120 protein-coding genes, 1 other RNA gene, 1 riboswitch and 3 other annotated features (1 of these 125 running past the window's edge) are annotated in these 115,343 nt (G+C 37.3%); of the genes, 106 read left to right on the forward strand and 15 right to left on the reverse strand.

Features of this window, described 5'->3' with window-relative positions; all coding sequences use genetic code 11:
* Nucleotides 1–154 precede the first annotated feature (154 nt).
* The 20 genes from ACMW72_RS06155 (at nucleotide 155) to obgE (ending at nucleotide 18,215) form a co-directional block, all read left to right on the forward strand.
* Complete coding sequence (locus tag ACMW72_RS06155) at nucleotides 155–1,327, forward strand: SPOR domain-containing protein (RefSeq protein WP_418367970.1); 1,173 nt, start codon at nucleotides 155–157, stop codon at nucleotides 1,325–1,327.
* Between the two features lie 93 nt (nucleotides 1,328–1,420).
* Nucleotides 1,421–2,842, forward strand: coding sequence for an aspartate ammonia-lyase (gene aspA / locus ACMW72_RS06160; protein ID WP_418367971.1), 1,422 nt, complete (start codon nucleotides 1,421–1,423; stop codon nucleotides 2,840–2,842).
* 142 nt (nucleotides 2,843–2,984) lie between these two features.
* Nucleotides 2,985–3,224: a DUF4321 domain-containing protein gene (locus ACMW72_RS06165; RefSeq protein WP_418367972.1), complete on the forward strand. Its 240-nt coding sequence runs from the start codon at nucleotides 2,985–2,987 to the stop codon at nucleotides 3,222–3,224.
* A gap of 10 nt (nucleotides 3,225–3,234) precedes the next feature.
* Nucleotides 3,235–3,849 carry a Maf family protein gene (locus tag ACMW72_RS06170; RefSeq protein WP_418367973.1) on the forward strand — a complete coding sequence of 205 codons (615 nt, stop codon included), beginning with the start codon at nucleotides 3,235–3,237 and terminating at the stop codon, nucleotides 3,847–3,849.
* A 50-nt stretch (nucleotides 3,850–3,899) separates the two neighbouring features.
* Complete coding sequence (gene radC, locus ACMW72_RS06175; RefSeq protein WP_418367974.1) at nucleotides 3,900–4,589, forward strand: RadC family protein; 690 nt, start codon at nucleotides 3,900–3,902, stop codon at nucleotides 4,587–4,589.
* A gap of 105 nt (nucleotides 4,590–4,694) precedes the next feature.
* Nucleotides 4,695–5,717, forward strand: a complete 1,023-nt coding sequence (locus tag ACMW72_RS06180; RefSeq protein WP_418367975.1) for a rod shape-determining protein — start codon at nucleotides 4,695–4,697, stop codon at nucleotides 5,715–5,717.
* 27 nt (nucleotides 5,718–5,744) lie between these two features.
* Complete coding sequence (mreC, locus tag ACMW72_RS06185; RefSeq protein ID WP_418367976.1) at nucleotides 5,745–6,605, forward strand: rod shape-determining protein MreC; 861 nt, start codon at nucleotides 5,745–5,747, stop codon at nucleotides 6,603–6,605.
* Nucleotides 6,606–7,121: a rod shape-determining protein MreD gene (gene mreD, locus ACMW72_RS06190; RefSeq protein ID WP_418367977.1), complete on the forward strand. Its 516-nt coding sequence runs from the start codon at nucleotides 6,606–6,608 to the stop codon at nucleotides 7,119–7,121.
* A gap of 15 nt (nucleotides 7,122–7,136) precedes the next feature.
* A complete protein-coding gene (locus ACMW72_RS06195; protein WP_418367978.1) occupies nucleotides 7,137–9,041 on the forward strand; it encodes a peptidoglycan D,D-transpeptidase FtsI family protein in 1,905 nt (634 codons plus the stop codon).
* A gap of 83 nt (nucleotides 9,042–9,124) precedes the next feature.
* Nucleotides 9,125–9,775, forward strand: coding sequence for a septum site-determining protein MinC (locus tag ACMW72_RS06200; protein WP_418367979.1), 651 nt, complete (start codon nucleotides 9,125–9,127; stop codon nucleotides 9,773–9,775).
* Between the two features lie 13 nt (nucleotides 9,776–9,788).
* Nucleotides 9,789–10,586, forward strand: coding sequence for a septum site-determining protein MinD (gene minD / locus ACMW72_RS06205; RefSeq protein WP_418367980.1), 798 nt, complete (start codon nucleotides 9,789–9,791; stop codon nucleotides 10,584–10,586).
* Nucleotides 10,587–10,668: 82 nt separating this feature from the next.
* Nucleotides 10,669–11,802 carry a rod shape-determining protein RodA gene (rodA, locus tag ACMW72_RS06210; RefSeq protein WP_418367981.1) on the forward strand — a complete coding sequence of 378 codons (1,134 nt, stop codon included), beginning with the start codon at nucleotides 10,669–10,671 and terminating at the stop codon, nucleotides 11,800–11,802.
* A gap of 80 nt (nucleotides 11,803–11,882) precedes the next feature.
* Nucleotides 11,883–12,545, forward strand: coding sequence for a peptidoglycan DD-metalloendopeptidase family protein (locus tag ACMW72_RS06215; RefSeq protein ID WP_418367982.1), 663 nt, complete (start codon nucleotides 11,883–11,885; stop codon nucleotides 12,543–12,545).
* Nucleotides 12,529–13,374 (forward strand): M50 family metallopeptidase, encoded by an 846-nt coding sequence (locus ACMW72_RS06220; protein WP_418367983.1) that lies wholly within the window; start codon nucleotides 12,529–12,531, stop codon nucleotides 13,372–13,374. The genes ACMW72_RS06215 and ACMW72_RS06220 overlap by 17 nt, the downstream gene beginning before the upstream one ends.
* A gap of 67 nt (nucleotides 13,375–13,441) precedes the next feature.
* Nucleotides 13,442–14,902, forward strand: coding sequence for an Rne/Rng family ribonuclease (locus ACMW72_RS06225; protein ID WP_418367984.1), 1,461 nt, complete (start codon nucleotides 13,442–13,444; stop codon nucleotides 14,900–14,902).
* A gap of 178 nt (nucleotides 14,903–15,080) precedes the next feature.
* The gene (rplU, locus tag ACMW72_RS06230; RefSeq protein WP_418367985.1) at nucleotides 15,081–15,392 is read left to right on the forward strand and encodes a 50S ribosomal protein L21; all 312 of its coding nucleotides are present in this window, start codon (nucleotides 15,081–15,083) and stop codon (nucleotides 15,390–15,392) included.
* 10 nt (nucleotides 15,393–15,402) lie between these two features.
* Nucleotides 15,403–15,738, forward strand: a complete 336-nt coding sequence (locus ACMW72_RS06235) for a ribosomal-processing cysteine protease Prp (RefSeq protein ID WP_418367986.1) — start codon at nucleotides 15,403–15,405, stop codon at nucleotides 15,736–15,738.
* A 28-nt stretch (nucleotides 15,739–15,766) separates the two neighbouring features.
* Entirely contained in the window at nucleotides 15,767–16,057 is a 291-nt protein-coding gene (gene rpmA / locus ACMW72_RS06240) for a 50S ribosomal protein L27 (RefSeq protein WP_418367987.1), read from the forward strand.
* Nucleotides 16,058–16,228: 171 nt separating this feature from the next.
* Entirely contained in the window at nucleotides 16,229–16,945 is a 717-nt protein-coding gene (locus tag ACMW72_RS06245; protein ID WP_418367988.1) for a Spo0B domain-containing protein, read from the forward strand.
* Entirely contained in the window at nucleotides 16,935–18,215 is a 1,281-nt protein-coding gene (gene obgE / locus ACMW72_RS06250) for a GTPase ObgE (protein WP_418367989.1), read from the forward strand. The genes ACMW72_RS06245 and obgE overlap by 11 nt, the downstream gene beginning before the upstream one ends.
* An 18-nt stretch (nucleotides 18,216–18,233) precedes the next feature.
* Here obgE and ACMW72_RS06255 read toward each other — a convergent pair whose 3' ends face one another.
* Nucleotides 18,234–19,472, reverse strand: coding sequence for a dicarboxylate/amino acid:cation symporter (locus ACMW72_RS06255; protein ID WP_418367990.1), 1,239 nt, complete (start codon nucleotides 19,470–19,472; stop codon nucleotides 18,234–18,236).
* Nucleotides 19,473–19,685: 213 nt separating this feature from the next.
* Here ACMW72_RS06255 and ACMW72_RS06260 point away from each other — a divergent pair, with 213 nt between their 5' ends.
* The 16 genes from ACMW72_RS06260 (at nucleotide 19,686) to ACMW72_RS06335 (ending at nucleotide 32,057) form a co-directional block, all read left to right on the forward strand.
* Nucleotides 19,686–20,135, forward strand: a complete 450-nt coding sequence (locus ACMW72_RS06260) for an ACT domain-containing protein (protein WP_132770440.1) — start codon at nucleotides 19,686–19,688, stop codon at nucleotides 20,133–20,135.
* Between the two features lie 18 nt (nucleotides 20,136–20,153).
* On the forward strand, nucleotides 20,154–21,461 hold the full coding sequence (locus tag ACMW72_RS06265; protein WP_418367991.1) for a homoserine dehydrogenase: 1,308 nt from the start codon (nucleotides 20,154–20,156) through the stop codon (nucleotides 21,459–21,461).
* A complete protein-coding gene (gene thrC, locus ACMW72_RS06270) occupies nucleotides 21,458–22,525 on the forward strand; it encodes a threonine synthase (protein ID WP_418367992.1) in 1,068 nt (355 codons plus the stop codon). The genes ACMW72_RS06265 and thrC overlap by 4 nt, the downstream gene beginning before the upstream one ends.
* Nucleotides 22,522–23,457, forward strand: coding sequence for a homoserine kinase (thrB, locus tag ACMW72_RS06275; RefSeq protein ID WP_418367993.1), 936 nt, complete (start codon nucleotides 22,522–22,524; stop codon nucleotides 23,455–23,457). The genes thrC and thrB overlap by 4 nt, the downstream gene beginning before the upstream one ends.
* 90 nt (nucleotides 23,458–23,547) lie before the next feature.
* Complete coding sequence (locus tag ACMW72_RS06280; RefSeq protein ID WP_418367994.1) at nucleotides 23,548–24,384, forward strand: LysM peptidoglycan-binding domain-containing protein; 837 nt, start codon at nucleotides 23,548–23,550, stop codon at nucleotides 24,382–24,384.
* Nucleotides 24,385–24,506: 122 nt separating this feature from the next.
* Nucleotides 24,507–25,487 (forward strand): phosphotransferase, encoded by a 981-nt coding sequence (locus tag ACMW72_RS06285; RefSeq protein ID WP_418367995.1) that lies wholly within the window; start codon nucleotides 24,507–24,509, stop codon nucleotides 25,485–25,487.
* A 58-nt stretch (nucleotides 25,488–25,545) separates the two neighbouring features.
* The gene (gene nadE / locus ACMW72_RS06290; protein WP_418367996.1) at nucleotides 25,546–26,298 is read left to right on the forward strand and encodes an NAD(+) synthase; all 753 of its coding nucleotides are present in this window, start codon (nucleotides 25,546–25,548) and stop codon (nucleotides 26,296–26,298) included.
* 112 nt (nucleotides 26,299–26,410) lie between these two features.
* On the forward strand, nucleotides 26,411–27,154 hold the full coding sequence (locus tag ACMW72_RS06295; RefSeq protein WP_418367997.1) for a YebC/PmpR family DNA-binding transcriptional regulator: 744 nt from the start codon (nucleotides 26,411–26,413) through the stop codon (nucleotides 27,152–27,154).
* 64 nt (nucleotides 27,155–27,218) lie between these two features.
* Nucleotides 27,219–27,758: a BofC C-terminal domain-containing protein gene (locus ACMW72_RS06300; protein ID WP_418367998.1), complete on the forward strand. Its 540-nt coding sequence runs from the start codon at nucleotides 27,219–27,221 to the stop codon at nucleotides 27,756–27,758.
* A 112-nt stretch (nucleotides 27,759–27,870) separates the two neighbouring features.
* Nucleotides 27,871–28,374, forward strand: a complete 504-nt coding sequence (ruvC, locus tag ACMW72_RS06305) for a crossover junction endodeoxyribonuclease RuvC (RefSeq protein ID WP_418367999.1) — start codon at nucleotides 27,871–27,873, stop codon at nucleotides 28,372–28,374.
* Complete coding sequence (ruvA, locus tag ACMW72_RS06310; protein WP_418368000.1) at nucleotides 28,371–28,988, forward strand: Holliday junction branch migration protein RuvA; 618 nt, start codon at nucleotides 28,371–28,373, stop codon at nucleotides 28,986–28,988. Before ruvC ends, ruvA begins: the two co-directional genes overlap by 4 nt.
* Before the next feature lie 12 nt (nucleotides 28,989–29,000).
* Nucleotides 29,001–30,011 (forward strand): Holliday junction branch migration DNA helicase RuvB, encoded by a 1,011-nt coding sequence (gene ruvB / locus ACMW72_RS06315; protein ID WP_418368001.1) that lies wholly within the window; start codon nucleotides 29,001–29,003, stop codon nucleotides 30,009–30,011.
* A complete protein-coding gene (locus ACMW72_RS06320; RefSeq protein WP_418368002.1) occupies nucleotides 29,995–30,213 on the forward strand; it encodes a DUF2905 domain-containing protein in 219 nt (72 codons plus the stop codon). Before ruvB ends, ACMW72_RS06320 begins: the two co-directional genes overlap by 17 nt.
* An 84-nt stretch (nucleotides 30,214–30,297) precedes the next feature.
* Nucleotides 30,298–30,906: a CYTH domain-containing protein gene (locus tag ACMW72_RS06325; RefSeq protein ID WP_418368003.1), complete on the forward strand. Its 609-nt coding sequence runs from the start codon at nucleotides 30,298–30,300 to the stop codon at nucleotides 30,904–30,906.
* 222 nt (nucleotides 30,907–31,128) lie between these two features.
* Nucleotides 31,129–31,314 (forward strand): hypothetical protein, encoded by a 186-nt coding sequence (locus tag ACMW72_RS06330; protein ID WP_418368004.1) that lies wholly within the window; start codon nucleotides 31,129–31,131, stop codon nucleotides 31,312–31,314.
* 491 nt (nucleotides 31,315–31,805) lie between these two features.
* Entirely contained in the window at nucleotides 31,806–32,057 is a 252-nt protein-coding gene (locus tag ACMW72_RS06335) for a hypothetical protein (RefSeq protein ID WP_418368147.1), read from the forward strand.
* Nucleotides 32,058–32,342: 285 nt separating this feature from the next.
* Here the strand turns inward: ACMW72_RS06335 and ACMW72_RS06340 are convergent, their stop codons facing one another.
* Together ACMW72_RS06340 and ACMW72_RS06345 are read right to left on the reverse strand one after the other, a co-directional pair.
* Nucleotides 32,343–33,008 (reverse strand): HD-GYP domain-containing protein, encoded by a 666-nt coding sequence (locus ACMW72_RS06340; protein WP_418368005.1) that lies wholly within the window; start codon nucleotides 33,006–33,008, stop codon nucleotides 32,343–32,345.
* Nucleotides 33,009–33,072: 64 nt separating this feature from the next.
* Nucleotides 33,073–33,387 carry a hypothetical protein gene (locus ACMW72_RS06345; protein WP_418368006.1) on the reverse strand — a complete coding sequence of 105 codons (315 nt, stop codon included), beginning with the start codon at nucleotides 33,385–33,387 and terminating at the stop codon, nucleotides 33,073–33,075.
* A gap of 230 nt (nucleotides 33,388–33,617) precedes the next feature.
* On the opposite strand from ACMW72_RS06345, the gene ACMW72_RS06350 reads away from it, so the two are divergent.
* On the forward strand, nucleotides 33,618–34,061 hold the full coding sequence (locus ACMW72_RS06350; protein ID WP_418368148.1) for an Lrp/AsnC family transcriptional regulator: 444 nt from the start codon (nucleotides 33,618–33,620) through the stop codon (nucleotides 34,059–34,061).
* Nucleotides 34,061–35,236: an aminotransferase gene (locus ACMW72_RS06355; protein WP_418368007.1), complete on the forward strand. Its 1,176-nt coding sequence runs from the start codon at nucleotides 34,061–34,063 to the stop codon at nucleotides 35,234–35,236. The genes ACMW72_RS06350 and ACMW72_RS06355 overlap by 1 nt, the downstream gene beginning before the upstream one ends.
* 44 nt (nucleotides 35,237–35,280) lie before the next feature.
* On the opposite strand, the gene ACMW72_RS06360 is transcribed toward ACMW72_RS06355, so the two are convergent.
* Genes ACMW72_RS06360 through ACMW72_RS06375 form a run of 4 tightly spaced genes read right to left on the reverse strand, consistent with a single transcriptional unit; the run spans nucleotide 35,281 to nucleotide 38,901 of the window.
* Entirely contained in the window at nucleotides 35,281–35,736 is a 456-nt protein-coding gene (locus ACMW72_RS06360; protein WP_418368008.1) for a PTS sugar transporter subunit IIA, read from the reverse strand.
* 28 nt (nucleotides 35,737–35,764) lie between these two features.
* A complete protein-coding gene (locus ACMW72_RS06365) occupies nucleotides 35,765–37,150 on the reverse strand; it encodes a PTS fructose transporter subunit IIC (RefSeq protein WP_418368009.1) in 1,386 nt (461 codons plus the stop codon).
* Nucleotides 37,151–37,177: 27 nt separating this feature from the next.
* Nucleotides 37,178–38,119, reverse strand: coding sequence for a 1-phosphofructokinase (gene pfkB / locus ACMW72_RS06370; protein ID WP_418368010.1), 942 nt, complete (start codon nucleotides 38,117–38,119; stop codon nucleotides 37,178–37,180).
* Between the two features lie 11 nt (nucleotides 38,120–38,130).
* Nucleotides 38,131–38,901, reverse strand: a complete 771-nt coding sequence (locus ACMW72_RS06375; RefSeq protein ID WP_418368011.1) for a DeoR/GlpR family DNA-binding transcription regulator — start codon at nucleotides 38,899–38,901, stop codon at nucleotides 38,131–38,133.
* A gap of 275 nt (nucleotides 38,902–39,176) precedes the next feature.
* Between ACMW72_RS06375 and queA the strand changes: the two genes are divergently transcribed.
* The 3 genes from queA to yajC are packed head-to-tail and all read left to right on the forward strand — an operon-like array spanning nucleotide 39,177 to nucleotide 41,716.
* Nucleotides 39,177–40,205 (forward strand): tRNA preQ1(34) S-adenosylmethionine ribosyltransferase-isomerase QueA, encoded by a 1,029-nt coding sequence (queA, locus tag ACMW72_RS06380; protein WP_418368012.1) that lies wholly within the window; start codon nucleotides 39,177–39,179, stop codon nucleotides 40,203–40,205.
* A 32-nt stretch (nucleotides 40,206–40,237) separates the two neighbouring features.
* Nucleotides 40,238–41,371 (forward strand): tRNA guanosine(34) transglycosylase Tgt, encoded by a 1,134-nt coding sequence (gene tgt / locus ACMW72_RS06385; protein WP_418368013.1) that lies wholly within the window; start codon nucleotides 40,238–40,240, stop codon nucleotides 41,369–41,371.
* 39 nt (nucleotides 41,372–41,410) lie between these two features.
* Entirely contained in the window at nucleotides 41,411–41,716 is a 306-nt protein-coding gene (gene yajC / locus ACMW72_RS06390) for a preprotein translocase subunit YajC (protein WP_418368014.1), read from the forward strand.
* A 46-nt stretch (nucleotides 41,717–41,762) separates the two neighbouring features.
* Here yajC and ACMW72_RS06395 read toward each other — a convergent pair whose 3' ends face one another.
* Both ACMW72_RS06395 and ACMW72_RS06400 read right to left on the reverse strand, forming a co-directional pair.
* Complete coding sequence (locus ACMW72_RS06395; protein ID WP_418368015.1) at nucleotides 41,763–42,584, reverse strand: phosphatase PAP2 family protein; 822 nt, start codon at nucleotides 42,582–42,584, stop codon at nucleotides 41,763–41,765.
* Between the two features lie 106 nt (nucleotides 42,585–42,690).
* A complete protein-coding gene (locus ACMW72_RS06400; RefSeq protein ID WP_418368016.1) occupies nucleotides 42,691–43,080 on the reverse strand; it encodes a TIGR04086 family membrane protein in 390 nt (129 codons plus the stop codon).
* Nucleotides 43,081–43,237: 157 nt separating this feature from the next.
* Here ACMW72_RS06400 and corA point away from each other — a divergent pair, with 157 nt between their 5' ends.
* Nucleotides 43,238–44,209, forward strand: coding sequence for a magnesium/cobalt transporter CorA (gene corA / locus ACMW72_RS06405; RefSeq protein WP_418368017.1), 972 nt, complete (start codon nucleotides 43,238–43,240; stop codon nucleotides 44,207–44,209).
* Nucleotides 44,210–44,266: 57 nt separating this feature from the next.
* Complete coding sequence (locus ACMW72_RS06410) at nucleotides 44,267–44,947, forward strand: DUF421 domain-containing protein (protein WP_418368018.1); 681 nt, start codon at nucleotides 44,267–44,269, stop codon at nucleotides 44,945–44,947.
* Between the two features lie 4 nt (nucleotides 44,948–44,951).
* Here the strand turns inward: ACMW72_RS06410 and spoVB are convergent, their stop codons facing one another.
* Complete coding sequence (spoVB, locus tag ACMW72_RS06415; protein ID WP_418368019.1) at nucleotides 44,952–46,523, reverse strand: stage V sporulation protein B; 1,572 nt, start codon at nucleotides 46,521–46,523, stop codon at nucleotides 44,952–44,954.
* A gap of 163 nt (nucleotides 46,524–46,686) precedes the next feature.
* Between spoVB and ACMW72_RS06420 the strand changes: the two genes are divergently transcribed.
* The 8 genes from ACMW72_RS06420 (at nucleotide 46,687) to dtd (ending at nucleotide 56,017) form a co-directional block, all read left to right on the forward strand.
* Complete coding sequence (locus tag ACMW72_RS06420) at nucleotides 46,687–46,929, forward strand: post-transcriptional regulator (RefSeq protein WP_418368020.1); 243 nt, start codon at nucleotides 46,687–46,689, stop codon at nucleotides 46,927–46,929.
* 69 nt (nucleotides 46,930–46,998) lie between these two features.
* Nucleotides 46,999–48,237 (forward strand): protein translocase subunit SecD, encoded by a 1,239-nt coding sequence (gene secD / locus ACMW72_RS06425; RefSeq protein ID WP_418368021.1) that lies wholly within the window; start codon nucleotides 46,999–47,001, stop codon nucleotides 48,235–48,237.
* On the forward strand, nucleotides 48,227–49,168 hold the full coding sequence (gene secF / locus ACMW72_RS06430; protein WP_418368022.1) for a protein translocase subunit SecF: 942 nt from the start codon (nucleotides 48,227–48,229) through the stop codon (nucleotides 49,166–49,168). The genes secD and secF overlap by 11 nt, the downstream gene beginning before the upstream one ends.
* A gap of 244 nt (nucleotides 49,169–49,412) precedes the next feature.
* Nucleotides 49,413–50,348 (forward strand): cation diffusion facilitator family transporter, encoded by a 936-nt coding sequence (locus tag ACMW72_RS06435; RefSeq protein ID WP_418368023.1) that lies wholly within the window; start codon nucleotides 49,413–49,415, stop codon nucleotides 50,346–50,348.
* Nucleotides 50,349–50,380: 32 nt separating this feature from the next.
* Complete coding sequence (recJ, locus tag ACMW72_RS06440) at nucleotides 50,381–52,711, forward strand: single-stranded-DNA-specific exonuclease RecJ (RefSeq protein WP_418368024.1); 2,331 nt, start codon at nucleotides 50,381–50,383, stop codon at nucleotides 52,709–52,711.
* 14 nt (nucleotides 52,712–52,725) lie between these two features.
* On the forward strand, nucleotides 52,726–53,238 hold the full coding sequence (locus tag ACMW72_RS06445; protein WP_418368025.1) for an adenine phosphoribosyltransferase: 513 nt from the start codon (nucleotides 52,726–52,728) through the stop codon (nucleotides 53,236–53,238).
* Between the two features lie 168 nt (nucleotides 53,239–53,406).
* Entirely contained in the window at nucleotides 53,407–55,566 is a 2,160-nt protein-coding gene (locus ACMW72_RS06450; protein WP_418368149.1) for a RelA/SpoT family protein, read from the forward strand.
* 13 nt (nucleotides 55,567–55,579) lie between these two features.
* Complete coding sequence (gene dtd, locus ACMW72_RS06455; RefSeq protein ID WP_418368026.1) at nucleotides 55,580–56,017, forward strand: D-aminoacyl-tRNA deacylase; 438 nt, start codon at nucleotides 55,580–55,582, stop codon at nucleotides 56,015–56,017.
* 106 nt (nucleotides 56,018–56,123) lie between these two features.
* Here the strand turns inward: dtd and ACMW72_RS06460 are convergent, their stop codons facing one another.
* Complete coding sequence (locus tag ACMW72_RS06460; RefSeq protein ID WP_418368027.1) at nucleotides 56,124–57,617, reverse strand: SH3 domain-containing protein; 1,494 nt, start codon at nucleotides 57,615–57,617, stop codon at nucleotides 56,124–56,126.
* A gap of 161 nt (nucleotides 57,618–57,778) precedes the next feature.
* Between ACMW72_RS06460 and ACMW72_RS06465 the strand changes: the two genes are divergently transcribed.
* The 29 genes from ACMW72_RS06465 to sigK all read left to right on the forward strand — a co-directional run bounded on the left by ACMW72_RS06465 (nucleotide 57,779) and on the right by sigK (nucleotide 85,202).
* Entirely contained in the window at nucleotides 57,779–57,943 is a 165-nt protein-coding gene (locus ACMW72_RS06465; RefSeq protein WP_418368028.1) for a hypothetical protein, read from the forward strand.
* Nucleotides 57,944–58,056: 113 nt separating this feature from the next.
* Nucleotides 58,057–59,550, forward strand: coding sequence for a coproporphyrinogen III oxidase (locus ACMW72_RS06470; protein WP_418368029.1), 1,494 nt, complete (start codon nucleotides 58,057–58,059; stop codon nucleotides 59,548–59,550).
* A gap of 47 nt (nucleotides 59,551–59,597) precedes the next feature.
* Nucleotides 59,598–59,837 (forward strand) — a binding site (T-box leader).
* Between the two features lie 67 nt (nucleotides 59,838–59,904).
* Complete coding sequence (gene hisS / locus ACMW72_RS06475) at nucleotides 59,905–61,167, forward strand: histidine--tRNA ligase (RefSeq protein WP_418368030.1); 1,263 nt, start codon at nucleotides 59,905–59,907, stop codon at nucleotides 61,165–61,167.
* Nucleotides 61,168–61,187: 20 nt separating this feature from the next.
* A complete protein-coding gene (aspS, locus tag ACMW72_RS06480; protein WP_418368150.1) occupies nucleotides 61,188–62,945 on the forward strand; it encodes an aspartate--tRNA ligase in 1,758 nt (585 codons plus the stop codon).
* 96 nt (nucleotides 62,946–63,041) lie between these two features.
* Nucleotides 63,042–63,224, forward strand: a non-coding RNA gene (gene ssrS, locus ACMW72_RS06485) — 6S RNA.
* 47 nt (nucleotides 63,225–63,271) lie between these two features.
* Nucleotides 63,272–64,012 carry a ThiF family adenylyltransferase gene (locus ACMW72_RS06490; protein WP_418368031.1) on the forward strand — a complete coding sequence of 247 codons (741 nt, stop codon included), beginning with the start codon at nucleotides 63,272–63,274 and terminating at the stop codon, nucleotides 64,010–64,012.
* A gap of 17 nt (nucleotides 64,013–64,029) precedes the next feature.
* Nucleotides 64,030–64,941 carry a DUF1848 domain-containing protein gene (locus ACMW72_RS06495; protein ID WP_418368032.1) on the forward strand — a complete coding sequence of 304 codons (912 nt, stop codon included), beginning with the start codon at nucleotides 64,030–64,032 and terminating at the stop codon, nucleotides 64,939–64,941.
* A gap of 135 nt (nucleotides 64,942–65,076) precedes the next feature.
* Complete coding sequence (locus ACMW72_RS06500; RefSeq protein WP_418368033.1) at nucleotides 65,077–66,312, forward strand: extracellular solute-binding protein; 1,236 nt, start codon at nucleotides 65,077–65,079, stop codon at nucleotides 66,310–66,312.
* A 41-nt stretch (nucleotides 66,313–66,353) separates the two neighbouring features.
* Entirely contained in the window at nucleotides 66,354–66,947 is a 594-nt protein-coding gene (locus ACMW72_RS06505) for a 5' nucleotidase, NT5C type (protein WP_418368034.1), read from the forward strand.
* Nucleotides 66,944–67,987: a low-specificity L-threonine aldolase gene (gene ltaE / locus ACMW72_RS06510; RefSeq protein WP_418368035.1), complete on the forward strand. Its 1,044-nt coding sequence runs from the start codon at nucleotides 66,944–66,946 to the stop codon at nucleotides 67,985–67,987. The genes ACMW72_RS06505 and ltaE overlap by 4 nt, the downstream gene beginning before the upstream one ends.
* A 16-nt stretch (nucleotides 67,988–68,003) precedes the next feature.
* Nucleotides 68,004–69,299, forward strand: coding sequence for a replication-associated recombination protein A (locus ACMW72_RS06515; RefSeq protein WP_418368036.1), 1,296 nt, complete (start codon nucleotides 68,004–68,006; stop codon nucleotides 69,297–69,299).
* A gap of 38 nt (nucleotides 69,300–69,337) precedes the next feature.
* Complete coding sequence (locus ACMW72_RS06520) at nucleotides 69,338–69,985, forward strand: YczE/YyaS/YitT family protein (protein WP_418368037.1); 648 nt, start codon at nucleotides 69,338–69,340, stop codon at nucleotides 69,983–69,985.
* Nucleotides 69,982–71,124 carry a cysteine desulfurase family protein gene (locus ACMW72_RS06525; RefSeq protein WP_418368038.1) on the forward strand — a complete coding sequence of 381 codons (1,143 nt, stop codon included), beginning with the start codon at nucleotides 69,982–69,984 and terminating at the stop codon, nucleotides 71,122–71,124. The genes ACMW72_RS06520 and ACMW72_RS06525 overlap by 4 nt, the downstream gene beginning before the upstream one ends.
* A 61-nt stretch (nucleotides 71,125–71,185) precedes the next feature.
* Nucleotides 71,186–71,686, forward strand: a complete 501-nt coding sequence (locus ACMW72_RS06530; protein ID WP_418368039.1) for a PRC-barrel domain-containing protein — start codon at nucleotides 71,186–71,188, stop codon at nucleotides 71,684–71,686.
* Nucleotides 71,687–71,709: 23 nt separating this feature from the next.
* On the forward strand, nucleotides 71,710–71,907 hold the full coding sequence (locus ACMW72_RS06535; RefSeq protein ID WP_418368040.1) for a hypothetical protein: 198 nt from the start codon (nucleotides 71,710–71,712) through the stop codon (nucleotides 71,905–71,907).
* 17 nt (nucleotides 71,908–71,924) lie between these two features.
* Complete coding sequence (locus ACMW72_RS06540) at nucleotides 71,925–72,119, forward strand: hypothetical protein (RefSeq protein ID WP_418368041.1); 195 nt, start codon at nucleotides 71,925–71,927, stop codon at nucleotides 72,117–72,119.
* A 148-nt stretch (nucleotides 72,120–72,267) separates the two neighbouring features.
* On the forward strand, nucleotides 72,268–73,347 hold the full coding sequence (locus ACMW72_RS06545) for an AI-2E family transporter (protein ID WP_418368042.1): 1,080 nt from the start codon (nucleotides 72,268–72,270) through the stop codon (nucleotides 73,345–73,347).
* A gap of 55 nt (nucleotides 73,348–73,402) precedes the next feature.
* Nucleotides 73,403–73,620 (forward strand) — a binding site (T-box leader).
* Between the two features lie 54 nt (nucleotides 73,621–73,674).
* Nucleotides 73,675–76,323: an alanine--tRNA ligase gene (alaS, locus tag ACMW72_RS06550; protein ID WP_418368043.1), complete on the forward strand. Its 2,649-nt coding sequence runs from the start codon at nucleotides 73,675–73,677 to the stop codon at nucleotides 76,321–76,323.
* Nucleotides 76,324–76,373: 50 nt separating this feature from the next.
* Nucleotides 76,374–76,637, forward strand: a complete 264-nt coding sequence (locus ACMW72_RS06555; RefSeq protein ID WP_418368044.1) for an IreB family regulatory phosphoprotein — start codon at nucleotides 76,374–76,376, stop codon at nucleotides 76,635–76,637.
* A gap of 97 nt (nucleotides 76,638–76,734) precedes the next feature.
* Nucleotides 76,735–77,145 (forward strand): Holliday junction resolvase RuvX, encoded by a 411-nt coding sequence (gene ruvX, locus ACMW72_RS06560; protein WP_418368045.1) that lies wholly within the window; start codon nucleotides 76,735–76,737, stop codon nucleotides 77,143–77,145.
* Nucleotides 77,146–77,150: 5 nt separating this feature from the next.
* Nucleotides 77,151–77,423 carry a DUF1292 domain-containing protein gene (locus ACMW72_RS06565; RefSeq protein ID WP_418368046.1) on the forward strand — a complete coding sequence of 91 codons (273 nt, stop codon included), beginning with the start codon at nucleotides 77,151–77,153 and terminating at the stop codon, nucleotides 77,421–77,423.
* A gap of 23 nt (nucleotides 77,424–77,446) precedes the next feature.
* The gene (locus ACMW72_RS06570) at nucleotides 77,447–77,743 is read left to right on the forward strand and encodes a DUF1292 domain-containing protein (RefSeq protein WP_418368047.1); all 297 of its coding nucleotides are present in this window, start codon (nucleotides 77,447–77,449) and stop codon (nucleotides 77,741–77,743) included.
* 90 nt (nucleotides 77,744–77,833) lie between these two features.
* Nucleotides 77,834–78,889 carry an endolytic transglycosylase MltG gene (gene mltG / locus ACMW72_RS06575; protein WP_418368048.1) on the forward strand — a complete coding sequence of 352 codons (1,056 nt, stop codon included), beginning with the start codon at nucleotides 77,834–77,836 and terminating at the stop codon, nucleotides 78,887–78,889.
* Nucleotides 78,890–78,958: 69 nt separating this feature from the next.
* Nucleotides 78,959–79,594, forward strand: coding sequence for an O-methyltransferase (locus ACMW72_RS06580; RefSeq protein WP_418368049.1), 636 nt, complete (start codon nucleotides 78,959–78,961; stop codon nucleotides 79,592–79,594).
* Nucleotides 79,595–79,596: 2 nt separating this feature from the next.
* The gene (locus ACMW72_RS06585) at nucleotides 79,597–80,517 is read left to right on the forward strand and encodes a peptidase U32 family protein (protein ID WP_418368050.1); all 921 of its coding nucleotides are present in this window, start codon (nucleotides 79,597–79,599) and stop codon (nucleotides 80,515–80,517) included.
* Between the two features lie 19 nt (nucleotides 80,518–80,536).
* Nucleotides 80,537–81,772, forward strand: coding sequence for a peptidase U32 family protein (locus tag ACMW72_RS06590; RefSeq protein ID WP_418368051.1), 1,236 nt, complete (start codon nucleotides 80,537–80,539; stop codon nucleotides 81,770–81,772).
* A gap of 3 nt (nucleotides 81,773–81,775) precedes the next feature.
* Nucleotides 81,776–82,417 carry a uridine kinase gene (gene udk / locus ACMW72_RS06595; RefSeq protein WP_418368052.1) on the forward strand — a complete coding sequence of 214 codons (642 nt, stop codon included), beginning with the start codon at nucleotides 81,776–81,778 and terminating at the stop codon, nucleotides 82,415–82,417.
* Nucleotides 82,418–82,508: 91 nt separating this feature from the next.
* A complete protein-coding gene (locus tag ACMW72_RS06600) occupies nucleotides 82,509–84,323 on the forward strand; it encodes a peptidoglycan D,D-transpeptidase FtsI family protein (protein WP_418368053.1) in 1,815 nt (604 codons plus the stop codon).
* Nucleotides 84,324–84,479: 156 nt separating this feature from the next.
* Nucleotides 84,480–85,202 (forward strand): RNA polymerase sporulation sigma factor SigK, encoded by a 723-nt coding sequence (gene sigK / locus ACMW72_RS06605; protein ID WP_418368054.1) that lies wholly within the window; start codon nucleotides 84,480–84,482, stop codon nucleotides 85,200–85,202.
* Nucleotides 85,203–85,271: 69 nt separating this feature from the next.
* Here the strand turns inward: sigK and ACMW72_RS06610 are convergent, their stop codons facing one another.
* Genes ACMW72_RS06610 through ACMW72_RS06620 form a run of 3 tightly spaced genes read right to left on the reverse strand, consistent with a single transcriptional unit; the run spans nucleotide 85,272 to nucleotide 87,355 of the window.
* Nucleotides 85,272–85,394, reverse strand: coding sequence for a cyclic lactone autoinducer peptide (locus ACMW72_RS06610; RefSeq protein ID WP_418368055.1), 123 nt, complete (start codon nucleotides 85,392–85,394; stop codon nucleotides 85,272–85,274).
* A 2-nt stretch (nucleotides 85,395–85,396) separates the two neighbouring features.
* Nucleotides 85,397–86,011 (reverse strand): accessory gene regulator ArgB-like protein, encoded by a 615-nt coding sequence (locus ACMW72_RS06615; protein WP_418368056.1) that lies wholly within the window; start codon nucleotides 86,009–86,011, stop codon nucleotides 85,397–85,399.
* A 12-nt stretch (nucleotides 86,012–86,023) separates the two neighbouring features.
* Entirely contained in the window at nucleotides 86,024–87,355 is a 1,332-nt protein-coding gene (locus ACMW72_RS06620; RefSeq protein WP_418368057.1) for a sensor histidine kinase, read from the reverse strand.
* Between the two features lie 430 nt (nucleotides 87,356–87,785).
* On the opposite strand from ACMW72_RS06620, the gene licT reads away from it, so the two are divergent.
* From licT to leuS, 17 genes are all read left to right on the forward strand, one after another.
* Nucleotides 87,786–88,616 carry a BglG family transcription antiterminator LicT gene (gene licT, locus ACMW72_RS06625; RefSeq protein ID WP_418368058.1) on the forward strand — a complete coding sequence of 277 codons (831 nt, stop codon included), beginning with the start codon at nucleotides 87,786–87,788 and terminating at the stop codon, nucleotides 88,614–88,616.
* 188 nt (nucleotides 88,617–88,804) lie between these two features.
* Nucleotides 88,805–90,217: a glycoside hydrolase family 1 protein gene (locus tag ACMW72_RS06630; protein WP_418368059.1), complete on the forward strand. Its 1,413-nt coding sequence runs from the start codon at nucleotides 88,805–88,807 to the stop codon at nucleotides 90,215–90,217.
* A 171-nt stretch (nucleotides 90,218–90,388) separates the two neighbouring features.
* Nucleotides 90,389–92,332: a beta-glucoside-specific PTS transporter subunit IIABC gene (locus ACMW72_RS06635; RefSeq protein ID WP_418368060.1), complete on the forward strand. Its 1,944-nt coding sequence runs from the start codon at nucleotides 90,389–90,391 to the stop codon at nucleotides 92,330–92,332.
* A 588-nt stretch (nucleotides 92,333–92,920) separates the two neighbouring features.
* The gene (locus ACMW72_RS06640) at nucleotides 92,921–93,556 is read left to right on the forward strand and encodes a hypothetical protein (RefSeq protein WP_418368061.1); all 636 of its coding nucleotides are present in this window, start codon (nucleotides 92,921–92,923) and stop codon (nucleotides 93,554–93,556) included.
* 291 nt (nucleotides 93,557–93,847) lie between these two features.
* On the forward strand, nucleotides 93,848–94,240 hold the full coding sequence (locus ACMW72_RS06645; protein ID WP_418368062.1) for a DUF302 domain-containing protein: 393 nt from the start codon (nucleotides 93,848–93,850) through the stop codon (nucleotides 94,238–94,240).
* A 150-nt stretch (nucleotides 94,241–94,390) separates the two neighbouring features.
* On the forward strand, nucleotides 94,391–95,065 hold the full coding sequence (locus ACMW72_RS06650) for a response regulator transcription factor (protein WP_418368063.1): 675 nt from the start codon (nucleotides 94,391–94,393) through the stop codon (nucleotides 95,063–95,065).
* A 536-nt stretch (nucleotides 95,066–95,601) separates the two neighbouring features.
* Nucleotides 95,602–95,788: riboswitch (cobalamin riboswitch) on the forward strand.
* A 146-nt stretch (nucleotides 95,789–95,934) separates the two neighbouring features.
* Nucleotides 95,935–96,969, forward strand: coding sequence for a FecCD family ABC transporter permease (locus ACMW72_RS06655; RefSeq protein ID WP_418368064.1), 1,035 nt, complete (start codon nucleotides 95,935–95,937; stop codon nucleotides 96,967–96,969).
* A 3-nt stretch (nucleotides 96,970–96,972) separates the two neighbouring features.
* Nucleotides 96,973–97,752: an ABC transporter ATP-binding protein gene (locus ACMW72_RS06660; protein WP_418368065.1), complete on the forward strand. Its 780-nt coding sequence runs from the start codon at nucleotides 96,973–96,975 to the stop codon at nucleotides 97,750–97,752.
* 122 nt (nucleotides 97,753–97,874) lie between these two features.
* On the forward strand, nucleotides 97,875–98,189 hold the full coding sequence (locus ACMW72_RS06665) for an MTH1187 family thiamine-binding protein (protein ID WP_418368066.1): 315 nt from the start codon (nucleotides 97,875–97,877) through the stop codon (nucleotides 98,187–98,189).
* A 147-nt stretch (nucleotides 98,190–98,336) separates the two neighbouring features.
* A complete protein-coding gene (locus ACMW72_RS06670; RefSeq protein ID WP_418368067.1) occupies nucleotides 98,337–98,858 on the forward strand; it encodes a YqeG family HAD IIIA-type phosphatase in 522 nt (173 codons plus the stop codon).
* Entirely contained in the window at nucleotides 98,859–99,971 is a 1,113-nt protein-coding gene (gene yqeH, locus ACMW72_RS06675) for a ribosome biogenesis GTPase YqeH (RefSeq protein ID WP_418368068.1), read from the forward strand.
* A gap of 24 nt (nucleotides 99,972–99,995) precedes the next feature.
* Nucleotides 99,996–100,856, forward strand: coding sequence for a shikimate dehydrogenase (locus tag ACMW72_RS06680; RefSeq protein ID WP_418368069.1), 861 nt, complete (start codon nucleotides 99,996–99,998; stop codon nucleotides 100,854–100,856).
* Nucleotides 100,850–101,146 carry a ribosome assembly RNA-binding protein YhbY gene (gene yhbY / locus ACMW72_RS06685; RefSeq protein WP_418368070.1) on the forward strand — a complete coding sequence of 99 codons (297 nt, stop codon included), beginning with the start codon at nucleotides 100,850–100,852 and terminating at the stop codon, nucleotides 101,144–101,146. Before ACMW72_RS06680 ends, yhbY begins: the two co-directional genes overlap by 7 nt.
* The gene (locus tag ACMW72_RS06690; RefSeq protein WP_418368151.1) at nucleotides 101,146–101,739 is read left to right on the forward strand and encodes a nicotinate-nucleotide adenylyltransferase; all 594 of its coding nucleotides are present in this window, start codon (nucleotides 101,146–101,148) and stop codon (nucleotides 101,737–101,739) included. The genes yhbY and ACMW72_RS06690 overlap by 1 nt, the downstream gene beginning before the upstream one ends.
* Nucleotides 101,729–102,301: a bis(5'-nucleosyl)-tetraphosphatase (symmetrical) YqeK gene (gene yqeK, locus ACMW72_RS06695; RefSeq protein ID WP_418368071.1), complete on the forward strand. Its 573-nt coding sequence runs from the start codon at nucleotides 101,729–101,731 to the stop codon at nucleotides 102,299–102,301. The genes ACMW72_RS06690 and yqeK overlap by 11 nt, the downstream gene beginning before the upstream one ends.
* Before the next feature lie 6 nt (nucleotides 102,302–102,307).
* On the forward strand, nucleotides 102,308–102,676 hold the full coding sequence (rsfS, locus tag ACMW72_RS06700; protein WP_418368072.1) for a ribosome silencing factor: 369 nt from the start codon (nucleotides 102,308–102,310) through the stop codon (nucleotides 102,674–102,676).
* A 69-nt stretch (nucleotides 102,677–102,745) separates the two neighbouring features.
* Nucleotides 102,746–102,979 (forward strand) — a binding site (T-box leader).
* Between the two features lie 50 nt (nucleotides 102,980–103,029).
* Entirely contained in the window at nucleotides 103,030–105,501 is a 2,472-nt protein-coding gene (leuS, locus tag ACMW72_RS06705; RefSeq protein ID WP_418368073.1) for a leucine--tRNA ligase, read from the forward strand.
* 250 nt (nucleotides 105,502–105,751) lie between these two features.
* On the opposite strand, the gene ACMW72_RS06710 is transcribed toward leuS, so the two are convergent.
* A complete protein-coding gene (locus tag ACMW72_RS06710; RefSeq protein WP_418368074.1) occupies nucleotides 105,752–106,012 on the reverse strand; it encodes a DUF2533 family protein in 261 nt (86 codons plus the stop codon).
* A 55-nt stretch (nucleotides 106,013–106,067) separates the two neighbouring features.
* Between ACMW72_RS06710 and ACMW72_RS06715 the strand changes: the two genes are divergently transcribed.
* The 9 genes from ACMW72_RS06715 to ACMW72_RS06755 all read left to right on the forward strand — a co-directional run.
* Nucleotides 106,068–106,715, forward strand: coding sequence for a helix-hairpin-helix domain-containing protein (locus ACMW72_RS06715; protein WP_418368075.1), 648 nt, complete (start codon nucleotides 106,068–106,070; stop codon nucleotides 106,713–106,715).
* A 122-nt stretch (nucleotides 106,716–106,837) separates the two neighbouring features.
* Entirely contained in the window at nucleotides 106,838–107,257 is a 420-nt protein-coding gene (locus tag ACMW72_RS06720) for a CoA-binding protein (protein ID WP_418368076.1), read from the forward strand.
* A 98-nt stretch (nucleotides 107,258–107,355) separates the two neighbouring features.
* Complete coding sequence (locus ACMW72_RS06725; RefSeq protein ID WP_418368077.1) at nucleotides 107,356–107,820, forward strand: deoxycytidylate deaminase; 465 nt, start codon at nucleotides 107,356–107,358, stop codon at nucleotides 107,818–107,820.
* Entirely contained in the window at nucleotides 107,817–110,282 is a 2,466-nt protein-coding gene (locus ACMW72_RS06730; protein WP_418368078.1) for a DNA internalization-related competence protein ComEC/Rec2, read from the forward strand. The genes ACMW72_RS06725 and ACMW72_RS06730 overlap by 4 nt, the downstream gene beginning before the upstream one ends.
* 324 nt (nucleotides 110,283–110,606) lie before the next feature.
* Nucleotides 110,607–111,602, forward strand: coding sequence for a DNA polymerase III subunit delta (gene holA, locus ACMW72_RS06735; protein WP_418368079.1), 996 nt, complete (start codon nucleotides 110,607–110,609; stop codon nucleotides 111,600–111,602).
* 158 nt (nucleotides 111,603–111,760) lie between these two features.
* Nucleotides 111,761–113,461 carry an AMP-binding protein gene (locus ACMW72_RS06740; RefSeq protein WP_418368080.1) on the forward strand — a complete coding sequence of 567 codons (1,701 nt, stop codon included), beginning with the start codon at nucleotides 111,761–111,763 and terminating at the stop codon, nucleotides 113,459–113,461.
* 127 nt (nucleotides 113,462–113,588) lie between these two features.
* Nucleotides 113,589–114,176, forward strand: a complete 588-nt coding sequence (locus ACMW72_RS06745; RefSeq protein WP_418368081.1) for a TetR/AcrR family transcriptional regulator — start codon at nucleotides 113,589–113,591, stop codon at nucleotides 114,174–114,176.
* A 14-nt stretch (nucleotides 114,177–114,190) separates the two neighbouring features.
* The gene (locus ACMW72_RS06750) at nucleotides 114,191–114,970 is read left to right on the forward strand and encodes an enoyl-CoA hydratase-related protein (RefSeq protein ID WP_418368082.1); all 780 of its coding nucleotides are present in this window, start codon (nucleotides 114,191–114,193) and stop codon (nucleotides 114,968–114,970) included.
* An 18-nt stretch (nucleotides 114,971–114,988) separates the two neighbouring features.
* Nucleotides 114,989–115,343, forward strand: partial view of an electron transfer flavoprotein subunit beta/FixA family protein gene (locus ACMW72_RS06755; RefSeq protein WP_418368083.1) — the start only. 404 nt of this gene lie beyond the right edge of the window; the window shows 355 of its 759 coding nt (coding positions 1–355); the start codon lies at nucleotides 114,989–114,991; its stop codon lies beyond the right edge, outside the window.

The following is a 115,343-nucleotide window of genomic DNA, read 5'->3' on the forward strand; positions in this document are numbered from 1 at the left end:
CTAAGATAAACAGAATTTTTATTTTTTATCTGTCTACCTTAAGGGGAGCATATCATTTTTTTTTGAGTCTGCTTTTTTTATTATTTTTTGTTCTATCAATCTCGTGAATTCATATATATGAATTAAGAGATTAGGACAAAGGGGTTGATTTGCGATGGACAAGCCAAGAATAACGATCAGGCTGAACCAGCCGAATGATAGGCTGAATCAGAATCAGCCAAATGGGCAGAAGGTACAGGAACGAATAGAAGGTACCAATCAACGGGAAGATCCCATCACTGCTTTAGAGATGGAGATAAAAAGAGCCGATGAGATTCAAAGGGAACGGGAAAGACAACATGAAGAGGTAATCATGCCTGAAATTGAAATGGATGAAGACCTTTATCGAGAAAGGTTTCGAAACAAACGTCCCAAAATCATTTCATGGTTTGCTTCATCAAAAGATGGGAAAAATACGACAAAAAAAAGGGCGGATCATTTATCATTTCGCCACAAAACCATATATCGACCAAAGAAACATTCAAGTAAAAAGATAAGAGAAGAATTCCAACTCAATCAGAATATTGCAAAAACAATCGGCGTAGGTTTAGGAGCGGTAGCTACTGGAATCTTGTTTGGCTTTATTCTCTTACATTTCTTTATCACCCCAATGATGGTAGGGACAGATTCAATTTTCACCAGTACGAATGGATCACGGCAGAGTTCAAAGCAGGTTGTCGTTATCCCGCAAAAAGTGGTTTATCTTCTTCAATCAGGTGTTTTTACCGATAAAAGTAGTGCAGAAACCGCGGCGACGGAATTCAAAAATGGAGGAAAAGCAGGTATTGTAAAAGAAGGATCTCCAAACCGTGTTTTTGTGGGAATTGCTCCAGATAAAGCACAGGGACAAGTATTAGTCGAATTATTAAAAGGAGAAGGCTATGATACCTATCTCAAACCCTACACCATTAAGGAATACCAAGCCAATATGAGTAACGAGACCTTTCAATCTTTTTATTCATGGATCAATGCAGGCGATCAAATGGTAAAATGGTTAGCTAGCCAATCCATCTCATTATTAAAAAACCCAAAGGCGACGGTAAATGAAAAAGAAATTCAAAAATATCATCAACAATATTTGACGCAAGCACAAGTCGTTTTAGAAAAACTGGAAAATGAAGAAAAAAGAAATGAACTGCAAATCGCAAAATCGATGATGAATCAGATAAATTATGCGATGACTGCTTTTACCGAGTTCCGTAAGACAAAAAGCCCCCTATATTTGTGGAATGTGCAAGATTCTCTGCTGAAATATGTCATGACATATGAAACTCTTGACCAAAAATAATGCACCGTATGTATAGGGAATTCTTGTATTAATTAAAAATGGGTGGGATAATAAGAGAGGAAAAAATAACAACTAGGGGGATAAATCTTACCCATGACAAAATATCGTATCGAAAGAGATCTATTAGGAACCAAAGAAGTCCCTAAAGATGCATATTATGGAATTCAAACGATGCGTGCAGTTGAGAACTTTCCAATTACGGGTTATCCACCTCATAAAGAATTGATTCGAGCATTTGGCTATGTGAAAAAAGCTGCTGCAATGGCAAATAAAGAAGTAGGGAGCTTAAATCCAAGAATTGCAGACGCAATTATCCAAGCTGCACAAGAAGTGATCGAAGGGAAATTACATGAATATTTTATCGTCGATTCGATTCAAGGTGGCGCAGGAACATCATTTAACATGAATGCCAACGAAGTGATTGCCAATCGCGCCATTGAAATCTTAGGTGGCAAAAAAGGGGATTATACGATCGTAAGTCCCAATACTCATGTAAACATGGCACAATCGACAAATGATGCTTTTCCTACCGCGATTCATATCGCCATATTGAATTTATCAAGAGGCTTACTTTATGAATTAGAACAATTAAAAAAAGCTTTTCATATTAAGGAACAGGAATTTGATAATGTGATTAAGATGGGAAGAACCCACTTACAAGATGCTGTTCCTATTCGTTTAGGACAGGAATTTGGTGCTTATGCGAGAGTGATTGGGCGGGATATAACTAGAATCAGTCAATCGGTACAACACTTAGACGAAGTTAATATGGGAGCAACAGCCGTAGGAACAGGATTAAATGCAATGCCTGAGTATATTCAACGAGTTGTTGAAATTTTAGCAGAATTAACTGGTCTACCCTTAAAAAATGCCGCGAATCTCGTTGATGCGACTCAGAATACGGATGCGTATACAGAAGTATCATCGGCATTAAAGATCTTAGCGATTAACTTATCTAAAATTGCCAATGATTTGCGTTTAATGGCTTCAGGACCACGAACAGGGTTTAATGAGATTAATTTACCACCAAGGCAACCAGGATCATCAATCATGCCAGGAAAAGTAAATCCTGTTATGGCAGAAGTCATTAATCAAATTGCTTTTCAAGTCATCGGAAATGATCATACAATATCACTAGCTTCAGAAGCGGGACAACTTGAACTAAACGTCATGGAGCCTGTTTTGGTATTTAACTTGCTTCAATCATTAACGATTTTACAAAACGGAATCCATGTTTTTACCAAGTATCTGGTAGAAGGAATTACCGCCAATGTGGAACGTTGTAAACAAATGGTAGAAAATAGTGTTGGAATCATTACTGCGATTAACCCTCATGTTGGATATGAAACAGCTTCCAGAATTGCCAAAGAAGCAATCACAACTGGCCGGCCTGTTCGGGAGATTTGTTTGGAACGAGGATTACTAACAGAGGAAGAATTAGATTTAATCTTAAACCCAAAGGAAATGACAAAACCAGGAATTGCCGGAGCATCATTACTTTTAAAGGGCAAATAAACACTTAAGAAGTTACGTCAAAAGGGCGTAACTTTTTTATTTTGGACAACTTTACCTTGTCACCTTATGATCTCTTTTGTTAAACTGAAAATAAAACATAAAAAATCGATATTTTGAGGAAATTTAGGAGAAAACGGAAAATATGAAGAAAAAATCAACGTTAACCCTCATTCTGCTACTTGTCATTGGTCTAATTTTTGGCAGTCTTCTCGGTAATCTTTTGGCTCATACATTTCCTATCTTAGCAAAATCTCAACAGATTACATGGCATCCTCAAGGAGATTTTCATATTTTGAAGTATGATTTTCATATTCAGGTTAAACTAAATTTAGCAAGCATTTTTGGATTAGCTGTTGCTTTGTGGATTTATCGAAGATTATAGGTGGGATCAGATGAGAAATCAAGTAAAAGCCATTATTCTCGCGTCCTCTTCCCCACGGAGAAAGGAATTATTAGAATTAGTAGGTATTCCTTTTCGCATTCATGCCAGCCATGTTAGCGAAAAAGTAAGTATCGATCTTACTCCTTCACAAGTCGTTGAGGAATTGGCGTTAAGAAAAGCCAAAGACGTCTCGAAGTTTTATCATGAAGGTCTTGTCATCGGAGCAGACACGATTGTTGTGTTGGATGGGCAAATTCTTGGCAAACCAAAAGATCGATCTGAAGCTTTTGCGATGTTAAAAAAAATTCAGGGTAAAACCCATACCGTTTATAGCGGGGTAGCTATCGTTGATTGTCAGTCAAAACGACAAATCGTTGCTCATCAAAAAACAAAAGTAAAAATGAAACCACTTTCTGATGATGAGATTGATGCTTACATCGCAACAAATGAACCATTAGATAAAGCGGGTTCTTATGGTATTCAAGGAATCGGCGCCATCTTAATCGAAAAGATCGAAGGGGATTATTTTAATGTGGTCGGTCTACCATTAGTTTTGCTTCACGATCTGTTAAAACAATTTCACATATCCATTTTAGAAGATTTTCATACCCAAAAACAAATGTAATACAGCTTAGCGTCCACTTATGCTATTTTTAGAAAAATGGGAGGCAAAAGATGGACAAGAATATTATGGTTCGGGATGTTCCTTTAGAAGAACGTCCTCGCGAACGGTTAATGAAGTATGGGGCAGAACAATTAAGTACGAGCGAATTATTAGCAATCATCCTTCGGACAGGAAGTGCAAACGAATCGGTTATCCAATTGGCAACAAAAATTTTGTCCAAATTTGAAACATTGCAAAACCTTTATGACGTTACTATAGAAGAGCTAATGGCGATCAAAGGAATCGGCGAAGCAAAAGCAATCGAAATCAAAGCTGCTATTGAATTTGGTAAACGAATTGTTAAAGCGACACCTGTAGAAAAAGAAACGATTCGCTCACCAAGAGATGTTTTTTCTTATTTATATGAAGATATGCGATTCTTACGTCAGGAACACTTTATTGCCATCTTGTTAGATACAAAAAATCACATCCTAGCAAAAGAGACGATTAGTATTGGTTCATTAAACGCATCGATTGTCCATCCTAGAGAAGTATTTAAACCTGCAATTAAAAAAAGTGCTTCTGCGATTATTGTTGCACACAATCATCCCAGCGGTGACCCATCGCCAAGTCGAGAAGATATCGAGATTACAAAACGTTTGTATCAAGCAGGAGAATTGTTAGGAATTGACGTATTCGATCATGTCATTATTGGCGAAGATCAATATTTCTCGATGAAAGAAAAGGGATTAATTGGATAAAAAAAACTTAATGAATTTATAGGAATAAAGGATTATAATTATTTGATGTGGCAGATTACATTTTCAAGACGCACCATTGTTAGACAGGAAGGGAGAACTAGAAACATGTTTGGTTCAAGATATATTGGAATAGATCTGGGAACTGCGAATACACTGGTATACGTAAAAGGAAAAGGAATTGTTGTGAGAGAACCTTCTGTAGTTGCAATCATGACCGAAACAGGAGAAATTAAAGCCGTTGGAAATGCAGCAAAACAGATGATTGGTCGTACGCCTGGAAGCATTGTTGCAAGGAGACCAATGAAAGATGGAGTTATTGCTGATTTCGATACAACCGCGACGATGATTCGTTATTTTATTAATCAAGCAGTGAAAAAGAAAAGTTTTTTTCATAGCAAACCTCATGTCATGGTTTGTGTTCCTTCTGGTATTACCGAAGTTGAAAAACGTGCAGTGATCGATGCAACCAAATTAGCAGGTGCAAAAGAAGCGGAAACCATTGAAGAACCGCTAGCTGCAGCAATTGGTGCTGATCTCCCAGTTTGGGAACCAACGGGTAGCATGGTTGTAGATATTGGCGGTGGTACCACTGAAGTTGCAGTCATCTCCCTTGGTGGTATCGTAAGTACACGTTCGATCCGTGTAGCTGGAGATGAAATGGATGAGGCCATTATTCAGTATGTGAAAAGAAATTATAATTTAATGATCGGAGATCGTACTGCTGAAGAAATTAAAATCCAAATCGGATCAGCGATTGCCCCAGAAGTAAAAGAATCAATGGAGATTCGCGGCCGAGATCTTGTAACAGGGTTACCAAAAACCTTAACGATAACCTCAACAGAAGTAGCGGAAGCATTAACTGATACGGTAAATAGTATCATTGATGCAGTAAAGATTACTTTAGAAAAAACCCCACCAGAATTAGCTGCCGATATTATGGATCGAGGTATCGTTTTAACAGGTGGCGGAGCATTATTACGTAATCTTGATCGTCGTCTAAGTAAAGAAACAGGAATGCCAGTTATTGTTGCAGAAAACGCCCTTGATTGTGTTGCAATTGGTACAGGAAAAGCATTAGAGCATATGCATCTGATCAAAAAGGCATCAGTTAAACGTTGGAAAAAATAGATAAACAGAAATAAAACAATTGAGTAGGTGTGCGAATTGTTCTCAAAACTATTTCGGAACAAACATTTAATTATCCTCTTGTTTAGCTTAATTTTTCTTTTGATTTTGGTGTGGACAACGCTAGGAAGTCGAGACCTTACATGGCCGGAAAAATTTATAAAAGATTCCACATCTATGATTCAAGGTATCATTTATAAACCCGCTAATGCTATAGCGGGTTTCTTTCAAGATATGTACCAATTTTCCCTGATTTTTAAAGAAAACAAAGCCTTAAAAAGCAGTTTGTCCCAATACTCACAAGTCATTGCTGAATTAAATCAATTGCGAGCAGAAAACAAAAAGTTAAAGGAAATGTTAGGTTATAAAGAAAAAGCAATGAATCAATATCAATTAAAAATGGCAAAAGTTATTTCTAGATCTCCAGATCGCTGGAATAATATGTTAGTCATTGATCAGGGACAAAAAGATGGAATTCAAAAAGGGATGGCTGTGATTACGACAAAAGGGCTCATTGGCAAAGTCTATCATGTCTCTAATTTTTCCTCGACCGTCCAATTGATTTCTGATAGTGAGCATGGTGGTTTTATCTTTGCTGCGATTCAGAGCAACCCCCAAGCTTATGGTGTGATTGATGGTTACGATGTAACGAAAAATGAGTTGAGATTAACGAAGATCGAATTAGATGTGAAATTAGAACCTGGTCAATTGGTAACAACATCCAATTTAGGGGGTACATTCCCAAATGGACTTGTCATTGGCAAAATCGTTCGTGTAGAGGAAGGGGAAAATGGCTTTACGAAGACAGCTTATGTGAAACCCGAAGCCAATTTATATCATATTGATTATGTTTTTGTCGTTCAAAAAACGATAGAAAAGGAGGGGGAGTAGATGCATAAGTTTTGGACCTACAGCATCCTCTTTCTTCTTTTCGTTTTTGAAGGAACTATTTTTCAATTTTTGTCTGTCGATTTTTTTTATTCTCTTGTTACCATCGTTCCCCATTTCGTTTTAGTGATGATTGTCTATATTTCCATCTTTCAAGATAAAAAGAAAGGTTTAATCATGGGACTTATTTTTGGTTTATTATATGATATCGTTTATGGAAAGATGATCGGGATTAACCTAATGGGAATGGCTTTGATTGGGTATTTTAGCGGTTGGTTAACCCAGTATTTTCAGCGGAGTTTCCCTTTATATGTTCTTATCGAAACATTAGCAGTATTTCTATTTGAATTATATTCTTATGGTATTTTACGATTATTTCATGTGATTGATATTTCGCTAGAATGGGCATTGATGCAAGTGATGATTCCAACAGTCATTGTTAATGGTATGATTGCAATCTTATTCTTTCGGCCATTTCAATTACTGATAATCGAAAGAAAAGCAGATGATGATCGGTAGATCGGGGTGAGCATTTTGCAAAAGGACAGAGTGAAAAAAACAATCGCCATACGGAGAATGAACCTATTGTTTTTTCTTGTATTTTTACTGTTTACTGTGATTATCTTCCGTTTATCTTTTGTTCAGTTGGTTGAAGGGAAAAATTATCGTGCTTTGGCAAACACCTATCGAGAAAAAAGTATTCCCATTACAGCACCCCGTGGACTGATTAAGGATCGTAACCATCAAGTATTGGTAAATAATAAAACGATTTGGACGGTTACCTTTCAAATCAACGAACAACAAAAACAAGATTATGATCAAATTGCAGAAACACTAGCCAATCTCGTTACCAAACCAGGGGAAAATAAACAAGAAATCAAAAAAGAAATTTTAGCAAGTATGGATGTAGGGCCTTTCTATAAGGACTCCAAATATATTCCTCGAACCATTTTGGAAGATGTTGACGTAAAAACAAGAGCTTATATCGAAGAACATAAAGAAGAATTGCCTGGAGTTGAGGTTATTCCTGATCAGATGAGAAATTATTTGTATAAAGATTTTATGGCGCAAACGATTGGTTATACGCGAAAAATCCCTGCTGGAGAATTGGAATATTACCAAGCGCTAGGATATAAATCTTCTGACCGAATTGGGATAAGAGGATTAGAAAAACAATATGAAAATGTCCTTCATGGAAAAGATGGCTATACCCTTGTTGAGGTTAACAGTTCTTATGAGACCGTAAGACAAAAAGAATATGTACCACCGATTCCTGGGAATAACATCATTCTAACGATTGATAAAAATTTTCAAGATGCAGTGGAAAAAGCTTTAGAAAATCAAATTAAAGCCCTTAAACCGAAACATAAGGATGCAGAGATTGGGATGGCTGTTGTCATGAACCCCAAAACAGGAGCCGTTCTAGCCCTTGCCAATTATCCACGATATGATTTAAATATTTGGAATGATCGAGTGACCCCTGATATGTGGAAAGCGATTATGAAATATGAACCTAACCATGCCATTCAAAGTGCCAATTCGGTTGGTTCAACGTATAAACCATTAACCGTTTTAATGGGACTTCAGGAAAATGTCATCACAACAAGTACGGTGATTCAGGATACAGGCCGCCTTCAGTATGACCGAAGAGCAGATGGTAGTGCCATTGTTATGAAGAACTTTGAAGGCCACGTCTATGGGCCATTAAATCTACAAAAGGCATTGCAGAAATCGAGTAATATTTTCATGGCGGAAATCGCTTTACGTATGAAACAAAAATATGGAATTGGTAAGACTTTAGATACCCAACGTTATTATGATCATATGTTTGGTTTAGGCGTAAAAACAGGTATTGATCTTCCTGAAGAAACAACAGGAATTACCTCAACTGCTCCAAACTATGTTCAACATTCGATTGGTCAACATGATACCTTTACCGTCATGCAACTGGCTCAATATGTAAGTACAATTGCCAATGACGGTTATCGAATGAAGCCGTATTTAGTTCAGGCAATTGAAGAAGGAACCCAATCGGGAACAGGAGGAAGAATCATTTATCACCGTGAGCCAGAAGTATTAAATAAAGTACCTATACCAGAAAAATATATTCAGGCTGTAAAACAAGGGATGTATTTAGTCACTCAACCAGGAGGTACAGCTTATTCTGCTTTAAAAGGGTTACCTATTAAAGTTGGGGCGAAAACAGGTACTGCTCAGGCCGCCGATCGATCAAAAGAAGATAATGCGGTATTTATTGGTTTTGCTCCTTTTGATGATCCAGAGATTGCTTTTGCGATCATGATTCCCCATGGTGGAACAGGGGGTGGATCTGCTGGACCTGTAGCAAGAGCAATCATTGAAGCCTACTTGCAATTGGGTATAAATAACGATGTACAGGATGTTACAGCAGATGAAACACCTAGCCCTTCTACCCGCTAGGATTAAATTTGAAGTTTTGTGACGAAAAAGAAGGATAAATCAGGAATGATGGCGAATGAATACTTACGAGGTGATCTTTGGCGATGACAAACAAACAAAACGTACTCATCAAAGGGACCAAAGATGGCCTGATGTTCCTTCTTAGCGATGATTGTCCATTTCATGAACTCATTAGTGAGTTACAAGAAAAACTAGAACATAGCCATCAGCATTTTTTATCAGGTCCAATTACGAAAGTTACGATTAAAACAGGGAACCGAAAGTTGACATTATACCAGGAAGAACAGATACGTGAACTCTTTAAAAAGAGAGGAAATCTATTGATTCAAGCAATTGAAGATGAAATCAAAGATCAACATTGCAGTGCAAACTATGTAAGGGTGGTAAGGGGAACGATCCGTTCAGGACAAGTCTACCAATTTGAAGAAAGTGTTCTTTTTATCGGTGATGTGAACCCTGGAGGCAACTTATTATCGACAGGAGATATTTATGTTTTAGGGGCTTTAAGAGGTGTTGCCCATGCAGGAATAAATGGAAATTTAGATTCAATTATTGCTGCATCTGTCATGGAACCTACTCAATTAAGAATTGGACATCTTGTTAGTCATCCCCCAGAGAAATGGAAAGGGAATCGAAATAAACAGGAATTTGCCTATGTAAAAGGCGATCAGATAGAACTGGATCAGATTCAACATCTCTTAAAGAGGGAGAACTTGTTGGCATCTTTCAAATAGGAGGCTCAGAAAGATGGGAGAAGCGATTGTCATTACTTCTGGAAAAGGTGGAGTAGGAAAAACAACCACAACAGCAAATATTGGAACCGTTTTAGCTTTGTTAGGAAAAAAGGTTTGTCTAGTCGATACAGACATCGGACTTCGAAATCTTGATGTTGTTATGGGACTTGAAAATCGAATCCTTTATGATCTTATCGATGTGATTGAAGGGCGTTGTCGTCTACAACAGGCATTAATCAAAGATAAGCGGTTTGATGAGTTATATCTCCTACCTGCGGCTCAAACCAAAGATAAAACTGCGGTTCAACCCCAGCAAATGCAAGATTTAATTACAGAATTGAAAAAGGAATTTGAGTATGTTTTGATCGATTGTCCTGCCGGGATTGAACAAGGGTTTAAAAACGCAATCGTTGGTGCAGATCATGCGATCGTGGTCACTACTCCTGAGATTGCTGCTGTTCGGGATGCCGATCGTGTAATTGGTCTACTTGAGAAAGAAAAACATATCAGCTCACCTAAGCTGATTATTAATCGCATTAAACCGCAATTAGTAAAAAAAGGGGATATGTTAGATATTGATGAAATCGTATCCATTCTTTCTATCGACTTGCTCGGTGTAGTGCCCGATGATGAATCTGTCATTCAAGGAGCAAACAAGGGTGAACCTACTTCATTAAATACAGAAACATTGGCAGCAATCGCCTATCGCAATATTGGGCGTCGAATATTAGGTGATACGGTTCCATTAATGAATCTAGAAGAAAAGAAAGGTTTTATGCATAAGTTTAAAAAGCTGCTTGGGATAAAATAGCAGGCCTTTTTATAAGGTACCTGCTTTTTTTTTCTGAAAAAGGTAGGATATAATGATAGTATGTGCATAGTGGAGGGAATAAATGATGGATTTTTCAAAGCGTTACTTTAAATATCTCGATTATTGGATCCTATTGATTCTTTTATTTTTAGGGATTTTTAGTTATTTAGGAATATCAAGTGCAAAGCCCGATTCTTCTTTAGCAACGAAACAGATGATCTGGTATGGAATCGGCTTTTTTGTTTTGCTGATCATGTTATTCATTGATTATGAGGTTTTTAGTCATTATACATATGTTTTATATGGAATTGGTCTATTTCTTTTACTGCTTCTTTTAATTGTTGCAGATAAAACAAAAGGGATTACAGGTTGGTTTGAATTTGGCAGTATTAAGTTTCAGCCTTCTGAAATCATGAAGATCATTACCATCATTACATTAGCGAATTATCTAAACAAAAGGGATGAGCAACCATTTGAACGTTTTATCGATCTTTATCCTATATTTTTGATTGTTGGTGCACCCCTTCTTCTGATTCTATTACAACCTGATTTAGGTACGGCCCTTGTCTTTATATCCATTACCCTAAGCATGATGTTAGTCTATGGTGTGAAATTTCGCCATTTTGCCATTCTTGGTGGAATTGGTGGTTTGGGAATTTTAATTTTAGCTTTTTTATATCATTTTAAACAAGCTCTTTTTTTTAAGGTTATTGAGGAATATCAATGGAAGAGACTAACATCTTTTATTGATCCAAGTTCTGATCCTCTAGGGAGTGGTTATCAGATCACTCAATCTTTAATTGCTGTGGGTTCTGGCATGTTAAAAGGTGTAGGGTTGCATCAAGGCAGACAAGGAAGATTAAACTGGGTCCCAGAGGCTCATACTGACTTTATTTTTTCCGTGTTATCAGAAGAACTTGGATTTATCGGATCGAGTCTACTCGTACTACTCTTTTTCTTATTGATCTATCGTGTTGTTCGAATTGGCATCGAAGCGAAAGATCGCTTTGGGACATATGTTGCTGCTGGTATGGTTGGAATGTGGGTATTTACGATTTTTGAAAACATTGGTATGACGATTAGTATTATGCCAATCACAGGGATTCCCTTACCTTTTGTCAGTTATGGGGGAAGTTCAGTTTTGGCCAATTTTATTTCGGTTGGTTTAATTTTAAGCATCGGGATGAGACGTAAAACTTTAATGTTTGATCGTTAATCCCTTTTATGCTAAGGCGTTCTAAATCCTTTTGACTTGTCATATTTTGTACTAATAGACAAGCCGAAAGGGTGAGAATCGTGGGAGTACGTTTTTCTCCTTCTCGTTATAGAAAAGAGAAGATACCATATCCTTATCGTCAATTTGATCGTTATGAAGAAAATAAAAAAGAAAGCAAAATCAATTGGTTCAAATGGATCGGCTCATTCTTCCTTGTCGTCTTGATTTTTTCCATCTTTCAAACCGACCATCCTTATACAAAAGTTGTAAGAAAATGGGTAGAAGAATCGGTAACAAGAGAGTTTAATTTTAAAGGAGTGTATGAGTGGTATGAGCGGACATTCAGCGGAAATCCAGCCATTCTACCAACTTTTTCAATCAAGCAAAAAGAACAGGGCCCGAAATTTCTCAAACCTTTTACAAAACCAGCGAAAAATATAAAATCCTTAAGTCAAGGGATTCTTGTTGAATTAACTCAACCTGATTCCATTGTTTCCGTTGAACAAGGGTTGGTTGTTTCCATCAGACAGGAACAAAATCTCGGACAAACCATCATTATTCGCCATAAAAATGGTATAGAAAGCATTTATGGGATGTTGGATCAATTACAAGTGGAAGAAAACGATTGGACTCAACCAGGGCAAGTTATAGGCTACACCAATCAAAGTTTATATTTTGCAATCCGAGATCGGTCTAAATTTCTAAATCCCATGGATGTGATTGCTTTTGAAAGTCAAAATTAATCCTTTTTTTTGGTTGATTATGATTGGAGCAATCGCGACCGGGCAATTTATTGAGATTATTACTTTATTTGCGGTTGTCATTATTCATGAATTAGGACATGTTTTGACGGCAAAAAGTTATGGCTGGAGAATTCACGAAATTCAACTATTGCCTTTTGGAGGAATGGCTAAGGTGGAACAACCAAACGACTCGCGATTGGAAGAATTTGTAGTTACAATTGCTGGGCCATTGCAGAATTTTATGATGATTCTCGTAACCGTGGGCTTTTGGCACCTACAATTGTGGTCAAATGAATGGGCCGCTTTTTTTATGAAAGCAAATCTTTGGATTGGCTTATTTAACTTGTTACCTATATCTCCTCTTGATGGCGAAAAGATAATGAAAACTATTTTTTACATAATTTTTCCTTTCAAAAAAGCAATCACGAATTCTCTTTTTATTAGTTTTGTATTAACCATACTTCTTTTCTTTTACTCTACAGGGTATTGGAATCATTGGAAATGGAATGTCAATGGCATCATTCTCTCTATTTTTTTTCTTTATCAAAATTGGATGGAAATAAAACAAGTCCCTTTTTATTTTTGGCAATTTCTTCTGCAAAAGGCACAAGCTACACCGAAACGAAATACATCTGCCGTGCCATTAATTGTGAAAGAAGAAACCTCAGTCTTGCATTCTCTTTATCTTCTAAAAAAGGAACGATATCATCTGTTTTACGTTTTATCTGATCAAGGTGAAATCGTCCGAACCATTCCTGAAGAAAAACTCCTTTCTTTTGTTTTTCAAAAGAAGGATCTTTACCAACCAATCGGGAATATTTCAGATTAGATTTAGGAATCAACAAAAATTATGATACAATATGAAAAATAGATTGAACGAGAAAGATGGGTTAATTATGAAGAAAATTGTGGTACATGTTGCCAAAAATGAGACGAGAGCCGCTTTAATTGAAAATGAGAAACTAGTCGAATTTTATGTAGAACGAAGCACCGAAGATCAACTAGTTGGGAATATTTACGTTGGAAAAGTGGTCAATGTTTTACCTGGGATGCAAGCAGCTTTTGTTGATATTGGCATTGAAAAGAATGCCTTTTTATATATTGATGACGCGATTTTACCAGGTGAATATGAAGCCTGTGAGAAAGAATGGGAAACAAATATTCGGGAAATTTTACATGAAGGACAAAAGATTTTAGTTCAGGTCAAAAAAGAAGCTTTTGGCAATAAGGGGCCGAGGGTAACGACACATGTTTCTTTACCAGGGCGTTATTTAGTCTATTTGCCAATGGCCAATTATGTTGGTATTTCACGAAAGATCACATCTGAAACAGAACGGTTACGTCTAAAGGAGATCGGGGAATCGATTCGTGAAGAAAAGGAAGGGCTGATTATCCGAACGGTAGCTGAAGGAATAGATACAGAGTATCTAAAGGATGATTTAAAGTTTTTGCGAACACAATGGTTAAAGATTCAAGACAAAAGTAAATCGGTGACTGCCCCTTCCTTAATTTATCAAGATCTGGGATTAGTTCAAAGACTGGTTCGCGATTTTCTATCTGATGAGGTTAAGCAGTTTGTAATTGATGATGGTCCTACTTTTCGCCGCCTTAAGGAGGCGATTCAATCATTTGCTCCCGAATTAACCGAACGTCTTTACCTCTATACAGAAAAAGAATATATTTTTGATGCTTTTCATATCCAAGGGGAAATAGAAAAAGCCTTAAAACGTAAAGTATGGTTAAAAAGCGGTGGTTATATTGTCATTGACCAAACCGAAGCATTAACGGTGATTGATGTCAATACAGGGAAATTCACTGGGCATTCCCATTTGGAGGATACGGTTTTAAAGACAAATATTGAAGCGGCGATTGAGATTGCAAGACAGTTGAGACTACGGGATATTGGTGGAATTATCATTATTGATTTTATCGATATGAAAGAAGAAAGCCATCGAGAAAAAATTTTGCAGGTATTACAAGAAGAAACGAAAAAAGACAAGACGAAAACTAACATTCTTGGACTTACCCAGTTAGGCTTAGTGGAAATGACAAGAAAAAAGATAAGACAAAATTTAGGAAGCATCTTGCTTAAAACTTGCCCTTTTTGCGATGGAACGGGAAGAGTTGTTTCCGAAGAAGTGATTAAAGAGAAAATTGAACGGGAATTGAAAAGATATAAAGAGGATTCCGCTTTTCATACTTTTCTCCTTGAAGCTCATCCTAATGTCATTTCTGTTTTTGTAGGGAGTCATCAGGAGAATCTTGATCGTTTGGAACAGGAACTAGGGAAAAAAATAACGGTGAAAGGAAACCCTAATTTCCATTATCATCAATATCAGATTCATTTTTTAACATAAACTTTTTTGAAGTAATGGTTTGTATATTATGCCATTTGTATTTGTTGACTCGTATCTCACTTTATGATAATATAGATCAGGTAGTGTGCAATAGCACAATATTTCACCGCTCGAAATGGGTTGAAGCGATTTAGCACCTAATTTCGGCGAGTCTCTAAATCAGAGGGAGGTACGACTGATGTACGCAATTATTAAAACTGGTGGAAAACAGTACAAAGTTCAAGAAGGAGATACCATTTATATTGAAAAATTGCCCGTAAATGAAGGTGAAACGGTTCAATTTGATGAAGTATTAATGCTAGTGAAAGATGACGGTATTGTTGTTGGCACGCCAACTGTTGCCAATGCGACTGTAACTGGTAAGGTAGAAAAGCATGGCAAAGGGAAGAAAATCATTGTTTTCAAATATAAAGCAAAGAAAAATTACCGTCGTAAGAAAGGTCATCGTCAACCTTATACCAAAGTTGTTATTGAAAAAATCAATGCGTAATGTTTGAGACATGATTCAAGTCAATGTAACGCAATCAAAAGAAGAGAAGCGAATTCTTCATATCACAGTAATGGGCCATGCTGGATTCGGCCAAATGGGAGAAGATGTTGTTTGTGCAGCAGTATCCGCATTAACGATTGGTGCTGTTAACTCTACAAAACGCTTATTAGGAATCGATCTAAAACCGATTTCTGATGAGAAAGATGGTGGAATTTTAGCATGGAATGTTCCAAAAGTAGATGACCCCATTCTTGATGGTCAGTTACAGGTATTGATGAAAGCATTGGTTGAATCATTGAAGATGATTGAAGAAGAGTATCGTGAATATATTCAAGTAAACGTATAAAACATTTCAAATCAGGAGGTGCATAGCAATGCTGAAAATGAATTTACAATACTTTGCTACTAAAAAAGGTGTAGGTAGCACAAAAAACGGTCGTGACAGTATTGCAAAACGTCTTGGTGTAAAACGCGGAGATGGGCAAATGGTTACTGCTGGCAGCATTCTTGTTCGTCAACGCGGTACTAAGATTTATCCAGGTGTAAATGTAGGTATCGGTGGAGACGATACATTATTTGCAAAAGTAGATGGCGTTGTAAAATTTGAACGCTTTGGTCGTGACCGCAAAAAAGTGAGTGTGTATCCTGTAGCTGCTGAAGCGTAAGAATCAATCATTTGCGTAAAATCCCAGTCAAACGACTGGGTTTTTTATGTTTTAAAATAAGTATATAAAATGAGTATATAAAATAAGTATAGGCGGTGGCAGAAAAATAGGGTATACTAGATGAGAATTAAAGGAATGGAACCCTAAGAAAGAGAACAAGGGGCTGATGTAATGATACAATTGATTTTATTAATCCTTTTTCTCGTCACCGCTTTACTTCTTCTGATTGTTTGGACAAAATATAAACAATTACAACGCTACATAAAAGCAAAAGAAATTCTTCATAATGAAAATCATCAACAAGAATGTCAACAAGAATGTGATGATAAAGAGATTTCACTTCTACGCTATTATCGGCATGATTGCCTCAACCATTTACAAGTCATCTTGGGATATGCCTACCTAAAGAAAATAGACAAAATTATCAGCTATATTTCTCAAGTTCGTGAAGAAGCGAGGCAACATACACTCATTTCTAAATTGAACCATCATGATCTTGCCGTTTTTCTTTATATGCTACCCATAGATTATCCCAAAATTCATGTGCAGTTAGAGTTATCTGAGGATTTACCAACCATCGATTTTCAGAAAGATGGAAGTATAATTTTACAAACCCTACAATCGATCTTCTGTCATTTACAACGACATACGTTAGATGAATATTATATTCATTCTCTGATTTTAGCGATGAATCGTTTAGAGAATCAAATTGTGGTGAATATAGAATATGAAGGGAATTTTGCCCCTTACTACGAAGAAGTAACAAAGATTGGTGAACAAGTGAAACAACAAGGTGGAGAATATTTTATCGATTTATTTAATGAACAAGAATGTATAATGGAGTTTCACTTTCCAATACAAGTAAGAGGTGTAGCTAATGTTTGTTGATAAAGTGAAAATTTATGTTAAAGGTGGAGATGGTGGAAACGGACAAAAGGCGTTCCGACGAGAGAAGTATGTTCCTTTAGGTGGCCCTGCAGGTGGCGATGGGGGGAAAGGAGGAGATGTGATCTTAGAAGTAGATGAAGGTCTTCGAACCCTTCTTGATTTTCGCTATCAAAAGCATTTTAAAGCACCACGAGGAGAAAACGGTCGAAATAAGGGTCAGCATGGAGCAAATGCAGAAGACTTGATCGTTAAGGTTCCGCCTGGGACAGTTGTTATCGATGATGATACAGAGGAAGTTTTAGCAGATTTAACCCATCATGGACAACAGGTTGTAGTTGCAAGGGGGGGACGAGGTGGACGTGGGAATATGCGTTTTGCAACCGCAGCAAACCCTGCTCCTGATATTGCAGAAAAAGGTGAACCTGGGGAAGAGAGGTATATCGTGTTAGAGCTAAAACTGATCGCAGATGTAGGGCTTGCTGGTTTTCCTAGTGTTGGCAAATCTACCCTGTTGTCTGTGGTTTCTAAAGCGAAGCCGAAAATTGCTGCTTACCATTTCACTACATTATCCCCTAATTTAGGGGTTGTTGAGGTAGGAGATGGGCGAAGTTTTGTTCTTGCTGATTTGCCTGGATTGATTGAAGGAGCACATTTAGGGGCTGGATTAGGTCATCAATTCTTGCGTCATGTTGAACGAACAAGAGTGATTTTACATGTAGTAGATATGGCAGCTACAGAAGGGCGTGATCCTTATGAAGATTGGGTGAAGATCAATCATGAATTAGAACAATATAACTTACACCTCCTTAAAAAACCCCAATTGATCGTGGCAAATAAAATGGATCTTCCACAAGCACAAGAGAATCTAAAGGTCTTTCGAGAAAAAGTAGGTGATAAGTATCCCATCTATCCCATTTCAGCCATTACTGGTGAAGGGATCAAAGAATTGCTTTTTGCAACGGCCGATTTATTAGATACGATACCTGCTGAGCCTCTCATCGAAGATGTACAGATCGAAAAAAGAAAGATCTATAAGAGTCAACCAAAAGAAGAAGAATTCACCGTACATAAGGAAAACGAGATCTATGTCGTTAAAGGAGAAAAGATCGAGAAACTTTTTAAAATGACCGATTTTAATCAATATGATTCTGTTCAACGTTTTGCAAGAATCTTGCGTAAGATGGGTGTGGATGATGCCTTGCGAAAAATAGGGGCAAAAGACGGAGACACCGTCCGCATTGCTGGTTATGAATTTGAATTTATTGAGTAAAAAGATAAAAAGGGTTGCTCAAATATTTGGGCAACCCTTTTCTTCCCCACCAGCGATATTTTCTTGTGCTGTGGCCACTTTTTTAGTGGAACGTTTGGCTAATTTGTCCACAATTAAAGCAATTGCTCCATCACCGGTAACATTTACTGCAGTCCCAAAGCTATCTTGAGTGAGATATAGAGCAATCATGAGGGAGAGTTGAGCTTCATTAAATCCTAACATGGATTGTAAAAGTCCAAGTGCCGCCATAACCGCTCCTCCAGGAACTCCTGGTGCTGCGACCATTGTTACCCCTAACATTAAGATAAAGGGGAACATCAGTCCAAAATTAGGAACATGACCTGCCATAAACATGACGGCCATCGAAGCCATGGTCAAAGTGATCGTGCTTCCAGATAAATGAATGGTTGCACACAAAGGAATGACAAAGTCAGCCACTTCATCAGAGATACCATTCTTTTTCGCACTGCGCAAGGTAACAGGTATCGTTGCCGCAGAAGATTGAGTTCCAATAGCTGTCAAATAAGCAGGTATCATGTTTTTAAGCGCCTGGAATGGATTCTTTCCTGATACAGCTCCTGCAACAGTATATTGGAAAAGAAGAATGACAATATGACTTAAAATGATAATCACGAATATGGAACCAAACACCTGCATGATGCGAACAACTTCGCCAGCATAGGTCATATTCGCAAAAATTCCTGCGATATGAAAAGGCAATAACGGAATAATCACTTTTTGGATCACTAATTCTACAATTTCTTGAAAATCTTTAACTGCAGCATAGAGAGTTTTATTCTTAATCGCTGCCATACCCAATCCCAAGAGAAATGCGGTAATTAAAGCTGTCATTACCCCCATGATCGGTGGGATATCTACTTGGAAAAAACCTTTTACTAATGCTTCTTCTGGATTCTTCGCATTTCCTGATGCCGCATTAATGAGTCTTGGCAGGATTCCGTTTCCAACAGTATAGGCAAATGTACCTGCGATAATGGTAGAAAGATACGCTAATAAAGTGGTAATTCCTAAAAGTCTACCTGCACCTTTCCCCAATTCAGCAATTCCAGGAGCAACAAAACCAATAATGATAAATGGGATGACATAGGATAAAATGTTACCAAAAATGCCGTTAAATGTGGCTAAAAGTCGGACAAAAAAGTCCAAATGGAAAAGCTCTTTTGAAAGATACCCGATTAAAATACCAGATAAAAGTCCAATTAACAGACGAGGCAACAAACCAATTTTTTTCTTCATTCTTTTCCTCCTTTATTAGCGGATTAAAGCAGTAATGCATTGAACAAAGATTAAAAATTACTTATATTTTATATAATTTTCCTGGAAAGAATCAATATTAAATTTTCTTATCAATTGTCAACCAATAAAATAACACAAAACTATTGTAAAATTTTCAGTCACCCATTATAATGTCCGTTATAAAGAAACATTTGTATTTTACAGGAGGACGAAATGAATCGCAAGAAGGAAGAACTCTTTTATTTAGTACGAGCAGATATATTACCTGACGCCATTTTAAAAACGATTGAGGTAAAAAAAATGCTGCAAAACCAAGAAGTTGAGACGGTAAATGAAGCGGTTAAACGTGTTGGGATAAGCCGAAGTGCTTATTACAAATATAAAGATGGCATTTTTCCTTTTAATGCGATGATGAAAGAAAAAATTGTCACGATTTCACTGGATTTGGAACATCGGTCAGGGATTTTATCCAATATGCTCTCGTACATTGCAAAAGTTGGCGGCAACGTTTTAACGATCAACCAGACGATTCCACTGCAAGATATTGCCAATATTGTCGTCTCTATTGATACCGTATCGATGAAGATTGGGATTAGTGACTTAATTGATGGATTAAAGGAAATTGAAGGAGTGAAAAAAGTTCAATTAATTGGGCGTGGATAGAAAAAGGGAGGAGAGAAAATGCAAGAGAAAAAAGTTGTAAATATTGGTTTGTTTGGCTTAGGAACAGTGGGTACTGGGGTTGTAAAGTTAATCGAAGGACATCAAGAAGATCTGGTCAAACAAACAGGAAATGAAATCAAAATTGGAAAAATTTTGATTCAAGATCCAGATAAAGATCGTAATTATAAAGTTGATTCAAATCTATTAACTACCGATCCATGGGAAATCATTTATAACAAAGATATTGACGTCATTATCGAAGTGATGGGAAATATTTATCCTACCTATGAGTATTTAATGGCAGCGTTGGAACAAAGAAAACATGTGGTAACAGCAAATAAAGATTTAATGGCTTTGCACGGTGCGGAATTACTACAGCAGGCAAGTAAGTACCAATGCGACTTATATTATGAAGCAAGCGTTGCAGGGGGGATCCCGATTATCCGTGCTTTAGTTGAAGGGTTTGCTTCAGATCGCATCACCAAACTTGTAGGGATCGTAAATGGAACCACTAATTATATTCTTTCCAAAATGAGCGAGGAAGGTTTATCTTTTGAAGAAGCATTAAGACAGGCGCAGGAGTTAGGCTATGCTGAATCTGATCCCACTTCAGATGTAGAGGGATTTGATGCAGCTAGAAAGATGGCGATATTAAGCAACCTTTCCTTTCATATGGATGTGAATATTCAGGATGTAAAAGTAAAGGGAATTACTCAAGTTACCAAAGAAGATATTGAACTTGGCAAGCAGTTAGGATATGTCATTAAACTTCTTGGTATTGCCCAATTGAAGGACGAACAACTCGCAATTTCTGTTCAACCAACCATGATTAATAAAAACCATCCGTTGGCAAAGGTAAATGGGGTATTTAATGCCATCTATGTTTATGGAGAAGCTGTGGGAGAAACTATGTTTTATGGTCCTGGAGCAGGCCAATTACCAACAGCGACAGCCGTTGTATCGGACCTAGTAACGGTTGTAAAACAAATGAATTTAGGAGTAAACGGTAGAGGTGTGGTTGCTCCTTATCGGCCCAAATTGATGATGTCAGATGAATTGATGACTTCACGCTATTTTATACGGCTAAAAGTGTCTGATCGTGTAGGAGTTCTTGCTAGAATCACTCAGTATTTTGCTGAAGAAATGGTGAGTATCGAAGAAGTGCTTCAATTGCGTCTTCATGAAGAGAAAAAAGCCCAATTAATTATCATTACCCATGAAACGTCGAAAGCTCAACTTTCAAGACTTTTGCCCAAATTAGAGAGCCTAGAGGTTGTTGATGCGATTAATAGTGTCTATCCAGTAGAGGGGGATGAAGTAGAATGAGAGAACCATTATTAAAAAAATATCAAGACTTTTTACCAATCAATGATAAAACCCCAATAATTACTTTGCATGAAGGAAATACCCCTTTAATCGAAGCAAAGCGTTTATCCAAAGAACTGGGAATACATTTGTTTTTAAAATTTGAGGGGATGAACCCAACAGGGTCATTTAAGGATCGGGGAATGGTTTTGGCAGTGGCAAAGGCATTAGAGAATGGTAGCAAGAAAGTGATCTGTGCTTCAACGGGCAATACTTCTGCTGCGGCAAGTGCCTATGCAGCTAGTGCAGGAATCGAGAGTATTGTCGTTATTCCTGAAGGAAATATTGCTCTTGGAAAATTAGCACAGGCGATGATCTATGGTGCAAAAGTGATTGCAATTAAAGGGAATTTTGATGAGGCCTTAGCGATTGTTCGCGAAATTGCAGCAAAAGAAGATTATACACTTGTGAATTCAGTGAATCCTTATCGAATTGAAGGGCAAAAAACAGCAGCTTTTGAAGTTGTCGACGATTTAGGAGATGCTCCTGATTATTTGGCGATTCCTGTTGGCAATGCTGGTAATATCACCGCCTATTGGAAAGGATTTAAAGAATATTATCAGGCAGGAAAAAGTAAACAGCTTCCCAAAATGATCGGCTTTGAAGCAGAAGGAGCAGCGGCATTGGTGAAAGGTGAACCGATTCCCCATCCTGAAACTGTCGCTACTGCGATCCGTATTGGCAATCCAGCAAGTTGGAAAGGGGCAATGAATGCAGTAAAAGAATCGAATGGATTAATCGACTCGGTTACAGATGAAGAGATTTTAGCTGCTTATTTACGTGTGGCTAAAACAGAAGGAATCTTTATCGAACCTGGTTCTGCGGCTTCTTTAGCAGGTGTAATCAAAAAACAACAACAGGGATATTTTGAGCCTGGAGCAACGGTAGTCAGTGTGTTAACTGGTCATGGACTGAAAGACCCTAACATTGCGGTAAAAACAGTAGAAACAACTCCCCTTGTAGTAGAAAATGATTATCAAGCAGTCTTGGAGGCGATTCAATTAGGTCAGGTGGCTCCATTATGATTGGCCGGGAGAAGATCATCCATGTCAAAGTTCCCGGAAGTAGTGCCAATTTGGGACCAGGATTTGATTCATTAGGGTTAGCCCTGCCTTTTTATTTATCTGTCCGCGTTCAACTAGCAGAACGGAACTCGATTAAGGTTTATGGAGATCACCTTGCATCTTTGCCTTTAGATTCGAGCAATCTGATTTATCAAACCATGAACTATTTTTATCAAAAGGAGAATCAAGAACTGCCACCTGTAGCGATTGAGATTGAAAGTGAAATTCCCCTCTCGAGGGGATTAGGGAGTAGTGGGGCTGCGATCGTGGCCGGGTTATTAGCTGCAAATGAATTAATGGATGGGAAGAAGAGCAAAGAAGAGATTCTCCAATATGCGACTGAATTAGAAGGGCATGCAGACAATGTGGCCGCCTCGTTATATGGTGGGTTTGTCGTAACGACTTGGGATGGGAAAACAGCAAAAGCAGAACATTTTCCTGTGACAGAGGAACTTCAGGTTTTACTTGCTATTCCAAACTATACTTTATCGACCAATATTGCTAGAAAAGCAATTCCAAAGGACATCCCTTTAAAAGACGCTGCTTTTAATATTGGTCATTCAGCATTACTGGTCACCTATTTATTAACAGGCCAGTATGATAAAATCCCTTTAGTGATGAAAGATCGACTTCATCAACCCTATCGGCAAACGGCTGTCAAAGGATTAGAACGGGTGATTCGAGAGATTGGCCAACATGAATTATGGGGGGTAGCGTTAAGTGGGGCAGGGCCGACGATTATTCTTTTTATCCCTCCCAATCAAAAAAAAGTAGCAGAAACATACATGAAACAAATTGCGAGAGAAGAAGGAATTGAGTTTGAAATCAAATCTTGCTTTATTGAAAATGAAGGGGCAAAGATAGAAATATTATGGGGGTCTCACCTTTTTTAAAAAAGGGTGAGATTTTTTTTCGCCCAAAAAATGAGCAAAAAAACTATAGACGCATATGATGTATTGTATTTCAAAGGAGGGTTAGTCAGGATGAAGATTCATATTGTCCAAAAAGATGACACTCTTTGGAAAATTGCTCAGAAATATAATGTGGATTTGCAAACATTAATTGAGGCAAATCCGCAAATTAAAAATCCCGATCTGATTGATGTTGGGATGAAGATCATCATACCTATAGGAGGTACACCAATGGAACCAAAAATACCTAAAGAAATGCCAAAACCCCCTGTAGAACAGCCCATTCCTAAAAGGCCAATTGAAAAGCCAGCACCACCGCCGCAAATGCCAGCTCCAAAAATGCCAAAGTTACCCAAATTACCAAAGTTAAAGATGCCAAAGCTTCCACAAATTCCTATGATGCCAATACCAGAAATCCCTTATCATGTACCGTACCATCAGAAACCAAAAAAACATAAGAAGCATCATCACCATAAACACTATTACCACCTACCATATCATGTACCGATGATGCCCCAAATGCCATATCCAATTCCTTGGATGCCAATGAGACGTCCTCGCCGAATACCTATGATGCCCCAATTGCCTCAACGAATGCCATATATGATGGATCCATGTTTACAAGTTCCTATGGGAATGTATCCTGAGTTTGAAAGTTCAAGTTTTTTTAGTTCAAGTAGCTCCCTTGGTTCAAGTAGTTCACTAGGGTCTAGTCATCCAATGGAATCAAGCAGTTTAGAAGGATCGAGTAGTTCCATGGGATCCAGTAGTCCGATGGCATCTAGCAGTTCACTAGGCTCTAGTAGCTCGATGGGTTCTAGTTATTCCATGGGATCAAGTAGTTCAATGGAATCGAGCAGTTTTAATTTCTCTAGTTCGTCATCAATGGGAAACTCTAGTAATTATTAGGTAACCTATATCAAGACATCCAAATAAGTGAATAAAAAATGAAAAGTATAGAGCTATCTTTACATATATATGTAGGGATAGCTCTTTTGTTTAGGCATGGTTATGGAAGGAAGTGTGGTATGATGGAAGAGTGGATTTCGAGATCTTTGGCGAAGGAATACGGAATCGAGGCTAAACGGATTGAACGGTTTCGTCATTTATGGAAGGTTCACTCCAAAAATGGAGTTTATGTAGTAAAGTCGTTTCCAAATGCTGTTTCTTTAGTCTATTGGCAGACTTATCTCTTTGATGAGTTGAGAAAAAAAGGGTTTTTTCAGTTTTCGCCAATACTAAGAAGTAAGTATGGATCCCCTTGGTTTGGAGCAAAAAGTTATCCTTTTGTTGTAATGCCTTATCTAGACGGAAAAACGGCTCATTTCTCTAAGTTTGATCATCTTAAAAAAGTTATTGGTGTTTTGGCAAGTTTTCATCACCATGCAGCATGGATTGGAGAAGAAGTGAAACCAAAATATCGTGAGATTCGAACCTTTCGCTTATTTCGAAGGCTGCAAGAATTTGGGGACCTGTACCAAAAGTTGATGGCCAAAAAAGAACGGGATGCTTTAGATGAAGAGATTTTAATGATTGGACAAGAAATGCTTAGCTTCGGAAAGGAAGCCTTTCAGAAGATCGATCAGTATAAAATCAATCGAATCAATCAAGAAGCCATCGATTATCGTTTCGTTGCCCATCGTGATGTGGCCAATCATAATTTTTTACTAGGTGAGAAAGTCTGGATGATCGATTTTGATTTGTCAGGTTACGAAACACATGTCATGGATGTATGGCAATTAATTAACCGAGTAATGGTAGAATGGAATTGGGATCTAGATATTTTTCTAAAAGTAGAAAGGACTTATAACGATTATCGAAAACTATCTGATGACGAGCGAATGATCTTACGCCAATTTTCATTATATCCCAATGAATTTTTCCGAGAGTGCTTGGGTGCTTATTATCGACCCGATAAATATAAAAGAGAACACGTGCTTCCTTATATCCAACGATTTCGTCAAAAGTTTGATGCATATGATTCCTTTCGAAAAAGGATTTTAAAAGCATAAGTTGATTCATGATGTAAAATTTTATAACATAAAAGGTGATAAGAAAGGAGTATCGCCAATGGATCGTTTTCAAGAGAAACTAAAACAATATAAGGAAAGAATTCAAGAAGATATCCAGGATCGGGTCAATTTTATTCGAAATTATGTGGAAAAAGCCAAAGCGAAAGGAGTCGTTGTCGGTATTTCTGGAGGGATTGATAGTGCGGTAACTGCTGCATTATGTTTGAAGGCATTAGGGAACGACCGGGTATTAGGAATCTGGATGCCTGCTTATTCCAATCCCATTCATGAAAAAGATGCCAAGAAATTGGCAGAAACCCTTGATTTAAACCTGGTGACGATTGATGTTGGACCTGCTTTTGATGCAATTTTATCCGAGATTGAGAAGGTTGAACCATTAAGTGACTTACAAAAAGGAAACACCAAAGCAAGATTACGAATGACAAGCCTTTATGCAATAGCAGGACAAAAAGGATATCTTGTTGCCGATACTTGTAACTACTCGGAAATTTATGTTGGCTATATGACAAAAGGTGGGGATGGACTCGCAGATTTCAATCCAGTCGCAAGTCTAACCAAACATCAAATTCGAATGGTAGCAGAGGAATTGGGCATTCCTGAGTCCATTATCACTAAACCCCCATCAGCTGATTTATGGGTTGGACAAACTGATGAAAGTGAAATGGGTTTTAGCTATGAAGATTTAGATCGTTATCTCCTTACAGGAGAAGGAAAACCAGAAGTCATCGAAAAGATTGAATATTTACATCAAATCAGTGAACACAAACGATCGTTAATGCCGGGAGTTTAGGGCTGATATCTGGAAACAAAACCTGTTTACCCGTTTACATGTGCTGTGCTAAACTTATGTCTGGAATTTAATCAAACATATGGTTGTGAATTTAATTGAGAGGAGAATTAGGATGGCAGGTCATTCAAAATGGAAAAACATCATGCATCGCAAAGGACGTCAAGATGCAATTAAAGCGAAAATTTTCACAAAGATCTCGAAGGAAATTTTCGTCGCAGTCCGTAATGGTGGGCCTGACCCTAATGTAAACTTTAAATTAAAATTAGCGATTCAAAAGGCAAAGAAAAACAATATGCCTAGCGATAATATTGAACGTACGATCAAAAAAGCGTTGGGTGAAACCGATAGTAATTACGAGGAAATCACCTATGAAGGATATGGACCTGGCGGAGTAGCGGTTATGGTTCAATGTTTGACGGATAATCGGAATCGTACTGCTGCAGAAGTCCGCCATGCCTTTAACAAGAACGGCGGGAGCCTTGGTGAGACAGGAAGCGTTACCTGGATGTTTGAGCGAAAAGGGGTTCTTATCATCGATAAAAAGAAGACAGATTTAGACGAAGATAGTATCATGATGATGGCGTTAGAAGCAGGTGCTGAAGATTTAAAGGTTGAAGAAGATGATTACGAAATTTATACAACACCAGAACAATTTGAAAATGTAAAAACTTCTTTAGAACAACAAGGACTTGAATTTGAAGAAGCGGAAATTACCATGATCCCACAAAATACAATCGCCCTAACAGGGGAAAACGCCAAAGCAATGATTAAACTCATCGATGCACTGGAAGACTTAGACGATGTTCAATCGGTACAAACGAATGCAGATATTGATGATAGTGAATTCGAAGAATAAAATGTATAAATTGACGAAAAATTGGGTATGACTAGGAAAAAACTCAAGAAAAAGGGGTTTTTTCATGTTTTTTCATTTAATTTTTAGGAAGTGGATTCGTTTTATTCTTTTATCTTTATTTGTTATCCTAGCCATATCCATTTACTTTCTAAGTGATTCAAACTTATCATCGGTACGAAAAGTGAATACACCTATCCCGATGAAGTTAACACTAATTTCCCATTATGCATGTGGGAAAGACATCGTTGAAAAAAAAGATGAGGTTCTATTATTAAAGGACATTTCACAAAAATATCCAGACTGGACCGTTGAGAAAGTCGACCCGGATAAAAGGGAGATTATCTTAAAAAGAAATCTAAAGGAACTATCCCCTGATTGCAAGGGCGCTTATTTTGGATTAAGTCCAGATGGGCATCTCATTTTATATAAAGGGGATGCGAAGAATAAACAAGTCATTGAAACGTTTTTTCAGATTGATATCGAGAGTTTAGAAACAGGACTGCCTAAAGAACCGGTCCGTCAATTGCAAGAAGGAATTCCTGTTCACAATTTAGCAGAGTATAATAGTGTGTTATCTACCTTTAGTGAATTTACAAAGGAATAGTTTTTAGGTTGCTCAAGGAAAAAGTCACGGTTTCGTGGCTTTTTTTTGATGCATTTTTTTGGTATAATCAGCATGATGAAAATATATGTTCGTATCTTGATGGGGGAGTTTCGTGATTATTTTAGGTTTTGATCCGGGAATTGCGATCGTTGGTTTTGGTGTTATTAAAAAAGAAGGAAATCAAGTTCGTCCTCTTCAATATGGGAGCATCCAGACCAAAGCTGGATTAGATACAGGAATTCGTCTAAAACAAGTTTATGATGCAGCGAAAGAAATCATTGCGACCTATCAACCCGAAGCCGTTTCCATCGAAAAACTTTATTTTAATAAAAACGTAACCACAGCGTTTACCGTTGGACAGGCAAGAGGAGTTCTCATGTTAGCAGCAGTTGAGGCAGGACTTCCCGTTTTCGAATATACACCATTACAAGTGAAACAAGCGATAGTAGGTTATGGAAGAGCAGAAAAAAGACAAATTCAAGAAATGGTTAAGATGTATTTGAATTTAAAGGAGATTCCGAAGCCAGATGATGTGGCGGATGCTTTAGCGATTGCCATTTGTCATGCTCATTCGGCGAAAATGACTTTTTTACTGAACAAGGGGAAAACCATATGATCGATTTTGTCCAAGGAATTGTTGTCGATATCGATGAAGAGTCAGTGATTGTCAATGTAAATGGGGTAGGTTATCAGGTTTTTGTCCCGAGACCCGAATTCTATCATCCAAAGCTTAATCAACCTTGTCTGATTTATACTCACCACTATATGCGTGAGGATTGGATGGGTCTTTATGGATTTCAAAATAAAGAAGAACGCTATCTCTTTCGCTTATTATTAGGGGTATCGGGGATTGGACCAAAAGGAGCACTAGCGATGATTGGTCAAGGGAACCTCAATCAAGTGATCCAGGCCATTGCCTCTGAGGATGAGAAGTTTTTAACCCAATTGCCAGGAGTTGGCAAAAAAACAGCACAACGGATCATTTTAGATTTAAAAGATAAAGTGAAAGGATTAAGTTTTAGAGGGAATCTTTTTGATATAATGAAAAGGAAAGAAGAAGGGATCATCTCTACTAAACATGGTTCCGATCTAAAAGAAGCGCTCAAATCCTTAGGTTATCATGATCAAGAGATTCATCAAGTTTTAAAAAGCTTGCAACCTTTGATTGAAAAGGGAGAACCCCTTGATCGATTAATTAAACAGGCATTACAAAATCTGATGAGAGAATAGGAGGAAGAGGCATTGGAAGATCGCATTATCTCCGCTCAGATGTTAACGGAGGATCAAAGTGTCGAATTTAGCCTGCGTCCTCGTTTTTTATCGGAATATATCGGGCAAGCTAGAGTAAAAGAAAATTTAAAAGTGTTTATTGAAGCGGCAAAGATGCGGAATGAACCCTTAGACCATGTCCTTCTTTATGGTCCGCCAGGGTTAGGGAAAACTACCCTTTCCAATATTATTGCTAACGAAATGGGAGTAGGGATTCGCACCACATCAGGTCCTGCGATTGAACGACCTGGGGATCTAGCTGCCATTTTGACGAATCTCCAAGAAGGAGATGTGCTCTTTATCGATGAAATTCACCGCCTTCATCGTACTGTCGAGGAAGTTCTTTATTCTGCGATGGAAGACTATGCCCTAGATATTATTATTGGTAAAGGGCCCAGCGCAAGATCGGTTCGACTAGACCTTCCCAAGTTCACCTTAATTGGAGCAACCACAAGAGCAGGATTATTATCCTCTCCTCTTCGCGACCGTTTTGGTGTTGTAAGTCGCTTAGAATATTATACCGTTGATGAATTAACACAAATTGTAATGCGGGCTGCAGACTTATTAGGTGTGCAAATTATGGGAGAAGCAGCGAGAGAAATCGCTTTACGTTCAAGAGGAACGCCCAGGGTGGCAAACCGTTTATTAAAACGGGTGCGAGATTTCGCCCAAGTCGTAGGGGATGGGATGATCACCGAGGAAGTTGCTAGATCTTCTTTGGAGCAGATTCAAGTAGATCGTTTGGGACTTGATCATATTGACCATAAATTATTGGCAACCATTATCGATACTTATCGTGGTGGTCCGGTTGGTTTGGATACTTTGGCCGCTTCCATTGGGGAAGAGTCGAATACGATTGAGGATGTTTATGAACCTTATCTCATGCAAATTGGCTTTTTACAACGAACCCCTCGGGGAAGAATGGTTACTCATGCGGCATATCAACATCTAGGAAGGAGCATTCCCAATGAATCCAATGCCTAAACTGTTGATTAGTATTGGAATCGTGTTCATTATTGTAGGGATTCTCTGGCAAGTTGGCGGAAGATTCCTTTCATTAGGCCGACTTCCAGGGGATATTGTGATTAAAAAGGATAATTTTACCTTTTATTTCCCATTGATGACAAGTATTGTTCTTAGTCTTATATTGTCGGGGATTATGTATTTATTAAGATTTTTCAGGTAGAATGGAATGGATTTGATCTTTCCCTTCGCTTTATCCTCCCCTTAGAGGGGGGGATTTTTTATAGTTGATGAAAGGATGTTGTGCATGATTGAACGAGAGTTAGAGAAGGAGTATAAAGCTTTGTTGACAAAAGAACAATTTGAGGATTTGAAAGATTACTTTGCTCAATTTACAGAAGTTTTGAAACCATATATACAAACGAACTATTATTTTGATATTGAAAATTTTGGGCTGATTGAAAAAGGAACAACTATCCGAATTCGTCATAAAGAGAATACCTGGGAATTACAAATCAAGATTCCAAAAGTACATGTAACAGGATATTTCGAACAACAAGAACTACGTCAATCTCTATCTGTAAGTGAGGCAAAACAGTATATTCAAGAGGGCTTGCCAATTGATCACCCGCTCTTGAAAGAAGTATGGAATGAAAAAAAGATTGGATTTGGGATTAATCCAGTTAACCGGCTAAAAGTTGTAGGAAGCCTACAAACGAAACGTCATGATTTTAAGTTTTATACAGATATCATTAGTTTAGATGAAAGTACATATTTCGATATCACTGATTATGAACTCGAATGGGAAACCACTAATCACAAATTTGTCCAATATGAGTTAAATAAACTCAACATCACGCCGGAAGCCGTGGGTAAAATTACAAGATTTTTACAGGCATTAAGGGAGAAAAAATAAAGTGTAGAAGAAGGGTTTTTGGTTATATTATTGAAAATATAATAAAACGATTTTCGAAGATTGTAAGGGTTTTTTTACAAAAAAGGAATTTTCGACGTTTTCCGGAAGATGCAGTAACTGACCCGACTTTAAGGGGATTGAAACATTTATTTCTGGCTTTCGCTTTTGTATGGAATAAATTAAAGATATTCTTGGAATTTAAGTTAATTTGGGGTGGTATTGATGTCTTTGCCCGAGTTTAATAGAAAGTTTACCTATTCTGATTATCTAACATGGGATGTGAGTAAACGGTTCGACTTAATTGATGGGATTGTCTACGATATGACTTTAGCTCCTCCTGATCATCAACGTATATTAGGAAGATTGTTTAATCAGTTTAGTCCATTTTTTGACGAAAAAAGGTTGTGAAGTCTTCATCGCTCCTTTTGTTGTTCGTTTATTTGCTGAAGATAAAGAAGATCAAGAGATTGATAATGTAGTCCAACCAGATTAACCATCCCCATCTTCTATACGCCTATACGCCATGATCGTTGAGTAAGGTTTAAACTATATGAAAAAGCTGAAATTAAAAATTTTGGATTGTGAATTTAATGAATGAGTTAATTGAAATTTTCTTTTTGAAAAATGGTATTTATTCATTAAGTGGTTACTTCTCCAAGGATGAAAGTATACATAGTAACTTAATCGACTCCAAAGTCTCCAGATGTAACAAATGTATCGCCTCAATAAAATTTTTCATTACATCTGCAACAAAATCTTCAATTCTAATGGCGTTTGCTTCTCTCCCTCCTTTTCCCCTTCATCTTTGTTTAATCGTTGATAGAGTCCGATAGCTAGTGTTCTATTTATCTCCTCATTTGTTTTTAAAAAATTAAAGTTAAAGGTCGTTAAATGTCTCTATTTTTTGGAAATCCCTTTTTTTCTTCCAATATAAGTGGCCTGAAAGACTAAAAGATTATGGCCTTAAACGCATACAATATAGCGCTTTTTTTGGTAAATTAAATCAAAATCGACGGGAAGAATTAATGTTCAGACTAAATGATTACATCATCTTAACGAACGGTAGTATCATCATGACAAATCTAGAGGATGGCGATTTTAGCGGTATACCCAAGTTGGTGAGAGACATAATATACGTAATGCAACAGTAAATGAACAAGTAGCCAAAAAATAAGTGATGTAGAACGATTGTCTTTGGTAATTAAGACTCCCTGTGTATCATCCATTCCATGGCACAGTATTGAAGCAATGCCTTTGTCTTCGAATAATCCTGATGCAGTAACTAGACTCGACTAAAGAGGATTGAAACCGTTAATAAAAAAAAAGCCCCGCTCAAAACGAGTGAAGCCTGATGCAGTAACTAGATTTGACGAAAGAGATAGAAAAGAAGTAACAAAGATTGGTAAAGATGATGAAGGACGGTATTTTTCGTGAAACTATTCCAATACTTCCTCGATGAATACCGTTTTCTCTTTAGCCAAATCGATTTCCATTGCTTCAATTTGATTTGAATTCTGTTCTTTTAAGAGTCGTATTATAGGGCGGGTTGGTAATCCTTTGTGTTGTCCCACAACAATACCGATTTCGTTTGTAGATAATCTTACCGTACTCCCATTTGGATAGGTGGCTATGGACTGTAAAAACTGCCAAACGATATCATGTTCGAAAAAATGATTGGTAAGGCCCATGATTTTTTCCAAAGCTTCGTGTGGTTTGATTCGTATATTTCCCATATGTGGGTTTACAAGATTGTCATAATAATTCGCTAAGCCTACAATCTTAGCATATAAATGAATCTCATCCTTTTTTAACCCTCGCGGTGTGCCTTTGCCATTCATGTATTCATGATGTTCTAACGCAACAATCGATGAGACAGCATTGATCTCCGGCTTTTTTCTTAAATAATAAAATCCTCTCCATGTATGTTCGTTAACATTATCATGTTTTAATGTTAATTTATCTAAAGCCTCATCAGGGATGACTTTGCCAATGTCATGAAAAAGGGCTCCTAATGCCAATTCTTGTAATTGATTTCGGCTCATTTTTAAATTGTTACCAATAATTATAGATATGATACATACGTTGACAGAGTGGATAAACAATTGATTATCTTTAGTTAATATGTCATCAAGAAATACAAGATTATCTTTATTTTTAAGAATTTCATTATATTAATTCACTCGTATTATTTTGCAGTTCCTTCATATTTAACTCTTTACCTGTTTGAATACATTTTACAGATTCAGAAAGTACACCAATTGTAGCTCTTTTTGTTTCTTCCGAAACAATATCTTCAACCTTTATATCATTAAAGCGATCGTCCTTAATATATATTGCAGTGATTCCTAATTGTTTTAATTTCAGAATGATTTGTTTTGTCAATGAAACTCCATTACGTAATAAAATTTTTCCATCCATAGAATAGATGTTTTTGCCAAGAATCTGTCCTTCTCTTACACTTCCAATTGTTGTATATCTCATGTCTTCCTCCAAAGTGCTGTTTTAAAAATATCATAACATACTCGACAAAATTTATAGACTCAAATCCTAGATTTTCTTTGGATTATAAAATTGATTTAAAATTTTTAAATAAATTGAAAAATTTGCTGCTTTTTTTGTTATTATTAATCTTAAACATGAAAAGAAAGTGAGTGGGCGTTTTGGAAAAGAAAGAGATTGAATTTTTGGAACTTTTGGAAAAGAATGGGAGAATGGAAATTGAGACTCTAGCCAAATTACTAGATATGGATGTAAAAGAAATCGAGAAAATGATGGATAAGTTAGAGAAGGAGAAGATTATTCTTGGTTATTCAGCGATTGTGGATTGGGCAAAAGTTTTAGATTATGAAGGAGTTACCGCAATGATCGATGTAAAGGTAACACCCAAGCGAGGTGTAGGATTTGATAAAGTCGCAGAGAGAATCTATCGCTTTCCTGAGGTGAAAGCAGTATATTTAATGTCGGGGGCGTATGATTTATCGGTCTCTGTTCAAGGGAAAACGATGTCTGAAATTGGCCGATTTGTTTCAGAAAAGTTATCTACTCTTGATTCTGTTATATCTACAACTACCCACTTTATTTTGAAGAAGTATAAGCATGATGGAGTCATATTTGACCAAAAAGAAGATGATAGAAGAATTGTGGTGACACCATAATGTCAACTAAACAAAAAACGTATCTATCAAAAAGAGTTGAGCAACTGAAACCTTCAGGTATTCGAAGGTTTTTCGAGTTGGCATCAACGATGGATAATGTGATCTCGCTTGGGGTAGGAGAGCCAGACTTTGTAACGCCATGGAATATAATAGAAGCTAGCTATCATGCACTTGAACAAGGGTATACTGCTTATACCGCGAATGCAGGGATGATTGAATTACGAGAGGAAATAAGCCGGTATTTAAAATCGAATTACGAGGTTGAATATAATCCTGAAGACGAACTGATTGTAACGGTTGGGGCAAGCGAGGCGATTGATCTAGCTTTAAGAGCGATCATAAATTCAGGTGACGAGGTTATTGTTGTTGAACCGAGTTTTGTTGCATATTCACCTATTGTATCCTTAGCAGGTGGATTCCCAGTACCTGTACAAACGGATTTTAAAGATGGTTTTAAACCCCAACAAGAACAAATAGAAAAAGCCATTACCTCGAAAACAAAGGCCATTATTTTGTGTAATCCAAACAATCCAACTGGAACAGTTCTAGGAAAAGAGGAACTTATAAAGATTGCTTCCGTCGTTGAAAAATATGATTTAATCGTTTTATCTGATGAAATCTATGCTGAACTTACTTACGATGAAGAATTTACAAGTTTCCCATCGATTAAAGGAATGAAAGAAAGAACAATTTTAATTTCTGGATTTTCTAAAGCTTTTGCTATGACAGGCTGGCGTTTAGGTTATGCAGCAGGACCTAAAGAAATTATTCAAGCGATGATAAAAATCCATCAATATACAATCATGTCTGCACCTACAATGGCTCAACATGCAGCTATCGAAGCTCTGACAAATGGAGAAAGAAGCGTAAGAGAGATGAAAAAAAGCTATAGGCAACGAAGAAACTTTGTTGTTCATTCGTTTCATGAAATGGGACTTTCTTGTCATATACCTGGTGGTGCATTCTACGTTTTCCCTTCCATTTCTGAAACAGGATTAACATCTGAAGAATTTGCAGAACAACTTTTACGAAAAGAAAAAGTTGCAGTTGTACCGGGAAATGCCTTTGGAAAAAGTGGAGAAGGTTACATCCGATGCTCTTATGCGACATCGATGAAACAATTAGAAGAAGCAATGAAACGGATTGCAAGATTTGTTTCAGAAGTTAAAAAATAGTTTAAAATGCCATGAAGCATAATACTTCATGGCCGTCTATCTATTTAAGATGCTGTTTTGATGAGACTAAGAACCTCTTGAGCTGTTTTGGCAGACATTAATTGATTTCTAAATTCCTCATGGATGAGTTTTCTTGATAAAGCCGCTAAAATCTGCAAATGTTCGTTGCCTGCTTGTTCTTCGGGAACAGCAATTAAGAAAACCATGGAAACAGGTTGGCCATCTAGAGATTCCCAATCAATGGGTTGAGCTAATCTTGCAAAAGCTAATCCAGGCTTGCTCACTCCTTTAGACTTTCCGTGAGGGATGGCTACTTGAAAGCCAATACCTGTAGATCCTTTTTCTTCTCTCGTGAATACGGCTTCAGTATATAGATTCACATCGGAAATATATCCAGCTTTGGCCATTTTACTTGCCATTTTGGTAATGACATCTTGTTTATCCGTTGCCTCTAAGGATAATGAGATGGTCTCTTCTTTAATGAGTGTCGATAGATCCATAGATAAGACCTCCTATAAGTTAAATGGTTTATTGTTCATTTTTTCTTGTTTTTAATACACTAACAAGAAGAGCTGTCACGATCGTTCCTACGATGATTGAAACGGTATACATGAGTAAGTTTCCTACTGCATTCGGAATAAATAGGACAAAAATTCCTCCATGTGGTGCTCGTAATGTAGCCCCAAAATACATGGATAAAGCACCTGTGACTGCTGAACCAGCGACAATCGCAGGAATAACACGAAAGGGGTCAGCTGCAGCAAATGGGATAGCTCCCTCTGTAATAAATGAAATTCCTAAAATTGAGGCTGCTTTTCCAGCTTCTCTTTCTTCATTTGTAAATTTTTTAGGTGCGATTAAAGTAGCCAACCACAGACCTAATGGTGGAGTCATACCAGCTGCCATAACGGCTGCCATTGGAGCAAAAACATTGCTACCTAATAAACCAACTGCGAAAGTATAAGCGGTTTTATTGACAGGACCTCCCATATCAAATGCCATCATTGCACCTAATATCAAACCTAGAATTACCGCATTAGCAGAAGATAGGTTGGTTAGCCATCCTGTAAGGGCATCCATGATCGATTTTACAGGTGTACCAATGACAAAAATCATTAATAAACCAACAATCAATGTAGAGAAGAATGGAATAATGAGGATAGGAACAAGACCAGCAAAGTTTCTTGGTAATTTAATATAGTCGCGCAACCATTTTGCCACATAACCTGCAAGAAAACCGGCGATGATCCCACCTAGAAATCCTGCACCTATTTTACTAGCTAACATTCCACCAACTAATCCAGGTGCCAATCCAGGTTTTCCAGCGATAGAAAAGGCAATATACCCTGCAAGAACGGGAACCATTAAGGCAAAGGCAGAACCTCCACCTATATCCATTAACGCTTTTGCAATCGGATTATAAGAAGGGTCATTAGGATCGAAAGCTTTGATCCCAAAGATAAAAGAGATGGCAATGATTAATCCACCAGCTACCACTAATGGCAACATATTGGAAACACCATTCATTAAATGTTTATATACACCTGTTCGTTCAGCACTTCTCTCAGCTTTGATAGCCTCAACTTGTTCATGATAGTCAACAGCTTTTGCTTTCATCGAGATTGCTTGCTCAATTAATGCATTTGCATCCTTAATAGCTTCAGCAACACCAACTTTGATGACGTTTTTTCCCTTAAATCTTTCTTCATTTACATCAACATCCACAGCTAAGATGATGGCATGTGCTTCGCGAATTTCTTCTGGTGTTAACTCGTTTTCAACACCGACTGCTCCCCTAGTTTCTACTTTTATTTCTACATTTTTTTGTTTTGCTGCTTCTTGGAGAGCTTCTGCAGCCATATAGGTATGTGCGATACCAGTGGGACAAGCAGTAACAGCTAAAATTTTCTTCATTGTAATCCACCTTTCTACATGTTGTAGCTACAAAAGTTTTTTAACATTGATCTTATGAATCGCTTGTTTTACTTCTTCTAGTGAACAAACTTCTGTGCCGGGTTTGGTTGCTGTAATCGTTCCGGCAGTTGTCACCCATTTTGCTATTTCTTCTAAGTTTTTATTTTCTAATAAAGAGTAGACTAGTGTTGCAACCATAGAATCTCCTGCACCAACTGTACTTTTTGGTGTAATTGGAAATGGTGTGATTCGATAAGCTTCTTTTTGATTTAACACAATAGCTCCTTTACTACCCATTGAAACGATAATAAGGGAAATACCTTGTTCAATTAGTTCTTTTCCAGCTTCTACAATTTTTTGATCAGTATCAAGTTTTCTTGTCAATAATTGTTCTAGCTCGAAAATGTTGGGTTTTATCGCATAGGGTTTTGCTTTAATTCCTTCTCTTAGTGCCGCTTTATCTGCATCAAGAATCGTCTTTGCTCCTGCTTGATTGGCAAATTGGATCAATTCATAATAGGTTTGATCTGAAGCACCTTGAGGAAGACTTCCAGCAAACACAATCACTGAATTTGATGAAAGGTAAGATCTCAACCGTTCTTTTAAATTTGTAATATCTTGATCTGATATTGGGAACCCAACTTCATTAATTTCGGTAGTGATTCCATCTTCTTCATCGACAATTTTGAAATTGGTTCTGGTCTCACCAGTAACATGAATAAAATCAGTTTGAATGGCTCTCTCAATTAATTGATTGCGCAGCAAATTTCCTTGGTCTCCGGCTATGAAGCCAGTTGCCAAAACATCAACCCCAAACTTTTTTAGTACTTTTGCAACATTAATTCCTTTACCTCCAGGATCAATTCGAACTTGGCTGGCTCGATTAAGACCCCCAACTTCAAATCGTGGAAGGGTGATGGTTTTATCGATGGCAGGATTTAATGTTACCGTGATTACTGCTGGTTCCATTTTGTTTCCTCCTATGATACTGTGACAGTAACGACTTCAATACCTAATTTGATCAATTCTTTGACAGTGTATTCAGGAACAGCATCATCGATTATCAATTTGTCCACTTTATTGATATTTGCGAACTTAGCAAAAGCAACTTTTCCTATTTTGCTATGATCGGCTAATAAATAGACTTGTTTTGATGATTCAATCATTTTCCGTTTTGTAGATGCCTCAATTAGATTCGGTGTCGTGAGACCTTCTATGATATCCAACCCATTTGTTGCAATAAATGCTTTATCAACTTTGATTGAAGATAATGCCTCCTCCGCTAAGGGACCCACCAATGCTAAAGTCTCTCTTCTTAGAAATCCACCAATAATAATCACATCAATTCCTTGACAATCTTGTAACTCTTGAGCAAAAATCAATGAATTGGTAACAATGGTTAACTTATGAAACCGTTTTAATTCTTTTACAAGATGGAAAATTGTTGTCCCTGAATCTAATAGGATCGTATCTCCTTCTTCAATAAACTCTGCAGCCCTTTTTGCAATCGCTTTTTTTTCTAAAAAATATTGATCTTCTTTTTCCCGAAATGTTGGTTCAAAATTCACACTTTCAATCGGGATTGCTCCGCCATGAGTCCTTTTTAGAAGTTTTAAATCTTCTAATTCTTTCAGATCTCTACGTATGGTCGATTCAGATACATTGAGATACTGTCCAAGTTCTTGGACAGAAGCCCTGGATTTTTTTTGAATATAGTCAAGAATGAGTGCTTTCCGTTCTTCGCTATACAACTTCTATAAACACCCCCTTTATTTTTCTATCCGATCAAACATGATCGTTTACGCGAAAGTTGTTGATTATTTTTGATCATATTTGATTGATTTTGATTATAATATGAAAATGCTTTCATTTCAATAGAAAAAAAGAATGAGTAGTAATGATTTTCTTGCAAAAAGACAAGGAGATTGATATAGTAAATAATTGCTAGTTATTCGTTTTCAAGTATAATCAACAATAAAATATGGGAAAAATAATATAGATATTGCTCAAACCGAGGGAAGAATAGATGAATATTGAATTATTTGATTTTGATTTACCAGAAGAATTAATTGCCCAAACTCCACTTAAAAACCGTTCTGATTCAAAACTACTCACTTTAAATCGACGCACTGGGGAAATCGGACATTACCGTTTTAAGGATATTATTGACTTTTTACATAAAGGAGATACCCTTGTCTTAAATGATACAAAAGTATTACCAGCCCGTTTAATCGGCCACAAAAAAGAGACAGGGGCAAAGGTAGAAGTTCTATTATTGAAGCAATTAGATGACAATCGTTGGGAAACCTTAGTAAAACCAGGAAAAAGACTACGACAAGGCCATGAAGTCGTTTTTGGTGACGGGTTACTGACTGGAGTGATCGAAGATACGACAGAAGTAGGAGGAAGAATCATTCGCTTTCATTATCAAGGGATTTTCAATGAAATTTTAGATCATTTAGGGCAAATGCCCCTTCCTCCCTATATAAAAGAACAACTGGAAGATAAAGACCGCTACCAGACTGTCTATGCCAAACATTTGGGTTCAGCAGCTGCTCCAACAGCAGGATTACATTTTACCAAGGAATTGTTACAACAAATTGAAGAAAAAGGCGTTCAAATCGTTTATATCACCTTACACGTGGGACTCGGAACATTTCGTCCTGTGCAAACGGAAAATATCGAAGAGCATCATATGCATTCCGAATATTATCAGTTAAATGAGGAAGCGGCGAAGAAATTAAATGAGGCAAAAGAAGAGGGAAGAAGAATCATTGCTGTAGGGACTACTTCTGTTCGCACCCTTGAAACGGTCGTTAACAAACAAACAGAACGATTTGAAGCAAAGGATGGATGGACGGATATCTTTATCTATCCAGGATATGAGTTTAAAGCCATTGACGCGATGATCACCAACTTTCATCTACCCAAATCCTCTTTAGTGATGTTGGTCAGTGCTTTTGCTGGTCGTGATACGATTATGAAGGCCTATCAAGAAGCGATTGATCAGCATTATCGTTTTTTTAGTTTTGGTGATGCGATGTTTATTTATTAAGCATCATGTGGCGGTATGAAAGGTAGGATAGAATGTCAGCTATACGTTTTGAATTAATTAAAAAAGATAAAAAAACAGGAGCACGATTAGGACGTCTATATACACCACATGGGGTGATTGAAACTCCAATTTTCATGCCTGTTGGAACGCAAGCAACAGTAAAAACGATGAGTCCAGAAGAATTGAAACAGATGAATGCACAGATCATTTTGAGTAATACCTATCATCTTTTTCTAAGACCTGGTCATGAGATTGTGAAAGAAGCAGGTGGTCTTCATCATTTTATGAACTGGGATCGCCCCATTTTAACAGATAGTGGAGGATTTCAAGTTTTTAGTTTGAGTGATTTGCGCAAAATAACAGAAGAAGGAGTCCACTTTCGCAACCATTTGAGCGGGGAAAAATTATTCATCAGCCCAGAGAAATCGATCGAGATTCAAAATGCTCTTGGAGCAGATATCATTATGGCGTTTGATGAATGTCCACCTTACTCTGCTGATCGCGACTATGTGAAAAAATCTCTTGAAAGGACAACCAGATGGGCAGAACGCTCTTTAAAAGCTCACTCAAGACCTAATGACCAGGCTTTATTTGGGATTGTACAAGGAGGAGTGTATAAGGACTTAAGGGAACAAAGTGCAAAAGAAATCACTTCTCTTAACTTCCCCGGGTATGCAATTGGCGGGCTTAGCGTAGGAGAACCAAAGGAGATGATGTTTGATATTTTGGAACATACGACTCCTTTACTTCCTGAGGACAAGCCTCGTTATCTGATGGGGGTTGGCGATCCAGAGTCTTTATTTGAAGGCGTTATTCGTGGAATTGATATGTTTGATTGTGTTTTGCCTACGCGAATTGCAAGAAATGGTACAGCAATGACCAGTCAAGGACGATTGGTGGTTCGCAATGCGAAGTATGCGAGAGATTTTGGCCCGATTGATCCAAAATGCAGTTGTTATACCTGTCAAAATTATTCAAGGGCATATGTTCGTCATCTATTAAAAGCAGATGAAATTTTTGGACTAAGATTAACCACTTATCATAATCTCTTTTTCTTGCTTAATCTGATGAAAAATATCCGTCAAGCGATTCTAGAAGATCGCCTTCTTGAATACAAAGAGGAATTTTTTGCGGAATATGGGAGAAATGAGTTACGAACTTTCTAGTTTTTTGTTATGATATTCAAAAGAAAGGAGGGAATATCGATGTTTTTGGCTCAAGGAACTGCAGCAACACAGGGGAGTTGGTTAGCGACCTTACTTCCTTTTGTATTGATGTTTGTGATTTTTTACTTTTTGCTCATTCGTCCACAGCAAAAAAGAGCGAAACAGCGTAATGCCATGCTTGCAAGTCTTAAAAAGAATGACAGGGTGGTTACCATTGGCGGGATCTACGGAACCATTGTGGATCTGACCGATGACAAAGTAACGCTTCGTGTAAATGAAAGTACAAGAATTACTTTTGATCGCAATGCGATCAACGGAGTGATTGAAAGCAGTCAAAACGAATAATTTTACATAAAAAGAAAGAGCGTAGCCTGTAAAAAAGCTACGCTCTTTATCTTTTTGTCGTTAACTGATTCCCAATCTCAAATGAATGGGTATTGGTAACCATATCACTAAGACGCAGTCCTGTTTGACTAGCAATGAAAGCGAGGATCACGCCAGCAACCATATCTAATAGCCAATGAATTCCAAGGTAAAGAGTTGAGAAGACAATGATGATTGCACTAAATAAGGTGATTTTACTAAATAAAAGATTTTTGTAACGTAATGCGATGATAGCAAGGCTAACGGATATAGATGTGTGCAAACTGGGGAAATTGTTATTAATTCCTGAAAATGGACGATATTCTAATTCAAAGTTTGGATAGACTTGAGGAATTAAGAATTGCACATGGTGATCAAAATACCAGACCTCATAGATAGGGAAAAAAAGGTAAAATGGAATTGCAATAATATAATTTAACATCAGAGCATAAATAACGGCGTAAAATAAACGGTGGTCTTCATTAATGTATACCACTAATGAAGAAACCATCATGGCTGGAAAAACGATGATATAAAAGAATGTAAAGATATAAGTTAAAGTATCATTTAAAAAGAACTGTTGAATAAAATAGATCCCATTCCCTTCTAATTGTTGAATGACTGGTGTGAAATCGCCAACATCAATATTTTTTTCAAAGATTTGTTCCATTTTATTAAAATAAAGGATTAAAAAAAGAGCTAAAAATTGAATGAACATCTTTTTATTTGAAAATAATGTAGTAAAAGAATTTTTGATGATTGTGTAAGGGTTCTGGCGCAAAACAATCATAGAAATCAGAATCGTAAGGATTGTTGAGGCAAGAATGATGGTGTTCATGGAATGAAACATAAAAGACCTCCATTTAACACTTATATTTAAAAATTATATCATATCTGATTGGCGATATAGTAGTATTATATGTTTTCATTCCAGAAACATCTACTTGTCTTTAGAATTATTTTTTTGTATTTACGCCAATCATCCCGCCAAAAGAACCAAAAAGAAAACTTAAAAGAAGGATAATCAATAAACGGAGTTGAAAACCAAGATTAAATCCTAGAAACCAGATCAGCGCTAAGAGAATCCCATAGATTAACCCTGTTATTCCACCATAATACCAACCTCTAGTACCAGCAGTCTTCCCACTTTTAAATCCCCCTGTAAGAAGACTAATCGCTGTAGTGATATAAATCAGTAGAGGAAGACGTTGTTCTGATAAGGATGTAAAGTAGAGAATAAGTGTGAAGACAAGTGTACTAAGGATTACGATCGCAAATGTGTAGATAAGACCGATTAAGATCGGATTTGAATATTTTTTTGTTGCATTGCTAATATTTGCTTTCATTACCCTATCACCCCTATTCATAAATGAAGGAAAAAGAAATAGTTTGTACATTTTATGCAAAGATTTTTTACTTTATGTTGAGAAGTTTAAAGAGATATTTTAGACTAGAATAGGGTATTTTGCGGATCAGTGATCGAGGACTAAAGGAGGGAGAAAAATGATCAAGACCTATTTTTATAAACATAGCGAACAGAAAATGTACCATGATATTGATCTGAATCGACTACAGGATTATTTAGCATCGCCAAAAGATTTGTTATGGATCGATCTTTATGAAGTAACAAATCAGGAATTGAATTATATTGGTGAATTATTCCAATTCCATCCTTTAGCGATCGAGGATTGTTTACACGATAGTCCAAGAGCCAAGGTGGATAAATATGATGACTATTATTTTTTTGTTTTCCATGCACTCAAATATAATGAAGAAGACGACAATGAGATTTCCACATTAGAGTTAAATGTGTTCTTGGGGGATAACTATATCGTAACAATCCATAAATATCCGCTAAACCCTGTTGGGAAAGTAGCGGCAAGAAGCCTGCGTTACACTGATTATATGAATAAGGGACCAGACTATTTGCTTTATAATATCATCGATGGTGTGACAGATGAATATTTCCCAATTCTTGATCGAATTGGTGTACGGATTGATGAATTAGAAGATGAGATGTATGACCAAGATGTTGAAGAGATTATCGATGAATTCATGGCTTTAAAACGGTCAATCATCTTAATACGAAGGGTCATCCAACCTCAAAGAAGAATCTTTTCCAACATCAATGGAAAGTGGTCCTTTAAGATTCAGGAAGAGAATATCCCGTACTATATTGACTTAGTCGACCATCTAGAACGAATCGTTGACAATACTGAGACTTATCGGGATCTTGTAAACAGTGCGATGGAAACCTATTATTCCATTGTCGGAGCCAAAACCAATGAAATTATGCGAGTTTTAACGATTATTTCTACCATTATGATGCCATTAACGTTTATCACAGGTGTATTTGGGATGAACGTGGTCATACCCTTTGAAGATAGTCCCTTAGCCATTGTTGTGATTGTACTAGGAATGGCGATTTTAGCAATAATGATGCTTTATGAATTTAAAAAGAGGAAATGGTTATAAATTCTTTTATGAATGCCAAAACTATCATTTGAAACTCTTTTGGTAAAGGAGATTCAAATGGGAGTGTTAACAGCTTTATATCGTACGATATTTATGTACTTTTTTGTATTGGTTGTTTTGCGGTTAATGGGAAAACGAGAAATTGGCAAATTATCGATTTTTGACTTTGTTGTTTCGATTATGATGGCAGAAATTGCCGTATTGGTGATTGAGGATACGGAACAATCTTTGTTAAAAGGGGTTGTTCCGATTCTTGTTCTTATGGTTACTCAGATTGTTTTATCCTACCTTACATTAAAAAGCAAAAGAATCCGTGATCTTGTTGATGGCAAACCAGCCATTCTCATTGCTAATGGAAAAATTCTTGATAAAGAAATGGCAAGGCAACGCTACTCTATCGATGATTTATTAATACAACTAAGGGAGAAAAATATTCAAGATATTGCCGAAGTGGAATTTGCCATTTTAGAACCTTCAGGGAAACTAAGTGTCTTTCAAAAACCCTCTCACCAACCGGTTACAAAAGGAGATCTTCAACTAAAAGATAACCGATATAATGGTTTGCCTGTTCCTTTAGTTGCGGATGGTGAGATTTTATTGGAGAATTTACAGAAAATCAATAAAGATGAAGCTTGGTTAAAAGAACAATTAAACAAAAAAGGATACACAGATATGAAAGAATTATATTTTGTTAGTATCGATCATGCCGGCCATTTTTTTATTGATCGTAAAGATTAATAAGTTAAGGAAGAATATAGCGGAAAATCGCCCCTAACCATGGAATGCTTACAAGATCTTTTTTGCGAATCACTTTAAAAAGGAGTAACAAATAAAGATAAATGATACTGCCGAAAAAGAGAGAAATAAATAACCGTACAATGATTTCAACGTTTTCAAGAAAATGGACAAAAATAGCATAGGAAGCAACTCCCAAGCTTATAGCAGAGAGGCTAATGGCGATAAGGGGTCTTATTTGAATCGTATAACCAATAATATGGATAACACTGCGAAAATGTAAGACGGTGACCAGTGTCATTCCAAGGTTGATTGCAATTGCAACTCCATCGATGCCAAGACTTGCTCTTGAGGCTAAAACCAAGATGGCGATGGTTTTCGCGAAAGCGCCAATAATGGTATTTTTCATCGATTCTTTCGCATAATCTAACCCTTGCAATGTAGAAGCTAGAGGACGTTGAAGGTATAAAAAGATGGAAAACGGGGCCAAAATGCGAATAAAGTGGCCAACTTGTTCACTGTTAAATAAAATTTGGCTTATTGGATCAGCCATGATAAACATAAAAATTGAGGCAGGTAAGCCGATCATATATGCTGTTTTGAGTGATTGGTGTAAGCGTTTATAGATAAGGAAATGATTCTTTTTGGCGGCAGCTTCGCTAACAGCAGGGATCAGCGAGACAGAAAGGGAGTACGTAATCACGGTAGGAAAATTAATGATAAGTAATGCCATTCCTGTTAATTGTCCATATTGAGCTGTAGCTATTGATGTAGGAACTCCTGCTAGAGCAAGGCTATGGGAGACAACACTAGGTTCAATAAAATAGGCGAGTGATCCAATGATTTGACTGGCTGTGACAGGGATGGCAATTCTGAACATTTTTGTATATAGTTGTTCGTTTTGTTTCGGGAAGAGTCGTTTAGCTATTTGATGTTGTTTTTCGCGTTTTTGCATAAAGTAGTGAACCAATAAAGTTATATTTCCAGCGATTTCGCCAATGACCATACCGATCATCGCACCAGCAGATGCGTATTCTACCCCTTTTGACAAAAGAGAGACAGAAAGAAGGATGCCAAAAATCATCCGAAAAATGGTCTCGATAATCGTGGAGGTAGCAGAAGGAATCATGTTATGTTTTCCTTGGAAATATCCTCGTAAAACGGATGAAATCGAAATAATCGGGATGATCGGGACGATCATGACAAGTGTTAGATATACCCTCTCATCAGTTAATATATATTGACTGATGAGAGGAATGGTTATGTAAAAGATAGCAGAAATGGCAATTGAAATGATGATCACAAGCGTAAGGGAGATTCGCAAAATCTTTTGTGTTTGTCTTACATCATTCTTTGCTTCTGCTTCTGCAACCATTTTCGAAACAGCAATGGGTAACCCTGCTGTTACAATAGTGATTAATAGAATTAAGGACGGAAATGCCATTTGATATAAACCAATAGCTTCAGCACCCACCACTCTTGAAAGTGCAATGCGATAAATGGTTCCCAATCCCCGAGTGACTAATCCAGCGACGACTAGAATCATTGCACCATGCATAAAGTTTTGCTTCTTCGTCATATGTTTCACTCATTTCTTAAATAAGATAAGCTAGTCTAGATATATGAATACTAGGCGAAACTCATGACAAAATTAAATTCCTTTATAAGAGAAGGAAAAATCGAATTTTTAGCGAAAAAGGTAGTATACAAGGTAAAGAAACTTTTTGAAAGTGGTGGTTCGTGTGGAAGGACTCGATCTAGCAGAATATGATTGCCAATTAGAAGCATTATGTCAAAGCAAAGCCGAAGAGTTTCACTTAATGGGATATAAAGGGATAACAGCAAAGGAGATATGGCAGTGCGTTTCTGAAAAATATCAAAACGAGATGCCCCCATTACACCGTGTCGTTAATGATATTTTGTCACTTAAAGTGACAACGTTTATGAATTGGTTGACGTTAAATGCTTATAAGGGTAAGAATTAACCGTTTCATTGCACGATGATTTACAAACATTTATAATTGGCTTATTGGGTGAAAAAGGAGGATATTCGAATGGTTCGCTGGAGTAAACTCATCGCACTCATAGTCATTATCGTGTCACTTTCGTTATTAATGGTGTTTACATCAGGCTATATCGTCCGTCATATTACCTTAGGTCTCGATTTACGAGGCGGTTTTGAGGTATTATATCAGGCTTTACCACTTGACGGAGAAAAAGTAACAAAGCAAGCGTTAAAAGATACGGTTCGTGCAATTGACAGAAGGGTCAATGTTCTTGGGGTTACAGAACCAGATATCACGATTGAAGGTCAAGACCGTATTCGTGTCAAACTTGCAGGGGTTACCAATCAAGATGCAGCAAGGGAATTACTAGGAAAACCTGCTAGACTTACATTCCGCAATGCAAATAACGAGATTCTCTTAGATGGGAAAGATTTGGTTGAAGGTGGAGCAAAAGTTGATGTTGACCCGCAAACGAATCTTCCTGTCGTTCAGTTAAAATTAAAGGATGCTGCTAAATTTAGAGATATTACGAGCAAATATCTTGGACAACCTATTGGTATTTATCTTGATGAGGATTTAATTACCGATCCAGTGGTGAATGCTGTCATTACGAATGGAACAGCGATTATCACAGGTCAAGAAAGCGTAGAAAAAGCCCAAGAACTCGCTGATTTATTAAATGCAGGCGCATTGCCACTACAGCTGAAAGAGATTCAATCTCAAAGTGTTGGTGCAAGTCTAGGGATGCAAGCTTTGCAACTTGGGGTTAAAGCAGGAATCATTGGAACGGCATTAATTCTATTATTCATGATTTTGTATTATCGCCTGCCAGGATTCATCGCAAGTTTTAGCCTTGTTTTTTATATTTATTTAATTCTTGTTGTCTTCTGGCAAATGAAGGTAACCCTCACTTTACCAGGTATAGCTGCTTTGGTTTTAGGGATTGGTATGGCCGTTGATGCCAATATCATTTCTTATGAAAGAATAAAAGAAGAGCTAAGAAATGGACGAAGCGTTATGTCTGCTATCCGTGTAGGGTATCAACGTTCTCTTGCTACGATTTTAGATGCCAATTTAACCACGATTATTGCTGCTCTTGTCTTATTTATTATTGGAGAATTTGGTCAAATTAAAGGATTTGCGACAACATTGATCGTAAGTATTCTCGTCAGTATGGTTACAGCCGTTTTTGGTTCAAGATGGTTAATCAATTTGTTTGTCAAATCTAATCTTACATCAAAACCATGGCTCTTCGGTGTGAAGGAGGCTGAGATCCGTGAACTATAAATTTGATTTTGTTCGCCGCCGAAACATTTTCTTTACCATTTCTGGGATTATTACTTTACTTGGAATTTTATCTTTACTAATCTTTGGTCTAAATTTAGGAATTGATTTTAAAAGTGGGTCTCGCCTCGACATCCATATTGGCAAGGCGTTTACCGAAACAGAAATTAAAACATTGCTTAAACAAGCAGAAGAACAAGCAAAAGCCAAGGGAATTCAAAATGTGGATTTAAAACCTTCAGTCATTCGGACGGCAGGGAATAATCAGGAGATTGCTGTTGTAAGCTTTGACCAAACTATCTCAAAAGATGTGTTACCCATTATACGTGAAGTCTTTCAAACGAAATATGGTTCAAAAGTAGATATCCAAGAGAGTACGGTTGATCCAACGGTAGGTAGAGAATTAGCAAAAAAAGCGATCTACGCTGTCTTATGGGCATCACTAGGAATCATCCTTTATGTGACCATTCGTTTTGAATACCGTTTTGCAATTTCAGCGATTGTTGCTCTGTTACATGATGCCTTTTTCGTCATTACGATGTTTTCGCTTCTTCGTTTAGAAGTGGATATTACCTTTATTGCTGCCATTTTAACGATTGTTGGTTATTCGGTAAATGATACGATCGTCATTTATGACCGTATTCGTGATAATTTGAAAAAGGCAAAAATTAAACGATTGGAAGATATTGAAGAGGTCGTCAACCTTAGTTTGAACCAAACGTTATCTCGTTCCATCAATACAGTTCTTACTGTCTTCTTTGCTGCTTTAGCCTTGTATTTCTTCGGCGGACCAGGGATTCATAACTTTTCATTAGCCTTATTGTTTGGTCTATTTACAGGAGCCTATTCTTCCATCTTTATTGCTTCTCAAATCTGGGTAGTATGGAAAGGGCTAGATTTAAAAAAGAAACGAGTTCAAGTTCAAGAAGCGTAAAAATCGAATATTGGTTAAAATAAGGATGTAAGAAAGTTTCTTACCGCGGGATAACCGCGGTTTTCTTCTGACTGCTTCGGAAAGTTTAACTTCATTAACGTAATAAATCGAAGTTAAACTTGAACGATCAGCATAAAAAACTACCTCTAAAGAAGAACTCGACTACGTCTTCGAAAAGACTTCATATAGAAGTTTTTTTTAAAATCAATCACGCGGATTCTTCTAACTGCTTAAGGAGGATATTATGAAAGAACAGCGTTTTCAAAAAGCGGAATTTGCTGCATGGGTTGGAATTATTGGAAATCTTTTTCTAGCGGTCGTAAAAGGGGGATTAGGATGGATTGCAAGCAGTAAAGCGTTGATCGCAGATGCTGCACACTCTTTTTCCGATGTTGCCGGTTCCATCGCCGTTTTAATCGGCTTACGAGCAGCCCAATTGCCACCAGATAAAGATCATCCCTATGGGCATGGGAAAGCGGAAAATATTGCTGCGATCATTGTCGCTGTCATCCTTTTTTTTGTAGGGGTTGAGGTCGGTTATTCTTCCCTTCGTGGAATGTTTCAAGCGAAAATTGAAGCACCAGGAATCTTGGCGATTTATGGAGCACTTTTATCGATTATCGTAAAGGAAGCAATGTTCCAATATAAATATCGAGTAGGAAAAAAAATCAACTCACCAGCTGTCATCGCCAATGCTTGGGAACACCGATCAGATGTCTATTCCTCAATAGGGGCTTTAATCGGAATTGGCGGTGCGATTCTTGGGGGAAAATGGAATATTCATTGGCTTCTTTATCTTGACCCTCTTGCTGGTTTTGTTGTAGCAATTGCGATTATGAAAATGGCCTATGATCTAGGAAAAGAAACCATCCATAATACACTGGATCGCGTGCTCCAAGAAGACGAAACCAAAGAATACATCGCTGCGGTAGAAAAAGTAGTCGGTGTAATGCATGTCGATGAATTCTATGCGAGGGAACATGGTCATTATGTGATTGTTGATCTAAAAATTGCGGTAAACCCTAGAATTACCGTGGAAGAGGGGCATCAGATTGGGAAAGAAGTCAAAAAGACTTTACTCTCTCAATTTCACAATATAAAAGATGTATTTGTGCACATTAATCCTTACCAAGCTACTTATTATCAAGAGCAGTCAGATGAACCATTTCTCATACAATAGTTGATAAAGAAAAACATCTGGGAGTGGAGATTATGTTAGAACCAAAGAAACGTTGGCTCATTCAGGAAGTAGATGAGCAAACGGTGGAGAAGATGGTTCGTGAGTCAGGTTTAAATCCGTTAATAGCTAGGTTGTTAGCTATACGCGGTATCAAGGAAAAAGAAGATATCGAACGATTTTTAAATTACGATATCATGATGTTGTATGACCCTTTTTTATTTACTGATATGAAAAAAGCAGTTGATCGCATATTTACTGCAATCAAAAAAGGGGAAAAAATTCTTATCTATGGAGATTATGATGCTGATGGTGTCACCAGTACAACGATTATGTATAAAACATTAAAACAAATCGGAGCCAATTTTGATTACTATATCCCAAATCGTTTTTCCGAAGGGTATGGACTTAATAAAGAAGCTCTAGTAGAAGCCGCAAAAAAGAAATTTCAAGTAGTGATTACTGTAGATACGGGGATAAGTGCCATTGAAGAGGCAAAGCTGGCGAAACAACTAGGTCTCGATTTGATTATTACGGATCATCATGAACCAAAAGAGATTCTTCCTGATGCGTTTGCCATCATCAATCCCAAAATACCTGAAGAAACCTATCCTTTTAAACTTTTGGCTGGTGTTGGCGTGGCGTTTAAATTTGCTCATGCATTACTAAAAAGAATTCCAATCGAATACATAGACATCGCTGCGATTGGTACGATTGGCGATCTTGTTCCGTTAGTGGATGAGAATCGGATTATTGCGAGTATCGGCTTAGAACGACTTACAAAAACAAAACATATTGGACTTAGGGCTTTGCTTGATGAAGCAGGATTGAAGGATAAAAAAATCACTACAGGGCATGTAGGATTTGGGATCGTTCCAAGAATTAATGCAAGTGGTCGCTTAGAGACAGCTGACTATGCCGTGAAATTGTTCATTACCGAAGATCAAGAATTGGCCAAAGAATTAGCGCATGTTTTAGGTTCAATGAATCAAGAAAGGCAAGGAATTGTTGAAGATATTACGCAAGAAGCCTTTGAAATCATCGAAAAAGAAGAAATGGAGAACGATAAAGTTCTCGTTGTGGCGAAAGAAAATTGGAATGTGGGTGTAGTTGGTATTGTTGCATCTCGTATTCTCGAAAAATACTACCGACCAACCATTGTTCTTAGTGTTGATCCGGCAACAAAAATGGCCAAAGGATCGGCAAGAAGTATTGAAGGGTATGATATCTACCAAGCACTAACTAGGATAAAAGATATACTGTCCCATTTTGGTGGTCATAAACAAGCAGCGGGATTAAGTATTGAGGAGAAAAATATCCCCCTACTTAGAGATAAATTAAACCAACTAGCGGAAGAATGGTTAAGTGAAGAGGATTATATCCCCATAGAAAAAATAGATATGGTTTGTAACTTGGATCAAATTACCATTCCATTTATTGAACAAATTGAAAAAATGGAACCTTTCGGTATTGGAAATCCTAGTCCGAAATGGTTGATCGAGCAAATTGAAGTTGCTAGGACATCTACGATAGGAAAAGAAAACCAACATTTAAAAATGATCTTAACCAATCAAAACAAAACGATTGAGGCTTTAGCTTTTAAAATGGGTGATCTCAATAAAGAAATTGCCGCTTCTTCAGAGATTCGTGTTCTAGGGGAACTAAATATTAACGAATGGAATGGAGAAAAAAAACCACAAATCATGGTTCAAGATATACATATCCCCCATCTGCAAATCTTTGATTGGCGGAATAGTAGGAATCAAGTAGAGCGATTAAAAGAATTAGATCACGAAAATGTTGTAATTCTCTATGATGAAAAAGTGAATGAAGATATTTCGATCTTTCAATTGGCAAAAAAAATTTCTTATCAAAATGTTAGAAAATCAGACCTATCGGCTATTCAACAGATCGTACTTTATGATTTGCCGCCAAATATTTCGATAATGGAAGAAATAATAATGAAATTGCAAGAAGCAAAAAAACTTTATTGTATATATGAAAATTTCGTCCATACTAAATATAGATTGGACAAAATGCCTACTCGCGAAGTATTTAAACAAGTCTATACGGTCTTAAAAAAATATCCGAATATCAACCAAAAGGGAAAAGCCGAACATTTTTTTAAAAAATTGGGGATAAATATCGAAACTTTTCAATTTATACTTGATGTTTTTCAGGAATTAGGTTTTATAATAGTAGATGGAGATTTTCTTACCTTACACCCTAATCCAGAGAAGAAAGAATTAATGCAATCATTTTTATATCGTGAATTTTTGGAAAAGGAAAAGGTAAAGGAAATATTCGTATATTCTAATTCAAAAACCCTAAGGAATTGGTTTTTAAACAAGTTCCATAGGAATTAGGAGGAGTTATTTTGATGGATTATAAAAGCTTAATAAGGGTAATCCCAGACTTCCCTCAAGAAGGGATTCGTTTTAAAGATATTACTACCTTATTAAAAAATGGGGAAGCGTATCGTTCTGCCATTAATGATCTAGCTGAATTTGCCCGAAAATTTGCTGTGGATTTAGTTGCTGGCCCAGAAGCAAGGGGGTTTGTGGTTGGAGCACCTCTAGCTTATTCATTGGGGGTTGGCTTTGTTCCCGTTCGTAAAGCAGGGAAATTGCCTGCTGAAACGATTCAGGCGAGCTACAATTTAGAATATGGAAAAGATGCATTAGCGATACATGTTGATGCAATAAAACCTGGGCAAAAAGTACTGATTGCCGATGACCTTCTTGCTACTGGCGGAACGATTAAAACAACCATTGAACTCGTTGAAAAATTAGGTGGTATTGTGGTTGGCGCCGCTTTTTTAATAGAGTTAGGTTATCTGAAAGGAAGAGAAACATTAAAGGATTACGAAATCTTTTCTTTGGTTACTTATTAATGGAGTAAATATGCGATGCTATTTTAAGAAACCTAGCAAATGTGTTAGGTTTCTTTTATTTGGTAAGGAATTTCTTTCCTCTGTCCCTTTACTTTCGAATGAAAATTAGTAATAATAGAATGATATACAATATTTATAGATATCAGGTGAAGACATATGGACCATGGTATGGATCGTTTATTAGAAAAAGCAGCAGATTATATGTCTGATGAAGATATAGCATTAATCGAAAAAGCCTATGAATTTGCAGCGAAAGCTCATGAAGGCCAATTTCGTAAATCGGGAGAAGCTTATATTGTTCATCCAGTTAAAGTCGCCGAGATTCTTGTAGACTTGCAATTGGATGTGGTTACCGTGATCTCTGGTCTCCTTCATGATGTGGTGGAGGATACATCTGTCACATTAGAGGAGATTACAGAGGTCTTTGGTGAAGAGGTTGCTCGTTTGGTCGATGGTGTAACTAAGTTAGGGAGGATTAAATATAAATCAAAGGAAGAACAACAAGCAGAAAATCATCGGAAGATGTTTGTCGCTATGGCAAAGGATATCCGCGTGATTTTGATTAAGTTAGCGGACCGTCTTCATAATATGAGGACTTTGAAACATTTGCCAGAGGACAAGCAAAGGAGAATTGCTAATGAAACGTTAGAGATCTTTGCTCCACTTGCCCATCGTTTAGGAATTTCTACGGTAAAATGGGAGTTAGAAGATATTGCTCTTCGTTATTTAAATCCTCAACAATATTATCGAATTGTCCATCTGATGAAGCGAAAAAGAGCAGAAAGAGAAGAATACCTTGCAAAGGTCATCCAAACGATCGAAAATCGCTTAGAAGAGCTAGATATTCATGCCGAAATTTCTGGACGACCAAAACACATTTACAGTATTTATCGGAAAATGGTCAAACAGAATAAACGTTTTGACGAAATTTATGATCTATTGGCTGTCCGTGTGATTGTAGATACCGTTAAAGATTGTTATGCCGTGTTAGGAACGATTCATACCCTTTGGAAACCGATGCCTGGTCGTTTTAAAGATTATATTGCAATGCCAAAGGCAAATATGTATCAATCTCTTCACACTACTGTTATTGGGCCAAATGGGGAACCATTAGAAGTGCAAATTCGAACCTTTGAGATGCATCATACGGCAGAATATGGGATTGCCGCACATTGGGCATATAAAGAGGGAAAAACTCAAGCGACTGGATCCTTTGAAGAAAAACTAACTTGGTTTAGAGAAATACTCGAGTGGCAAAATGACTATAAAGATGCAAGGGAATTTATGGAATCGTTAAAAATGGACCTTTTTTCCGATGCGGTTTTTGTATTTACTCCCAAAGGTGATGTGATTGAGTTACCACAAGGATCTGTTCCTTTAGATTTTGCTTATCGTATTCATACAGAAGTAGGGAATCGTTGTATCGGAGCCAAGGTAAACGGGAAAATCGTTCCCCTTGATCATCCGCTGAAAACAGGAGATATAGTTGAAATCTTAACATCCAAACATAGTTATGGTCCCAGCCAAGACTGGTTAAAAATTGCAAAATCTTCTCATGCGAAAAATAAAATTAAACAATGGTTTAAAAAGGAAAAACGTGAAGAAAATATTTCAAAAGGGAAAGAAAGTATTGAAAGAGAATTGCGGCGTCAAGGCTATGATGTGAGTCAATTGATGACTCAAGAAAACCTGCGAGAAGTGGCTCAAAGGTTCAATTTTAATGATGAAGAAGATATGCTTGCGGCAATTGGTTATGGCGGAATTACTGCCATGCAAATCGTTACCCGCCTGATTGAAAAAGTGAAGAAAACAAATGATGGAGATTTTTCAAAAGGAATCGAATTTCGTCCCCAAACAACAACGCTTTCAAAGAAAAAAGTTGCAAATGGGGTAAAAGTAAAAGGGGTAGATAATTTATTGGTTCGTTTCTCTCGTTGTTGTAACCCCGTTCCTGGTGATGAAATTATTGGCTTTATTACAAGAGGAAGAGGAGTTTCCATTCACCGAACCGATTGTCCTAACATTCAACAGTTAAAAGAAGATAGTGAACGGTTTATCTATGTTGAATGGGATAACCATCAAGATCAAGCCTATAATGTGGATATTGAGGTTACAGGAATGGATCGCAGAGGATTGCTCAATGAAGTTCTTCAAGCAGTATCTGAGACAAAGACGAACATGACTGCTGTCTCTGGAAAGTCAGATAAGAATAAAATGGCGACAATCTTAATGACGATTCTGATTCATAATACGGAACACCTCCATTCCGTCGTTGAACGCATCAAACGAGTCAAGGATGTCTATACGGTTCGCAGAATCATGCAGTAAAGGAGATGGTGGGATGCGAGTTGTTGTACAAAGAGCGAAACGAGGGAAAGTCCTTGTGAATCAAGAAGTGGTTGGGGCCATTGAAAAAGGCCTTGTTTTGCTTGTTGGTGTGACACATGATGATGAAGAGAAAGATATTGAATATTTGGCAGATAAAATTGTGAATTTAAGAATTTTTGATGACGAAGAAGGGAAAATGAATCTCTCGATTTTAGATGTAAAAGGAAGTATTTTGTCCATCTCTCAATTTACCCTTTATGGAGATGCGAGAAAAGGAAGACGGCCTAATTTTATGAATGCTGCAAAACCTGATAAAGCAAAACAATGTTATGAACGGCTGAACCAGTTGTTAAGAGAAAAAGGGGTTCATGTAGAAACGGGGCGGTTTGGCGAAATGATGGAAGTGGATTTTATTAACGATGGCCCAGTAACCATTCTTTTAGAATCATAGATTCAATTAAGCCATATTGGGCTTGTATATTCCAACACGCTCCGTTGTCCGTGTATAAATACATTCCCGAAAGTCACTGCTTATGGAATATACAAGCCTATTTTTACTATTCTTGAAAATATTTAATAATTCCTTGAAAAATACCTTCTGCTGATCGTTCTTGAAATAGGGGAGAACGAGCTTGAAGTTCATCTTCGTAATTCGTAAGGAAAGCAAGTTCTACGAGAATAGATGGACTTTTGTTTTCTCTTAAAACAAAAAAGTTTCCAAAACGGGTATTTAAGTCTTTTCTGCCATTTTGTTTTACGAGTTTCTGATGAACGGTTTTTGCAAGTTTTTGATCTATGTTCTTGTAATAATACGTAATCGTTCCCTGAACATCAGGGTTAGAAATGGTATTATGGTGAATGCTGATAAACACATCCGCTTTATTTGTGCTAGCATCATTTGTTCTTTGCTCGAGAGAGACTTTGTAATCCCCATCTCTTGTCATGATCACTTTCGCTCCTGCAGCTTCTAATTTCTTTTGCAGTCGTTTAGCTACTGATAAATTCACGTCCTTTTCTTTTGTATTAAAATAAGTTCCGATTGAACCGGAATCATAGCCGCCATGTCCAGCATCGACAACTATGGTATACCCAGCTAAAGCATTCTCAATTCCGTGTTTTATCTTTTTTTCTATTCCTGTTACCGATACAATCCAGCCTGCCACATATGCTTTTTTTCCATCAGGCAGCTGAATCAAGTACCAATCTCCTTCTGTTCCAATAATGGGAAATTGCTCTCCTTTTTGAACAATGGCAACGATTGGGGAATTGATCGTTGGTTCTTTACGAATGTTCGTTTTTGGAAGAGTAATGACGACTTTAGGTTGATTGGTCAATTCCATTTCATCACTACGGTCTACATTTTCCGCATATTGACTAGCAATCCAACCATCTTGATTTTGATAACCAATTTGGTACCATCCATTTTTTGCTTCAAAGACTTCGACTTCTTCGCCATTTAATAGTTGTCCGATTATAGAATAAGTGATACCAGGACCTGATCTTACATTTAATCGACTAGCTTTGATTTTTACCAAATCTTTTTTTACTGTATCTTCAGATGGTGAATGATTCGATTGTTTGGTTAACCATTTGGCTACCCATCCTTCTTTGCCTGGTTTTAGTTGGATTTTTATCCAATCCCCTACTTGATCGACAATTAGATAATACTTCTCGTTGTGGATTTGATTGATAATAGGGAAACTGGTACTTGGTCCTGAACGGACATTTAAATTAGGAATGATCGATTTTGCTGTTTGTCGGTTGTTATTGGTTTGTTCCTCATTTATATCGACTAACCAACCAGCCACCCAGCCATAAGTTTTATCAATGTTTATTTTGTACCAACCATTCTTTTCTGCAAGTATGCTATATTTTTCTCCCCGTTTCACTTGTGTCAAAATTTCATAGTTTAATCCTGGTCCTCTTCTAACATTAAGTAGGTCTACTTTTGCAGCCAACATGGTTGAAGAATAAACGTTTTGCTGGGAGATCACTGTTTGAAACACGACGAATTGAATAAAAAAAAGAATCATAATGAACCTTCGTTTCAATCTCTCATCCTTCCTTTCTAAGTTGTCAGAGAATCCACTGTTATTAAAAATTTCTTTTTTTCGCCTTTGATTCCTGCCACATTAAGAAAATTAGTCCAAAAGCATTTAATTTCAACAATATTTGGCAATAATAATGGAGAAGAAAGTAATGGAGGACTCGTATGCACCAGGCGAAGAAAGAATTACATTTAAAACAGTGGAATCAAATGTTTTCTCTTGACTTTTATGATCAATTGGCTGAGGAAGAGATGATTTTAGAACATCAATTTTCCCAGGAAATAGATCCTGTAGTCTTAGTGAAGATGAAACATGGAAGGACAAATTAGCAACAGTATTAAGTTTCTTTTTAACGTATAAGTACAACGGACAAATTTCCCTTCACTTGTTATTTAGAAATAGAACCAGTATACTGTTTCTAGTCATTAGTGGAGGGGCAAACATGATATTTAATATTATTAATGTTGATGAAAAACTAAAACGAGAGATTGAGTTAATCTATGATCTTTTTCAATCAGATGAAGATCAATTGGTGTATAATCAGCCGATAGAAACCAAGAATATGGTCACCATTGATTTTCGTTATGAGATAAAAGATAAACAAATTTTGTTTTTAGCAAAAGTCTTTACCCAATTGGAAACACTTACTTTTAAACATGAACGAAACATTATTGACAAAACAAAAGACCAGATAAGAAAAGAGATTAAAAAAGGGATCAGCCATGTATGGGTACAAACTCTAGAACATTTTACTGGGAAAAGCCATGATTGGGGAATTCTCACAGGAATTCGTCCAATGAAGTTATACCATCATTTAAGTAGAGAAATGTCTTATGATGAAGCTGATCACATTTTAGCGAAAGATTACTTGCTAAAGCCAAATAAAATTGCCTTGTTACGTGAGATTGCCCAAAAACAATTAAAGGTGATTCCTGATCTATATGAGATCGACGAAGAGGTTAGTTTATATATCGGAATCCCTTTTTGTCCAACGAAATGTGCGTATTGTACTTTTCCCGCCTATACAATTACAGGACAAAATGGAACAGTGGAAGATTTTTTACAAGGATTAGGATATGAAATCGAACAGTTCGGCAACTGGTTAAGAGAGTCAGGGAGGAAAGTAACTACAATTTATTTTGGCGGGGGAACGCCAACGAGTATCGAAGCTGATCAATTAGGTCATCTTTTTCAACTACTCGATCGTTTCATTGATCTTCAATCTGTAAGGGAAATTACCGTTGAAGCAGGCCGTCCTGATACGATAACCGAGGATAAGATTCGTATACTTAAACGATGGAATGTGGATCGCATTAGTATTAATCCCCAGACGTTCACACAAGAAACATTGGAAGTGATTGGGCGCCACCATACAGTAGAAGAAACCATCGAAAAATTTCACTTAGCTCGTAAAATGAACATGAACAATATTAATATGGATCTGATTATTGGTTTGCCAGGGGAGACGTTAAAAGAGCTGCAACACTCTCTTGCACAAATTGAAAAACTGCTCCCTGAATCTTTAACCATTCATTCGATGGCCTTTAAAAGGGCCTCTTATTTAACGAAGAATAAAGAGAAATTTGCTATAACCGATCCAAAAGAGATTCAACGCATGATGGAGTATGCCACCATTTGGACAAAAAAACATGGTTATCATCCTTATTACTTATACCGTCAAAAAGATATGTTAGGAAACTTAGAAAATGTGGGTTATGCCCGTGAAGGAAAGGAAAGTCTTTATAATATCCTCATTATGGAAGAAAAACAAACCATCATTGGGTTAGGAAGCGGAGCAGTGAGTAAATTCATTGCTCCAAAGTCAAATACGGTCATACGCTTTCCTAATCCAAAAGAACCACGAGCATATATCAATTCGGTTAAAAAGTATACAAAGGAAAAAATTGAACAATTAAATGAAATTTTTGATTGTTAAACCTTGACATTCTATTTTTGGCTAAGTAAGATAATTAACAATTAAATAGTGATTCGGTGAAGGGAAAAAGTATTTAGGAAACGGATAGCCAGAGAGGAGATGAGTTGGCTGAGATCATCTCTCTATTACGACCTAAAGAAAGACATCCCGGAGAACTCTTGGCGAAAGGACGAAAACGAGTAGCTATAGAGCGCTAGGAATTGGCGTTATCCAAAATGAGTGGGATTTATATCCAATTTAGGGTGGCACCACGGGTGAAGAAGGAAATTCTATCTCTCGTCCCTGATGTTTGACATCAGACGAGGGATTTTTTATTTTTAGATATCTTTGTTATTCTGTTGAAGGAGGTTCGCTATGAAATTTCAAGTACCTAGAGGAACAGCCGATGTTTTCTTTGAAGAAGCTGAATTATGGAATTATATTGAACAAACGTCAAAAGAGATCTTTAAACGATACAATTATAAAGAAATTCGGACACCGATCTTTGAATATACCGAATTATTTCAACGAGGGGTAGGAGAGACGACAGATATTGTTGAAAAAGAGATGTACACCTTCACCGATCGAGGAGGAAGAAGCCTTACTTTAAGGCCAGAAGGTACTGCTTCTGTGGTACGCGCTTTTGTTGAACACAAACTATATGCCAATCCTGACCCAACGAAGTTATACTATATTGGCCCAATGTTCCGCTACGAACGGCCACAATCGGGCCGCATGCGCCAATTTACCCAGGTAGGAGTTGAGGTTCTAGGAAGTAGCGACCCTGCGATTGATGCTGAAGTGATTTCTTTGGCGATTCGAATCTTTGAAGAAATGGGTTTAACCAATTTGCGTTTGGAACTCAATAGTGTAGGTTGTCCTGTATGCCGACCTCTTCACCGTGAAAAGTTGGTCACCCATTTACATGGGGTAAAGGAAAAGTTATGTAAGGATTGTCAATCACGTTTAGAGCGAAATCCAATGCGTGTTCTTGATTGTAAAAATGAAACTTGCCAAGAAGTAACCAAAGATGCGCCAACGATTGATCAACATTTATGTGAGGATTGTAAAAGTCATCATGAGAAAGTAAAAGCTTATCTCGATCAAATGGGAATTGAATATGTAGAAAATCCAAGATTAGTTCGTGGTCTAGATTATTATACACAGACTGCTTTTGAGATTATTTCTAAAGATATTGGGGCAGTAGGTACTATTTGTGGCGGTGGCCGCTATAATGGATTAGTTGCCGAAATTGGTGGAAATGATGTACCAGGAATTGGTTTTGCTTTTTCTCTTGAAAGAGTTGCTTTAGCTTTAAAAGAGAAAGGAATCGACCTTAAATTAGCGAAAGGTATCGATGTCTACTTTGTCACAACAGGGGAGAAAGCAGATTCAGTCAGTATGAAGATTCTTGATGACCTTAGAAAAGCGGGAATCAAAGCTGAAAAAGATTACCTAGGACGGAAAATGAAGGCGCAAATGAAAGCTGCCGATCGTCTTCAAGCAAAATATGTCTTGATTTTAGGCGATGATGAATTTGAGAGCAAAAAAGTGATTCTAAGGGATATGGCTAGTGGAGAACAACAAGAGGTTTCCTTTGATGATATCATTCCAGTTTTAACGAGTAAATTAAGGTAAAGGGGGATTTGGAAATGGTCATGTATCGTTCTCATCAATGTGGAAAACTAAGTTTAGAGAATGTGAATGAGGAAGTTGTCCTTACAGGTTGGGTGCAAAAGAGAAGAGACTTAGGTGGTTTAATCTTTATTGAATTAAGAGATCGAAGCGGCATTGTTCAGCTTGTCGTTAATCCAGAAATATCTATTGAAGCACATAAAACGGCTGACAAAGTAAGAAATGAGTATGTGATCGGAGTAAAAGGAAAAGTAGTGAAACGTCCTGAGGAAACAATCAATCATAACTTGGAAACTGGTCAAATTGAAGTCGAAGTAAAAGAAATGGAGATTATCAACGAAGCCAAAAACCCACCCTTTTTTATTCAGGATAACATCGATATCGATGAAACACTCCGCTTAAAATATCGTTATCTAGACTTACGTCGCAATGAGATGAAAAATACCTTGATCTTACGCCATAAAGCAACAACGTATATTCGTAACTTTTTGGACAAGCATGGATTTTTGGATATTGAAACACCTATGCTGACAAAAAGTACACCCGAAGGAGCACGTGACTACTTAGTCGCAAGCCGCAAATATCCAGGTCATTTCTATGCTTTGCCCCAATCACCCCAGTTATTTAAACAACTATTAATGGTCGCTGGTTTTGAACGCTATTATCAAATTACGAGATGTTTCCGCGATGAAGACTTACGTGCGGATCGTCAACCTGAATTTACACAGGTGGATATAGAAATGTCTTTCATGCCCTTACAAGAGTTCCAAGATCTAATGGAAGAAATGATGGTGGGTTTATTTAAGGAAACGATCGGATATGAGATTCCTCGTCCATTTCCACGGATGACTTATCAAGAAGCGATGGATCGTTATGGATCAGATAAACCGGATATTCGTTTTGGCATGGAACTGAAGGATTTGACCGAGGTATTTAAGAATACCGAATTTAAAGTATTTAAATCAACGATTGAAAATGGTGGCCAAATCAAAGCGATCAATGCCAAAGGAGCAGCCCATTACAGTCGAAAAGATATCGATGGGTTAACAGAATTCGTTACCCATTATGGTGCGAAAGGTTTAGCATGGCTTGCTTTTAAAGAAGATGAGGTGAAAGGTTCCATTGCTAAATTTGTCACAGATGAAGAAATGAACCACTTACGCACAATTCTTGAAGTTGAAGTTGGGGATCTGATTCTCTTTGTTGCTGATTCGAAAAAGGTGGTCGCTGATGCACTAGGGAATCTTCGACTCAAATTAGGTAAAGATTTGAATCTCATTCCCAAAGATGAATATCGTTTTTTGTGGGTTACTGATTTTCCACTCCTGTCATATGATGAAGAAGAAGGACGCTATGTTGCTGAACACCATCCTTTTACAATGCCTAGAGAAGAAGATATCCCATTACTCGATACGGATCCTCTTAAAGTCCGTGCTCAAGCATATGATATGGTGTTAAACGGATATGAATTAGGTGGAGGCAGTTTAAGGATCTATAAACAAGAGATTCAGGAAAAAATGTTTAAAACCCTTGGATTTAGCAAAGAAGAAGCATGGGATAAATTCGGTTTCCTTTTAGAAGCTTTTGAATATGGCACTCCTCCCCATGGTGGAATCGCTTTTGGCTTAGATCGAATCATCATGCTTCTTGCAAAACGAAACAATTTAAGAGATACCATTGCCTTTCCTAAAACATCTGGAGCCAATTGCTTGTTAACAGGAGCTCCTTCACCAGTTGATCATAAGCAGTTAGAAGAACTTCACTTAGAAATTACAGAATAAATGCTTTCCCTAGTTAGTATGACACAGTTTTGTAAAAATCTTCACTTGATTTAAAAGAACTGAGTATGGTAACATAAAATTACAAATAACAACTAGAGAGCCCTAAGTTGTACGTGATTTCGCGACAGTTTTGAGCCAACACCTATAAATAGGGAGTCCGGAGTTCATTTGTGGAATTGAGAGCATGATTTTATCATGAAACAAGGAAGCAAATGACAGGACACCCACCTGCGAGAGAGCAGGTTCAAAACTTAGGAGACACGGCATCCCGGGGCTCCTTTTTTATTGCGTACATTATTAATACATATTGAGAAAGGATAAAAATTATGCTTCATGCTTTTTCACGCCTTGAATTGGCAATTGGTACAGAAAACCTTCAACGTCTCAAACAAAAGACTGTTATGATTCTAGGAATAGGTGGAGTTGGCTCTTTTGCTGCCGAAGCCTTAGCTCGTTCTGCGATTGGTAAGTTAATTCTGGTTGATAAAGACAAGATCGATATTACGAACATCAATCGCCAAATTCATGCCCTTACTTCAACTATAGGAAAACCTAAAGTAGAGGTAATGAAAGAGAGAATAAAAACGATTAATCCAGAATGTGAAGTAATCCCATTACACGTGTTTTATAATGAAGATACCGCTGAACAAATTTTTTCTTACAAACCAGACTATATCATTGACGCGATCGATATCATTACAAGTAAAGTACATCTGATTGTAGAAAGCAAAAAAAGAAAGATACCGATTATCTCTTCAATGGGCGCGGCAAATAAATTAGACCCAACTCAATTTGTTGTGACAGACATTTCGAAAACTTATATGGACCCTGTGGCGAAAGTAGTACGCCAACAATTAAAAAAACATGGTATTAATAAAGGGGTACAGGTTGTCTTTTCCCCTGAGAAACCTCTAATCCCCAAGCAAGAGCTTTTTTCCGAAGTAGGAAAAGAAGAAAGTAAGATTCGTAAAGAAAAAATGCCTCCTTCTAGTAATGGTTTTGTACCACCTGTAGCTGGATTAATTGCTGCTAGCGTCGTCATTCGTCATTTTATTGAGGGAGAATGATTTGGGAGGTCCCTTCATTGATTATTAGTGTAAGTAGAAGAACAGATATACCAGCTTTTTTTGGTGAATGGTTCATGAATCGAATCAAAGCAGGATATTTCTATAGCGTTAATCCCTTTAATCCCAAACAAGTGAAAAAAATTAGTCTTAAGCCAGAAGATGTAGATGTTTTTGTTTTCTGGACAAAAAATCCAAAGCCTTTTATAAAATATCTTGAGCCACTTAATAAAAAAGGGTATCAATACTACTTTCAGATTACTTTAAATGATTATCCTAAGGTATTTGAGCCTAACGTACCTCCTGTTCATGAAAGAATTGAGACTTTTCAAGAATTAAGTCGGAAGATTGGCAAGAATAAAGTGATTTGGCGATATGATCCCATTATTGTAAGTAATATCACGCCGATAGAATATCATTTGGAAAAAGTAGAAAAAATTGCAGGGCAACTCAAAGGATATACTTGTCGCCTAACCATTAGTTTTCTTGATTTTTATGGGAAGGTAGATAAAAGATTAAGGAAACTAGAAGAACGCTATGGAATTGTATTGAAAGACATTACCACTGAAGAATATCAGAAGGACATCATTCATCTTTCCACACATTTATCTGAGATCGCAAAGAAAAATGGAATGGAAATTCAGACATGTGCTGAAAAGTTGAATCTAGATTCATGGGGAATTCAGCATGGGAGCTGCATAGATGACCAATTCATTCAAAGTGTTTTTCAAATGGATAAGAAGTTTAAAAAAGACAAGAACCAAAGAAAGGAATGCCAATGTGTGGCATCTATTGATATGGGCATTTATAATACTTGCCGTTTTCAATGCAGTTATTGTTACGCGAATTACAGTGAAACATCAATTTCAAATCGTTTAAAGAAACATCATCCTAGCTATCCAACATTAATTTCGATTACCTATATGGCGTAACTTCACTGGAATGAACGTTTTTAATGGTATGGAAATCCAATCAGATTTTTTCATTGTTTTTCACTCCTTCTCCTTCTTCTTCTTTTTGCTTGGTGAAAATGAAATAGATCTAAAACTAAATAAGGAGTATTTTCGATGAAAAAGTTTTTTTCTATTTTCCTATCAATAATGATTATCGTTGTCTTTTCTTTAGGGTGCAGTTTAGATGGAGATCAAAAGCAAATCGTTACGGAAACAAAACCTAAAAAATTAGTGGTTTGGGATGAGATTGGTAAAACAGCCGGAATCGAACCCGCGTTAAATAGTTTTGAGCAGCAATATGGAATCAAAGTTGAGGTTAAAGAAGTAGACAGCACAAAGATGCTAGAACTACTCTATCAAGAGGGGCTTGCAGGTAATGCAGCCGATGTGATTACCATGCCACATACCCAATTGGGGCAAGCCGTGACACGAGGTTTAGTTATGCCCATCAAAGTAGACAAAGAGCTCGTAAGCCAATTTAATGAATCAGCGATCAATGCTTTAACTTATAAAGGAGTACTTTTTGGTTTGCCGCGATCGATTGAAACACCAATCTTTATTTATAACAAGAAACTAATGGCTCAAGCTCCCACAACTTTTGATGAGCTATATACTTTTTCGAAAGAATTCACAAAATATGGTTATTATGGTTTTTTAGCCCTTTGGGATAACTATTATTTTGCACATGGAATCATCAGTGGATTTGGTGGTTATGTCTTTGGCGAAAAAGAAGGAATTCCTTCACCAAAAGATCTTGGGTTAAATAACCAAGGAGCTGTTCAAGGTTTGGAGTTTATTCAAAAGTGGTATGCGGAAGGGTTATTTCCCAAAGAGATCATTGGTGCATTGGGAGCGCAGACGATGGATGGTTTGTTTACTGCAGGGAAGGTTGCAGCTGTTATGAACGATCCTTCTGGATTGCAAACATATCGAAATGCTGGAATTGAATATGGTGTTGCACCGCTCCCAACTCTCCCCAATGGGAAACCTGTAAAAACATTTATGCGTGTAAAAGGCTGGTTTGTGACCCCTTACTCCAAAAATCTCGATTGGGCAACCAAATTAATAGAGTGGTTAACGAATCCAGAAAATGCGAAAATTCATTTTAAAAAAACAGGAGAAATTCCACCTTTAAAACAACTCGTCAGTGATCCAATGATCGTAAATAATGAAGAAGTGAAAGCGATTCTTCTTCAATCCCAACACGCAGAACCAATTCCAAATCTGAAAGAAATGGCTGAAGTATGGGATCCAATGAACCAAGCCTTACAATTAACAGTTACAAATCGATTAAACCCAAAAAAAGCTTTAGATGATGCAGTAAATGCTATTTTTCAACGTAGGAAATGATATATTACATGTAAGAAGTATTTAAGGATGGAGTGATAAATATGCGGATTGGCGTTGATATCGATGGCACGATTAAACAGACGCAAAAAGCTGCCATTCAGTTATATAATGAGGAATTAAATATGGATGTGAAAGAGGAAGAAGTCACCACTTTTTACCTTGATGAACCGTTTGGCTTAAGCTATGAAGAAGGAAGAAAATTATGGCGGAAGTTAGAAGCGAAGATCTATACGATTGGAATCCCGTTGGAGGGAGCTCCAGAAGCATTGCAACAATTAAAAAAAGAGGGTCATGAAATTTTTTTCATCACAGCAAGGCCTAATGTCAAAAGGATAAGGGCTATTACTGAAGCATGGCTTCAAAAACATGGATTTCCTTTTGATGGAACCAATTTGTATATGAATATCCATGATAAAGGGAAGATTGCTAAAGATTTAAGGATAGATCTGTTTTTTGAAGATGATCCTGAACACTTAGATCGGCTTTTAGCAGCGAACATTCATACTGTCATCGTTGATGCGCGGTATAATCAACATTATAACCAAGCAATCCCTCGAATTAAGGATTGGACTGAGGGATTAGAATATATTGAAACATTCGTTAAAAAAATATTCAATAGGGAGAGAGAAAAATGATTGACTTACGAAGCGATACGGTGACAAAACCTACCGAAGAAATGAGAAAAGCGATGTATGAAGCAGAAGTTGGGGATGATGTTTATCGTGAAGATCCTACGGTAAGGCAATTGGAAGAATTAGCGGCTGAGAAATTAGGAAAAGAAGCGGCACTTTTTGTCACTAGTGGTACACAAGGGAACCAAGTTGCTGTTTTAACTTATGGGAAACCTGGAGATGAGATTATTTTAGAAGCTGACTCTCACATTTTTTATTATGAAGGAGGAGCAGCTGCTGCTTTAGCGGGAGTGCAAACGAGGATTATTCCTGGGAAAAAAGGGCAAATGCCTGTTGAGAAAATCCGTGAAGCAATTCGCGATGATCGAGATATTCATTTGCCTCATACGGCGATGATTGGTTTAGAGAACACCCATAACCGTGCTGGTGGAGTAATTCTTCCACCACAATATATGAAAGAAGTATATCAAGTTGCAAAAGAAAAAGGTGTTCCTGTACATCTTGATGGAGCGAGAATCTTTAATGCTGCTGTGGCGTTGGGAGTTGATGTAAAAGAGTTCACTCAGTATGTGGATACGGTTCAGGTGTGCTTTTCTAAAGGGTTAAGTGCGCCAATGGGTTCTGTTCTTGCTGGATCAAAGGTTTTTATTGAAGCAGCAAGGAAATGGCGAAAACGTTTAGGCGGTGGTATGCGGCAAGCTGGAGTAATGGCTGCACCGGCAATTATCGCTCTAACCAAAATGGTCGATCGCTTAAAAGAAGATCATCGCCGAGCAAAAAAACTAGCCATGGCCTTACAAGAAATAAAGGGAATGAAGATTGATCTTGAGTCGGTTCAAACCAATATCGTTTTAATTGATGTGAAGGAAACGGGAATGACAGCACAACAATTTTTAGAGGAATTAAAGAGTTATCAGATTCTAGGAAGCGCCTTTGGTGAATATTTGATTCGCTTAACCACTCACAGGCACATTACAGATCAAGATATTTCTGATACGATTGATGCTTTTTATCAGATTAGCAAACAAAAAAGTGAAGCATAAGGTAGTGAGATCGTAAATGTTTGATTTGTTTTCTGAATCAGCAAAACAATTTGCACCATTAGCCGATCGGTTTCGACCAAGAAATCTCGATGAGTATATTGGGCAACAACATATCATTGGCAAAGGAAAACTATTAAGAAGAGCGATTGAAGCAGATCGCTTAACTTCCATAATCCTTTATGGTCCGCCGGGTACGGGAAAAACCAGTTTAGCATATGTCATTAGTCAGGTGACAAAAAGCGAATTCGTTCGTTTAAATGCGGTAAGTACTGGGGTAAAAGAAGTTCGCGAAGTGATAGAAAAAGCCGCTGAACGATTAAAGTTGTATGGACAAAGAACGATACTTTTCTTAGATGAGATTCATCGTTTTAATAAGTCACAACAAGATGCATTGTTACCTTCGGTGGAAAAAGGGGAAATTATTTTAATTGGTGCAACAACGGAGAATCCTTTTTTTGAAGTAAACTCTGCATTATTATCACGAAGCCTTCTCTTTCGCTTAGAACCTCTAACTTACGAAGAAATGAAAACGGCTTTACGAACAGCTTTAGAAGATAAAGAAAGAGGACTAGGGGAATATCATGTTGTTATGGATGAAGATGCACTTGAACATTTAATCACAACCGCTAATGGAGATTTACGCAAAGCATTGAACGCTTTAGAGTTAGCAGTAACCACAACGGAGCCTGATCCATCGGGAATTATTCATGTTACGAAACAAGTAGCAGAAGAGTCGATTCAACAACCGGCCATGAGATATGATACTGCTGATCAACGGTACGATATGATGAGCGCGTTAATCAAATCGATCCGGGGAAGTGCCACTGATGCGGCTCTATATTGGTTAGCCCGGATGTTAGAAGCAGGAGAAGATCCGAAACTGATTGTTCGAAGATTAATTGTTCATGCATCTGAGGATATTGGTATGGCCAACCCTGCCGCTTTAGAACAAGCAATTGCTACTTTTCATGCTTTGGAAGCTGTTGGTCTTCCTGAAGCTCGCATTAATATCGCACAATGTGTTATTTTTTTAGCTGAAAGTCCGAAGTCAAATTCGGTGATTCGTGCCATTGATTCTGCTTTAAGTGATGTTCGCGCTGGAAAATTAGGCCAAGTTCCAAAACATTTGCGAGATACTCATTATAAAGGAGCCAAGCAGCTTGGTCATGGAATAGGATATAAATATCCCCACGATTATCCGAATCATTATGTTGAGCAACAGTATTTACCAGACGAATTAACGGGAAGAAGATATTATTACCCAAGTGATCAAGGAATGGAAATGAAATTACAGCAGCGAAAAAGGGATTAGCTTTTGTATGAGATGAATGGTTGAAAAGAGGAGAAAAGATGAAAAAAGAAGAAATCTTCTATCGCATCGTTTTCTTTTTTATTGGACTTATTGTGATGAGCTTAGGAATCGCTCTAACTATTGAGGCGAATCTAGGAGTATCTGCATGGGATGTCCTTCATATCGGTTTGTATAAAACGTTTGGGTTAACGATCGGAACATGGTCGCAAATAGCCGGACTTATTATTGTTTTGTTTACTTATCTTTTGGATAAAAAAGTTGTTTTCATTGGAACCCTATTAAATATGATCTTTGTCGGTTGGTTTATCGATTTATTTCTTTTTATCTTACCAACGATGCACAAAGGACAATGGTTTTATCAAAGTCTCTTTTTCATCCTTGGAATGATCATTATGGCAATCGGTACAGGTATGTATATTACTTCTAATTTAGGTGCTGGTCCAAGAGATGGTTTGATGTTGGTTTTATCGAACCGTTTAAATTGGAGTATTCGCAAAGTGAAAACATGGATGGAACTCATCGTTTTAGTCATTGGTTTTTTCTTAGGTGGCCCTGTTTTTATTGGCACACTGATTTTATCCGTCTTTATTGGACCGTTGATGCAGTTTTTTATTACATTCTGGGGTGTACGTTTTGAAAATATCCTTCGTTTACATCTTTCAAAAGAAAAGGAGAAATGGGTATGAATAGAATTTATCTTGATCATGCAGCAACTACCCCTATTCATCCACAAGTTTTTGAAAAGATGAAACCTTTTTTGCAGGAGAAATTCGGCAACCCTTCTAGTATTCATCGGTTTGGAAAATCGGTAAAACTTCCGTTAGAAGATGCACGAGTGTATATAGCTAGAACCCTAAATGTTCATCCGACAAGGATTGTTTTTACCAGTGGTGGAACGGAGAGCGATATGCTGGCTATGATTGGAGTAGCTTTAGCGAATCAAGAAAAAGGGAAGCATATCATCATTTCCGAAATTGAACATTCGGCAGTGATGGAAGCAGCCAAATGGTTACAAGATTTTGGCTTTGAAATTGCAGCGATTCCCGTCAATCAAGAGGGAATCATTAATATGGAACAATTACAGGCATCGATTCGTGAAGACACCATTTTAATCAGTGTGATGTATGTCAATAATGAGCTTGGAACGATTCAACCTATTGAGCAGATTGGACAAATAGCAAGGGAAAAGGGGATTATTTTTCACACGGACGCTGTGCAAGCGTATCCGATTATGGATATTGATATTGCAAGGCTTCCTATCGACTTACTAACTATTTCTTCACATAAAATTAATGGTCCTAAAGGTGTAGGAGCATTATATATTGGTGAACATGTACCATTTAAGCCCCTATTTGGCGGGACCCAAGAACGATCAAGAAGAGGAGGAACAGAAAACGTCCCTGGAATTATTGGTTTTGGTGAGGCAGCGAAAATATTAAAAGCCACGTTGAAAGAAAAACAGGATCATGCGAAACATTTTCGTGATAAAATGATTGGGATTTGGAAGGAAGAATTAGGGCAAGAAGGATTTGTGGTAAATGGACATCCCCATGATGTTGTACCTTCGATATTAAATGTGAGTTTCCCAGGAGTTGACAATCAAACGTTGATCATGAATCTAGACTTAAAGGGAATCGCCGTTTCTGGAGGAGCTGCTTGTGCATCTGGTGCATTAACAGTATCCAGAGTGATGAAGGCATTACATGTAGATGAAAAAATCTCCCGTTCTGCAATAAGGATCAGTTTTGGTTATGGAAATACCGAGAAAGAAATTACGCAAGCTGCTTTAATTATTGCCAATATTGTGAAAGAGAAACGCAAATGATTGGTTTTAAAAGATTTATCACATACTAAGCTTATCCCTACTCTTTGAGGAGGGATTTGATGTGAGAAAGGTTTTGGATGTCATTGGTTTGCCGGTTCTCGATACGAGTAGCGGTAAAATGATCGGTTCCGTAAAGGACGTCTATTTTAATGACAGAGGGGAATTAATGGGGATTGCCGTCGAAGCAAAAGGGCTTTTTTCTAAAACGGCTTTTCTTGCTTTTGAGCATATCGGAGCGATTGGTGATGATGCAGTAACGGTAGGAACAAAACGATTCCTCTCTACATTAGACCCGATTGATCAATACCACGGTTTTTACTCTGGCAAAAGTCTGTTTAAGGGACAACCGATTATCACGACGAATGGACACGAATTAGGTCATATAGAGGATGTTTATTTTATGGAAGAAATGGGGAAAATTATAGGGTACGAACTGTCGGACGGACTTTTATCTGATATAACCGAAGGAAGAAGGGTCATTCAATTCCCAAAAAAAGTGATTTTTGGGGAAGATGCAATGATTGTACCAAAAGAGGAAATTAGAGACATTCAGATTGAGTAGGATGAAAGAAAGGGGAACAAAAGGTGTTAACGTGTCCAAATTGTCAAAGTCGTGATATTGGCAAAATCGCAAACAATCAATTTTATTGCTGGAATTGTTTTATTGAGTTAACCGTGGAAGGAGATCGTTTAGCGCTTTATCAGGTTGAGGAAGACGGAAGTTTAAGTTCTATAGACGATCTTTTTACGGAAGATGAGTTGAGAATCCAAGGATCTTTCTAAAGGAGGTTTTCATTTGAATGGGACGTTTGGTTCGGGGGATTATTACTGGAGGAATAATTGCGGCTGTTGTAGGCATGGTATATAGACGACAACGCAATCAGAATTTGTATAATCGTTTGATAAATATGATGATCAACTTAATGGCCCAAATCGGGGTATTTCGTCTTATTGGAAATTCCCGTTTCTTCCGTAACTTGGTTAGAGCAAGATAGACCGTCAATGATGTTGGGTATCAAGTATTTCACTTGATACCCTTTTTATTTAGGCCCAATTTTACTCATAATAACGCAAAATCATGCTTAAAATTTTATCAAAAATCATATACTTTTTAAAAGAGACAAGTTCCAAGGGGAAGATAAAATGCGAAGTAAAATCGATGAAATCCCTTATGCCAAAGCCTTTATTTATTTACTCATTTCCATTTTGGTTTTAACCATTTTATTCTTATTCATGAAGTTAAGTCCGATTTTTGGACAAATTTTCTTTTTTATTAAAAACCTTTTTCTTCCGTTTTTTATCGCACTTATTATTTCCTATCTTCTTCATCCGATCGTAACGCTTCTTCACGATCGCGGAGTACCAAGATCGTTAGCTGTCTTATTAATTTATATCGTGTTTTTTGGCTCTGTTACTATTATTAGTTTAAAAGCATTTCCTCTTCTTGTTACTCAAATCAAAGAATTAGGTGAAAATTTGCCCCAAATTGTAAATCACTTAAAATCTTGGTTAGATGGCTTACGTAATGGTTATCCGATCCCAGATTCGATTCAAAAGGGAATCAATCATTCCATTCAAGGTTGGGAAACGAAACTAACCAATATTTTTTCTCATATGATGGACTTTTTGGGGAATACGATTAGTATCTTATTTACGATTTTTTTAGTTCCTTTTGTTTCCTTTTATATTTTGAAGGATTACAAATTAATTGAAAAAACGGTCATCACGTTTGTGCCAAGAAAAAAAAGAAAGGGAATGATTCGTTTATTAAAAGAAATTGATGAAGCATTGGGGAATTATATTCGGGGACAATTAATCGTTATTACCATCGTTGGCGTTTTCGCTTATATTGGTTATCTGATTATTGACCTTCCCTATCCTTTACTCCTGGCGTTTATCGTTTCAGTTACGGATATCATCCCTTATATTGGGCCATTTATTGGGATGGCTCCCGCTTTGATTGTGGCAATGAGTATTTCCTGGAAAATGGCTATTAGTGTATTGATTGTAAATACCACCATTCAAGCCTTAGAGGGGAATATCATCGCACCACAGGTCGTCGGTCGTAAATTAAATATCCACCCATTGCTGATTATTTTTGCTTTATTGATCGGCGGTGAAGTCGGTGGAATCTTTGGTATGATCTTAGCCGTTCCTATTTTTGCAATTATCAAAGTTATTCTTCAGCATATCTTTGTCTATTTGCGAAAAACAAGGGCATAGAAAATTTGACATTCACATATCCTGCCAAGTATAATGTTGTCAAAATGAATAATAGCGAAATTCGATGAAGGATCGAGTAGATCATAGTCCATCTAAAGAGAGGAAGTTCCTTGGCTGAAAGAACTTCTAGATGAAGGATGATCGAAGGCTAATCCAGAGAAGAATTTTCTCGGCAACAACCGTTATCCTTGATGAGTGACCTACTCTACTCTAAAACAGTAGGTAAACAGGGTGGTACCGCGTAAGTGGAGAAGTAACACTTTCGTCCCTGACTGGGATGAAAGTGTTTTTTCATTTTAACTAAATAGAAAAGGAGGATGATACGCAATGAGAAAAATGAGTTCAGCAGAAATTCGCAAAGCATTTTTAGACTTTTTCGTATCAAAAGGTCATCATGTTGAACCAAGCGCTTCTTTGATTCCTTATGATGATCCTTCTTTACTATGGATAAATAGCGGTGTAGCAACTTTAAAACCTTATTTTGATGGACGGAAGGTACCGGAGAATCCGCGCATTACGAATGCGCAAAAATCAATTCGAACCAACGATATTGAAAATGTTGGGAAAACAGCAAGACACCATACTTTCTTTGAAATGTTGGGCAACTTCTCAATTGGTGATTATTTTAAAAGAGAAGCGATTCATTGGGCATGGGAGTTTTTAACCGATGAGAAGTGGATTGGATTTGATCCTAATCGTTTATCCGTTACAATCCATCCAGATGATGATGAAGCCTATCGGATTTGGCATGATGAGATCGGACTTCCTGATGAAAGGATTATTCGCTTAGAAGATAATTTCTGGGATATAGGGGAGGGCCCAAGTGGACCCAATACAGAAATCTTTTATGACCGTGGGGAAAAATACTGCGATCCTAGCGACCCAGAATGCTATCCAGGTGGAGAAAATGAACGATATCTTGAGATCTGGAATCTGGTATTTTCTCAATATAATCATAATCCAGACGGAAGTTATACACCCTTACCCCAGAAAAATATTGATACAGGAATGGGCTTAGAGAGAATGGCTTCAATCCTTCAAGACGTAGAAACGAATTTTGATACTGATCTATTTCTCCCGATCATCGAGACCGTCGCAAAACAAGCAGGGGTAACATATCACGAAAAAAGAGAAGTGGATGTTGCATTAAAAGTGATTGCTGACCATATTCGTACTATTGTATTTGCAATCGGTGATGGAGCATTACCTTCCAACGAAGGCCGAGGTTACATCATTCGTCGTTTGCTTCGCCGGGCTGTTCGCTATGGCAAGTCGATCGGAATTGAAAAACCTTTCCTCTATTCGCTAACGGGTCTGGTTGGCGAAATAATGAAAGATTACTATCCAGAAATATTAGAGAAGAAAGATTTTATTGAAAAAGTGATTCGAAATGAAGAGGAACGTTTCCACGAGACTCTTTCAGACGGACTAGCTATTTTAGAGGAAATGGTACAAAAGGCAAAACGGGAAAATCGAAACGAATTAACAGGAGAAGAAGCGTTCAAATTATATGATACGTATGGTTTCCCATTGGATTTAACAGAGGATTATGCTGAGGAACAGGGTTTAAAGGTAGATAAAGATGGTTTTGAAGCGCAAATGGAAGTTCAAAGAGAGCGGGCAAGAGCTGCAAGAAATGAAGTCAATAGTATGAAGGTCCAAGGCGGAATTTTAAGAAATCTGAAAGATCCTAGCGAATTTGTAGGATATGATTTATTAACTGTAGAAGGGAAAATTACTCATATCATTGTCGATGATCAATTACGCGAGTATGCTTCTGAAAATGAAGAAGTTCATCTCTTCCTCGATAAAACCCCATTTTATGCTGAAAGTGGGGGACAAATTGCTGACCAAGGCGTAATTAGAGGTCAACATGGAGAATTAATGGAAGTATTGGATGTAACCAAAGCCCCAAATGGGCAGCATCTCCACCACGTGAAGATAGTAAAAGGAATCTTTAAAGTAGGAGATTCAGTCATTGCAGAAGTTGATCGAGAAAAACGTGCCGATATTATTAAGAACCATACTGCAACCCATCTTCTTCATCGGGCATTAAAAGATGTTTTAGGAGAACATGTGAATCAGGCCGGTTCTTTGGTAGCCAACGATCGTCTTCGTTTTGACTTCTCCCATTTTGGTGCCTTAACAGAAGAAGAATTGGTACAAGTTGAGGAAAGAGTGAATCAACAAATTTGGCTGAATCAACCCGTTACGACCATGATTAAACCCCTTGATGAAGCGAAAAAAATGGGAGCAATGGCATTATTTAATGAAAAATATGGTGATGAAGTTCGGGTTGTAAAAGTTGGGGATTATAGCTTAGAATTATGTGGTGGATGCCATGTGCGTAATTCTGCAGAAATTGGAATCTTTAAGATCGTATCCGAGAGCAGTATCGGTGCAGGAATACGCCGAATAGAGGCGGTCACAGGAAAATGGGCATATCAGTATTTGAACCAACAATTAGCACTATTAAAACAAGTGGCTCAGGAATTAAAAGGGAATATTCAAGATATTCCTGAGAAAATTGAGGGATTACAAAATACGATTAAAGGATTACAAAAAGAAAATGAATCCTTAAAAGCAAAATTGAGCAATTTTGAAGCGAAAAACCTCGTTGATCAAATCGAGCAAATCGAAAGCATTCCAGTATTACGCGCAAAGGTTAGTTCCATGGATATGAAAAGTCTGCGCCATGTATTAGATGATCTAAAAGTAAAGATTGGTTCAGGAATCATCGTACTTGCATCTGTTCAAGAAGGGAAAGTGAACTTAGTTGCATCTGTTTCAGATGATTTAGTCAAAAAAGGGTTCCACGCAGGCAACTTGATCAAAGAGTTAGCAAGCAAAGTGGGCGGCGGTGGCGGCGGTCGTCCTGATATGGCTCAAGCTGGTGGAAAAGAACCAGAAAAACTACAAGAGGCATTGAATTACGTGACGGATTATATAAAATCGGTTACAATAAAATTAGCATAATTTAACTGGAACGTTGTCTTGGCGTAAGAATCTGGAAAGAGGTGTTACAAATGAGCTCGATGGATCATACGATGAAGTTTAACGTTAAGTCAGAAGAGGTAGGTGTAGAACCAAGGGATATCTTAATCTTGGTCTACGAGGCTTTAAAAGAAAAAGGCTATAATCCCATTAATCAAATAGTCGGCTATTTATTATCTGGAGATCCGGCTTATATTCCCAGACACAAAAATGCAAGAAACCTCATTCGAAAGGTAGAACGGGATGAGATTATTGAGGAATTAGTCAAATTCTATCTAAAACAACATTATGAGTAAGGTATTACGATTCTTCATATGATAAGGGGAGAACTCCTCCCCTTTTCTTTTCAATTCAACAAATATAGAACATTTCAGTATGAGGGAATACATTGTTATGCGTATATTAGGATTAGATGTTGGTGAAAAGACGATTGGTGTAGCAATTAGTGATGAATTGGGTTTAACCGCTCAAGGAATTGAAGTCATTCAAAGAAAGACATTGGATCAGGATTTGAAACGTTTAAGGGAAATGATTACTGAATATGAGGTCGAAGCCATTGTCGTCGGTTTACCGAAAAATATGAATGGCACAATTGGCAAAAGAGCAGAAATGATTATGGAATTTGCTGAACAATTAAGAGATGAATTTGATCGACCGGTTCATTTTTGGGATGAACGATTAACTACTGTTTCAGCAGAAAAAACATTAATTGCTGCAGACATGAGTCGTAAAAAAAGGAAAAAGGTAATTGATAAAATGGCTGCCATGCTCATTTTACAAGGTTATTTAGATGCAAAGAGGTGACAAATATGAAAGAACAAGAACGGGAATTTATTTTTATTCCTGATGACGAAGGAAATGAGGAAAAATTTGAGATTCTCTATGAATTTGAAGTTGAGGATAAACGTTATATCCTGATTACTCCTGCTGATATGGATGAAGATCAGGAAGAAGCAGAGGTTTATGCTTTTCGTTATGAAGAAGACGGAAAAGATATGCGTCTTTATCCCATTGAAAATGAAAAAGAGTGGGAGCTTGTAGAAGAAGTATTTCATACCCTTGATTACGAGTTTCATCAATAACCTAACATTAGGAGAGTTAAATCATGCAAAAAAGAGAAATCGAAGAAGTTCATTTACTAAAAGAACAGTTAGGTTCAGAAATCACCCTTGTTGATGAAAATGCTCAAGAACAACTTTTTCATTTATTACTGGAGTTAGTTTTTAACGGGAAACATTATGCCTATTTTCAATCTCCTGAAGATGAAGAAGGAGAGATTGAAGTTCTGCGTGTTGTAAAATTAGACAATGGGGAATATGACCTGGAATACATAGAAGATGATGATGAATGGGAAGATGCTGTAGAGCTATTTGATGAGTGGACCATTCAATATGAAGAATGAGAGAAGGTGATCCCTTCTCTCATTGTTTTTTTGGTTGAATTATGCTAACTTAAGGAAGATATAGAGATAAAAGATAGTGAGGGGAGAATCATGGTTTTTGAGCAAAAAAGAAAATGGATTCTATCCATTTCTGGTATAGTGATTATTTTCCTTCTATTCTCCGCTGGTTTTGTTTATTCCCAATTTCAACCTGTTGATTCCACAGCAAAACAATTGGTGAAAGTTAACATACCACCAGGAAGTTCAACTGCAAAAATCGCATCCCTTCTAAAAAAACAGCAATTAATCAAAAGTGAATGGGCTTTTAAACTCTATTTAAAATATAAAGGTGATGCTTCTAAGTTGCAAGCAGGTGCTTATGAATTCTCGAAACAGATGCGTTTAAGTGAAATAGTAAAGAAAATGGTTTCGGGAAATGTCGTATATGATACGGTGCGCTTTACTATTCCAGAAGGGTATACGGTTGTACAAATTGCAGACAAACTTAGTAAAGAAGGGATTGTAAATAAAGAGAGATTTTTGCAGTTAGCAAAAGAGGGTAATTTTAATTATGATTTTATCAAAGCGATTCCAAAAGATCCCAATATTCAATATCGCTTAGAGGGGTATTTGTTCCCTGATACCTATGAGGTAAAAAAAGGGGCTACAGAGGAAGAGATTATTCATATGATGTTACGCCAGTTTCAAAAAGAATGGGATCCAAGGTGGAACAATATTTTAAAAGAGAAAAATATGACCATTCATCAGGTGGTTACGATCGCTTCGATCGTTGAAAGAGAAGTCGTTGTACCAAAAGAAAGACCCATTGTTGCAGGAGTGTTTTATAACCGGTTAAACCATCAATGGAAACTTCAATCTTGTGCAACAGTTCAATTTGTCTTAGGGAAGCAAAAAGAAAGGTTAACGTTTACTGATTTGGCAATTAAAAATCCTTACAATACTTATGTCAATGAGGGACTTCCTCCTGGAGCAATTGGCAATCCAGGAAGAGAAGCATTAAAAGCTGCCATTTACCCAGCAAAACATGATTATTTCTTTTTTGTCACCAAAAAAGATGGTTCAGGAGAGCATTATTTTTCCAAAACCTATGCTGAGCATCAAAAGTATGATTCTGATTCTCGCCTTAGTTTAAAAGGAAATTGGTAATCTTGTTAGATGCATTTACACTATGAATATGTTAAGATATCTTTTGGCACGAATGAGGTGAAACAGCACATGGGTTTTATTAACGAGAAAGTAGATCAATACTTAAACGATTTATTCCCTATTGCTGATCCCTTTCTTGAACAATTGCAACAGCAAGGACTGAAAGAAGAAATTCCTATTATCGAAGTTCCAAGTCTTCGGCTTATTCAAGTTTTATTAAATATCATTCGGCCTACAACGATCATTGAAGTAGGAAGTGCTATTGGCTTTTCGACAGTCTGGTTAGCAAAAGCTGCTCCTTATGCAACCCTTCATACGATCGAACGGGATCCAAGAATGATAAAGCGGGCAAAGGAAAATTTTCGGTCTCAAGGTTTAGATAAGCAAATCATTTTGCATGAAGGAGATGCAATCGATATTCTTCCGCGCTTACCCCAAGCCGAGTTTATTTTTATCGATGCGGCAAAAGGGAAGTATAGAGAGTTTCTCCAATTAGCCTTCCCATTGTTAACAGTGGGAGGAATTTTTGTTTTTGATAATATCCTTTTTCGAGGATATGTGGCAGAGGAAGAAGAAATTCAAACAAAACCCATGCTAAAAAAGCTCCATGCCTTTAATCAGGAGCTAGTGAATGAGCCGAAACTTTTCACATCGTTTGTCCCGATAGGAGACGGGCTTGCGATATCCTATAAATTGGAGGAATAACTATGTCAGCGAAGAAAAAACCTGAATTATTGGTTACTGCCAAAAATCTTGATGAAGCCAGGCAGTTAATCCATTCAGGTGCAGATGCCCTTCATATTGGGGGAAAAGAATATGGTTTGCGTCTTCCCGGACATTTTACCCTTGATCAAATTGGAGAAGCAACAGAGATCGCTCATCAAAACAATAAGAAAGTTTATGTAGTGATGAACGCCCTCTTTCATAATGAGATGTTAATTGGGCTTGATGAATATATTGAAAAATTAGCACAATTTCAGGTTGATGGAATTGTTTTTGGTGATCCTGCTGTTTTAATGATCGCTAAAAAAGTAGCTCCGCAAATTGCCTTACATTGGAATACAGAAACAACATCGACGAATTATCAAACGGTGAAATACTGGGCAAAAAAAGGAGTGACAAGAGCGATACTCGCGAGAGAATTGTCTCTTGAAGAAGTGATTGACATCAAAAAACATGTGGATATCGAAGTGCAAGTTCAAGTCCAAGGAATGACTTGTATCTTTCATTCGAAACGACAACTTGTTACCAGTTACCTCAATTATACGGGGCAAGAAATAAAAAATACATCGCAAGAGCGTGGATTATTTTTAAAAGAGCACAAGCGTCCTGATGAACGCTATCCTGTTTTTGAAGATCCTCATGGTACCCACATTATGAGTGCAGAAGATATTTGTATGATTGATCATCTTGGAAGATTGATTGATGCGGGGATCGATAGTTTCAAAATCGATGGTATATTAAAGTCAACAGACTATTTGATAAAAGTGGTTCAATATTATCGAATAGCGATCGATCAATATGTAAATGGAAATGAGATTACTGTAACGACAAAAGATATTCAAAAGATTCAGCCCAAAAATCGTCCTCTTGGTACTGGTTTTTATTTTAAAGAACAATATTATTAAAGACAAGGTGGTGAACAACATGAAAAAACCCGAATTATTAGCACCTGCTGGTAATTTAGAAAAACTGGAGTTTGCGGTTCGCTATGGTGCTGATGCCGTTTATATTGGCGGTCAGCAATTTGGATTGCGGGCAAAAGCAGGGAATTTTACCTTTGAGGATATGGAGAAAGGTGTCGATTTTGCCCATTCTCGTGGAGCAAAAGTCTTTGTTGCCACCAATATTATTGCTCATAATGATGACTTAAAAGGTTTAGAAGATTATCTGAAAACACTCTATAAAATCGGAGTTGATGCGATTATTGTCGCCGATCCAGCGATCATTACAACAGCAAAAGAATTGGTTCCTGAATTAGAAATCCACTTAAGTACCCAAATGTCAACCACCAACTGGCAATCGATTCAATTCTGGAAAGAAGAAGGAATAAAAAGAGTAGTTCTTGCACGTGAGGTTTCTCTACAAGAAATTCGCGAAATTAAAAAACACGTGGATATTGAGATTGAAGCCTTTATTCACGGTGCCATGTGTATCTCTTATTCTGGTCGTTGCGTTCTTTCTAACCACATGACCAGTCGTGACGCGAACCGTGGCGGTTGTGCTCAGTCCTGCCGTTGGAAATATGATTTGTTTGAAGATGGAATAAACGAGGAAGATAAGGTTCAAGCTAATCAAGAAATTCCGTTATTTCAAGAGACAGATGATCCATATACTATGAGTTCCAAGGATCTATGTATGATCGATTCCATTCCTGATATGATTGAAACCGGGGTTGACTCGTTAAAAATAGAAGGTAGAATGAAGAGTGTTCATTATGTGGCAACAGTGGTAAATGCTTATCGCCAAGCCATTGATGCCTATGTGGCTGACCCAGAAAATTATCAATTTAACCCAGCATGGTTGGATGAAATTGAGAAAGCAAGCCATCGCCCATTGACAAAAGCCTTTTATTATCAAATGCCAAATAAAGATGATCAAATCTATGGGCGAGGGCCAAAAATAAGAAAATATGATTTTGCCGGTCTTGTCCTTGATTATGATAAGGAGACAGGGATTGCGACGATCCAACAAAGAAATAATTTCCAAGTTGGACAAGAAGTAGAGTTCTTCGGCCCGAATACGAAATTTACTCAGCGGATTGAACGAATTGTAAACGAGGAAGGGCAGGAACTTGACGCAGCAAGACATCCACTACAAATTGTAAAAGTGAAAGTAAACCAACCTGTTTATCCTTATGATATGATGCGGAAGGAGAATTAATCGATGAAAAGACCCGTAGTTATCGGAGTGGCGGGTGGATCGGGATCAGGGAAAACCACTGTCGCAAGGAGGATTATTAAAAGTTTTCCTAATCAACAGGTTCTGATGATCGAACAAGATTCTTATTATAAAGATCAATCTCATCTGCCTTTTGAACAAAGGGTAAAAACCAATTATGATCATCCCTTAGCTTTTGATAATGATTTATTTATTGAACATCTTCATCGTTTATTAGCGTATAAACCGATTCAAAAACCAATTTATGATTTTACAATTCATACTCGTAAAAAAGAAACGGTAAAAGTCTTACCAAAAGAAGTGATTATCGTTGAGGGAATTCTTGTTCTTGAAGATAAACGATTACGCGATTTAATGGATATAAAGCTCTTTGTGGATACGGATGCAGACGAACGTTTTATTCGCCGACTGGTAAGGGATATCCGTGAAAGGGGAAGAACCATGGAATCGGTAGTTGAGCAATATCTCTCTGTGGTCCGTCCAATGCACCTTCAATTTGTCGAACCGACCAAACGTTATGCAGATATCATTATCCCTGAAGGTGGAAAAAATAAAGTTGCCATTGACCTGCTCGTGACAAAAATTAAAACGATCCTTGCAGAGCGTGAAGCTAGCCCCGTCGTCTAGGCTTCACGTTTTTTCTTTGACGTATGCTAATGTTTATCTCCCCGAGAAACTGTCGATGATAGTAGTACTTCAAGTGTTAGGGGAGAAGAACATGTTAACGATCCAAAACCGCAAAAAACGTATGTTTCAGGTAATGATGTTGATTATGGTGTTATGGGTATTGATAATCGGACGATTAGCATGGATTCAACTCATCGCTACCCGAGATTTTTCCAAACACCATGTCGATTTACTTACCAATTCTGTGAAGCAAAGACAACAGTCTTTCGTTCTATCAAGCGGCCGCGGGAATATCTATGACCGCAATGGCAATTCGTTACTTGGCATAAAAGAGCTTCTAACAGTGGTTGTTTTTCCTTTTAGTCAAGAATGGATGAATCAAAAGAAGCTCGAAGCATTGGCAAAGATCCTAAACATCGATGATCAATCCTTACAAAGTCAGATTGAAAAGGCAAAAAAACCAACTTATTTACAAAAAAACAGAGAACCCATCACCCTTACCCCTTATCAGCAAAAACAGATCGAAGCCTTACAAATCCCTGGAATTGTTGCAGGTATATACGAGTACCAAGATAAGAATCAAATGATCGCAAAACACCTAGTGGGTTTTTTGGGAAAGGATCCTCAGGAAATTGAAGAAAAATACCAAGAATATGTGAAAGAAGGCTTATTAAACAAAAACAGTTTGATCGGCCGTTCAGGATTACAAAAGACGTTTCAAGAGATTCTTCAAGGAACAAAAGAAGCAAAAATTGCTTATTTTGTCGATAGTCAAGGAAAACCTTTAAATGGTCTTGCTACAAAATTTCAGATGCAAGAAGATCGCTTCTATCCTTTATCTTTAGTAACGACGATCGATCAAGGGATTCAAATCGATGCTGAACGAATATTGCAAAAGGAATTAAAAGAAAATGGAATAAAAGAAGGAAGTGTCGTTGTTCTTGATGTAAAAAACGCAGATATTCTAGCAATGGCTAGTGCTCCAGATTTTGATCCTAACCAAGTCAACCCCGAATCAGCAGATTGGAATAATAAAGGGGTACAGGTCATTGAACCAGGTTCTATCTTTAAGATATTAATTTCTATTGCTGCAATTGAAGAAGGAGTAGTGAAGCCAGGAGAAAAATTTTATTGTTCTGGTGGTTATGAACGTGAAAAGTTTTTCTGTTCAGAGGAGCATGGTATCCTTACATTTGAAGAAGGATTTGCTCAGTCTTGCAATATCGTATTTGGAGAATTGGCGAAACGATTGGGACCTAAAAAAATCGAAGAATATGCGGAAAAGCTAGGATTGATTGGCATTGTTGGTTGGACAGGTGAATTTTTTAAACAAGAAAATTTTCAACAAATCGATAACGAACAACCAAATCGTGTGTTTTATGAAACTACGACAAAAAAAGATCTAGGTACCATTTTGCGAACGGGAATTGGCCAACAGGATGTAAGAATTTCGCCACTAGCTGCTGCTAATTTGATTGTAACGATTCTTCACCATGGCGAGGCATTTCAACCTCGTTTGGTGGAAAAAGTCATCTATAAAAATGGAACCGAATATTTTACATTTCCGATCAAAAAAAGGGAAAGTCTTGTCGGTGACTTTTGGACTTATGAGCAAGTGAAAAAGATGATGGAAAAAGTGGTCGATGAAGGAACAGGAAGGTATTTGAAGCAAGCAAAATGGGATTTAGCAGGAAAGTCGGGAACCGCAGAAACATCGACAAAAGGTATATATAATAGTTGGTTTATTGGTTATGGACCTGTAGAACATCCTCAATACGCGGTTGCTGTTGCCATCAAAAATGTGGATACGCGAGGGTTATCTGAGATGAAAAAACAAGAAAAAGAACGAATTGCCAAAAAAGTATTCTTGGAGCTTATGGATGAATTAGCAAAGAAGGAAAAATAATATGGGCTTAGAGATAACTCCTTATAACTTTATGAGATAAAAGTTTTAGATTTTAAGAAAATTTTTGCCCCCATCAAAAATGTACAGGCACAATTTAGTTCTTTAAGTACATAGAATATAATAGTTTTTTCTTTAAACGCCTAGGGGGGTGACAAAGTGCCAGGAATCTTTACTGCTCTTGCTTTACTGTTTAAAGAACTTTCATTATTTGTATCGTATGTCAAAAATAATGCCTTTCCTCAACCATTAGATGAAAAGGAAGAGGAAAAACAGATTGAGTTATTGTTAAAAGGCAATAAAAATGCAAGAAATAAATTGATTGAACATAACTTACGACTCGTAGCCCATATTGTGAAGAAATTCGAAAATACTGGAGAAGATGCTGAAGATTTAATTTCAATTGGAACAATTGGTCTAATTAAAGGAATTGAAACCTATCAATCCAATAAAGGAACAAAATTGGCAACTTATGCGGCACGCTGTATTGAGAATGAAATATTAATGCATCTACGCTCACTTAAAAAATCTAGAAAAGATGTTTCATTGCACGATCCAATTGGTACGGATAAAGAAGGAAATGAAATCACTTTAATAGATGTTCTTGGAACCGATTTAGACGTGGTACTAGATGAAGTTCAACTACAGATCGAAAAAAGCAAGATTTATAATCATTTGCATATTTTAGATGAACGGGAAAAAGAAGTGATTATTGGACGGTTTGGGTTAGCAGATGGTAATGAGCGAACGCAAAGAGAGATTGCGAAAGAATTAGGAATTTCACGTTCCTATGTATCGAGAATTGAAAAACGAGCACTGATGAAGTTGTTTAATGAATTTTACCGCTCAGGTCGGAAAAAAGTACAGAACGATTCACAATAAAGGTGGATATGGTTGTACGTCTTATTTGTTACGTTTCTTTGCTTATATATGAGGTAAAAAAAGCCCATATTAATGGGCTTTTTTTGACTTTGGTGGATCAGGTTGATAGATAAATAACGCACTAGCAGTTGATGTTTCTCTTGACGTGATTAATGCAAATAAAGAAGCAATTAAATTATAAAATTTTTTCATTCTTACATCCCTCCTTTCCTTTTAAGATCAAAAAACTTGTCTATCATCTTAAAGGTGTTAAAACCTAGAGGTGTTAAAGTGAATGATTGTATTAAAATACCGATAGAAGAATAGATAGAAAAAGCTTGAATTTTTAGATATTTGATAAAAAACAAACTTAGAACCAACCAAAAAGATAAAAACAAAAAACTTTTCCACTTAAAACTTGATTTCCTTTCAATAGGAATTGGACGGTTTGTAGCACTTATTGGAACATAAATTATAGTAACTAAAATGCCGATTATAAAAGTGGCCACTGTAAGAGTAAGTGGAGAAAATGCCAAACTTTTCGTTATTAAGATGGAGGGAATTAAGAATAAGATCGTAGAGGAAATTAAGCAACGAAGAAATGTCGAAAGATGAATTCCCCCGGAAAAAATTCGAAAAGACGCAAATGAAAAAGCAACAATTAACATTTTGGCCGTAACCCCAAAAAGAGACGATAACCACACAAAGAAAACAAGCTTTAAAAGAACACTTAGCGTAATCTCGATACCGTACCGAATATAATCTACATCGTCTCGTTCGGCCGCTTTAGCTAATTTAGTGGCCAATTTGTAGGAAATAGTTGTTAACATTATTTATTCCCCTTATAATGGAATTTTCATAATAAACTCCGTTTTATGATCATCTGAAAAAACTTCAATCGTACCACGGTATTTATCGATTATCTTTTTGACAATTGATAAACCGTAACCATGCCGACCATTTGCTTTTTTTGTTGAAAAACCTTCTTGGAAAATCTTCGAAAGTAGCTCTTTTTCGATTTTTGGTCCGTTATTTGCTATTGAGATGATTGCTTCATTCCCATGTTTATCCCAAATAAATTCAATTTTGGGATTTTTAACCGGAGATTCAGTTACGGCTCGCAATGCGTTATCTAAAATATTGCTAATGATTTTTACGAGATCATAACCTTTTATTGATGGGAAGATATCACTTGTTTTAGTAATAATCTCAAATGAAACTCCTTTTGATTCAATTTCACTCCATTTTGAATGCAATAGTGCGCTAACAGGAATATTTTTAATTTGTATCACACGGTTTAACAATTGGATATTATGTACAAGTTGCTGAATATATTGTTTCAGTTCATCAAAACTTTCAGTTTTCGCAAGTATGTATAAAGTTTGAATTTCATTGATATAATCATGTCTTTCACTTTTTAAAGTACTGATTAAATTTTGAAGATTTTCGTGAAAACTATCTTCATACTGACTAATTTCTTTTTCTAAATGGTAGTTTTTAAGTTTGATAGTAAAATAAATGAGTGAGATGTTGGCGATGATGAGTATTAGACTGACTAGTGGGAACCCAGAAATTTTAAAAATGATTTCATTATGTAAAAATTGGTATTCTTCGATGTAAAAAGCGTAATTCAAATAAATAATAAGAAAACCTTGCAAAAAGGCAAAAACCAAAATCATTGTCCAATATAAAGCTTTCTTTCTATCATAATCATTTTTATTTAAAAATGACTGGATTGACCAATTTTTCTTATGAAAGAACCAAGTACCTAATAATAAAGGAAATAAATATGCAATAGTAATTAGAAATTTTAAATAGAATGAATCCAAGATTGAATTGATATTTACAAATTTTCCGACAATCATTACAATGAGTGATTCAGAAAGGATAAGACAAAAGTATGTAGCTATAAATATGAAAAAAGTAAAAACCCAACTATTCTTTAGGATAAATTTATAAAGTAGAAAACTAATGATAAAGGTTAAAATGACTCGTAAATCAGGAACTACATGCAATTTCCACAAAAGATCAGAGAACAATCCCGTGATAACAGCCATTATTATGATTTGTTTTTTTATTTCAGAGAATCGATAACCAAAGAGCGTAGTTCCCCATAAGAAGATCGTAATAAATTCTGGTAAGGTGATAAACAAATAGTTTAGGACAAAGCTCATTCAAAGCTGCCTCCAAAATTCACCAATTTTCTATAAGGTTTACTTCTCCATTTCTTTCTAAAATCCTCTTATTTAAAAGAAAAAATTTTAAAAATAAAAAGAGATTGAACTTATTTATAACAGAAGTGATGGTAATAAGTTGAAAGCTCATCTTCGTGAGAAAACCCTAGAACTTGAAAATTATGAAGAGTATCGAGAGAGTTAGCCAAAACAGTCAGAAATGTATTTGGATGGCAAAATAGAAGAAAGAAAAACGTTTTTTTCGTGGCTGAATAGTTTTAGTACACAATGTCTATATGTCTCATCCATGCAAAAACCATTGACAAATCCGATAAAATCATGAATTCTTCTAGATATAAGGGTTGCTTCGTTTGATCAACAGGCAAAGTACTAACCGCGCAAGCATCCAATACGGAAGGCAGGGGTTTATGTGAAAATCGCTAAAGTCATCAACAATAATGTCATCAGCGTCATCGAAGGCAATCAAGAGCTCGTCATTATGGGAAGAGGCATTGCCTTTCAAAAACGGCCCGGCGATGACGTCGACGAAGGGAAAATTGAGAAAGTGTTCAAATTAGAAAACAAAGACATGACTAGCAAGTTTAAAGAGTTGCTGGATGAAGTCCCACCAGAATACGTCAACGTCACTGAAGAAATCATCCAATACGCCAAACAGCAACTTGGTAAAAAGTTGAGTGACATTATTTATATCTCGCTCATCGATCATATCCATTTTGCCATTGAGCGCCAGCGGCAAGGGATGCAAATTGTTAATCCTCTGCTTTGGGAAATCAAACGAATTTATAAAGAGGAGTATCAAATCGGGCAAAAAGCGCGTCAGATGATTCGGGACCGATTAGGCATTGAACTGCCGGAAGATGAAGCCGGGTTTATTGCCATGCATATCGTCAACGCCGAACTGAATGAAGAAATGGGCGATATCGTCACGATGACAAAAATCATTCAAGACATTTTAACGATTGTCAAGTATCATTTTAAAATCCAGCTCGATGAAGAATCATTAAACTATTTTCGCTTTCTCACCCATTTAAAATTTTTCGCCCAACGGCTGATGAACAAAACGTTACTTAACAATGAAGACCGTGATTTATATGAGCTCGTTAAACAGAAATACCGTCAAGCGTACGCGTGCACCGAAAAAATTAAAGAATATATTCAAAAAACCCATCATTATACGTTGACAGCGGAAGAAGAGCTTTATTTGGCAATTCATATCGATCGGGTCCTGCGCCGCCACTAACCTCCGTCAACTTTGTATTGACAAAAATGAAAGCGCATGCTAGATTGGAGGTAGAAAATGAATATGGATCAGACAATTGGGATTGTTACTGGTCATGCAGGCAAAACCTAAATTGTCTCGCCATTTAGGATATTGGCGGGCAATTTAGGTTTTTATTTTTCATCTAACGAAAATAGGAGGGAACAAGAATGGAACACGCTCAGCTTAAACCGTTTCCAACTGGGTTTTTATGGGGCGGTTCGACTTCTGCTTACCAAGTCGAAGGTGCATGGAATGAAGACGGAAAAGGGCCATCCGTCATCGATATGGCGAAACATCCTGAAGGAACGGCCGATTTTAAAGTCGCTAGCGACCACTATCATCACTATAAAGAAGATATTGCGCTACTAGCTGAAATGGGCTTTAAAGCGTACCGTTTTTCTATCGCTTGGACGCGCATTTATCCGCACGGCGATGGTGAACTGAATGCCAAAGGACTGCAATTTTATGACAACTTAATTAATGAGATCATTCAACACGGCATTGAACCGATTGTCACCATCTATCATTTTGATTTGCCTTACGCCTTGCAGGTTAAAGGCGGCTGGTCAAATCGCGCGACGATCGACGCTTATGTCAACTATTGCCGAACGTTATTCGAGCATTTTGGCGATCGGGTGAAATATTGGCTAACCATTAACGAGCAAAACATGATGATCCTCCATGGGGAAGCCATTGGCGTTGTTGACCGCAACGCCGAAAATCCGAAAAAAGAGCTGTACCAGCAAAACCACCATATGTTCGTCGCCCAAGCGAAAGCCATGGCGCTTTGCCATCAACTGCTTCCTGACGCCAAAATCGGACCCGCGCCGAATATTGTGACCATTTATCCCGCCAGCTCGAAACCGGAAGACGTACTAGCAGCGAATACGTACGCCGCCATCCGCAACTGGCTCTATTTAGACATGGCCGTCTATGGACGCTATAACCCGATTGCATGGGCGTATTTGGAACAAAAAGGGTATGCGCCAACGATTGTTGACGGCGATATGGACATCTTGCAAAATGCCAAGCCCGACTTTATTGCCTTTAACTACTACACCTCGCAAACGGTGGCCGCCAGCGAAGGAAATGAAAATGATATCGGCCATACCGGCGACCAGCATATTACAATTGGCGAACCGGGCGTGTACAAAGGCGTATCGAACCCGAGCTTAAAGAAAAACGAATTCGGCTGGGAAATTGACCCTGTTGGCTTCCGAACGACGCTGCGGGAAATTTACGAACGCTACCATTTGCCACTTATCGTTACTGAAAATGGGTTAGGAGCTTACGACCGGTTAGAAGAAGGCGATATCGTCAACGACACGTACCGAATCGAATTTTTACGCAACCATATTGAGCAAATGCGCTTAGTCATTAACGACGGTGTTAACGTGTTCGGCTATTGCCCATGGTCGGCGATCGATTTAGTCAGCACACATCAAGGAATAAGTAAACGATACGGTTTTATTTACGTCAACCGCGACGAATTTGATTTAAAGGATTTGCGCCGCATCCGCAAACAAAGTTTTTACTGGTATCAACGAGTCATCGCCTCAAACGGCGAGCAATTGGACTAACCGACAACTGAATCATTCCTTGCCAAGCGGTGAAAATCAGGAAAGGAATGTTACCATTCGGGCATAACCTGAACTGATTTGAACCGCACAGCCGATGTTTGTTGTGCGCGTTCAAATTCGTTCAGGTTTTCTTTTTGAACATATGACCAATCTATAAGAGGGGGAAAGAACATGAAATACGAACAACTAGCGAGAAACATTCTCCGCCTCGTCGGCGGCAAAGAAAATGTCATTAGCGTCGTTCATTGCATCACCCGTTTGCGCTTTCAATTAAAAGACGAAACGAAAGCGGATACAGAGGCGTTAAAAAACTTGGATGGCGTCGTCACCGTCATAAAAAGTGGCGGGCAGTACCAAGTTGTCATCGGCAACCATGTCCCTGACGTTTATAAAGCCGTCATTTCAATTGGCGGATTTCAATCATCGCAATCCGTACAAGACGAAAAGAAACAAAATATGTTTAATCGCTTTATCGATGTCGTTTCGGGGATTTTCACGCCCACTCTCGGCGTGTTAGCCGCTACCGGGATGATCAAAGGGTTTGTCGCTTTATTCGTCTCGCTCGGCTGGCTCAATTCGTCATCGGGAACGTATCATATTTTATACGCCATCGGCGATTCGCTGTTTTATTTCTTCCCGATTTTTCTCGGCTATACCGCCAGCCAAAAATTCGGCGGCACCCCGTTTATCGGTATGGCCGTTGGGGCAGCATTAGTATACCCGGCGCTGGCCAATTTGACGAGCGGCAAGGCGCTGTATACCTTATTTTCCGGCACAGTGTTTGAATCGCCCGTTTATATTACGTTCCTTGGCATCCCAGTCATTTTAATGACGTATTCTTCTTCCGTTATCCCAATCATTCTGGCAGCGTATTTTGGCGCTAAAGTGGAGAATGGGTTGAAGAAAATCATCCCGGATGTCGTCAAAACGTTTTTAGTGCCATTTTCCACTCTGCTAGTTGTCGTCCCGCTAACGTTTTTAGTCATTGGGCCGATTGCGACATGGGCCGGAAAATTGCTTGGCCAAGGAACGGTCGCCATCTATCATCTATCACCGCTGGTCGCTGGTTTACTCTTAGCCGGCTTTTGGCAAGTGTTTGTCATATTCGGCCTTCATTGGGGCCTTGTTTCGATTGCCATTAACAACTTGAGTGTGCTTGGCGAGGATTCGATTTTAGCGTTAGCTTTCGCTCCTTCCTTCGCTCAAATCGGTGCGGTTCTCGCCGTCATGGTCACAACGAAACAGCAAAAATTGAAAACGCTTAGCATTCCAGCTTTTATTTCCGGCGTATTCGGTGTGACAGAGCCAGCGATTTACGGCGTCACCCTACCGCTCAAAAAGCCGTTCATCATCAGCTGCATCGCCGCAGCGGTCGGTGGAGCACTCATCGGAATCTTTGGGGCGAAAATATATATGATTGGCGGACTCGGCATTTTCGGCATTCCGTCTTTTATCGACCCGAAACACGGCATTACGTTTAGCTTATGGGGAACGATCATTGCCATCACCGTCGCTTTCCTTCTTGGGTTCATCTTGACGTTGCTATTTGGGCGAAACAAAGCAACCGACCACGCACCGTCCCGTCAAGCAACTGATCAAGCAACAGATCATAACACGCCAAGCGGGGAAATGATTGCCAGCCCATTGACAGGGGAAATTAAGGCATTATCCACCATCGAAGACGCCGCCTTTTCATCCGGTGCTATCGGCCAAGGAGTGGCCATTGAACCAACGGAAGGCCGATTAGTGTCGCCTGTATCCGGCACGGTCACTGCCCTTTTCCCGACGAAACACGCCATTGGCATTACCTCGGACGAAGGGACGGAAATTTTGATCCATATTGGCATGAATACCGTCCAACTGGAAGGGAAATGGTTCACCGCCCACGTCACGGAAGGCACGCGCGTCGAAAAGGGAGATCTGCTCATCGAATTCAACATCAAAGAAATTCAAGCGGCCGGTTTTGAAACGGTCACCCCTGTTGTCATCACAAATTCAGCCGAGTATACGGATTGGCGCATCACGGATAAGAAACACATCCAAGCGGGGGAACCGATCCTCGCTCTCCATAAAACGAATCAGCAACATATCCAAATTGGGGAGCCGAGCCGATAACCGCCACCGATAAACATTAATCCATTCTACCGCAACCGAAACGAAGCCGCGGAACAATCGATTCCGCGGTTTTATTATTGATACAACGATTCTATGCGGTCCTTGCGTGTAAACGGAGTAAACCGAATGATTCTTAAAGCAGCTGGCTTCCCACAAATGGTTCGCCCGATATTGCGCAGAAGGAAAAATTGATGGGTATTAACGCCTTGAAGGTAGCGGAAAGTAGATCATCCCAATGGCAAAGTTTCTTCCCCCGAACTTGCCAATATTCTTATGAAAGAGAGAATAGATAAAAAGACAGTCCATCCCACATAGTTGAAAAGATGGTGCAGTCTTTAGGGAAAGAGGAGTGGGAAAATATGGGTTGACAAATGTATTGCCAAATCCGTTTGAAATGCAGATGATTTAGGGAATATTGTTCATTTTTTCATTTTATTGGAAAAAGCTAAAACAGGATAGATTCCAGCAAAGGAAAATAAATCCGAATCAACACTTGAATCAGGCGTAGAACCTGATAGATAGGTATGTTTTCATAAAAAAAAATATTAGGAAAAGGAAAGGATTGAGCCGATTGGATAGAGAAATAAAATGATGTCTGTCAATATTCATTGTTGGAATGATTCTTATGGGGCTTTTAGGGAACTAGGCAGAACATCGGCGAGTCGATTTCGCGCACGACGAAAGGCGCATATCAGACGGCCATGTATACATACCAAATACGTCAAAAAGCCAGTTCGCACCGTAAAATACAAATACGACGAAGTCGTCAACCGGATTGAACAAATGGAAGACGGAAAGGTGACAAAATATCGCTATAATGCACTGAATGAGCTTGTTCAAGCGGGAGATCAATTCTATTATTACGATGCAAATGGCAACCTAGTTCAAAAAGAAACAAAAGAAACGCTTGTCAAATATAAGGGAGTTTACTATCTAAACGGTTCCCAAGTGGAATACGAGTATGATGCCTTACGAAGAAAAGCCGTAAGGGATCAAGAAGGAATACAACTAGGATATAAATTTGCCAAGACTGCGAGCATCATAAAGACGAGCAAAAACTTTTTAAGAGGTTATGCATCAAGACTGGACTCTCCAAAACTAGGGATTAGTATTAATGGTAAACAATTAAGATTGAATTTGCAGTTTTTTGCTAAGGGTATTAGTAAAAAATCATTAAAAGAAGCTCAATTAGGAACGAGGCGATCGATCAGCTGGGGAAGATGAAGTTGTTTCATGATTTCGCTTAGCATATTGAGATAGGTAGATGGATAAATAGCGCGAATTTGAATGTTCATTTTGTGCGACTCCTTTATTTTGCTCGTTCCTTACCCATTCGACACGGTTCGAAAAAATACTTTTTCGGATTCAAAGGTTGCGAAATGTGAGATATTATAATCATTTTTAAGAAAAGTTGGGAAAAAATTAGAATGATTCTTGTCTATATAGTAAGAAAAAAAGTAAAATGGAAGATGGAAATAGGAATTATTCCTAAAAACTTTTTTGGAGGGGTATAGAATGGAAAATTTTGAATACGTTGTTGCATCAAATAAAGAATTTGAATCAACGATCGAAGCCATTGATGCAGAACTAAAAAAAATCAATTTTAAAATTGTATCTCGCATCAATATTCATGAAAACATTTTAAATAAAGGATATGACTTCAAAAAGAAGGTTAGTGTATTAGAAATTTGCAATGCTAGTGAAGCTTACGAAATCCTTTCTTTAGGTACTGAAGTATCAATCTTCCTACCTTGTAAAATCACTGTTACTGAAGATGAAAATGGTGTAAATGTTCGTCTACCAAGACCTACTTTCCTATTAAATCAATATGGAAAAGAAGAATGGAATAAAATCGCTGACAAAGTAGAAGGTTTAATGATCAGTGTGATGGACGCAGCAGCAAAATAAGTTTTAAATACGATACTTTTCCCATTGTGTGATATACACAGTGGGATTTTTTTATTTAAATTTTTTTGATAAACTAATCCAAGAAAAAGGGATTTATCTTCATACTTTCTTTATAGTTTCATTCTATAATCTTATAGAGGTTGATAAATAATGACAAGAATTCTAATCGTTGATGATGAATTTCATATGAGACAACTTTTACGGATTTATTTACAACAACATGATTTTCACGTAGATGAAGCAGAAAACGGAAAAGAAGCATATGATAAAATCTTAAAAGAAAATTATGATCTAATGATTCTTGATGTGATGATGCCTGTGATGGATGGATGGGAAACATTAGAGAAAATAAGGAAAATATCTGATATCCCTGTTTTGATGCTGACAGCAAAAGGTACGACAGAGGATAAAGTAACTGGGCTTACATCTGGAGCTGATGATTACCTGGTAAAGCCGTTTGAAGAGGCAGAGTTGGTTGCTCGTATTCAGGCTTTATTACGAAGAATACAAAAAAGTACAGAAGAAGATGAGTTATTGAAATATAAAGGGATTGTTTTAAATCTTTCAGCAAGGATTGCTTTTTACCTAGAAGAAACGATAAACCTTACCCCAACCGAATTCGATTTATTGGAGGTCTTAATGAAACATAAAGGAAAAGTTTTGTCGCGAGAGCAATTGATTGAAATGGTTTGGGGGATTGACTTTGTGGGAGAGGACCGTACTGTTGATTCTCATATTAAAAATTTGAGAGAAAAACTTCGGAAAGCTGGAGTGAAAGAACAAATCATAAAAACGGTATGGGGAATAGGATATAAAGTAGAATAAGAATGAGATATTTAAATCTATTCTGAGGGAATGAAGTGGGAATTATGAGAATTTTTTTATGGGTTATTTTTTCTATATTTTTAATTTTTTTCGGTGGTTCCTTCCTCTTGTTTGCTGTTCGGATGATTTGGTTTTCTCCAAATACGATGGGGATGATGATGGGCAGAAAAATGATGTTTCACCATATGTATTTTTGGATGAGAGGAACGTTTTGGATTTTTATCGTTCTTATCGGCCTTCTTATTATAATTTGGCTGATTTATGATTGGCAAAAAAGAAGAAAGTAAAGAATAAAGAACTATGAATTGTTAAGCCAACAGATGAGTTTAGACCCGCCTTTTTTTAAGGTGGGAATTTTTAGCACAAAAAAAAAGAGGCAGAGTTATTGCAAAAGCAGTTTGAACTCAACAGATGTGAAAAAGGAACTCTAAAAGCGCTTTAATGTACAAACTTATTTTTGATTATAAAACTCTGAACAAAGATAAGATAGTGCTTGTTAAATTGTTTTTATACGTTATAATGAACTCAGAAAATAAAATAACGTGTGGCAAATAGGTTCTTTCTGATTCGTCAGAAAGATGAAAAGGGAAGTTCGGTGAGAATCCGACGCGGTCCCGCCACTGTGATTGGTGTAAGCCTCCACATGAATCCACTGTCGTAAGACGGGAAGGAGTGGAAGGTATGCCATCAGCCAGGAGACCTGCCTATTTGTTAAGGAAGCTTAACCTTCGAGGAAAAGGGAAGGCATCTATCTCATTGACAAATTGGATCATGATGTCCTTATGTCCCTTTTTATCTTCGGGTAAAAAGGGACTTTTACTTTTCCTTGACATGCCCTATTTATCCAAATCTTTAAAATAGGTGTTGCTATGAAACAAAAAAAGAATCTTGCTCTTATCATAGGATCTTTGTTCCTTCTTCTCTTTTTTTCTATATTTGCAAGCCTGTTTGTTGGATCTGTTCATTTAGACTTCGTTTCAACAGTGAAAATTTTGGTGAATCAACTTCCTGGAATTGAACTCGCTCCAGATTGGGAAATTAGTGATGAGATGATCATTATCAATTTACGTTTGCCCAGAATTATTTTGGCATCTTTAGTAGGTGCGATGTTGTCCATTTCCGGTGTGGCATTTCAAGGTGTCTTACGAAATCCTTTGGCGGATCCGTATATTTTGGGTGTATCTTCTGGAGCAGCTTTAGGCGCAGCATCCACTTTAATCTTTGTTCCTGATCTTTCATTATTCGGTCATTTTACCCTTCCCATCTTTGCTTTTCTTGGGGCAATGATGGCATTGGGATTTGTGGTACTTTTGGCGAAAAGGCAATATTACCGAGGAAGTGAAACATTGATTCTTGCTGGGGTGATCGTTCAATCCCTTATGGGGGCCGTTCTTTCCTTTTTAATTACCATATCTGATAACAAACTTCAATCGATCATCTTTTGGCTTATGGGCAGTTTAGCCAACCATGATTGGACCGATATTCTCGTTCTCATCCCTTATTTTTTATTTGGTACAATCTTTTTACTTTTTCAATATAAAGACCTGAATGTTCTTGCCTTAGGAGAGAATGCGGCAACCTACCTAGGAATGGAAGTAGGGAAACAAAAAGTAAGGATTTTGACCATTGCTTCCTTACTAGCTGCTTCTGCGATCTCGATTGTAGGTATAATTGGGTTTGTAGGTTTAATTATTCCTCATATACTCAGAGTCTTATTTGGTGCAAATCATCGAATATTACTCCCTGTGTCTGTTTTAGCTGGTTCAGTTTTTTTAATCCTTACAGATACTTTAGCGCGAACGATGATTCCTTCAAGCGAAATTCCCATCGGTGTTCTGACTGCATTTTTAGGTGCGCCTTTTTTCGCATATCTCTTTTATAAAAATCGAAATGGGAGGGGTTAAAAATTGAGTCTCTTCCAAGTTAAGCGTGTGTCTCATTTTTTTGGACAAAAACAAGTGTTGCGTAACATTCATTTTGAAGTAGAAAAGGGACGTGTTCTTGGCATCATTGGGCCAAATGGAAGCGGGAAAACCACTTTAATACAAGCCATGAGCGGTTTGTTTGACGTTGATGAAGGTGAGATTCTATTTCAAGGTAAAAACATAACGAGCTATCGTAAGAAAGAGTTAGCTCGAAAATTAGCGGTAATGTCTCAAGAGGGAACTCCGCCTCTCCCTTTTACCGTTAATGAAGTGGTATCGATGGGAAGGTATCCGTGGTTAGACTTTTTCACAGATTTATCGGTAAGGGATAAAGACCTAGTAAAAAAAACCCTGGTGCAATTGGATTTATGGGAGAAACGTTTTCAGCAAGTGGCTACATTAAGCGGCGGTGAGCGCCAATTAGTTTCTTTGGCAAGGGCGATGGTTCAAGATCCGGTAGTTTTATTTCTAGATGAACCAACCACTTATTTAGATATTGGTCACCAAATCTTAGTATTAGAACATATTCGCAAATGGCATCAAGAAAAAGAGATTACGATTGTAATGGTACTCCATGACTTAAATTTGGCAGCTCAATACTGTGATGAATTGATCTTAATTCAAGATGGAAAGATTGAATCTATCGGTAAGGTAGAGGAAGTGCTTAATGTTAAGGAAATTGAACGAGTTTACCATACAAAGCCAATTTTAGTACAGCATCCAATACGAAAGGTTCCACAAATTTTGTTACAAGGGCAATAAACTAATGATACGTATCCTTTATGAGTGAAATGAAATGTCCAGTTGTTTTCTATGGAAAATCTTTGTTAAAATTAAGATAGTGGAAATGGAACCTCATTTTTTTAGGAAAAGGAGTGATGATGATGGCAATTGTAGAAGTAACGATAACTCCTCTAGGAACAGGCAGTCCAAGTATAAGTCAATATGTGGCTAATGTACATAAAGTATTAGAAGAAGCACCCGAACCAGTGAAATTTCAACTTACGGCAATGAGTACGATTATTGAAGGTGATTTAAAAGATATTATGGCTGTGATCATGAGAATGCACGAAGTCCCTTTTGAAAATGGTGCTTTACGTGTATCCACTTTAATTCGTATCGATGACAGGAGAGATAAACAAGCATCAATCGAACAAAAACTTCGCTCAGTAAATGAGAAATTGGGGCATGAGGCCTAAACACTACTTGATGAAAGAAGACTACACCTTGTTGTAGTCTTTTTTAATGTTTTGCAGAAGGAAGGATAAATATGGTATAGTTATTGCCGATAACCATTTTTGTAGAGTATCGTCGTATTTATTTTTATACATAAGGAGTTTTTGCACGTGTTATTAAAAAACTTTGTACCAGATCTATATGTTCAGTCTATCTATCATATTGATCTTGATGCCCTGAAAAAAAGAGGGATCACTTCCATTATTACCGATTTGGACAATACTCTTGTGGAAGCTGATTCTCCTTATTACACTCCTAAATTGGTAAAATGGTTAGATGATTTACAAGAAATGGGTTTTAAAGTCATAATTGTATCCAACAATAATTTAACAAGAGTAGCTGAATTTGCTGATCCACTAACCGTTCCATACATACATCGGGCAAGAAAACCCCTAAAACGAGCATTTAAACAAGCATTGGAACGATTGCAATCGACAGTTAAAGAAACAGTTGTCATTGGTGATCAATTATTAACGGATATTTTTGGTGGAAAGCGAATGGGGTTTTATACGATTCTTGTTATTCCCATTTCAAAAAAAGAAAAATTAGGAACGAAGATCATTCGAGTGATTGAACGAATAATCATGAAATGGTTAAAACGTAGAGGATTGATTGCTTGGGAGGATGAATAAATGTCAGAAATGCTATATTGTGAAGGTTGTGGCGCAATACTACAAACAACCGATCAAACCAAAGCAGGCTTTATCCCATCATCAGCATTAGAAACAGGAAATCGCATCTGTCAGCGCTGTTTTCGGATTAAGCACTACAATGAAGTTATACCTATTCAAATGGACGAGGATGAATTTTTAGAGATCCTTCATTCGATCGGACAAACGGATAATTTTGTTGTTCAAATTGTCGATCTTTTTGATATCGATGGCACTTTAATCTCTGGTTTGCCACGATTTATTGGCCATAATCCTTTTATTCTTGTTGCAAACAAAATTGATTTATTTCCAAAATCTGTTAAGTATGAAAAAATCAAACATTGGCTAAGAAAATATGTTAATGAGCATGGACTTTTTCCTGAAGAAATTTTTCTCATCAGTGCGGAAAAGAATATTGGTTTAAAGGAAGTGATTCACTATCTGGAAAAAGAAAAAGGGAATCGTGATGTATTTGTTGTTGGCGCAACCAATGTGGGCAAATCCTCTTTTATTAATCAAGTCATTCAAATCCTTAAAGGAAAGCAAAGTCATATCGAATTAACCACTTCAAGGTATCCAGGGACCACCTTGAACGTAGTGCGAATTCCATTTATCGACGGAAAAGATATCATTGATACTCCAGGTATTGTCAATCATAAACGATTTAGTGAATGGGTTGGGCCAAAAACATTAAAAGCCATTTTACCGAATAAAACGGTAAAACCAAAGGTGTACCAATTAGCTGGAGAACAAACGTTATTCTGGGGCGGTTTAGCTCGAATTGACCAAGTAGGGAAAACAAGGAATAATTTTGTCTGCTATTTAGCGAATGGAATTTCTATTCATCGAACAAAACGAGAAAATGCGGATGAAATTTATCAAAAACATCTAGGTGAATTGCTAAAACCCCCAACCATTGAAGAAGCCAAACAATTGCCTCCATTTGCAAAGCATGATTTTCGTTTTACAGGAAGAAATAAAGTGGATATCGTCATCTCAGGTTTAGGATGGGTAGCAGTAGATGGCGAACCCACAAATATTGAGGTTTACGTACCAAAAGGAATTAGCGTACATCTTCGTGATGCATTGATTTAAAGTATTATTTGGGAGAGAATGATGATGAATAGCCAAACTCAATTGATCGGATTGATCGGCCATCCTGTTTCCCATTCCAAGTCACCAGAAATGCATAATGGGATGTTTGCAAAATTGGATTTGAATTATGTCTATCTCGCTTTTGATGTTCCCCCTTCGCATTTAAAAGAAGCGATTGAAGGGATGAAAGCCTTAAAGATCAAAGGTTTCAATGTTACGATTCCTCATAAAGTAGAAGTGATGAAGTATTTAGATCAAGTCTCAGAAGAAGCAAAACAGATTGGTGCAGTGAATACCATCGTAAACGATGAGGGCCGATTAATTGGATATAATACTGATGGTATAGGATATCTCCGCTCTTTAATAGAAGAAACAGGGGTACAATTAAAAGGAAAAAGAGTTTTAATCCTTGGGGCTGGCGGTGCAGCAAGGGCAATTGGTTATACGATCGCCAATTCTCCAATCGGACAATTAACCATTATCAATCGAGATCAGAATAAAGCTCACATTTTGAGAAAAAGTTTAGAACAATATACAAAAACAGATGTATTATCAATCGAACAAATGGAAAAAGGGGTTAAAGAAGCAGATATTATTGTAAATACGACATCCATTGGTATGGCTCCTAATATTGATCAATCACTGATCAAAAAAGAATGGATTCAACCGAATCATCTCGTAAGTGATATCATCTATAATCCTTTAGAAACCAAGCTGATTCAAGAGGCGAGATCACAAGGAGCACAAGTTCATTCAGGATTAGGAATGTTTATCTACCAAGGGGTCATTGCTTTTGAAAAATGGACAGGAATTACCCCTGATCCTTCTTACATGAGATTAAAGGTGATTGAATCGATAAAAGAGAAAGGAAGAAATACATGTTAACAGGAAAACAAAAACGATATTTGCGTTCATTAGCACATCATCTTGATCCCATTTTCCAAGTGGGAAAAGGCGGAGTGAACGAGAATATGATTAACCAAATTAATGATGCCCTTGAAGCTCGTGAATTGATCAAAGTTTCAGTTTTAAAAAATAGTTTACAAGATCCCGATGAAGCGGCAGAGGCGATACTAAAAGGAACGAAAGCTGAACTTGTTCAAATTATTGGCCATACCATCGTCCTTTATAAAGAATCGAAGGAAAATAAAACGATCGAATTACCAAGATCATGATGAAAAAAGTAGGGATACTTGGTGGAACCTTTGATCCGCTTCATATCGGTCATTTCATTATGGCTGATCAATCCCTTTTCTATGGGGGATTAGATGAAATTTGGTTTATGCCGGCACATATCCCCCCCCATAAATTAGGCCGAAAAATTACGCCAGTTCATCATCGGATCGAAATGGTGAAACGAGCAATTGAAAATGAACCCCAGTTTCGCCTATGTACGATCGAATTGGAACGTGATGGGCCTTCATATACTTTGGATACGGTTAAGGAATTAAATTCAAGATATCCTAATATTTCCTTTTCTTTTATTATTGGTGGCGATATGATTGAATATTTACCTAATTGGTATCGTATTGAAGAATTATTGTCACTCATACAATTTATCGGTTTAGTCCGACCCGGTTATTCACTAGATAACCTTACATCAAAAGAAAAACAAATCATTAAGCATGTAAAAATGATCCCAATGCCCCAATTAGAGATTTCCTCTACATTAATCCGTCAATGGGTTAAGGAAGGGAGACCACTCCGACATGTCGTTCCTAACCCTGTGGAACAATATATAAAGGAGAACCATTTATATGAAGATTGATTTAGAGTATCTAAAAGCAGAGTTAAACAAAGAAGTGACTGAACATCGCTATATTCATTCTTTAGGAGTTGCGGATACGGCTAAACAATTAGCTGCAAGATATGGAGCTGATCCATTGAAAGCGGAAATAGCTGGTATTCTCCATGATTTTACAAAATTTTGGCCAAAAGAAAAGTTAGCTCAATATATTCGCCAATATCAAGAATTAGCTCAAGATTTATTAGATTATAATGCAGAACTCTGGCATGGACCGGTTGCTTCGATCGTTATTCAAGAACGATTTGCGATTCATGATGAAGAAGTGATTATGGCCATTCGTTATCATACATCTGGACGAGAGCAAATGTCCCTTTTAGAAAAAGTTGTTTGTCTCGCTGATTATATTGAACCCTCGCGTCAATTTCCTGGTGTAGAAGAGATTCGGGAAATGGCAAAATCGAATCTAGATGAAGCACTAAGAATGGCATTTGATGGAACGATTCAACTTTTAATCAAAAAGAAGATGAAAATCTATCCTTTAACAGTTAAAGCCCGAAATGATTTAGTAGGGGGGAATGATTGAGTTAGAATGGAGGAAAGAGAATTGGAATATTCGATACTGGATATTGCGAAGTTGGCCGCAAAAACAGCTTTGGACAAAAAAGCAAAAGATGTAATGATTCTTGAAATAAAAGGCTTATCTCTGATTGCTGACTATTTTGTCATTTGTAGCGGGAATTCGGAAACTCAAGTTCAAGCGATTGCAAATGAAATCAAAGATAAAATGGAAGAAAATCAGATTGAGGTTAAAGGTTGGGAAGGGATCGAGCAATCAAGATGGGTCTTGATCGATCTTGGGGATGTCGTGGTTCATGTATTCCATAAAGATGAACGGGAATTTTATAATTTGGAACGGCTTTGGCGAGACGCTCCAGTGATTGAAGTAGATGAGTTATAGAATGATGATCGACTATTGACAATCCAAAGTAAAATTTCATATAATCATAATTAAAATTGAAATTGAAGTATAACAGTAATGCGAAGGAATAGTAACAAGATGATTGATTTTTCAGAGAGTCGGTGGTTGGTGGAAACCGATAAATCAACTCTTGTGAACTCCCCTTCAAACTGTAGAGGGGAAAAATGAGTACTTTCTACCGTATTATCTGCGTTAAAGATCTAAAGTGGTATTTTCATTGTTATGGTGAAAATATCATTAGGGTGGTACCACGGGATTGTTTACTAACCTCTCGTCCCTAGCAATTGAGCTTTGGGGTGGGGGGTTTTATTACTTTTTGAGGAGGTTTCAGCATGAGAGAGCAAGTTTATCAACCCGAGAAAATTGAGAAGAAGTGGCAACAAATATGGGAAGAACAGGAGACCTATAAAACCATCGAAGACGTTTCCAAACCGAAATATTATACTTTAGAACAATTTCCTTACCCCTCCGGAGAAGGGTTACATATGGGGCATGTTCGCGTTTATACGATTGGCGATGTGATTGCCCGTTTTAAACGCATGAAAGGATACCAAGTCCTTCATCCAATGGGAGCAGATGCCTTTGGTTTACCCGCTGAGAATGCAGCGATTCAAAGAGGAGTTAATCCAAAAGAGTGGACATTAAAAAACATGGAACGGATTCGTACGGAACAAAAACGGTTAGGCGTATCGTACGATTGGGATCGCTATGTTGCCACTTGTCTGCCTGACTATTATAAGTGGACCCAATGGCTCTTTTTGTTATTTTACGAGCGGGGGCTTGCTTATAAAAAGAAAGCGGCTGTTAATTGGTGTCCGACCTGTAATACAGTTTTAGCGAATGAACAGGTAGAAGATGGAAGGTGTTGGCGTTGCGATAGCGAAGTAACGAAAAAAGAATTGAATCAATGGTTCTTAAGAATTACTGATTATGCGGAACGATTACTGCAAGATTTAGATCAATTAGAGGGTTGGCCAGAAAAGGTTAAAATGATGCAAAGAAACTGGATTGGAAAAAGTAAAGGAGCAGAAGTGGTCTTTACAGTTCCAACTTTAGATGATGCGAAGATCCCTGTATTTACTACACGCCCAGACACCTTATATGGAGTCACTTACTTGGTATTAGCACCAGAACATCCTCTTGTTCCTCAATTGATTAAAGGAAAAGAAAACGAACAAAAGATTTTACAATTTATCGAAGACTTAAAGAAAGTAAATGAGATCACCCGTACCTCAACAGAAGAGGAAAAAGTGGGTTATTTCACAGGTTCTTATGCCAAACATCCATTAACAGAAGAAGATGTACCGATTTGGGTAGCAAATTATGTGTTAATGGATTATGGAACGGGTGCAGTAATGGGTGTTCCAGCCCATGATGAGCGGGACTTCCATTTTGCGAAGAAATATCATCTACCGATTAAGATTGTGGTACAAAATCAAGACGGATATCCCCAAACTGTGGAAGAGATGGATCAAGCATTTACAGAAGATGGAATATTGGTTCATTCTGATCGCTTTAATGGATTGCAAAAGCAAGAAGCGATTCAAACGATCGGTAAGTATCTTGAAGAAATTGGCAAAGGAAAACGGACTACAACCTATCGATTAAGAGATTGGCTTATCTCGCGCCAACGTTATTGGGGTACACCGATACCTATCGTCTATTGCGATACATGCGGTGAAGTACCCGTTCCATTAGATCAATTACCTGTTATGTTACCTGAAGATGTTACCTTTAATGGAAAAGATAATCCATTAACCACTTCAGAGTCGTTTGTTCATACCACTTGCCCAAAATGTGGGGGGCATGCTTATCGGGAAACCGATACAATGGATACTTTTATTGATTCATCGTGGTATTATTTCCGATATGTCAGCCCCCACGAAGAGACAAAACCTTTTGATTCTAAACTTGTCAATAAATGGCTGCCTGTTGATGAATATATTGGTGGGATTGAACATGCAGTCCTTCATTTACTCTACTCACGATTCTTTACAAAAGTATTGTATGATGCAGGATTAATTTCATTCCAAGAACCTTTTAAATCTTTACTGACACAGGGTATGGTCATTAAAGATGGAGCAAAGATGTCAAAATCAAAAGGAAATGTGGTAAGCCCCAATGAAATCATCGAGAAATACGGTGCAGACACAGGACGTCTCTTTATTCTATTTGCGGCTCCTCCTGATCGTGATCTTGATTGGAGTGATTCTGGGGTAGAAGGAAGCCATCGTTTCTTAAATCGGGTATGGAGGCTTGTTCAACAAAACCTTGAAACCTTAAGATCGCATCCGGAAATCAAGGTTGAAACCGATGAAGAAAAAGAACTTCGTCGTATGATTCATTTAACCATTAAACGGGTAACAGAGGACATTGAATTAAGAAATAATTTTAATACTGCGATTTCTGCTGTGATGGAGTTAGTCAACAAGATTCATAGTTATCCCGAAAAAGGGAACAAAGGTCTTCTCAAACAAGCGATCGAAACGGTTGTGGTATTGCTCGCACCAATGACGCCGCATATTACTGAAGAATTATGGCAAATGATGGGGCATGACTCTAGTATTCATCTACAAGAGTGGCCAACATTCAATGAAGAATATTTGGTATTAGATGAAGTAGAAATCGCCATTCAAATCAATGGCAAGATTCGCGGGAAAAAGATGATTCCAACATCTTACGGAAAAGAAGAAATCGAAAAAGCTGTCCTTGATGATGAAAGAATCAATGAATGGATAAATGGAAAACAGATCAGAAAAGTGATCGTTGTTCCTGGCAAACTTGTTAATATTGTTATAGGGTAATAAACGAGTAAAGGCTGTATGTTCAAAGCTAATGTTACCTTTAGCTTGCCAACATTCTTTGATAGTGTTGGCAAGCTTTTTTTATACGCAGGAAGCTGGAGGCAAACGCTCGAGCTGAGGTACACGAACCCATCCTTAGGGGAGATTCGGGTGAAGCTTGAAGGGATTCTATGACATTAAATTTTAAAAAATGAATCGGTTTTGAAGGAATTTTTCCTAAATTGCCGAAATAATGAATAGATTCTAAATTTTAGTGTAACGTTTGAACATAAGACTTAAACATTTCTTTTGTCACGATTTTTCTTGTTGGTAACTGATGTTTGATTGCAAACTGGTTCATTTGTTTTGTCCATTGATTAAGTTTCGTTAAGTCGATTGGTTTCCCTGCTTTATAATCATCAATCAGTTGGTCGATGATCAACTCTCGTTGTTGATCCATTTTCTTATAAGTTTCGATTGCTTTTACTTTTTCATTGACTTTTTTCGTAATTTCCAAATGAACACTACTCACTGCTAACACCTCGATTATAAAAACATGTATTTCAAATTTAGAAAGGATGGTAATGGTGGATCTGATTTCAAAGTTTTACTTAACGAAAAGAGAGAAAATCTTTATTATTCTTCTTATTATGGCTCTCTTATTCGCAATAAGTCAATATATCTCTTCCAAACAAGACGATCCGCCGCCATTTAGAGACCAAGTAAAGGAATCGTCAAATGTCGTTTCGAATAAAACAAAAACAGAGAAAACGAATGCTGAAGAGATTGTTGTCGATGTCAAAGGTGCAGTCACGAAACCAGGAATCTATCATTTAAAAAATAATGCAAGGGTAAAAGATGTTCTTGATCTTGCTGGCGGAGCTCTACCTAATGCGAATTTGAATCAAGTGAATCTGGCAATGAAGTTAAAAGATGAGATGGTGATCTATGTTCCTTTTCAAGGAGAAAAACTGGAAAACCAAGGAACCAATCAAATTTGGGGAAGTTATTCAATATCAAGTGGTCCAAGTTCCACAAATGGCAAGATTAATATCAATACAGCTGATGAATCACAATTAATGGAATTAGATGGAATTGGAGCAACGAGGGCCAAGGCGATCATTGAATACCGTCAACAAAACGGTCCCTTTCATAAAATTGAAGATCTGATGAATGTATCTGGAATCGGTGAAAAAACATTTGATAAAATTAAAGAAAAAATTTCAGTACATTAATTCAAAAGTGTAATATTAATGTTAAAATTAAGATTGGTATAAAACTTTGCTAAGTTCGTTAAAAATATTGACGTAGTTAAAGATATTCACTAATGTTGTCTTAGATGGAAAGGAGGAAAATCATGAGTCGCTTAACTACAGATGAACAATTAAAAAATCTATTAGAAACATCTAAGCGAATTGCCATTGTTGGACTGTCGAACAAGCCTGAACGGGACAGTTATAAGGTAGCAGAATATTTGCTTAATCAAGGATACGAGGTTATTCCTGTCAATCCAACCATTAATGAGGTTCTAGGGAAAAAAGCAGTAGGTTCCTTAAAGGAAATTGAAGGTCAAGTAGACATTGTCGATGTCTTTCGCCGACCCGATCAAGTAATGCCTATTGTAGAAGAAGCAGTCGAGATCGGAGCGAAGGCCATTTGGCTCCAATTAGGGGTCGTAAATGAAGAGGCTGCTAACTTCGCTTCCGAAAAAGGTTTGAATGTAGTTATGGACAAATGTATCAAGATTGAACATAAACGATTGTTTAAATCAGAATAGTTTTATAAAATAAGGAGTCCCTAGATTAAAAAAACAATAGTGTTGGAATATAATTGAGAGAAAAAGAGAAAAGGTCTAAAAAAGGTGAGGGAAGAGAAGTGAGTTCATATTACCGTAAAAGTTGGGACGAGTATTTCATGGACCTTGCTTTTACCGTGGCTGAAAGGGCAACTTGCCCGAGAAGACATGTGGGCGCGATTTTAGTAAAAGATAAAAAATTAATGGGTACAGGCTATAATGGTAGCCCTTCAGGAGTGCTAGATTGTTATGAACAAGGTTGTCTTATCGAGCATTACCATGAAAATGGTGAAGAAAAAGAAAGATGTATTCGAACCATCCATGCAGAAGTGAATTTGATGCTGTTTACCGATCGAGCAGATCGTGAAGGAGCGACTGTGTTTGTTACGGATTCCCCTTGTTATAATTGTGCCAAGATGCTTGCCAACAGCGGAATTAAAGAAGTTGTTTATGAACGTAAATATGAAAAAGATCTACCGAAAGTAACAGAACTATTTAAAGAAGCCAATATTCTCTTTCGCCAATATGAAAGAGAGAAGAAATGATGGATTTAGCACGCCATTTTTATAAACCAAAAGCTCCGCTCATTCTATTATCTTTGGCATGGGCTATTGGCTTGTTATTTGGTAGGGATATAGAGATTTCATGGACCAAACTGGTGATCGCACTTTCAAGCAGTTTGGTCTTTTTCCTATTTTCACTTTATTTGTATTATCGAAGAAACAATCTTTGGTTTGTTTTCCTTTTCTTTTTCTTTCTCATTTCTGGGTTTCTTTATATGCTTGTTTATCAGGATCAACATCAAAGCCAATTACCTAAAGAATTGACAGGACAAAGAATAGGAATCCGTGGTTATCTCATTTCAGAACCGATCATCGATGGCAATTTGGTCAAATTTCAGATTGAACCTTTTTCTTATCAATGGCAGCAACAGGAACGAAAGCTGCAAACAAAAGAAAAGTTGATCGTTTACCTATACTTGAACAAAGAGCAAGAGCTAGAAAAAGTGCGGAGTTTTACAAAAGGAATGGGGATTACCTTCTATGGGATTTTGGACAAGCCTCCAAAAGCGAGAAACCCAGGACAATTTGATTATTCCCGTTATTTGGCTAATCAGAATATTTATTGGCAGATAACAGTTTCTGATTTAACAAATATTCAAATATCAAAGCGTTTTTCCCTATCCCATTTCTTTTATGTTTTGCAAAATCAGTTAGCAAAACCTTTTGATCAGTATCTTTCTCATCCCCAATCTGGTTTTATGAAAAGCTTAATCCTAGGGAATCGCCAAGATCTATCTCCAGAAATCAGAGATGATTTTTCTAACTTAGGGCTCAGCCATATTATTGCCATTTCTGGACTTCATTTAACGATATTGACTTTGATCATCTCCTTTTTGTTATCGAAATTAGGGTTAACGAGAGAAAAAAGGGGGATAATTACAGGGATATTCTTGATTTTTTATCTGTTTTTAGTCGGTGCAAGTGCTTCTGTTGTTCGGGCAACTCTCATGTCTTTAATTACCTTGTATGGATTGATGTTTCGCAGGCCATTTCTTTCCCTTCAATCGATGGGTTTAACGTTTCTTTTTATGACCTTCTATAATCCAAAATGGATGGATGATATTGGCTTTCAGTTATCATTTGTCGTTACCTTTTTTCTTGTTTGGGGATATCCGAGAGTTGAAACTTGGTTACGAGATAAAGTTCCTTCTTGGTTACGGGGAGCATTTACCGTTTTAATCGTCACCCAACTTGCATCTTTTTCCCTTGTTTTCTATCATTTTCACCAATACTCTTTCTTTTCATGGCTGGCAAATCTGTTATTTGTACCCATTTTTAGTTTTGCTGTCTTGCCAATGGGATTCCTTCTCTTATTGCTTAGTTTGTTCCATCTTCCTTTTGCTGTTTGGGTTGGACATTTATTAGATGTTTTGTTGTACCTTCTTTTTAATGTGATTGCTATTTTCAGTCAATTAAGGGTATTGCAATTCTTTGGTCATTTTTCTTGGTGGATTGTTATTCTTTTTTACTTCTTTTTAGTTTGGAGTTTGACAAGAAAAGAAATTAAGGAATCTTTTCTTTCCTATCAAACAAAAAAGTATTTATTTGCTTTGGAAAAAGGTGTATTGATCATTAGTATGATTTTGTGGTTGGCTTCTTTCCTTTTCTCTCCTGATAACGCACAGGTAACCATGCTCGACGTTGGCCAGGGGGATAGTCTTTTGATTGAATCTCCAGATGGAGAAACGATATTAATCGACAGTGGCGGAACATTATCTTTTATAAAGGAGCCAGCATGGAAACAAAGAAAAGACCCTTTCCAAGTGGGAGAAGATATTGTGCTGCCATATCTGCACTATCAAGGAATCAACGAATTAGATTACGCTGTTTTAACCCATGAAGATGCCGATCATATCGAAGGTTACCTTACCCTTGTGGAGCAAATCCCTATCCATTGGTTTATTGTAGGGGAAGGATTTCCAAGAACAGAATTAGGGGAAAAACTATATACGAAGTTAAAGCAAAAGCAAATTCCTATCAAAGTAATAAAAGAAGGGGAATCACATCTTTCCCTTGATCCCAATACCGTGATTACTTTTATCTCCCTTGGTTCAAAACCAAAAGAAAAAGAAAATAACCAATCGTTGATTACCTATGCCAAACTTTATCAAACTCAATTTCTATTTATGGGTGATCTTGAGGTAGAAGGAGAAAAACAACTCATTCAAAACTACTCTTTGCCTCACATTGATTTTTTGAAAGTGGGTCATCATGGTAGTCAAACTTCCACCAGTCAATCATTATTAGATCATTTGCAACCAAAAGAAGCACTTATCTCTGTAGGAGTACATAATCGTTATCATCATCCTTCATTGGAAGTCATTCAACGTTTAAAGGAAAGGGGAATTCATATTTGGCAAACGGATCAAGATGGAGCAATTCTAATCAAGGTGAATCCTAAAGGATACGAAATTAAAAAAACTTTAGATGAAAAAAATCTTTAAATTTGTCACACTAATTAGGCGTTTTGCGTATAGTGTAATACAACAACTGCTTCCCGCCCAATTGGGAAGTTCCTAGGCCTTTCCATTGGGCGTTTACATATTTGAGAAGAGACTTTTAAGGCCCCCTTATAACAGGGGGTTTTATTTAGTATCATGTATAAGATTTTGGTATTAGGTTTGTATATTCAGCGACTTTTGGGAGTGTAATATATACGGATAACGGAGCGTATTGGAATATACAAACTTATTTTGATTGATTTTGTCTAGAACGATGGAAGTTTTACCGATATAATGGACGTGGGATTGAAATTGAAGGAGGAGCTTATGCCAAAATCATCGATTTACCTTTTTTATGGATTAGAATCCTATTTAATCGAACAGAAAATTGAGCAAATCATTCATCAACGGCTTCCTTTTGAGGAGAGAGAGATGAATTTGATCACCTATGATTTACAAGTAACGCCGATCGAAGAAGTGATTCAAGAAGCGGAAACATTGCCTTTTCTTTCGGAACATAAAGTTGTGATTGCAAAAAATGCCTATTTCCTTACGGGGCAAAAAGCAAATACAAAGGTGGAACATGAGATCGAGAGTTTGGAACGGTTTTTAGAAAACCCTGTTGATTACAGTACTCTAATTTTGACTGTGTTTTCTGAAAAATTAGATGAAAGGAAAAAAATCACAAAAATATTGAAACAAACTGCCACGGTAGAATCCTTTGCAATATTAAAAGGGAAGGAATTAGTTGATTTCGTTTTTAAGTTGGCACGCAAAGAAGGGGTAGGAATTACTCTTGATGCAGCACAATTCTTGGTATATACCATTGGTAAAGAACTTCAAATTCTTGAGCAAGAGATCAAAAAAATGGCTCTCTACGTTGGAAAAGAAGGCCAAATTGATCTGCAGGTTGTAAAGGAATTAACAGCTCGCACATTAGAAAAAAATATTTTCTCTTTGATTGAGAAAGTGGCTAATTTACAAATCGATCAAGCCATTCGAATGCTTTATGATCTTTTAAAGAATAAAGAAGAGCCAATCAAGATTGTGGCCTTATTAGCAAGACAGTTTCGAATTATGTTGTATACAAAAGAATTAGCGCAAAAAGGTTATTCAAACCAGCAGATTGCAAGTCAAATAGGAGTTCATTCCTATGTAGTTCAACTGGCATTACAACAAGGGAAAAGTTTTGAACGACAACAATTAAGAGAGATCTTAAGTCAATTAGCCACGATCGATTTTGAAATCAAAACGGGTAAAAAAGATAAAGTTTTGGCTTTGGAGTTATTTTTGCTTTCATTAACAGGAATGAAACAAAAGTGAATAAGATAAAGGTTCGAATAATTATGTAAGGTTTGTGATTTGCAATCACGGACCTTTTTATTTTCAAAAATTTAAAAAGAAAAAATAAAAATATTCAAAATATTCATAAAATTATATACAATAGAAATATAACCAAGAAAAAATGAGGAGGGGAAAAAATGAATAAGGAGGTAATCAATAAAATTTGGCTTTCTTCCTATCCCAAAGAAGTTCCTCACACGATTTCCTATCCAGAGATTCCAATTACAGAACTTCTAGTTAATGCGGCAAGAGAATATCCTAATCATGATGCGGTATCTTTCATGGGCAAAACCATCAAATATAAAGAATTATTGAATAATGTGTACAAATTTGCTCATGGTTTAAAACAGTTGGGTGTGAAGAAAGGTGACCGAGTTGCACTTCTGCTCCCGAATACCCCACAATCGGTAATTGCCTATTATGGATCATTAATGTTAGGTGCAATTGTTGTTCAAAACAATCCCATGTATACCGAACGAGAATTAGAACACCAACTGGTTGATTCAGGATCGGAAATTATCATCACTTTAGACTTATTTTATTCAAAAGTAGAAAATATTCGTTCGAAAACATTTTTAAAACATATTATTGTGACTAGTTTGAAAGATTTTCTCCCTTTCCCTAAAAATCTGCTTTATAACTTGAAATTAAGAAAAGATGGGCAGTATGTATCTGTCTCCAAAAAAGAGGGAGTTTGCTTTTTTTCAAAATTAATGAAAAGTCAACCTGTATTTCCGATTCGAGTTCAGTTGGATCCAAAAGAAGATATTGCTCTTTTACAATATACAGGTGGAACAACAGGTGTTCCTAAAGGTGTGATGCTGACTCATTATAATCTTGTCGTCAATGTCATTCAAGAAGCACACTGGTTATATCGTGTCAAAAGAGGACAGGAAAGAATTCTTGGCGTTTTACCATTTTTTCATGTATTTGGAATGACCTCTGTAATGAATTTAAGCATTCATCTTGCCTCAACTATGATTTTAATTCCTAGATTTAAAGCCGAGGAAATTTTACAAACCATCGAAAAAGAAAAGCCAACCTTTTTCCCAGGCTCTCCTACCATGTATATCGCACTTCTCAACCATCCCAATGTGAAACAGTATGATCTATCGTCAATTGAAGCATGTATCAGCGGTTCTGCTCCATTACCATCAGAAGTTCAAGAAAAATTCGAGAAATTAACAGGTGCAAGAATTATTGAGGGGTATGGTTTAACAGAGACATCTCCAGTTACACATGCTAACCCGATCTGGGAGAAACGAAAAATAGGAAGCATCGGAATTCCATGGCCAGATACGGAAGCAAAAATTGTCGATCCTGTTACTGGTGAAGATGTAGAAATTGGTGGAATTGGCGAATTAGCCATTAAAAGTCCTGTCGTGATGAAAGGCTATTGGAATCGTCCAGAAGAAACAAGAAAGGTATTCATAAACGGTTGGTTATTGACAGGAGATTTGGCAACGATGGATGATGAAGGATACTTTTATATTGTTGATCGGAAGAAGGATATGATTATCGCGGGGGGATATAACATCTATCCACGAGAGGTAGAAGAGGTTCTATTTGAACATGAAGCCGTTCAGGAGGCAGTCGTTGTCGGCATTCCTGATCCATATCGGGGAGAAACAGTAAAGGCATTCGTCGTTTTAAAAGAGGGAATAAAAGTCAGCGAAAAAGAGTTAGATGCGTTTTGCAGAGAACGTTTGGCGGCATATAAGGTTCCAAGAGTTTATGAGTTTCGATCTGAACTTCCAAAAACAATGGTCGGCAAAATCTTACGTCGCGCCTTAATTGAGGAAGAAAAGAACAAAATAAACAAAGACAAAGTAAGTTAAATAAAAACAAGCGAACTTGTACTTATTATTTTCAGAATATTACAAAAATATTGATTTTTCTTTCTCTTTTCGATATGCTTTAACTATACATGAATGAATAATCATTCAGTATAAAAGGAGTCTAAAAATGGCAAAAAAATTTGGGGAGAAGTATCATGCAATTATTGATGCAGCAGTCAAAGTGATTGCAGAAAATGGTTATCATCATGCACAAGTAACCAAGATTGCTCGTGAAGCCCAGGTGGCAGACGGGACAATCTACCTCTATTTTAAAAACAAGGAAGACTTATTCATCTCATTATTTCGTTTAAAAATGACTAGCTTTGTTGAAAAGGTTAAACAGCAAGTAGATTTGGTTCATTCTGTCGAAGAAAAGCTTCATCAACTCATTTATATGCATTTTAAACAATTGGCGATGGATCCCCATCTTGCAATTGTGACACAAATTGAATTGCGGCAATCTAATCGTAACTTTCGTAAGGAAATTGGAAGTATCTTAAAGCTCTATCATCTACTCATTGAAGACCTGATCCGGTCTGGAATTGAGGAAGGAAAGTTTCATGATGATGTAGATATACGACTCATGCGGCAGATGATTTTTGGAACATTAGATGAAACGGCGACATCCTGGGTGATGAAAGATATGAAATATGATTTGCTTGCTTTAGTAGAACCAGTATTTTCTTTATTAATGAATGGTCTTAAACGAAAATAAAGGAGTGAGGAAAAATGGAATTTGAACATTTGAATTATGAATTAGATAATCGTGTAGCAATTATTACGATTAACCATCCACCAGTGAATACGCTTGGAGTAAAAACATTACAAGAATTAGAAACAGCGATTGAAGCAGCTTGTGTCGATCGGCGGATAAAAGCAGTGGTGCTAACAGGTTATGGTAAAGCATTTGTCGCTGGGGCCGATATCAAAGAGATTGCCAACATTTCTTCCAAAGAAGAAGGAGAACGATTATCACGCCTAGGCCAGCAACTATTTGATCGAATTGAACAAATGAAAAAACCAGTAATTGCAGCGATTAATGGAGTATGCCTTGGTGGCGGGATGGAATTAGCGATGGCTTGTCACATTCGGATTGCTGGTAATTCAGCAAAGTTCGGTCAACCGGAAATTAATCTTGGTATTATTCCAGGGTTTGGCGGGACACAACGACTCGCAAGACTGACCAATCGTTCAATTGCAATGGAATGGGTGTTAACAGGTAATCTTTATTCAGCAGATGAAGCGTATCATGTAGGTGTTGTGAATCGCATCGTTTTAGATGAAGACGTTTTATTGGAAGCGAAGAAGTTGGCTCATCAGATTGCAACAAAAGGTGGAGTAGCAATCGCCAAATCGATCGAAGCGATTAACCAAGGGTTAAGCGGATCATTTAGAGAGGGGTTGTTACTAGAAGCTAAGTTGTTTGGGGAAGTTTGTATTACGGCAGATAAACAGGAAGGGACGCAAGCATTCTTAGAAAAACGTTCCCCTGTATTTGAGGATAGATAGATGAGGAGGAGATATGGAATGAACATTTTGGTCTTATTAAAACAAACCTTTGATATGGAAGAAAAAATCGTCTTAAAAGATGGTCAAATTAGTGAAGAGGGTGTTGAGTTTATTATCAATCCCTATGATGAGTATGCGGTAGAGGAAGCGCTGAAAATCAAAGAAGAGTTAGGCGGAACAGTTACAACCTTGTCACTAGGATCTGATCGATTTGAAAGTTCTATTCGCACAGCGCTAGCAATGGGAGCTGATCAAGCGATTTTAATCGATGATGAGAGATTATTTGGTGATGAATATGTCGTTTCTAATGTGTTGGCAAGGGTAATTCAGGAACAATCCTATGATCTTATTCTTGCAGGTCATATTGCGATTG

It is taken from the genome of Tepidibacillus sp. LV47 (genome assembly GCF_048381575.1).
GTDB lineage: Bacteria > Bacillota > Bacilli > Tepidibacillales > Tepidibacillaceae > Tepidibacillus.

Excerpts from the sequence above, each read along its gene's own strand:
- ACMW72_RS06155 (WP_418367970.1), top strand. The coding sequence starts at position 155 with ATGGACAAGCCAAGAATAACGATCAGGCTGAACCAGCCGAATGATAGG.
- aspA (WP_418367971.1), top strand. The coding sequence starts at position 1,421 with ATGACAAAATATCGTATCGAAAGAGATCTATTAGGAACCAAAGAAGTC.
- ACMW72_RS06165 (WP_418367972.1), top strand. The coding sequence starts at position 2,985 with ATGAAGAAAAAATCAACGTTAACCCTCATTCTGCTACTTGTCATTGGT.
- ACMW72_RS06170 (WP_418367973.1), top strand. The coding sequence starts at position 3,235 with ATGAGAAATCAAGTAAAAGCCATTATTCTCGCGTCCTCTTCCCCACGG.
- radC (WP_418367974.1), top strand. The coding sequence starts at position 3,900 with ATGGACAAGAATATTATGGTTCGGGATGTTCCTTTAGAAGAACGTCCT.
- ACMW72_RS06180 (WP_418367975.1), top strand. The coding sequence starts at position 4,695 with ATGTTTGGTTCAAGATATATTGGAATAGATCTGGGAACTGCGAATACA.
- mreD (WP_418367977.1), top strand. The coding sequence starts at position 6,606 with ATGCATAAGTTTTGGACCTACAGCATCCTCTTTCTTCTTTTCGTTTTT.
- ACMW72_RS06200 (WP_418367979.1), top strand. The coding sequence starts at position 9,125 with ATGACAAACAAACAAAACGTACTCATCAAAGGGACCAAAGATGGCCTG.
- minD (WP_418367980.1), top strand. The coding sequence starts at position 9,789 with ATGGGAGAAGCGATTGTCATTACTTCTGGAAAAGGTGGAGTAGGAAAA.
- rodA (WP_418367981.1), top strand. The coding sequence starts at position 10,669 with ATGATGGATTTTTCAAAGCGTTACTTTAAATATCTCGATTATTGGATC.
- ACMW72_RS06225 (WP_418367984.1), top strand. The coding sequence starts at position 13,442 with ATGAAGAAAATTGTGGTACATGTTGCCAAAAATGAGACGAGAGCCGCT.
- rplU (WP_418367985.1), top strand. The coding sequence starts at position 15,081 with ATGTACGCAATTATTAAAACTGGTGGAAAACAGTACAAAGTTCAAGAA.
- ACMW72_RS06235 (WP_418367986.1), top strand. The coding sequence starts at position 15,403 with ATGATTCAAGTCAATGTAACGCAATCAAAAGAAGAGAAGCGAATTCTT.
- rpmA (WP_418367987.1), top strand. The coding sequence starts at position 15,767 with ATGCTGAAAATGAATTTACAATACTTTGCTACTAAAAAAGGTGTAGGT.
- ACMW72_RS06245 (WP_418367988.1), top strand. The coding sequence starts at position 16,229 with ATGATACAATTGATTTTATTAATCCTTTTTCTCGTCACCGCTTTACTT.
- obgE (WP_418367989.1), top strand. The coding sequence starts at position 16,935 with ATGTTTGTTGATAAAGTGAAAATTTATGTTAAAGGTGGAGATGGTGGA.
- ACMW72_RS06255 (WP_418367990.1), bottom strand. The coding sequence starts at position 19,472 with ATGAAGAAAAAAATTGGTTTGTTGCCTCGTCTGTTAATTGGACTTTTA.
- ACMW72_RS06260 (WP_132770440.1), top strand. The coding sequence starts at position 19,686 with ATGAATCGCAAGAAGGAAGAACTCTTTTATTTAGTACGAGCAGATATA.
- ACMW72_RS06265 (WP_418367991.1), top strand. The coding sequence starts at position 20,154 with ATGCAAGAGAAAAAAGTTGTAAATATTGGTTTGTTTGGCTTAGGAACA.
- thrC (WP_418367992.1), top strand. The coding sequence starts at position 21,458 with ATGAGAGAACCATTATTAAAAAAATATCAAGACTTTTTACCAATCAAT.
- thrB (WP_418367993.1), top strand. The coding sequence starts at position 22,522 with ATGATTGGCCGGGAGAAGATCATCCATGTCAAAGTTCCCGGAAGTAGT.
- ACMW72_RS06280 (WP_418367994.1), top strand. The coding sequence starts at position 23,548 with ATGAAGATTCATATTGTCCAAAAAGATGACACTCTTTGGAAAATTGCT.
- ACMW72_RS06285 (WP_418367995.1), top strand. The coding sequence starts at position 24,507 with ATGGAAGAGTGGATTTCGAGATCTTTGGCGAAGGAATACGGAATCGAG.
- nadE (WP_418367996.1), top strand. The coding sequence starts at position 25,546 with ATGGATCGTTTTCAAGAGAAACTAAAACAATATAAGGAAAGAATTCAA.
- ACMW72_RS06295 (WP_418367997.1), top strand. The coding sequence starts at position 26,411 with ATGGCAGGTCATTCAAAATGGAAAAACATCATGCATCGCAAAGGACGT.
- ACMW72_RS06300 (WP_418367998.1), top strand. The coding sequence starts at position 27,219 with ATGTTTTTTCATTTAATTTTTAGGAAGTGGATTCGTTTTATTCTTTTA.
- ruvA (WP_418368000.1), top strand. The coding sequence starts at position 28,371 with ATGATCGATTTTGTCCAAGGAATTGTTGTCGATATCGATGAAGAGTCA.
- ACMW72_RS06320 (WP_418368002.1), top strand. The coding sequence starts at position 29,995 with ATGAATCCAATGCCTAAACTGTTGATTAGTATTGGAATCGTGTTCATT.
- ACMW72_RS06325 (WP_418368003.1), top strand. The coding sequence starts at position 30,298 with ATGATTGAACGAGAGTTAGAGAAGGAGTATAAAGCTTTGTTGACAAAA.
- ACMW72_RS06330 (WP_418368004.1), top strand. The coding sequence starts at position 31,129 with ATGTCTTTGCCCGAGTTTAATAGAAAGTTTACCTATTCTGATTATCTA.
- ACMW72_RS06345 (WP_418368006.1), bottom strand. The coding sequence starts at position 33,387 with ATGAGATATACAACAATTGGAAGTGTAAGAGAAGGACAGATTCTTGGC.
- ACMW72_RS06350 (WP_418368148.1), top strand. The coding sequence starts at position 33,618 with ATGGAAATTGAGACTCTAGCCAAATTACTAGATATGGATGTAAAAGAA.
- ACMW72_RS06355 (WP_418368007.1), top strand. The coding sequence starts at position 34,061 with ATGTCAACTAAACAAAAAACGTATCTATCAAAAAGAGTTGAGCAACTG.
- ACMW72_RS06360 (WP_418368008.1), bottom strand. The coding sequence starts at position 35,736 with ATGGATCTATCGACACTCATTAAAGAAGAGACCATCTCATTATCCTTA.
- ACMW72_RS06365 (WP_418368009.1), bottom strand. The coding sequence starts at position 37,150 with ATGAAGAAAATTTTAGCTGTTACTGCTTGTCCCACTGGTATCGCACAT.
- pfkB (WP_418368010.1), bottom strand. The coding sequence starts at position 38,119 with ATGGAACCAGCAGTAATCACGGTAACATTAAATCCTGCCATCGATAAA.
- queA (WP_418368012.1), top strand. The coding sequence starts at position 39,177 with ATGAATATTGAATTATTTGATTTTGATTTACCAGAAGAATTAATTGCC.
- tgt (WP_418368013.1), top strand. The coding sequence starts at position 40,238 with ATGTCAGCTATACGTTTTGAATTAATTAAAAAAGATAAAAAAACAGGA.
- yajC (WP_418368014.1), top strand. The coding sequence starts at position 41,411 with ATGTTTTTGGCTCAAGGAACTGCAGCAACACAGGGGAGTTGGTTAGCG.
- ACMW72_RS06395 (WP_418368015.1), bottom strand. The coding sequence starts at position 42,584 with ATGTTTCATTCCATGAACACCATCATTCTTGCCTCAACAATCCTTACG.
- ACMW72_RS06400 (WP_418368016.1), bottom strand. The coding sequence starts at position 43,080 with ATGAAAGCAAATATTAGCAATGCAACAAAAAAATATTCAAATCCGATC.
- corA (WP_418368017.1), top strand. The coding sequence starts at position 43,238 with ATGATCAAGACCTATTTTTATAAACATAGCGAACAGAAAATGTACCAT.
- ACMW72_RS06410 (WP_418368018.1), top strand. The coding sequence starts at position 44,267 with ATGGGAGTGTTAACAGCTTTATATCGTACGATATTTATGTACTTTTTT.
- spoVB (WP_418368019.1), bottom strand. The coding sequence starts at position 46,523 with ATGACGAAGAAGCAAAACTTTATGCATGGTGCAATGATTCTAGTCGTC.
- secD (WP_418368021.1), top strand. The coding sequence starts at position 46,999 with ATGGTTCGCTGGAGTAAACTCATCGCACTCATAGTCATTATCGTGTCA.
- ACMW72_RS06435 (WP_418368023.1), top strand. The coding sequence starts at position 49,413 with ATGAAAGAACAGCGTTTTCAAAAAGCGGAATTTGCTGCATGGGTTGGA.
- recJ (WP_418368024.1), top strand. The coding sequence starts at position 50,381 with ATGTTAGAACCAAAGAAACGTTGGCTCATTCAGGAAGTAGATGAGCAA.
- ACMW72_RS06445 (WP_418368025.1), top strand. The coding sequence starts at position 52,726 with ATGGATTATAAAAGCTTAATAAGGGTAATCCCAGACTTCCCTCAAGAA.
- ACMW72_RS06450 (WP_418368149.1), top strand. The coding sequence starts at position 53,407 with ATGGATCGTTTATTAGAAAAAGCAGCAGATTATATGTCTGATGAAGAT.
- dtd (WP_418368026.1), top strand. The coding sequence starts at position 55,580 with ATGCGAGTTGTTGTACAAAGAGCGAAACGAGGGAAAGTCCTTGTGAAT.
- ACMW72_RS06465 (WP_418368028.1), top strand. The coding sequence starts at position 57,779 with ATGCACCAGGCGAAGAAAGAATTACATTTAAAACAGTGGAATCAAATG.
- ACMW72_RS06470 (WP_418368029.1), top strand. The coding sequence starts at position 58,057 with ATGATATTTAATATTATTAATGTTGATGAAAAACTAAAACGAGAGATT.
- hisS (WP_418368030.1), top strand. The coding sequence starts at position 59,905 with ATGAAATTTCAAGTACCTAGAGGAACAGCCGATGTTTTCTTTGAAGAA.
- aspS (WP_418368150.1), top strand. The coding sequence starts at position 61,188 with ATGTATCGTTCTCATCAATGTGGAAAACTAAGTTTAGAGAATGTGAAT.
- ACMW72_RS06490 (WP_418368031.1), top strand. The coding sequence starts at position 63,272 with ATGCTTCATGCTTTTTCACGCCTTGAATTGGCAATTGGTACAGAAAAC.
- ACMW72_RS06500 (WP_418368033.1), top strand. The coding sequence starts at position 65,077 with ATGAAAAAGTTTTTTTCTATTTTCCTATCAATAATGATTATCGTTGTC.
- ACMW72_RS06505 (WP_418368034.1), top strand. The coding sequence starts at position 66,354 with ATGCGGATTGGCGTTGATATCGATGGCACGATTAAACAGACGCAAAAA.
- ltaE (WP_418368035.1), top strand. The coding sequence starts at position 66,944 with ATGATTGACTTACGAAGCGATACGGTGACAAAACCTACCGAAGAAATG.
- ACMW72_RS06515 (WP_418368036.1), top strand. The coding sequence starts at position 68,004 with ATGTTTGATTTGTTTTCTGAATCAGCAAAACAATTTGCACCATTAGCC.
- ACMW72_RS06520 (WP_418368037.1), top strand. The coding sequence starts at position 69,338 with ATGAAAAAAGAAGAAATCTTCTATCGCATCGTTTTCTTTTTTATTGGA.
- ACMW72_RS06525 (WP_418368038.1), top strand. The coding sequence starts at position 69,982 with ATGAATAGAATTTATCTTGATCATGCAGCAACTACCCCTATTCATCCA.
- ACMW72_RS06540 (WP_418368041.1), top strand. The coding sequence starts at position 71,925 with ATGGGACGTTTGGTTCGGGGGATTATTACTGGAGGAATAATTGCGGCT.
- ACMW72_RS06545 (WP_418368042.1), top strand. The coding sequence starts at position 72,268 with ATGCGAAGTAAAATCGATGAAATCCCTTATGCCAAAGCCTTTATTTAT.
- alaS (WP_418368043.1), top strand. The coding sequence starts at position 73,675 with ATGAGAAAAATGAGTTCAGCAGAAATTCGCAAAGCATTTTTAGACTTT.
- ACMW72_RS06555 (WP_418368044.1), top strand. The coding sequence starts at position 76,374 with ATGAGCTCGATGGATCATACGATGAAGTTTAACGTTAAGTCAGAAGAG.
- ruvX (WP_418368045.1), top strand. The coding sequence starts at position 76,735 with ATGCGTATATTAGGATTAGATGTTGGTGAAAAGACGATTGGTGTAGCA.
- ACMW72_RS06565 (WP_418368046.1), top strand. The coding sequence starts at position 77,151 with ATGAAAGAACAAGAACGGGAATTTATTTTTATTCCTGATGACGAAGGA.
- ACMW72_RS06570 (WP_418368047.1), top strand. The coding sequence starts at position 77,447 with ATGCAAAAAAGAGAAATCGAAGAAGTTCATTTACTAAAAGAACAGTTA.
- mltG (WP_418368048.1), top strand. The coding sequence starts at position 77,834 with ATGGTTTTTGAGCAAAAAAGAAAATGGATTCTATCCATTTCTGGTATA.
- ACMW72_RS06580 (WP_418368049.1), top strand. The coding sequence starts at position 78,959 with ATGGGTTTTATTAACGAGAAAGTAGATCAATACTTAAACGATTTATTC.
- ACMW72_RS06585 (WP_418368050.1), top strand. The coding sequence starts at position 79,597 with ATGTCAGCGAAGAAAAAACCTGAATTATTGGTTACTGCCAAAAATCTT.
- ACMW72_RS06590 (WP_418368051.1), top strand. The coding sequence starts at position 80,537 with ATGAAAAAACCCGAATTATTAGCACCTGCTGGTAATTTAGAAAAACTG.
- udk (WP_418368052.1), top strand. The coding sequence starts at position 81,776 with ATGAAAAGACCCGTAGTTATCGGAGTGGCGGGTGGATCGGGATCAGGG.
- ACMW72_RS06600 (WP_418368053.1), top strand. The coding sequence starts at position 82,509 with ATGTTAACGATCCAAAACCGCAAAAAACGTATGTTTCAGGTAATGATG.
- ACMW72_RS06610 (WP_418368055.1), bottom strand. The coding sequence starts at position 85,394 with ATGAAAAAATTTTATAATTTAATTGCTTCTTTATTTGCATTAATCACG.
- ACMW72_RS06615 (WP_418368056.1), bottom strand. The coding sequence starts at position 86,011 with ATGTTAACAACTATTTCCTACAAATTGGCCACTAAATTAGCTAAAGCG.
- ACMW72_RS06620 (WP_418368057.1), bottom strand. The coding sequence starts at position 87,355 with ATGAGCTTTGTCCTAAACTATTTGTTTATCACCTTACCAGAATTTATT.
- ACMW72_RS06630 (WP_418368059.1), top strand. The coding sequence starts at position 88,805 with ATGGAACACGCTCAGCTTAAACCGTTTCCAACTGGGTTTTTATGGGGC.
- ACMW72_RS06635 (WP_418368060.1), top strand. The coding sequence starts at position 90,389 with ATGAAATACGAACAACTAGCGAGAAACATTCTCCGCCTCGTCGGCGGC.
- ACMW72_RS06640 (WP_418368061.1), top strand. The coding sequence starts at position 92,921 with ATGATGTCTGTCAATATTCATTGTTGGAATGATTCTTATGGGGCTTTT.
- ACMW72_RS06645 (WP_418368062.1), top strand. The coding sequence starts at position 93,848 with ATGGAAAATTTTGAATACGTTGTTGCATCAAATAAAGAATTTGAATCA.
- ACMW72_RS06650 (WP_418368063.1), top strand. The coding sequence starts at position 94,391 with ATGACAAGAATTCTAATCGTTGATGATGAATTTCATATGAGACAACTT.
- ACMW72_RS06655 (WP_418368064.1), top strand. The coding sequence starts at position 95,935 with ATGAAACAAAAAAAGAATCTTGCTCTTATCATAGGATCTTTGTTCCTT.
- ACMW72_RS06665 (WP_418368066.1), top strand. The coding sequence starts at position 97,875 with ATGGCAATTGTAGAAGTAACGATAACTCCTCTAGGAACAGGCAGTCCA.
- yqeH (WP_418368068.1), top strand. The coding sequence starts at position 98,859 with ATGTCAGAAATGCTATATTGTGAAGGTTGTGGCGCAATACTACAAACA.
- ACMW72_RS06680 (WP_418368069.1), top strand. The coding sequence starts at position 99,996 with ATGAATAGCCAAACTCAATTGATCGGATTGATCGGCCATCCTGTTTCC.
- yhbY (WP_418368070.1), top strand. The coding sequence starts at position 100,850 with ATGTTAACAGGAAAACAAAAACGATATTTGCGTTCATTAGCACATCAT.
- ACMW72_RS06690 (WP_418368151.1), top strand. The coding sequence starts at position 101,146 with ATGAAAAAAGTAGGGATACTTGGTGGAACCTTTGATCCGCTTCATATC.
- yqeK (WP_418368071.1), top strand. The coding sequence starts at position 101,729 with ATGAAGATTGATTTAGAGTATCTAAAAGCAGAGTTAAACAAAGAAGTG.
- rsfS (WP_418368072.1), top strand. The coding sequence starts at position 102,308 with ATGGAGGAAAGAGAATTGGAATATTCGATACTGGATATTGCGAAGTTG.
- leuS (WP_418368073.1), top strand. The coding sequence starts at position 103,030 with ATGAGAGAGCAAGTTTATCAACCCGAGAAAATTGAGAAGAAGTGGCAA.
- ACMW72_RS06720 (WP_418368076.1), top strand. The coding sequence starts at position 106,838 with ATGAGTCGCTTAACTACAGATGAACAATTAAAAAATCTATTAGAAACA.
- ACMW72_RS06730 (WP_418368078.1), top strand. The coding sequence starts at position 107,817 with ATGATGGATTTAGCACGCCATTTTTATAAACCAAAAGCTCCGCTCATT.
- holA (WP_418368079.1), top strand. The coding sequence starts at position 110,607 with ATGCCAAAATCATCGATTTACCTTTTTTATGGATTAGAATCCTATTTA.
- ACMW72_RS06740 (WP_418368080.1), top strand. The coding sequence starts at position 111,761 with ATGAATAAGGAGGTAATCAATAAAATTTGGCTTTCTTCCTATCCCAAA.
- ACMW72_RS06745 (WP_418368081.1), top strand. The coding sequence starts at position 113,589 with ATGGCAAAAAAATTTGGGGAGAAGTATCATGCAATTATTGATGCAGCA.
- ACMW72_RS06750 (WP_418368082.1), top strand. The coding sequence starts at position 114,191 with ATGGAATTTGAACATTTGAATTATGAATTAGATAATCGTGTAGCAATT.